Raw genomic sequence first — 114,949 nt, forward strand, 5'->3', positions numbered from 1 at the left:
CAGGAACAGCGCGGCCTCGATGGTCTTGAGGTCGTTGAATCCGATGCCGGGGCCGGGTCCTGGCTGGAAGCGGCCGAATTCTCCGTAGGACGGCGGGGTCATGATGGTGCGGTATCCGCTGCGGTCCGTGGCGAGTTCAAGCTGGTTCATTCGTTCGAAGTTCCAGCGCAGCGAGCCTTCCGAGCCGTACACCTCGATGATGTATTCGGCGTGCGGGCCAATGGCTACGCGGGTGGATTCGAACATACCGATCGCGCCGCCTTCAAAACGGGCCAACATCGCCGTGTAGTCCTCGTTCTCCACTTCACGGGTGACGTCCGATGCCTGGCCCATGTCGAAGGAGTTGGAGGACTTGCCTGCGGGCAGTGGACGGTCCTTGATGAAAGTTTCGGTGACCGCGTTGAGCGAGGTGATCCGGCCAACCAGGAACTGTGCAAGGTCGAAGCCATGGCTCAGGACGTCGCCAAGGACTCCCGAACCGGCGCGTGCCTGCTCGTAACGCCATGTGAAGACCTGCGTCGGGTCGGAGGCATAGCCCGTGAGGAGGCGGATCTGCACGTTGGTGATCCGGCCCAGAGCGCCGGACCGGATGAGCCGACGGGCTTCCGCGACAGCCGGTGCGTGCCGGTAGTTGAAGCCCACGGAGGTGATCAGCCCTGCAGCTTCGGCGCCCTGGGCTATTTCGCGGGATTCCCGGGCACTGCGGCCCATGGGCTTTTCGATCCAGAAGTGCTTGCCGGCCTCGATGGTTGCCATGGCGATTTCGTGGTGCAGGAAGTTGGGGGAGCAGATCGAGACAACGTCGACGTCCGGGTTCTCGAGTACTTTGCGGTAGTCGGTGGCCGTTTCCTTATAGCCGAGTGCGTCCTCGGCGTGGTGGCGACCGGCGTCGTCGGGGTCTGCGGCGATCACCAGCTCGGGGTGGCGCGGCAGTTCAGGGAAGAACTGCTTCGTAGCGAGGTAGGCGCGCGAGTGCAGACGCCCCATCCACCCCACCGAGATGAGGCCAACGCCAATGCGGTTCTGGTCTTCCAAAGTGGACTCCTTAGTTTGTGCCGCTTTCCGGCGGTGCTGTGCCGCGCAGAAAGACGGCATCTGCCCATCAGCCTAGGAACCCACGGAGGGTGCGCTGTGTCTCAATCTGAGACATCCGGGGCCGGGGCGGGGCTGTTTGAGTAGAACGTACTAGTCCCGCAACGCCAACCAAGAGGAGCCGTCGACGATGATGCACCGCAGCCCGTGGAAACGGACGGAACCCTTGCGGGTGATCGTCACAGGAGCGACGTCCGGCGTCGGAGCAGCGACCGCGAAACTGTTCGCTGCCCGTGGTGCCCGGGTAGCGCTGCTGGGCCGCCGCCCGGGGGAGCTGCGGCGCGTTGCGGGAGAGCTCGACGGCGGTGCGCACCACGTGGTTGCCGACGTCGCCAGTGCAGAATCGGCCCGGAACGGCGTCCGGGGAGCCATTCACGCCCTCGGCGGGCTGGACGTGGCAGTCAACGCTGCGGGGGTTGCAGGCTACGCGGCCCTTGAGGACCTGGACGAGGACCGCTGGCGTGAGGTGCTGGACACCAACCTTTCCGGCACCTTCTACGTCGCGCAGGAAGCGGGCCTCCACATGCGCAGGTCCGGGGGAGGGGCGATTGTCAACGTTGCCTCTGACCTCGCAACCATGGGCGTTGCAGGACTGGCCCACTACTGCGCCGCGAAGGCCGGCGTCGTGGGGCTCACGAAGGCGCTGGCCCTTGAGTTGGCGCCCTCTGTCCGTGTCAACGCCGTCTGCCCCGGGCCGATCGACACGCCCATGCTGCGCACCGGCCTGGACGCCGCGCCGGACCCGGTTCTGGCCCTGCGGCAGAAGGAAAGCGCCGTCCCGCTCAGCCGGCTCGCGGAGCCGGAAGAAGTGGCGGCGGCCATCTATTTCCTCGCCGTCGAGGGCACGTTCGCCACTGGTACCAGCATGGCGTTCGACGGCGGCACTTCGGCCGCTTAGCAGCTTCACCCAAGACCTCATCAAGACAAACAAGCCAAGGAGCTTTGAAGGTTATGTCCGACTCGAAGTACAACGATCTCCGCAGCGCACGCTGGTTTGCGCCGCACGACCTCACCGGATTCGTGCACCGCACCGCCATCCAGGCCGAAGGCTTCTCGCGCTTCGCCATTAAGGACCGGCCGGTCATTGGCATTGCCAACTCCTGGTCGGAGCTGGTCAACTGCAACATCCACTTCAAGCTGCTTGCCGAGGCCGTGAAGCGTGGCGTCCTGATGGCCGGTGGTTTGCCGCTGGAGTTTCCCACCATCTCCTTGGGCGAGAGCCTGATGAAGCCCTCGGCCATGCAGTTCCGCAACCTGATGGCCATGGACGTCGAGGAATCCATCCGTGCCTACCCGCTCGACGCGATCGTGCTGTTGGGCGGCTGTGACAAGACCGTCCCCGCGCAGCTCATGGGAGCCGCCAGCGCAGACATACCCACCATCATGCTGACCGGCGGCCCCCAGGAGCCCGCCCACTTCCGGGGCAAGCAATTGGGTGTCGGGACGGACACCTGGAAGTACGCCGATGAACTGCGGGCAGGAACGATCACCGAGGCCGACTTCGACGAACTCGAGTCCGCCGCCAAGCCCTCCGCCGGGCACTGCAGCGAAATGGGCACGGCCTCCACCATGACGTCCCTCGTTGAGGCCTTGGGCATGTGCCTCCCGGGCAGTGCGTCCATCCCCGCCGTCGACGCCCGGCGCGGGCAAGCCGCGGAAGCCACTGGCCGCAGGGCCGTTGAAATGGCCCTGTCAGGTCCGAAGCCCAGCGAGATCCTGACCAAGGAAGCGTTTGATAACGCCATCACGTTGCTGATGGCCTTAGGTGGCTCCACCAATGCCGTGGTTCACCTTTTGGCACTTGCCCGCAGGGTGGGTTACGACCTTCAGCTGGACCGGTTCCACGAGATTTCGCAGCACACTCCGCGGATCGCCAACGTCCGCCCGTCCGGTGAATACCTCGTGAAACAGCTCTTCGAGGTCGGCGGCATCCCCACGGTTCTGAAGGCCCTGGATCCGCTGTTGCACCGGGATGCCTTGACCGTCACGGGCGAATCCCTCGCAAAGGGCTACGAATCGGCACCTGAGCCGGACGGCGTCGTCGTGAGCACGCTTGAGGCGCCGTTCGATGCATCCGGTGGCATCGCCGTCGTTCGCGGCTCGCTAGCCCCGAACGGTGCGGTGATCAAGCGCAGCGCAGCCTCCAAGGACCTGCTGCAGCACAAGGGTTCGGCCATAGTTTTCGAGGACATCTACGACCTTGGCCGCAGGATTGACGATCCGGACCTGGACATCACGGAGGACTCGGTCCTGGTGCTCCGCAACAGCGGCCCGGTGGGTGCGCCCGGAATGCCGGAATGGGGCATGCTGCCCATTCCGCAAAAGCTGCTGCGCAAGGGGGTCCGGGACATCGTGCGGATCTCCGATGCCCGCATGAGCGGCACCGCGTTCGGCACCACGGTGCTGCATGTGTCCCCTGAAGCTGCCGTGGGCGGTCCGTTGGCCATTGTCCGGGACGGCGATCCGATCGTGCTGGACGTCGAAAACCGGCGCCTGGACCTCGACCTCCCCCAGGAGGAGATCGAAGCCCGGCTCGCTGACCTCAAGCTTCCGCAGCCCAAGTATCGCCGCGGATACGGCCGACTGTTCATTGACCGCGTCAACCAGGCTCACGAGGGCTGCGACTTCGATTTCCTCACGGGCCTCCCTGATGAGGAACCGCAGCGCCTGCCGTATGGCCTGATGAGCGGCTGGCAGGGCGGCTGGTGAGAAGCCGCGACGAGGAAGGGCAGGGAACGGGCATGTCACGACCCAAAGTAATTGTCATCGTCCAGGAGGGCCGGCCGTTGCCTCCTGTGGAGCGGCTGGACGCCGAGGCCGAGGTAGTGGTGGTCCGGTCCGCCGAAGAGTTCAAAGCGGCGCTGCCCGGGGCGGAAATCCTGTTCCTGAACGACTTCAGGACGAAGCTTCTGCGTGACGTTGGTCCGGGGGAGCTGCGATGGATCCACACCTCGAGCATCGGCGTGGACAGCCTCATGACCCGGGAGATCATCAACGGCGACATCGTGGTGAGCAATTCGCGCGGCGTTTGTGAACGGCCCATCGCCGAGTGGGTCCTGGGTGTCCTGTTGATGTTCACCAAGGACCTGCGCCGCACCATCGAACTGCAGCAAGCAAGGACCTGGCAGCACCGGGAAACCGAACCGTTGCTGGGACGCAAGGTCCTGGTGGTCGGCCCTGGACCTGTGGGGCGCGAGACGGTCCTGCTGCTGCGTGCGGCGGGCATGGATGTGTCGGTCGTCGGGCGGACAGCGCGTGAGGATAAGCAACTGGGCGCCATTGCCTCCTTCGAGGAGCTGGACCTGCTCCTTGGGGAGGCCCAGGACGTGGTGCTGACCGTGCCGCTCACTGAGGAGACGCGCGGGCTGTTCAACGCTGCACGCTTTGACAAGATGCGTCAGGGAGCACGGCTGGTCAATGTGGGCCGCGGGGCCGTGGTGGTGGAACAGGACCTGCTCGACGCCATCGACGCCGGGCACCTGGGTGCAGCAGCCCTGGACGTTTTCGCGAACGAGCCGTTGGCAGCTGAAAATCCACTCTGGAGCCGCAGCAACATCCTGGTCTCGCCCCACGCCTCCGGGGACCTGATCGGGTGGCGTGGCCGAGTTGTGGACTGCTTCGCAGCAAACCTGCAGAAGTGGAAGACGGGCGAGCCGCTCAATGACATCGTGGACCTGAAAAAGCTTGGCGGAACCGCTCCAAAACCCCTGTCCCAAGCTGGTACAGTGCTCCCACAATCCGCGTCGATAGTGTGACTCAGCACTCAAAACTTCGCGACGAGGATTACATGTCAAGCACAACAAAAGGGAAGCAGACGCCTACCCGGACCCAGGAAGACAAGCTCAGCGGCAACATGGGGGTGGGCGAGCTCGTGATGAACGTGCTCGCCTTCTCCTCCCCGCTGACCACCGTTGCAGGCACCCTGCCTGTGATGCTCCTTTTCAGCGGGCACACCGCTCCGGGCATCTACCTCCTGGTGACGTTGATGCTCCTGATCTTCTCGGTGGGGTTCGTCAGGATGAGCCGCAGCGTGGACGCTCCAGGCGGCTTCTATTCATTCGTCACCGCCGGCCTTGGCAAGCCGGCCGGTCTTGGTGGTGCACTGTTGGCGCTGGTGGGTTACATCTTCATCGGCTTCTTTGCGCCGTCCCTGTTCGCCCTCACCCTGCAGGGCTTTGTGGTGAACACCCTGGGTGGTCCGGAGATTCCGTGGTACTGGTACGGGTTGGGCATCATCACCGTCACCACGCTGTTGGCTTACAACCGCATCGACTTGTCGGCAAAGGTCCTGACGGTAGTCATGTTGCTGGAATCGGCCGTGGTGGTCATTTTCGATGTGGCCGCGTTCGCCTCGGGCGACGTGTCACAGGGTGTCGGGTTCTCCATGCCCTGGATCACCGACGCCGGGTTGGGCCTGGCCCTGTTGTTCGCCGTGGGAAATTTCTTCGGGTTCGAAGCGACGGTTATCTACCGGGATGAAGTGAAGAACCCTGACCGGACCATTCCCAGGGCCACGTATCTGGCGGTGGTCGGCATTGGCCTGTTCTACGCGGTGGCCGCATGGGCCTACACGGCATTCCTCGGCGCTGACAATGTCCAGGACGACGCCAAAGCAAACACGGTGAATCTGTTCAACGACGGAGCCACTGCGCTGGTCGGCAAGATTTTTGCCGATATCGGTGTGGTCCTGTTGATCACGTCGATCCTGGCCTCCATGCTGTCCATCCAGAATATTGCGGCCCGGTACAGCTTCTCGCTGGCTGCCGACGGGGCGCTGCCGAGGATCCTCGGCCGCGTCCACCCACGGCACAAGTCCCCTTATGTTTCGGCGGTGGGCGTGGGCATCGTTTGGGTGGTTGCCACTGTGGTGTTCACCCTGGTGGGGGTTGCTCCCGAGGCCCTCTATCCGATCGCCAGTGGAAGCGGCACGTTCTCGGTCCTGCTGCTGATGTTCATTACGAGTTTCGCGGTGCTGGTCTACTTTGTGCGCCGCCGCAGTTTCGCTCCCGAATCCGTGTGGAAGACCATTGTTTCCCCCATCGTCAGCGTGCTGTTCCTTGGCCTGATTACTTATCTGGCAATTGCGAATTATCCCGAGCTGATCGGTGGATCGGCCGTCATGACGGCAATTTTCATGACATTTACTTTTGCGTTGTTCATCGGCGGCATTGTTTATGCATACTTCCTGCGTTCAAAGCGTCCCGAGGTCTATGCGCGTTTAGGCCGGCAGAAGATCGATCAATAACCACTGCATTATTGGAGGGCTGCAATGACGCAACAGATCAGGGTTGGCCTGTTCGGGACCGGGAGGATCGGTCAGGTGCATGCCATGAGCCTGGCAACGTTGGAAGAAGCGACGCTCACCTGGGTGTGCGATCCATACCTGGAAGGTGCCATGCGGACTGCTGCCGAGTTCGGCGGCAGGGTCAGTGACGACCCCGCCGAAGTCTTTGCTTCAGGGGAAGTGGATGCCGTCATCGTGGCCTCTCCGACCGCTACCCACGTGGAACTCATTGAACAGTCGATCGATGCAAATATCCCCGTGCTGTGTGAGAAACCTGTTGACCTGGAGATTGCCCGGGTTGATGCACTCCGGGCCAAGGCGGCTGCTGCGGATGTTCCGATCGCTTTGGGGTTCAACAAGCGCTTTGACCGGCATTTTGTGGAACTACGGCGGCGGGTGGGGGCCGGGGAGATCGGTGCCTTGGAGCAGTTAATCATCACGAGCCGGGATCCAGGGGAGCCGCCGGCGGCTTACCTGCCCCAGTCCGGCGGGATTTTCCGGGACATGACCATCCACGACCTGGACATGGCCCGCTACTTTCTTCCGGACATTGTGGAGGTCTCGGCCCGCGGTGCCAACGTCTTCAGCGAAAGCATCCGGGAGGCGGGCGACTTCGATTCCACCGTGGTCACCCTTCGGGGTTCCAACGACCAACTCGTGACCATCCTCAATTCAAGGCATTCCGCGTACGGCTACGACCAGCGCATCGAGGCCTTCGGCTCCACCGGTTTGCTCCAAGTGGCCAACAAGAACGACAGCCTGGTGCGGCATTGGGGCACGCGTTCCGTCGAGGGGACAAGCCCTTACCAGAACTTTTTCCTGGAGCGCTATGCGGAGGCGTACCGGCTTGAAGTCGCCGAGTTCCTGCGCGCTGTCCGCGGCCTGCCCTCCCGGAGTCCCGGCTTCGAGGACGGCCGTGCTGCCTTGGTCCTGGCCGACGCGGCGGAGAAGTCAGCCCGAACAGGCGCCGCCATTGCCGTGGATTTGTCAGCGTAGCCCTTTGAATGCCCGGCCCGGGCACGGATTCTTTCGCAACAATCCGTGCACGGGCCGGGCATTTCCCTTTTAGCTCCGGCTAATTCCCATTGATTCGTTTGCTGTGGCAACAATTTCCGCAAGCCGTGTTCCAAAGTGGCACACACGCCGTTGCGTCGAGTCCGTCAAAGTTCAAGTAAGTGAAACAGAGTGGCGTAGGTCACGCGGTTTATGGGTGTCTTAGGATTTCCCGCCTCCGCAACGTCAAACAATGTGGTTGGACGGACCATCGCCAATGGTGTTTCACCGGTTCATTTGCTTGGCCCTATCAATCGAGGATGAGATGACCGATGCACCACCGGTGACAGCTCCACTTGTCGCCCTCAAGGACATACACAAGACATTCGGGGCGGTGTCCGCTTTGCGCGGCGTCAGCATCGATGTCATGCCCGGCGAAACCTTCGCTCTGCTAGGAGACAACGCCGCCGGCAAATCAACGCTCATGAAAGTGCTGACGGGCGTCTACCAGCCCGATCGGGGCGCCATTGAGCTGGATGGAAAACGGACCGAGTTTCCTACGCCGTCCGCTTCCCGTGACCAGGGTGTCGAGATGGTCTACCAGGACTTTGCCCTGGCAGACAACCTGGACGTACGCACCAACATCTTCCTTGGCCGGGAACCACAGAAGAATATCCTCGGTCCGCTGGTGCGGATCATCGATCGCAAGAAGATGGAATCCGAGACCAAGCGCGTGCTGGAGCGCCTGGACATCCCCATCAACCCGCGCCTGAAGGTCAAGCGACTTTCGGGCGGTCAGCGGCAGGCCGTGGCCATCGGGCGCGCCCTGGCATTCGATGCACGTCTGATCATCATGGACGAACCCACTGCCAACCTGTCGGTGGCGAAGGTGGACAAGTTGATCGAAGTCACCCAGCGGCTCAAGGATCTGGGGATTGCAGTCATCATCATTACCCACCGGCTTGACGAAGCCTTCGCAGTGGCAGACCGCTTCGCCGTCATGCGCCAGGGGCAGGTAGTGGGCAGGTTCCGCGTCGGCGAGGTCTCGGAAGCCCAAGTGGCCCACCTGATCTCCCACGGCACCTTGGATGACTACGTCGACACCGGAAGCGGCATCCCCGATGACCGCCGCAAGATCGGAAGCACGTCAAGCAAGGAAGCCGTTGATGCCATGGCCGTTGGCGGACCTACAACCGGGAGCGACTCATGAGCCTCACCATGGACAACCTCAAGACGAAATTAGGACCCGCCGATCTCAAGGAGGGCCTGACGGCCACCAAGGTCAAGCGGTTCATTGGGGACTACGGGATCATCATCCTGTTCGTGGTGATCCTCATCGTCCTTGCCGCGGCCGCGCCGAACTTCCTGACCCTGAACAACATCGTGAATGTGGTCCGGCAGTCATCGATTATCGGCTTGATCGCGCTGGGAATGACGTTCATCATGATCACCGCGGGTATCGACCTGTCGGTTGGTTCGGTCGTCGGCTTGGCGGGCATGACATTCGCCATCCTGGCTCCCGCCAGTGGCGGCGCCTTCTGGCTCCCGCTGATAGCCGGCCTGGGTGTGGGACTCTTGGTCGGTTTCCTCAGCGCAGCCATGGTTGTCTGGGGAGCAATCCTTCCCTTCCTGGCCACGCTGGCCACCATGGCCATAGCCCGTACCGCAGCCCTGGTCATCACTGACGGACAGGTTGTTTCCGGGTTGAGCGGACCGGCCGAATGGCTGGGCTCCGGTTTCCTGGGTCCCGTTCCGGTCCCCGTGATCATCTTCCTGCTGGCCGCTATCATCTGTGAGTTCGTGTTGAGCCGTACCAAGTTCGGCTCCCATGTGTACGCCGTGGGCGGCAACGAAGAGTCGGCCAAGAAAGTGGGCATCTCCACCAGCCGGGTGCTCTTCACCGTCTACCTGATCGGTGGCGTGACGGCTGCCTTGGGCGGTCTTGTCCTGACGGCCCGCCTGGATGGCGCCGCACCCGTGGCAGGTACCGGATACGAGCTCCAGGTGATCGCCGCCGTCGTGATTGGCGGCACGAGCCTCTTCGGCGGTGTCGGCACCATCCGGGGAACCGTGATCGGTGTCCTGCTGCTGGGCGTCGTCATGAACGGCATGAACCTGCTCGGCGTTTCCTCCTACTACCAGCAGGGCGTACAGGGCGTGATCCTCGTCCTCGCCGTGCTGCTGAACCGCTGGAAATCCGACTAGTCCAGCACCCAACCAACGCAACACCACCATCTCCAAGCGCACAGACAAAAACCACTGAAAGGAACAACCATGGGAATGCGACACAAGCTCGCTGCGGCCACAGCCATGTTGGCTGCCGGAGCCCTGACCCTCACCGGCTGCGGAGGCAGCAGCAACGCCAGCGGTTCCGAACAGTCCGGGAAGAGCTACAACATCGGCGTTGTGGTCCTCGACCTGCAGGACCCGGACTTGGCGCACATGACCGACGCCATGAAGAAGACGGCTGAAGAAAAGGGCGTCAAGCTCAACATCACCGACTCCAAGAAGGATGTGGGCAGCGAACTGAACCAGGTTGAGGACCTCCTCACCCGCCAGGTGGACGCTGTTATCATGCAGCCCCTGGACGGCGATGCCAGCCAGAACGCCGCCAAGCGGGTCATCGCTGCCAACATCCCGTTGTTCATCCTGTCCACCGAGTTCGCGGAAGGCTCTGACGTCGGCTACAAGAGCTACATCGGTGTCGATGACACCGTAGCCGGCCAGATGCAGGCCGAGTACCTCAACAAGGTCATGCCCGACGGCGGCAACCTGGTGTTCGCCGCGGGCATCTACGGTGCCTCGTGGACCGACCGCCGCAAGTCCGGATTCGACAAGACGATCAACAAGAACTTCAAGATCGTGGCCGAATTCCAGGCCAAGGGCAGCCGCGACGACGCCAAGCGCAACATGGAAGACACCCTCCAGCGCTTCCCGTCCGGCCAGATTGACGCCGTGGTGGCCAATAACGACGAAATGGCCATTGGTGCCGCGTCGGCCATTGAGGACGCAGGCCGTACGGCTGAGTTCAAAGCAGTAGTCGGCGTCGACGGAACCGAGCCTGCCTTGCAGGACATCAAGGCCGGCACCATGTCCGCGACGGTCCGCCAGGACTCCGCGGGGCAGGGCGTCAAGGCAGTGGAGGTTGTTACGGACTTCCTCAACGGCTCCAATGTGGACAACCGCTACACCTTGCCATTCACCCTCATCACCAAGGACAACCTGTCCGAGTTCCTGAAGTAGCCACTTCCGCATAAGGAAACGGGCACAGCGGATTCCGTCCGCTGTGCCCGTTCTGTTTTGGCACAGTCCGCCTGGCGGGCCCCCGCCTAGACTTCCAAAGGACCACTATGGAAATGGAGAAGTCGATCATGCCCCACGGCCACGGCGGAGACCCAACACTGACGCGGCTGCTTGCCGCTCTGCGCGGGCAAGGCATTGAGGTGGACGATTCTCCGCGTCGCCTCTCCGAATACTCCTACGACGCCTCCAACTACCGCGTCCGGCCTGCCGCCGTAGCCTTTCCGGCAAACGTCGACGACGTCAGGGCAGTCGTGCGCGAATGTTCGGCCCTGGGCATATCCATCACGCCGCGCGGCGGCGGCACGTCCATGGCGGGCAATGCGATCGGCACTTCCTTGGTGCTGGACCTGTCACGCCGGATGGCGGCCGTGGAAAAGCCCGACGCCGGCGAGGCAGCAGTGTGGGTGGATGCCGGCGTGGTCCTCGGTGAGCTGCGCTCGTACATAGAGTCCGTCACGGAAGGCACGTTGACCTTTGCTCCCGATCCCTCATCCATGACCCGGGCCACCGTGGGCGGTTCGATTGGCAACGACGCCTGCGGCAACCACTCAGTGGCCTATGGACGCATGACGCAGCATGTCGAGGAGGTGGAGCTCGTCACGGCTGACGGTGCCTACCTGCGCGCCGGGCGGAACTTCCTATGCGCCGTTGATCACCGGGACGGGCACTCCGTTGCCCGGGCAGCAGAGCTGCTCCACGGGTTGAAGGAGCTCGCCCAGGCCAACCTGGCTGCACTCCGGGTAGAACTGGGAAACATCCCGAGGCAGGTCTCGGGTTACCACTTGGGACACCTGTTGCCCGAAAACGGACTGGATGTTGCCGCTGCCATGGCCGGCAGCGAAGGCACTTGCGCCATCGTGGTCAGGGCCAAGGTGCGCCTGGTTCCCAAGCCGCGCACAACAGCGCTGCTGTGCCTCGGTTATGCGAACACCATAGATTCCGCCCGCGACGTGATGACCATCCTCGCCGCCAAGCCAAGCGCCATCGAAGGCCTGGACGCGTCAATTGTGGACATTATGCGCCACAGGCGTGGTGCCGGCAGCGTTGACTCCCTGCCGCAGGGCAAGGCGTTCCTGATGGTCGAATTCCCCGGGGACACGATTCAGCAGGCCTCGGCTGCTTGTGAGCGGCTGCTGGCCAAACTCGCCGCCGACGGCAGGATCCTCGATCATGCCCTGGTCACCGAACCCCTGGAGCGGGCCAAGCTCTGGCGCGTCCGTGAAGACGGGGCAGGGCTGTCATCCCGCCGGATTGACGGGATCCAAACATGGCCGGGCTGGGAAGACTCCGCCGTTGCCCCGGATCGATTGGCGGACTACCTCGCGGAGTTGCTGCCCCTCGTGGAGAGGTACGGCTACACCGCTTTCATGTACGGACACTTCGGCGCCGGCTGCGTCCACATGCGCCTCGATTACGATCTCCGCAGCGACAACGGACGTCATACGTTCGAGGAATTCACCCGGGAGGCGGCCAAGCTCGTGGTGGCCCACGGCGGATCACTGTCCGGGGAACATGGCGACGGTCGCGCACGCAGCGAACTGCTGGAGGTGATGTACACACCGGCAATGCTTGGCATCTTCAAAGCATTCAAGCACCAATGGGACCCTGCAGGAATCCTCAATCCCGGAATCATCGTGGACCCCGAACCCTTCGCCGCATCGCTTGCCTTGGCGGGTGTTGCCCAACCCGGCCCCGGCCACGGCGAGCCCGACGCGGCGCCGGGTACCGCCGTCGTGCATTCTGCAGGAAACCGTGAATTGCTCCCGGTGGTGAGCCCGTTTGTGGGCAACACGCACGCATGCATCGGGGTGGGGCGCTGCCGGGCGACGTCCGGCGGATTCATGTGCCCCAGCTACCGCGCCACCAAGGACGAGAAGGACTCCACGCGGGGACGGGCAAGGGTCCTTCAGGAACTGGTGCGGGCCCAAGGAACCAGCCATGACGGCTGGTCCAGCCCCGAAGTCCGCGAGGCCCTGGACCTCTGTTTGTCGTGCAAAGCGTGTTCCGCCGGCTGTCCCACGGGAGTGGACATCGCCGAAGCAAAATCCCAACTGGTGGATGAACATTACCGCGGCAAGATCAGGCCGTTCACGCACTACTCCATCGGTTGGCTGCCGCGCTGGCTTCCGTTTCTGACGCGCATCGCGCCGATCGCCAACGCGGGAACCGCTGTCCGCCCCTTCCGCATCGTTGGTGAATGGCTGGGCGTCAGTGCACGACGCCGGCTACCGGACTTCGCAAAGCGGGGCCGGATCCGGCGCCGGGTGCGTGAGGCACGCTTCACGGACAATGCCGACCTCCTCCTGTTCATCGACAGCTTCACCCGGGCCTTCCGCCCCGAAGTAGTCCCGGCCGCTGCCCGGGTGCTGCGCGACTCGGGCGCCTCCGTGGGCTGCACCCCGGACGCCTGCTGTGGCCTGACGTGGATCTCCACTGGTCAACGTGACGGGGCGCGACGCCGGCTGGCACGGCTGATTACCAGGCTCGACGACGGAACTGACCGGCCCATCGTGGTCCTGGAACCGAGCTGCGCGGCCACCATCCGTGACGAGGGTCCCAAGATGATGGGCGGGGCGGCGGCTGCGCGGGTAGCTGCCCGGGTCCGCTCGTTCTCCGTCGCCGTTGATGAAGCGATGTCACGCGGCTGGAGGCCCACGGCCCCAGCGCCGGAAAAGGCCGTACTGCAAACCCACTGCCATGAACACGCCGTGTTCGGCTCCGGCGCCCAGAAGCGCGTTCTCCAAGCCTGGGGTGTGCCGGAGCTCGTGGAGTCGTCCTCATGCTGCGGAGTTGCCGGCAACTTTGGCTTTGAGGCTGAACACTTCGACGTGTCCATGCAGGTAGCCCGGCACTCCCTTGCGCCGGCGCTGGCAGCCGGCGGCGGGGCGCTGGTCCTGACAGACGGGTTCAGCTGCGCCATGCAGGTCTCGCAGCTTGATTCCAATCGCTCCAGCCTCCATTTGGCGGTGGCGTTGGATCCCGGACCGTCCCGCGAAGCCGGGCGGGTGCCTGGTTCATGATGACCGGGCGGCGCGCAGCCTCGGGTGTCCCAAACTGACACGGTTGGTGCGTTGGCAGGGGATTGATGCTTGAAGAGACCCAACAACCCCCTTATTTTTGAGAGTTGATCTCGATGATGAACAGGAAGCTCGCAGAAGGACGGCACGCCGAATGGTTGCGGGCATCGGCACGCTTCAACGAAACCGATCTTGGCGAGCGGACTGACCTTCACGTGAAGCGCTCCGGGAAGCTCGTCCACCGGATCCTTCCGGACATGGCTCAAGGGCGCGACATCAGCGACGCCTCGCCATGGCCAACACCGGGCTCATAGCGGGACGAAGAACCCTTCCCTGCCTAACGACCGTTAGTTAGACTCTAGGGAGAGTCATCCCATCCTGAGGAAGCCATGAGTCAATCGCCGCGTGAGCAGGCAAACGCCGCCATCAAGAAGTTTCTGGCCCGCCGGGATTGGTCCGCCGAATCTCCTGCCCGCCGCCGTACGCTGGCCGCCTTTCTTCGCCTGGCCACGGAACACGGCTTCGAATCGGTGTCAATGCGCACCTTGGGCCACGAGCTTGGCTTGAAGGCTCCGAGCCTCTATTCGAGCTTTCCCCACGGCAAGGACGAGATTGTCGCCGAGTCACTCCGCTGGTTCACGTACAGATTCGCCCATGACCTGCTCGACGTCGCCCTGCCCTCGAGGAGTCCCGAGGAGTACTGGGAGGTGCTCGTGCGCTTCCATTTTGCCCAGCAGCTGCGGCGGCCTGAAGCCGATCTCTGGAACTTCCTGGTTGCCAGGGACAAGGTGGCGCCATTCCTGGACCCGGATGCGCGTGAAGAAGCCTATTCGTGGCTGGAGCTGCATGAACGCATGTACGGCGCGGCGGCGGAAGAAATGGGAAGGAGCATCACCGCTGAAGGCATCAAAGCGGTCTTCACGGTGCTCGACGGAGCACAACGATGGTCCGCGTGGAACGGAACCGAAGCCGAACTGGAACGCCTTTCAGACCACGCCGTCGAGTTGACCCGATCGATTCTTGACGTCGGAAGCCGGGAGCCCGTTCCTGGCCGGATGGTCGCCGCCGCCGCGCACTAAACCCCGAAGCGGATCCGGGCCCGGACGGGACCCCGGCCCTTGCCGGGCTGATAACGGCAAGGGTGTCCCAATCCGGCACAGCATCGGCTGGAGACCAGTCGATACTCTCATTCAGCATTGAACAACCAGTGATGAGGATTACATGAACAACACCTCGCTTGACGTACCAAAGGTGACGCGTCAGAACAAGGAAAACCGGCTCAGCGGCAACATGGGAGTCGGCGAGCTCGCAATGAATGTTCTGGCCTTCTCTTCGCCCTTGGCTACCGTAGCCGGTACCCTCCCCGTCCTGCTGATGTTCAGCGGCCAGACGGCACCGGCGATTTACATCGGCGTGACGCTCATGCTGCTGATCTTCTCTGTGGGTTTCGTCAAGATGAGCCGCAGCGTCCAAGGCCCGGGTGGTTTCTATTCCTTCGTCACTGCGGGCCTGGGGAAGCCTGCGGGTCTGGGGGGTGCGTTCCTGGCGCTTATCGGTTATATCTTCATCGGATTCTTCGCCCCATCCTTCTTCGGGGTGACGCTGCAAGGATTCGTGGCCAGCACCCTTGGTGGTCCGGACATCGCTTGGTACTGGTATGCGCTGGCAATAACGGCTGTCACCACGGTACTGGCTTATAACCGCATTGATTTGTCGGCGAAGCTGCTCACTATCGTGATGCTGCTCGAGGTGGCCGTCATCATCGTTTTCGACATCGCCTCGTTCTCCGCCAACGGTCTCGAGACCGTCCAGAGTGTTGGATTTGCCCTGCCATCGATCACGGACGCCACCTTGGGATTGGCGTTGTTGTTTGCCGTGGGGAACTTCTTCGGTTTCGAAGCCACTGTCATCTACAGGGATGAGGTCAAGGATCCGGATAAGACCATCTCCCGCGCCACGTACCTGGCGGTAGCAGGCATCGGCCTCTTCTACGCGGTAGCAGCGTGGGCGTTCATCGCGTTTCTTGGGCCGGAGAAGGTCCAGGGAGAAGCTGAGAGCAATACAGTCAACTTGTTCAGCGATGCCGTCACTGGACTTGTCGGCAGAATCTTTGCGGACATCGCGGTTCTGCTTCTGATCACCTCAGTGCTTGCGTGCATGTTGTCCATTCAGAACATTGCCGCGAGGTATAGCTTCGCCTTGGCCTCGGATCGCGCCCTGCCGTCGTTCCTGGGCCGGGTTCACCGGCGCCATAAGTCGCCGTACGTTTCCGCCGTAGCAGTGGGCATCGTTTGGGCCGCGGCCATCATCCTCTTTACCGTCCTGGGTGTCGCCCCGGAAGTTCTCTACCCCATCGCCAGCGGCAGCGGAACTTTCGCGGTGCTGCTTCTCATGTTCATTACGAGTTTCGCCGTGCTCGTGTATTTTGTCAGGCGTCGCAGCTTCGCACCGGAATCAGTGTGGAAGACGGTGGTTGCACCTGTCATCAGCGTCCTGTTCCTGGGCGCGATCACGTATCTGGCCATAGCCAATTACCCCGAGCTCATCGGGGGATCGCAGCTCCTCACCATCATCTTCATGACGTTCACCTTTGCCCTCTTCCTTGGCGGGATTGCATACGCGTTGTTCCTTCGCTCCAAACGACCCCACATCTATGCGGGGCTTGGCCGCCAGCGGATCGACTGATGCCCCAACGGCCGCTGAGCATCATGCGGCGACTGAAGGCATCACGGGGAATAAGCATCCTGATTAGTTCGGGATGCGGCGGATAGCATGGGAGCATGAGTGCATTTGCGCAGCCCACAGTTGTCCTGGGAAACCTCTTCGCCACGGAGTTCCCGGAATTGTCCGTGCCGTGGCAGGCGGAGCAGGCGCCTGCCCCGCAGCTGGTGGTTCTCAACGAGGAACTGGCGGGGGAGCTTGGCCTGGACACCGCGTTCCTGCGGAGCGAGGAAGGTGTCCGGTTGCTGCTGGGCGGCGCCGTCCCTGCAGGTGCGGCGCCGGTAGCGCAGGCTTACGCGGGGCACCAATTCGGCTGGTATTCGCCCCGGCTTGGTGACGGCAGGGCGTTGCTGCTGGGGGAGCTCACCGACGTCGAAGGGCGGATCCGTGACCTGCACTTGAAGGGTTCGGGGCGGACCCCTTTCGCCCGGAACGGTGACGGCCGGGCCGTTCTGGGTCCGATGCTGCGTGAGTACATCGTCAGCGAGGCCATGCACGCGCTGGACATTCCCACCACAAGGTCCCTGGCGGTGGTCGCAACAGGAGCCCACGTACAGCGGGAGTCCGTGCAGCCCGGAGCAGTCCTTGCCCGGGTGGCCGGCAGTCACCTGAGGGTGGGGACTTTCCAGTACGCCCGCAACACCAATGACATGGATCTTCTCCGCCGCTTGGCCGATCACGCCGTCCAGCGCCACCACCCCGCAGCCGGCGAGGAGGACAATCCATACCTTGCCCTGCTCAGGTCCGTCATTACTGCCCAGGCATCCCTCGTTGCCCGGTGGATGCTGGTGGGCTTCATCCACGGGGTGATGAACACCGACAATATGACCATCTCAGGCGAAACCATTGATTACGGCCCGTGTGCCTTCATGGAAGGCTTCGACCCCGGCACGGTCTTCAGCTCCATCGATGAAACGGGCCGCTATGCGTACCGGAACCAGCCTCCCGCGGCTGAATGGAACCTTGCCCGGTTCGCTGAATCGCTGCTCCCCCTCATCCACCCGGACCAGGAGCGGGGTGTTGCCATGGCTGTCGAAGCCCTGGAAGGATTCCGCTCCCAATACAGTGCCGCTTGGTCTGAGGGCATGGTGAAGAAGATCGGACTCTCCCTCGCCACGTCAGGGGAAGACGGTTCAGCGCTGGTAGACGGTTCAGCACTGGTCGATGAACTGCTGGCTATTGTCCAGGAAGCAGGCGCCGACTACACGTCGTTCTTCCGGAAGCTCGGCCAGGCGGCCCGGGGCAATGCCGCCCCCGCCCGCGGAATGGTCCTGGACCTCCCTCGTTTTGACCGCTGGCTGGCTTCGTGGCAGGCAGCGAAACCGGACGCTGACGCCATGGATAAGGTCAACCCCGCCTACATCCCGCGGAACCACCTGGTGGAAGAGGCCCTATCGGCAGCGAGCGGCGGGGACACCGGCCCGGTTACTGCGTTGCTTGAGGCCGTCACCTCGCCATGGCTGGAACGGCCGGGCTTTGAGCGGTTCGCTGAACCGGCACCCGACGGCTTCGGTCCCTACCGCACCTTCTGCGGGACCTAGCCGCCGGGCCGGTTGTCACTGCACGAGGTCCAGGACAGCACGGACCATGCTGTCGGTGTCGATCCCGTGGTAGCGGTAGACGTCGTCGACGGCGCCCGCCTGTCCGAAAGCGTCCACGCCGAGGTTGCGGCTCTTGACCTGGTGCACGCCTGCGAGGAACGCGAGGGTGTGGGGGTGGCCATCAAGCACGGTCACCATGGGGACTGCCCGCTCAGCGGGCAGGATCTGGTCCAGGATCCAGGTGGGTGCGTCCGGGTTTTGTCCGTTGCGGCCTTGCAGGGCTTCATAAAGCAGGCCCGGGCTGGTGACGCAGACGACGTCGACGGCGGTGCCCTGTGCGGTCAGGCGATCGGCGGCGGCAAGCGCATCCGGCACCATGGCGCCCATGGCGGCGATGGTCGCAGCCGGGGCAGGGGCAGCCCGCAGGAGGTAGCCGCCGGCCACTGCTTGACGACGGCGGCGCTCCCGGGCGGCGGGATCGGCCGGTACGGCGGCCAATTGCTGGTCGACGGGTTTCGTGGAGAGCCGCAGGTAGGCGGATTTGCCGCCGGGGCGCCCCAGTTGGGACATGGACGCCAGCAGCGTCCACTCGACGTCGATGGCGAAAGCGGGCTCGTAGCTGGTGCAGTTGGGCTGTTCCAAACCGATGGACGGGGTCTTGATGGACTGGTGTGCCCCGCCTTCGGGGGCAAGCGTCACCCCCGACGGGGTGCCGACCAGAATGGATTGCCCGCCGGCATAGATGCCGTAGGACCAGGGTTCCAGGGCCCGCTCCACGAACGGGTCGTAGAGTACGCCGATGGGGAACAGCGGCTGTCCCCATCGGCTCCAGGTTGCGCCGAGTTCGCCCAGCAGGCTCACGAGGTTCACTTCGGCGATGCCAAGTTCTATGTGCTGGCCGGTGGGTTTTTCGTGCCAGTGCATGACGGTCTCGGCGTCGTCGCTGAACCAGTTGGTCCGTTCTTCTACCGACCACACGCCTACCTTGTTCACCCAGCCGGCAAGGTTGGTGCTGGAACTGACGTCCGGGCTGACGGTCACCAGCCGGCGCGCGACAGCGGGTGCCGCACGGTTGACGTCGAGCAAGGTTCGGCCCAAGGCTGCTTGCGTGGTTGCCGTCCCCGACGGCGTCCTGCCGAAGTCCACCGGGACGGCGGGCGGGGCCGTTGCAGGTTGAGCGACGCGCCGCAGGGCTTCTGCAGTGGTCCGCACCAGTTGGCCCTCGGTGCTGTCGGCGTCGAAACGTCCCCAGGGTGTGTCGGGGTCCTCGCCCATGGCGTCCGCGAGTTGGCGGTACTGGTCCACGGTGAGCAGCGAGGAATGGTTCTGTGGATGGCCCTCGGTAGGCAGGCCGTTGCCTTTGATGGTGTAGGCGATGATCACGGTAGGCCGGGTGTCATCGATCCGGGAGTACGCTTCGCGGAGCGCGGCGAGGTCGTGGCCGCCGAGGTTCCTGATGGCCCGGGTCAGGGTGTGGTCGTCGACGCCGGAAATCAGCTCCGCGATATCCGCAGCGTCGGCGCCCCCGCCAGGGAGCCGGCGTCGAACTTCCTCGGGGGAGCAGCGCAGCAGCCGCTGGTATTCCGGGTTGGACATGTCGAGAATGCGCTTCCGCAGCGCGCCGCCGCCGGGCCGGCCCAGGAGGCTTTCCAGCAGGTGGCCGAAACGCACGGTGATGACCTGCCAGCCGGCAGCCTCGAACAGGCGCTCGATTTTGCCTGCGGCCACGTTCGGCACCACCCGGTCAAGGGACTGCCTGTTGAGGTCCACAATCCAGACGATTTCCCCCAGATCCGCAACATTCGAGTCCAGGACAGCTTCCCAGATGGCGCCCTCGTCGAGCTCCGCGTCGCCTACCAACGAGTACTGGCGCCCCCTGTCCGGTGTGCCGCTCACAGACCCGTCGCTCACAGTCCCGCCGTTCACAGTCCCCCCGCTCACGGTTTCGATGTACCGCCGCGAGATGGCACCCCAAATGGGCGCGGTGGCCCCGATGCCGACGGAGCCCGTGGAGTAGTCGACGGGATCCGGATCCTTGGCGCGGCTGGGGTAGCTCTGCAGGCCCCCGAACTCACGCAGCGTGGTGAGGTACTTCTCGTCGAGGCTGCCCAGCAAATAGTTGATGCTGTGGAGCACCGGCGAGGCGTGGGGCTTCACGGAAACACGGTCCTCCGCGCGGAGTTGCCCGAACCACAGAGAGGTCATGATCGTGGCCATGGAGGCACTCGAGGCCTGGTGGCCGCCAACCTTGATGCCGGAAGGGTTGGGGCGCACCCTGTTGGCGTGATGGATGATTGAGGTCGCAAGCCACAGCACCCGTCGTTCTATCGCGGCAAGGGCCTCCAATTCAGGGGTGCAAAGCGTCGGGGCTGCAGTGCTGGCCAGGGGGTCGCTGACTGGGGTTGGATTCATACGATGCCTTACTGGGGGTGTCGGTGGGACAGGGGTATGGCGGATGCCGCGGAGACGGGCCGCCAAAGTTGTGGGGTAACGCCGCTGCTTAGTGCGCGATCAACAGTCCGCGCTTGAGAACTCCAAGGGGCGTTTGGAGGGTGGTGATGTCTTGGAGGGGGTCTGCCGAAGTAAAGATGAGGTCGGCCCACAAGCCGGGCCGGACGCGTCCCACTTGCGACTCCAACCCAAGCATGGAGGCGGCTTCAGTGGTCGCGGATTTCAGCGCATGCTGTGCTGTGAGGCCGGCAGCAACGTAGCGCTCCAGCTCGCGGGCAAGGAGGTCGAAGGTGACGTGCGCAGGGCCCGCGTCCGTCCCCGCCACGATGGACACGCCGGAGTGGAGGAACTCCGTCACGTTGGTGAACCGCGATTCGAGCCTTGCCACCACGTTGCGGTCAAGCGGGTTGGCCAATACCTGGCGTCCCTCCTGCAATTGCCGCGAGACAATGTCTGCCGCTATGACGGTCGGCACAATGTGGATGCCGGCATCGGCCGCCCTGCGCAAGAGCCCGGGATCGGGGGAGCATCGTTCGTCGGGCCCCAGCATCGAGGCATGTTCCAGCGTATGGACGCCGGCGTCAATGCAGGCGGCAATGGAGGAGCTGGCGTGTGCGTGCGCTGCGGTCTTCATGCCGTAGGAACCGGCGATCACTACTGCCTCCCGGAGAAGCACGGGATCGAACTCAAAGACGCTGGGACTGGTCCCGGGCGTGAAGCCGCCGCCGCTGGCCATGAGCTTGATCCAGGTGGCACCGGCCGCGTGCTGTTCAGCGATCAGGGTGTGGACGTCGTGCCGGGTCCGTACTTCTCCGCCCATGTCGTGGGCGTGCCCTCCGACCCTGCAGAGCGGAGCACCACAATGAACCACAGTTGCGACGTCCGATGCCATCCCCAGTGCTGCCCGTATGGGAGCGAGCAGCCGCCTGGGCGTTCCGCAGTCGCGAACTGTGGTGATACCGGCCCGGAGCGCAATCCGTGCGTTCGCTACAACCTGCGCAATGATTTCTTCATCGCTGCTGGCCTGGTGTGTGGCCTTGGGGTCGTCGCCGCCGTCGAAGGCCAGATGGACGTGGGCATCCATCATTCCGGGAGCCACGAAGTTTCCCTTGAGGTCAAGCACATTCCCTGCGCCGGGTACCCGGCCCGCAGGGGTGACGCGGGAGATCTGCCCCGCTTGGAGCCACACGTCGCTGGGGGAAGAGGATGTGCCCGTCCCGGGATCAACAACACGCGCGTTGAGCAATACGGTGACTTCGTCACCCCGCCGGGCAGCCCGGGGGGCGCTGAACGGCAGGGGCCGGTCCGTCACGTCAATGGTGGTGGTCATGTCAGGAGCTCCTTCTTGCTCACGTGCATTGAGTAGGTTTCGTCCAGCAATTCGCAGAGGGCTTCCGCGGCGAGGCGTACACCTGCGGTGTCCACATCAAGGTGGGTGACGGCACGGATCGTGGACGGGCCAAAAGCGCCCATTCGAACCCCGCACTTCCGGAGCAGGCGCTCCACCAGAACCGGTGCAGTGACTGGGCAGTCCACCAGGTCAAAGAGGACAATGTTGGTCTGAACCGTCGTGGGGTCGATCGAGATGTTGCGGTGGCCGGTCAGCAGCTCAGCCAGGAGGCGGGCGTTGGCGTGGTCGTCGGCCAGTCTGTCCACGTTGTTGCGGAGGGCAAAGGTGCCGGCCGCAGCCACGATGCCGGACTGGCGCATGGAGCCACCCCACCGTTGTTTCAGGCGCCAGGCTTCGCTGATGAAATCCGCGTCTCCTGCCAGCACTGCTCCCAGGGGGGCACCCAGTCCCTTGCTGAGATCCAGCCAGACTGAGTCGAACGGGGCACAGAAATCGCGGGCGGACACTCCTGTGGCTACTACCGCATTGAGCAGGCGGGCGCCGTCCATGTGGGTCTCGATCTGATGCGCCCGTGCTACCGCGGTCACGGAGGTGATGCCCTCCAGGGACCAGCATGTGCCGCCGCCGAGGTTGGAAGGCTGCTCAATGGAGAGCACCGCATTCCGGGCCATCGACCGGCCCTCGGGCCCGAGGGCCGCTGTGAGCTGGTCAGCGGAGAAAACACCACGATCGGCTTTGATGGGCCTGAACAAGGCTCCGGCCAAGGCTGGTGCCCCGGTTTCCTCGTGGCGGAGCGAGTGCGCGTTGTCGTCAACAAGGATCGCATCGCCCGGGCGGCAGTGCAGGGCGTAGGAGATCTGGTTGCACATGGTCCCTGATGGCAGGAAGACCGCCTCTTCCTTGCCCAGCAGTTCCCGGGCCAGGGCAACGAGTTCGTTGGTGGAGGGGTCTTCACCCTTTTGTTCATCCCCCACCTCGGCGTGGGCCATGGCCTGCCGCATGGCCCCTGAAGGCCGGGTAATCGTGTCGCTGAAAAGGTCGATGCGGATCGGGTAGGGGGACCCGACGGGAATCACAGGGCGCCCTTGGTTGCCGGGGCAGTGCGGGGTTGGAACAACTTATAGCCGTCCCGTGGGATGCCCACGCGCACATGGGACGAGTCCGTCCGGTCGCGGGTTTCCACCACCAGCGACTGCTCGCCGACCCCCACCCTGTACCTGAAGTGATGGCCGTGATAGGACCTCTCCAGGACGGGGCCGTTGACCGTCATTTCATAGCCCTCGGATGGTGCGTCGTCGGGCAACAAGGCCAGGGCCTCAGGCCGGACGGCAACCACGACGCCGTCGGAATCCAAGGACGACGGCACGTGGATCGCTTGGTCCAATCCGTCGATTTTGATCGTCAAAACTCCCTTGGACCGGGAGATGACCGTGCCCTCCAGCAGGTTGCTGGTGCCCACGAAATCGGCCACGAATATATCGGCGGGATCGTTGTAGATCTGCTCAGGCGTGCCGATCTGCCGGACCATGCCGGCCGACATGACCGCGATCTTGTCACTCATGGCCAGCGCTTCGTCTTGGTCGTGGGTCACGAACACCGTGGTCACGCCAATCCTGCGTTGCAGCTGGAGCAACCAGTCGCGGGTCCGTTCCCGCAGCTTGGCATCAAGGTTGGAAAACGGCTCGTCAAGCAGCAGCAGCCGGGGAGGGAAGGCCAGGGCACGCGCCAAGGCGACGCGTTGTTGCTGACCACCGGAGAGCTGGTGCGGGTAGCGGTCTGCCTGATCGGCGAGGTCCACCAGTTCAAGAACTTCGTCGACGCGGCGGCGGAGTGCATCGGATTTGTACCGTCGCAGCTTCAGCGGGTAGCCGACATTGTCGCGGACCTTCATGTGCGGCCACACGGCATACGACTGGAAGACCACGCCGCAGTCGCGGCGTTCCGGAGGCAGGAAAGCGGACGTGCCGTGATCGAACAAGGTGCGGTCGCCCGCGACGATGCTGCCGCCGTCGGGCTTGAGCAGTCCTGCGACCGACCACAGTGTTGTCGACTTCCCGCAACCGCTGGGCCCCAGCAGGGTCAGGATCTGCCCGTCGGAAGCGGTCACCGATACGTTGTCCAGGACCGTCAGGTGGCCGAACTTCTTGGTGAGGTTGGTAATGACCAGATCAGACATTGGGGCGAACTCCAAACAGAAGGCGTCCTGCGGCCAGGACTGCTGCGGTGATGACGAGTTGGATGACTCCGAGGGCGGCGACGGTGCCGCCGAGGCCTGTGGCCGCGATTTGGAGCATGGCCAGTCCCAGAACCTGCGTTTCAGGGGTTACCAGGAAGACTGCGGCGTCGGCTTCGTTGAGCATGGCCACAAAAAGCAGGACGAACGAAATCCCCATGGCCGGCCTCAGGAGCCGGATGATGATGGTTCGCATCGCGGTCCACCAATCCGCTCCTGCGGAGCGCGCAGCCCGGTCCAGGTCCTCACCCAGTGCGGCAAGGGAGGGGTAGAACGCGGCGTAGCCCATGGCCAGGGCCCGGACGCCGAAGGCGATTCCCACGGCCCAGAGTGTGGCCCTGAACGTTCCTGATTGATCCAGGATCGCGAAAGTCCAGAAGAAGGCCATGCCGGTGATGATCCCCGGGACGGCCCGGGGATACAGCACGATGTGTTCCAGGGATCCGCGGAACCGGAAGGTGGAGCGGTGGGCGACCAGTGCGATGACTGCGATGCAGGCTGTGGCGATCGCGGCACCAACGGTGGCGATCAGCAAGCTGTTGCCGATGGCTCCGGTGTACAACGGGTTGGTCAGGATTGCCGAAAAGTGGTCAAGCGTGAGGAGGCTGAACGGGTTGATTGCCGGCGTCAGAACCGCGGTCACCGAGGCGAGGATCACGCCGCCCAGCGGAATGATGGTCGCCGAGCCCAGGACAATTCCGACGACGGCGGACAGCACCCAGCGCAGGGGGCCGAGCTTGACGACGTTGGCAGGCCTCGATGACTTGCCGCCGGTGGTGGTGAAACGGGCGAGGTCCCCGGCCAGCCGGTTGCGCAGCAACAGCAGCAAGGTGACGGCGAGCAGCAGCATGACGGCACCTGCAGGGAGGACTCCGCCGCCGCCGTCGGCACTTCCCGTCCATTGCCGGTAGAGATAGGTGGACATCATGTCGATGTTCTTTGACGTGCCAAGGATCAGCGGAATACCGAGTGTTTCCAAGGCCAGGGCAAACACCAGCAATCCGGAATTCAGCAGTGCCGGACGCAGCAGGGGCAGGGTCACCGAGAGCACGGCGCGGAGGGGACCTGCGCCGGCGCACCGGGCGGCTTCCTCCAGCGTCGAGTCACCGGAGGAGAGCGTCCCGCGGGCAAAAAGGTACACCACGGGTGAGCCTAGGACGGTGCCCATGACCACCATTCCCGCAACACTGTAGAGGTCAAAGGGGACACTGAAAGGCGAGAACTGCTCCAGTACGTGGGTGGCGTATCCGTTCTTCGACCACATCGACTGCCAGCCAACGATCAGCACCAGTCCGGGCAGGACCAGGGGCAGGACGATCAAAGCTGAGTAGAGCTTCCGGAGCGGCAGGTCGGTCCGTGCCACCAATAGGGCGACGGTGGTTCCCACCAGCACTGACCCGACGGTTGTGAAAACGGCGAACTGCAGGCTGTTGGCCACTGCCGACCACCACAGGGGGTCGGCCGCCAACTTGCCGAAGTTCTCAAGGGTGGCGCTGCCACCGCCCTCGTAAAGGGGTGTGGACCAGAGCGATGACCAGACAATCGGCACGATCGGGCCGAGAACCAGCAGGACCGTCAACAACCAGACACCGTAGTGGATGACTTTTTCGGGTAACCATGCCCGCTTGATGGGTCCGTACCCGGGAGGCCGCTCCTGCGTCCCGGGTACGGCGAGCGTGGAGCTGCTCATCGTCCGAATGCCTCTTTCCAACGGTTCTTGAACGCAGGCGAATCGTTGATCAGGGTCTCATCCCACGTGGCGATGTTGATGTTTTCAGCGCCCAGTTGCTCCGTGACCTTTGCCAGGTTTACCGGGCAGTCCACGCCGTCCAGGTAGGGTGCGAATCCGCCGGTACAACCGGCTGTCTGGCCGGCCTTGTCAATGAGGAAATTGACGAACACCTTTGCCGCGTTGGGGGACTTGCCACCTGTTGTCGCCCCGGCGCCGCGGGGCATGAAGGGAGTTCCGTCCTTGAAGAACCTGTAGTTCAGTACCTTGGCGGTCGCGCCGGTGAGCAGCGGCCTGGTGGCACCGGATTGGAAGTAGGACATGGTGTACTCGCCCTGCAGGAGTTTGTTGAACATGGGTCCTGCGCTGGCTTCCACCTTGGTGTTCGGACCGAGCTGGTCCAGGATTTTCCATCCCGCGTCTCCGGCTTTGGCGATATACGCGTGGTTGACTGTGTAGCCGAACTCCGTGGTGCCGTCATACGTAACGATCTTTCCCGCCAGTTTAGGGTCGCCGGACATCCTGGCGAGTGCCTCGAGGGAATCGGGCTGCTCGGACTCGGGCAGGAGGGTGGTGTTGATCAGCGCCATGACCGGATTGAGTTCCATGGCGAAGACTCCCGGGGCGAGTTTCGCGAAGTCCGGCAGTGGCGCAGCGGCAGGAGGCGTGAAGTCCTGAATGTCGCCCCGCTTGACCAAGTCCAGGAAGTTCGCGCCTTGCAGGCTGACAATCACGTCTGCGGTCTTTCCGCCCGTGGCCTTCTCGTTGAGGTAGCGCTGGAAGCTTTCGGTTCCGCCGAGGCTGATGTAACTGGTCTTTATGCCCGGATATTGGTCTTGGAAGGCGGCCAGTACCGGCTTCATGGATGCCTCGTTGGCTTCGCCGTAAACCAACAGCGAGCCTTCCTTGTTTGCAGCCTCAAGGATCGCCGGATCCATGGCGGCTGCGGTGGGGATGTCAGTCTTGGCAGCGTACGCATTGGGAGTCTCACCCCCACTGCTGCTGCAGCCAGTCAGGGCTGCGAAGCCGCAGAGTGCGGCCACGGCGAGTATTGCACGTCGTTTCATGTGGGACTCCTTTGTCACTGGACGTTGCTCTTTGTCTCTACGGCGCCCTTGGTTTTACGCCGCCCTTGGCTTGAGCGGCGAAGGGGATATCACGAGGAGATGGTCAGGGGCCTGTGCTCCTTGGGGTCCACGGGCAGGTGGGCCGCCAGGCTGACTGTTGTTGCTGTGCCCCCGGTTTTCGACCATCTCAACGTTCCGTAAGTGAATCTGCCTCGGCCTTCGAGGTTCTTTCCGTGCCGCTCGCGCTGCGGGAAAGGGCTGGCGGTCCCGCTGCGGCGATGTGCAGTAAGCCCGCTTACTAACCCACATTCATGGATGCAGATGAGTTCCTGTGGCTTGTTCTTCAACTTTGGCACGCGGCGGGCTATTGCGCAATAAGTGAATCTGATTAATCTTGAGATATGGAGAAAGCGTCCACAGCCCCGGAACGCGGTACACGGCCCCGCAACCGCCGAGCCCTCATACTCGCTGCGGCGGCGGACCTCTTCGCGCAACGGGGGTATCCGCAAGTCAGCATGACCGATGTGGCCAAGGCGGTCTCTGTGCAGCCGTCGGCCCTGTACCGGCATTTCCCAGGCAAAGGCGAACTGCTCCGGGAGGCCGTGGCGGCGAACCTCCAGCCTGTTGTGGAGAGCGTCATCCAGGCGCCCGACGGCGATCTTGGCCAGTTGGTCTTGTCACTCGGCCGGGCGCTTTTGGAGCATCGCGGGAACGGCGTGCTGTGGGAGCGGGAATCCCGCCACCTGCCGCCTGCGGTCCGCTTCGAAATAGCCAGCGGCGCCAAGTTCGCCATCAGCAGCAAGCTCCAGTCCGGCTCTGCTGCGCTTCCCGCAGCAGAGGCCGATCTGCGGGCGTGGGCGATGTTCGCTGTGATGGTCAGTGTGTCGTGGCATCCGAACCGGCTCTCGAAAGCGGACGAGGAAACCCACCTCGCCACGCTTGCCCGCACTGTGATCGATATGCCGTTGCCGCCGATCAAGGAATCGGACCATCGAGCCGGTGCGGCACTCTCCGTGCCGCGCAGCCGCCGCGAGGCTCTGTTGGCTGCTGCAATCCGGCAGTTCGCTAGGTCCGGTTTTGATGCGGTCAGCCTTGACGATATCGGCGCCGACGTCGGGATAGCCGGCCCCGGCATCTACCGTCACTTCAGCAATAAGGCAGAAATGCTCGCTGCCGCGCTTTACCGGGCCACGGAAGTCCGTTGGATGGACTTGTCGCGCGCCCTCTCTGAAGCCGCGGATTCATCCGCGGCGCTCCAGCGCATCCTGTCGTCGCACATTTCCTTCTCGCTGTCCTGCCCGGAATACCTGCAACTGGCCGTCTCCGAGCGCCAGCACGTTCCCGAACGGGACCTGCAGAACCTTTTGGAGGCGCAGAACGACTATGTCGCCGACGTCGCCTCACTGGTCCAGGACGCATATCCGGGTACGGATCAAGAAGTAGTCAGAGTACGCGTGAAGGCAGCTCTGCATGTGATCAGCAGCGTCGTCCGTACGCCGTTCCTGCGGGACATCCGCGGAATTCAGGACATCCTCGAGGACCTCGCGTGGGGAATTATGGTGCCCGCTGCCGATCAAGGCGCCACGTCATGAGCATCTGCCGAAGGGACTAGCCCACAGCAAACGGTTCCAGTTCGCACCACGCCTGAAGCCCCTCGGGGGCTCCACCACTGCCAAAATGAGATCTTGCGCACAAGACATCTCAGCAATAAGATAATCAACACTGAAGTAATTTGCATCACTTCAGATCTCACTCTCAGACAGGTGCCTTGGCTGCCCTGATCACCAGGGCCCACGCAAAGCGGGGCCGACTGTTTGCAAAATTACCTGGAGGCACAATATGAGTGCAGTGGTCCCACAACCATCGGGCGGCAGCTCTCCGAGAAAGGTCGCCATCGCGAGCCTCATCGGCACAACCATCGAGTGGTACGACTTCTTTATCTACAGCACCGCAGCGGTGCTTGTTTTCAACCAGCTCTTCTTCCCGGGCTTCGACCCCACAACCGGCACGCTGCTCGCGTTCTCGACCTTCGCCGCCGGCTTCGTCGCCCGCCCCGTAGGAGCCATCGTCTTCGGCCACTTCGGTGACAGGGCGGGCCGAAAGCCGATGATGGTCCTCACCATCCTGATCATGGGCATAGCCACGGTCGCCATCGGATTGTTGCCTACCTATGACGTTATAGGTGTGTTTGCCCCCGTCTTGCTGGTGATCCTGCGGCTTTGCCAAGGGTTTGCGCTCGGCGGAGAGTGGGGCGGGGCCGTGCTGATGGCTACCGAGCACTCCCCGCAGGGCCGGCGCGCCTTCTTTGGCAGCTGGCCGCAAGCAGGCGTGGCTGTGGGACTCATCCTTGCCATGACCTTGTACATCCCGCTGGAATCCATGTCGCCGGACGCCTTCATGGCCTGGGGCTGGCGGGTTCCGTTCATGCTGAGTGCCGTGTTGGTCATCACCGGCCTGGTCATCCGCGTAAAGGTGGCAGAAAGCCCGGAGTTCGATCGAGTCAAGGCTAACCACAGCGTTGTGCGCATGCCCGTCATCGAAGTACTTCGAACCCACCCGAAGCAGGTGTTCCTTGTAGCCGGCGCAAGCCTGGTTCCGGGCATCTTCTTCTACCTCATCACCGTGTACAACTTCGTCTACGCCGGTAAGTCGGAAGAGTTCGATTCGACCTCCATGCTGGTGCTGGTGATCATCACCTCGGCCGTTGGTTTCTTCGTCAATCCCGCAGCAGGTGCCATGGCGGATAAATACGGCGCACAGCGGGTTTACCTGTGGGGCCTTGTACTCATCGTAGTGGTTGCGTTTCCGCTCTACTTCGCCCTCGACGGCGGCTCGTACGGCTTGATCGCCGTTTGCTACTTCGCCGCAACCATCGCCGTGTACATCCCGTGGGCATTGTCGCCTGCGTACTTCTCCACGGCCTTTGACGCCAAGGTCCGTTACAGCGGGTTGTCCCTGGCAACCACGCTTGGCAACCTCCTCGGCAGCGCCATTGCACCCCTTATTGCCGGTGCCTTGTTTGCTGCGACAAAAGCGTCGGTCTCCACCTCCATTTACGTCTTCGTCGCCGGAGCGGTTTCGATCACCTGTGCGTTGGCGCTGGGGCGCGTCATCCGAAACAAGGCCTTGCGGGCCGGGAAGGGCAGCGACGGCAATGTGCAGGAATTTGCTGCCCCCACCTATTCGGAATGAGTCGACACCAAAGGATTCCCAACAAAAGCAGCCCGTCTGATCAGTCAGCGTTGACGGACACGGGCTCCATGCAACAGACCAAACAAAAGGAAGGAACGACCATGAGCGGCAATGATCAAGAGTTCAAGACATTCACTGTGGAACGTGCGACACCGACTATCGGAGCCTACATCCACGGGCTGGATCTGCGTGAGGGCATCACTCCTGAGTGCCGGCGGGAACTCCGGGAAGCATTCCTTGAATACCAAGTGCTGTTTCTCCGCGACCAGCAAATTACCCCGGACGACCAGATTGAGTTCGCCAAGGTCTTCGGCGATCCCCAGGAAGTCAGCGCATTCTTCCCATCGCTTCCGGGCTATCCGCACATTGAGGTGTTGGAGTCCCGGGGCCGGGCTGCTGGAACCGACGTGTGGCACTCCGACCTCACGTGGCAGGCTACGCCGAACTCCGCCACCTGCCTCCATGCGCAGGAAATTCCCCCGTGCGGCGGCGACACCCTCTGGGCAAGTATGACCGCGGCTTATGACGCCTTGCCGGAGAACGTAAAAAACGTCATCGACGGGCTTGAAGGAGTGCACGACTGGGAAAAGGAACTGACCGGCGTCGTCCGGCAAGGCCCGGATGGCGAGGCGCGCTATGAGGAAACGCGACGCAAATACCCGCCCATGACCCACCCCGTGGTGCGCAAGCATCCGGAAACGGGCCGCAAGCTCGTGTACGTCAATGCGTTGTTCACCACCCGCCTCACGGGTATTTCCACGCAGCTGGGCGACTCGCTGCGGAACATGCTCACGGACCTCGCCCGGACCCCCGAGTACCAGGTCCGGTTCCGGTGGGAGCCCAACTCCCTGGTGATCTGGGATAACCGTTCCACCCAGCATTACGCAGTGGGCGACTACCACCCGCATTACAGGCTGATGCACCGGGTCACGCTGAAGGGCGACCGCCCGGCCTAGTGAAACTGCCCGCTCCGGGTGGCCCGAACGGGCCACCCGGGACGGTTGTTTGCGAAACCAGGAATCAACCACGGCGGTAGTCCGTGGAAAGCGCCTACATGGCGAGAGTGAAAGAAGGCTGACCAATGCGAGGCCAGAAATTAGGGGCGGGCCTGATAGCCCAGAGCCAGTCCGCCCTCCCGCCGTTTGTTCTGCATCGGCCTGCTTCACTGGGAGAAGCTGAGGCACTGGTCCGGCAGCACCCACACGCTGTGATCGCGGCGGGCTGCTCGGACCTCATGGCCCAAATCCGCGAAGGATTGGAGCCACAGGTGCTGATTTCCCTGCAGGGAATCAAGGAACTGCGGGCTGTCTCGAACGACGCCGGAACTCTGCGCATCGGTTCCTTGGTCAGCCACTACGAAGGCAGCAGGAGTCCGGAAATCCTGTCTTCCCTCCCGGCCCTGGCTGCGGCCTGGGGATCGATTGCAACAGTTCGGATCCGTTACCGCGGCACCCTGGGAGGCAACCTCCTTGCGCGTCGGTACCGCTATGAAATGCCGGTCATTTTGTCCGCCCTCCAGGCTCGCATGCACTTTCAGGGCGGAGACCTTGCAACCCTCCCGGTTGCGAAGCTCTGGGAGGGGGAGCGCAGGAGCCCTGGTGTCATGACAGCCGTCAGCGTGGACACCGCATCCCTGCTGTGGTTCGGATACGAACGCACCATGCGCCCGGTCAGCACAGTGGCCATGGCCGTGCGAAGCAACGCCAGTGGCGACGTTACGGTAACGGCCGTCTGCGGGAGTGAATACAGGCGGCCCTATGTCCTCTCCCACACCGTCCTCTCCCATCCCGCCGGTGGAACTGCAACAGCTGACCTCGACCCTGCCTCTGTCGCAGAGATTCTTGCAGCGCAGCTCCCGGAGGAGGCGGCCGACTACGCCGGATCCATCAGTTACCGCCGGCACCTGGCGTCTGTGCTTTGCCGCCGTCTTCTCGTCCAAGCAACCGGAAAACAAAGGAAAGGAAGCCAGCCATGAGCCTTGAATCGCCGGTGCCCGGCCACGAACCCGTTACCCACGATCTCGAATTCGAACTGAACGGAAGCCCCGAGAGGCATCGTGTTCCTACCAGCGCGACCGTCCTGGACGTGTTGCGCAACGCCTGCGGAAAGCAAGGGGTTCGTGCCTCGTGCGAGCGCAGTGTCTGTGGTGCCTGCACTGTCCTGGTGAATGACCTTCCGGTAGCCGCCTGTTCCACGTTTGCCTTCGACGTCGAGGGTGCCCGGGTTGAAACGGTGGAGGGCCTGGCCCGCCAAGATGGCACGTTGAGTGCCCAGCAGCAGGCATTCACGGAATGTGGCGGCTTCCAGTGCGGGTTCTGTACGTCGGGCATGCTGATGCTGACCACTGGCCTGCTGCGGCAGGATCCGCAACCGGACAGGGACCGGATCCGGGAATGGATCAGTTCGAATACCTGCAGGTGCACAGGATACGAAATGATCCTGGAATCCGTGGAACGTGCCGCAGAGCTCTCCGCCGCGGAGCAGCAGGAACGGGCGTCGGAATGAACGGGACAGCCACTCCCGGCGAGGCCGGGGAGCCGATCGTGGGACGCGACCGCCCGCGCCTGGACAGCACCGCCAAGGTCACCGGACGCGCCCTCTACACGGTGGACATCAAGAAGGCCGGAATGCTCCATGCCAAGGTCCTCAGAAGCCCGCATGCACATGCCCGGATCCTGGGCATCGACGCCTCGGCGGCCCGCTCGCTGGCGGGAGTCACTGCGGTCCTCACGCGTGAGGAGATCGGTGGTTTGAAGCCCTACGGTACCTACGTCAAGGACCAGCCCATCGTCGCTACGGACTCGGTCCGCTACGTTGGCGACGTCGTTGCGGCAGTTGCTGCCGTGGATGAACGCACAGCCATCGCGGCCCTGGATTTGATTCAGGTGGAGTACCAGCAGTTGCCGGCTGTTTTCGGTGCCAAGGAAGCAACGGACCCCGCAGCACCTGCCATTTTCCCGGAGCAGCCGTACGCCGTCTCTCCAGCGTACGGGGACGGCGCCTTCGGGGCGCCACATACCGCGCACAACGTGAGTTACGAGTTCCGCTACGAAACGGGGGACGAGGGCGTCTGGGCAGAGTGCGACTACGTTTTTGAAGACACGTTTACGTTCTCCCGGATGAACCATCTGCACCTGGAACCCTTTGTCACAGTGGCCGAAGCGACCTCCGGGCAGATCGAGGTGTGGACCTCCACCCAGAGCCCGTTCCCCATGCGGAGGGAGCTGGCGCGGGTCTTTGGCGTGCCGGAGAACGATGTCCGGGTGAACGTCCCGTTGCTGGGCGGCGGCTTCGGGGCCAAGAACGGCCCAAAAACCGAGGCTATCGCCGTCCGCCTGTCGCAGTTGTCCGGCGGCCAACCCGTGCGCTACTGCATGAGCACCGAGGAAGTCTTCCTGACCTTGAGCCAGCATGATGCCATCCTCACGGTCAAGTCGGGACTCAAGGCTGATGGGGAGTTCGTGGCCCGCCAGTCCAAGGTGTTGCTCAACGGCGGTGCCTATGCGGATGCAAGTCCGTTGGTGGCCGAAAAAGCCGGTTACCGGATGCCGGGGGCCTACCGCTGGAAGCGGATCGATTCGGTGTGCCAGGCGGTCATCACCAATACAGTGCCGGCAGGCGCATACCGTGGTTTTGGCGCGACCCAGGCCACCTGGGCCAGTGAACGCCAAGTGGACCTGATCGCTGAGCGGCTGGGATTCGACCCTCTGGAACTGCGGCTGAAAAATGCCAAGGGCCTGGGCGAGGAATTCGTCCCGGGCGAAACGCCCATCGACTCGGACCTGCGGCACGGTTTGAACCTCGTAGCGGACGCCATCAGCTATCGCGACCGGAGCCGCTTACCCAACCGTGGCATGGGTGTCGCCATGGGAATCAAGGACGGTGGCGGCGTCAACAAGCCCGCCCAGGCCCGGGTCAAAGTGGCCACCAACGGCGATGTCTTCCTCAATTGTGGCCTGGTGGAAATGGGCCAGGGCGGCCATTCGGCGCTGTGCCAGATTGTGGCGGAGACTCTGGCGTGCGATCCGAAGCGTGTTAAATATGCGGCCATCGACACCGATAACACCCCCTTCGACCAAGGAACCAATGCCTCATCGGGCATCGCCGTCATGGGTCACGCGGTCCTGCAGGCTGCTGAACGCGTGAAGTGCTCAGTGCTGGACGTAGCGGCCGAGCAGCTGCGGTTGGATCGCGAATCGATCCGCCTTCAGGACTGGCACATCATTGATGCCGACGGTGCCACGCATGATCTTCCGCCGTTGATCATGGACAGGTTCGGCGGGACAGGCTACGAGTTCACCGGGGACGGATACTTCAAGGTACGTAATTCCAGCCGCGCCCCGCTGGAGGCGCCGTGCATGTTTTGGGAGATCGGCTGGGCAGCTGCCGAAGTTGAGGTGGATCCCGAAACCGGGCGGGTGGAAGTCCTGCAGCTGGTCGTCAGTGGCGACGCCGGCAAGGTGGTGAACAAGCTTGGTTGCCGGGGCCAGGACGAAGGCGCAGCGGTCTTCGGACTCGCGCAGGCACTCTTTGAGGAACTGCGGTATAACGACGACGGCCAGCTGCTGAATGGTGAAGCACTCCTCTACCGCGTCCCGTTGGCCGAGGACATCCCGCAGCGCTTCTTCTCCATCACCCAGGAACAGGGCCACGGCGCTGGGCCCTTCGGAACCAAGGGCATGGGCGAGGGAGGGATGCTGCCTATCGCCCCTGCAATTGCCCAGGCAATTGCCGACGCCACCGGGGCGCAGCTCACGTCGCTGCCCATGACGCCGGAACGGGTCTACAACGGCATCCGGGCTGCGCAATCGCGTCAAGGCAGGGTCGGGGCCGATGCGTGAAGTGATGGAAGCGCTCAACGAGGCGTTTTCCGACGGACGGCGCGTCGCGATGGCCACGGTGGTCCGAACCCAGGGATCTGCGCCGCGGGCAGTCGGTACGTCCATGCTGGTCACCGGCGAGGGGTCGCCGATCGGCTCGGTTTCGGGTGGCTGCATCGAGGCCAGCGTGATCGAACAGGCTGCCACAGTGCTCGCCACCGGGGTCCCGGAGCTGCTTCATTTTGGTATGTCCGACGACGACGGGTTCAGTATCGGCCTCACGTGCGGCGGCAGCGTGGATATTTTCGTGCAAGCATTCGAGCGTGCCACGTGCCCTGGTTTTGCGTCCTTGCAGAAGGCGTTGGTGGAAAATTTACCGTGCGCCATGGTCACCATTTTTGAGGTCGCACCTGAACTGCTGGGTCGCTCCGGGCTGGTCCATCAGGGTTCTGCCATTACACCACTGTTCGCCGGTGCAGGCTTTGCATGGGATGTTGTTCAGGCCGCAGACAGTGCCGTTCAGGAGGCCATAGCGTCCGGAAGATCGACGTCGGTCACTCTTCCTGCCGTGACCGGCAGCGACGAACGCCTGTCCTTGCTGATCGATGTCTTCCGCCCTGCGCGCCGGCTGGTGATTTTCGGGGCGGTTGACTTCTCCGCCTCCCTGGCCCGGTTAGGCGCCTTTCTTGGCTTTCACGTCACGGTGTGCGATGCTCGGGCCGTTTTCGCCACGCCCGAGCGGCTGCCATCAGCCCACGACGTCGTGGTGGATCAACCGGCACGCTACTTACAAAAGGAAATCGCACTGGGACGGCTGGGGCCCGATGCTGCTATCTGTGTCCTGACGCACGATGCGAAATTCGATGTTCCGGTCCTCGATGTGGCGCTTCGGGAAGGTTTTGCGTACATCGGGGCGATGGGTTCGCGCCGGACTGCCAATGACCGCAGGGGCAGGCTCCTGGCATTGGGCCACACGGAACGGTCGCTGGCGCGGCTCCGCTCGCCGATCGGCTTGGACCTTTCGGCTTCCACCCCGGAAGAAACGGCGATCTCCATCATGGCGGAGGTCATTGCGGCCCGGCACCAGGCTTCCGCCCTGCCCTTGGCGTTCACGTCCGACCCCATCCACAAGGGTTTGGGGGAGCGCGCAGCCCTCGCGCCGCACCCGGGCGGCCAGCCGTCGTCGTCCCCTACCTGCGGCGTGGGGCAGGAACTGCAGCTCCCGCCGCTACGCAACAATCAGAACGAAAATATCTTGACATAAAGTATCTTAGGACTGATATTCTTTTTCTATGACGCAGTTCACGTAACTCGCGCAAAGCCGCTCGCGGCATCCCGCTTGAAACCCCTCCGTGGGCACTACACACAAATGGACGGAACCCGAAGATGAGTACGGACAGCCTTACAGAGAACCCCTCCCGGTCTGCTCGGGAAGAAACCCGGGCACCCGGCGCGGCCGGTCTTCGCAACGGACCTGATACGCGGGACGAGATCTTTGTTGGCGGAGTGTGGACCCGGGGTAGTGGTGCGCTGATCGAGTCGGTGAATCCCGCTACGGCAGAAGTTTTTGCCACCCTCCACGCAGCAACGGCGGCCGATGTGGACGCCGCAGTGGCCGCCGGCCTGGAGGCCGTCAAAGCGTCGGGGTGGGCAAGGAGGCTCCCGCACGAACGCGCCGCAGTCCTTCACCGCATCAGCTCCGCGATTGAAGCCAACGCTGACAGGATCGCGGAGCTGCAGACGCTTGATACGGGCAAAAGCCTCGTGGAAACGAAGGCATTGGCCATGAGCGCGGCGGCAACCTTCCGCTTCACGGCAGCTGCCTTGGAGACCATGGAAGATGCCCTGACGCCGCCGCGGGGCAACTACCTCAGCATGTCCACCTATGAGCCGATCGGGGTGGTGGGGGCCATCACGCCGTGGAATTCACCCATAGCCAGTGACGCGCAAAAGGTGGCTCCGGCACTCGCGGCAGGAAACGCCGTCGTGGTGAAGCCGCCGGTGTGGGCCCCCTGGGTCTCGCTGCTGCTGGCCCGCCTTTGTGAGCAGGCCGGTCTTCCTGCCGGTTTGCTGTCGGTGCTGCCGGGCCCTGGCCGGGTAGTTGGCGACGCCGTCGCCAAACATCCGGATGTTGGGAAGATCTCCTTCACGGGCGGGACTTCCACGGGGCGTCAACTTGCCCACATCGCAGCCGAAAAAATCATGCCCATCACGTTGGAACTGGGAGGAAAATCACCCACGGTTATTTTCGCCGATGCCGACGTGGACCAGGCTGTGGCCGGAGTGCTCTACGGCATCTTCTCCTCAAGCGGTCAGAGCTGCATCGCCGGGTCGCGTGTCTTCATCCAGCGCGCCGTGTACGACGACGTGGTGGAAAGGCTCGTGAAAGGGGCAAAAGCGTTGCGGATCGGACCGGGCACAGACCCGGCTACGCAGGTCGGGCCCCTGGTGGCCTTCGCACACCGCGACACCGTTGCGGGCATGGTCGAAGCAGCGAAGTCGGCCGGTGCGCAGGTTTTGTGCGGAGGCGCTGTCCCCACGGAGTCCCGGTTGCAGGGCGGGGCGTTCTATGAGCCCACCATCCTTGCCGGTGTCAGTAACTCGGACGCCATCTGCCAGCAGGAAATTTTTGGTCCCGTGGCCGTCATCCTGCCGTTCGACGACGAAGCGGACCTCATCGCCCAGGCGAACGACAGCGTCTTTGGCTTGGCCTGTGGCATCTGGACTGCCGACTACCGCCGGGCCTGGCGGTTGGCGCGGGCCATTGCCGCCGGCACCGTGTGGATCAACACCTATAAGCAATTCAGCATTTCGACCCCCTTCAGCGGGCTTAAGGAAAGCGGTCTGGGTACCGAAAAGGGCCGCGACGGCATTCGTTCCTACATGCGCCAGAAGAGCATCTATATGGACCTCTCGGGTGCACCCATCCCATGGGCCGGCCTTTAAGCGAACCGGCCCGCATCACCAGCTTCCGAAAGGTAGATCAATGAATGCCCACCCCTACAGTCCGGCCTTCGTGGCCGGCGGATTCGGCTTCGTCTCCGGCGCCTTGTCGGTGGATGAGAACGGCACGGCCGTACCGGGCCGCTCGGAGGCGCTCGTCGCAGCAGGCGCGAGGCTGGCCGAACGTTTGGAATCAGTCGGCATGTCCCTGGCGGACGTCGTCAAGACCACCTATTTCGTCACAGACGTAACGCTGCGGGACGAAGCAAACCTGCACTACGAGCTGCTGTTCGAGAATCCCCGCCCGGCACGCTCATTCGTTGAAGTTGCCGCACTGCCCTACGGCGCGTCGGTGGAGATCGAAGCAATCGCGCATCGGAGGAGTTAAGGACCATGAGCGTGGACATTCAGAACCGTGGGACGACCATCCCCGAGGACACCGCAGACGATCTGACGTCGGGTCCTGGCACAGGAGACCAGGCCGCGACCATCGCTGCGGAACCCAAAGCACTGACGCTGAGGGTGCAGCAGAAACGGTGGGAAGCGGACGGCGTCGTCAGCATCACCTTCGTTGATCCGCAGGGGGCGGCTCTCCCGCAGTGGCTACCAGGCTCCCACCTGAGCCTCCACTTGCCCAACGGGCTGACGCGCGAATACTCCCTGTGCTCGGACCCCAACGATTCCTCCGCCTGGACCGTGGCAGTGCTGCGGACCACCGATTCCCGCGGTGGCAGCAGGCTGATCCATGACGAACTGCCGGTGGGCACGCTCCTCACAGTCGAAGGTCCCCGCAACAACTTTGAACTCGAGCAGGCGCAGCGGTATGCGTTGGTGGCCGGAGGCATTGGCATCACCCCGATCATTTCCATGGCGAGGCGCCTGGAAGCAGCCGGCGCTGACTGGTCCCTCCTCTATACGGGACGGTCCCGGTCCACCATGGCATTCCTCCCGGAAATTTCCGGCTTTCCCGCACACCGGATCAGCATCCACGCCATGGACGAAGCCGGGGGAGCCTACGCGGATCTCCCCAAAGCAGTTGGTGCCCTGCCCCCAAAAGCATTGGTTTATGCCTGCGGCCCTGAATCGTTGATGCAGGCAGTGGCCGGCGCCATGGCGGACGATTCGCAATTGAGGATAGAGCGGTTCAAAGCGCCGGAGGTCGTGTCCGGTCCGGAAACCGAGGCCACAAGCTTTGACGTCATCTGCCAACGGTCGAGCCAGCGCGTTGCTGTTGGGCCTGACATCTCAGTCCTGGACGCCCTGAACGGCGCCGGCATCTTCGTGCCCAGTTCATGCGCGGAGGGCATCTGCGGAACCTGTGAGACCGGCGTCATAGCCGGCGACGTCGAGCACCGCGACTTCCTGCTCTCCCCGGCTGAACAGGCAGAGAACAAGACGATGTTCGTCTGTGTCTCGCGTTGCCGGTCCCGGGAACTGATTTTGGATCTCTAGTACGAACACCACCCGACTGAAGGCTGATTCCCATGAACTTTTTCTCAAGCGAGCCTGTCTGCAATCTGCGTTCGCTGCGTTCCGTGTCCTTGAAAGTACCCGATACCAAGCCGGCCAAGGACTTCTATGACCAAGTCTGGGGTCTCTCCACGGTAGAAGAGGACACAGACAAATTCTGGCTCCGCGGTACCGGATCCGAACACCACATCCTGAGGCTGGAAACGGGTGAGCAGAATGCCCTGGGCGGGGTCTCCTTCGCACTGGCCACGCCGCAGGACGTCGATTCCGCGGCTACCAAGCTCGTTGCCCTGGGAATACCGCTTTTCCGTGAGCCCGGACCCCTGGATGATGCTGCCGGTGGATATGGCGTGCAACTGGTGGATCCCGAAGGCAGGCTCGTGGAACTTTCCGCGAACGTCCATGCGGTGGTCAGCCAGGAGCCGGCCGGCCGGCGCGCCCTTCCCCGCAAGATCGCCCACGTGGTCCTCAACACCGTGGACATCGACCGCGCCACCGCGTTCTACACCCAAGTGCTGGGGATGCGGATATCCGACTGGTCCGAGCACCAGATGGCCTTCCTCCGGTGCAACAGCGAGCACCACGCAATCGCGTTCAACCAGGCGCCCTGGACCTCGGTCAACCACGTGGCCTATGAGATGCAGAGCATTGACCACTTCATGCGCGGCATCGGCAACCTGAAACAGCACAACATTGCCCCGCAGTGGGGTCCGGGCCGGCACGGTCCGGGCGACAACACTTTCTCCTACTTCACGGACCCCGCGGGACTGGTCTGCGAATACACCTCCGAAGTTGCCCAGGTGGATGAGGACAGTTGGCTCTGCCGTACGTGGGAGCGAACGCCCGAACTGTCCGACCAGTGGGGCACCGCAGGTCCGCCGACCACCGCGGTGCGAAGCGCCATGGCGGGCGTTCCGGACAGCGGCTACCGGTCCCTGGTGGTCCCCGGCCGTGAGGACTATTTCTCCCCGGCTAAGGCCCCTGCCACTGAAAAAGCCCCTGCCACAGAAAAAGCCCATGCGTAGCGGCTCGTTGCCGGCGCCCACCGCCCCTTCGACCCCCGCTGTTGCCGAGCGTAGAAAGTCCGTTCACGGAGTCTCCCTCGTGGTTCGCGGTGAAGGGATTCCCGTCTTCCTGATGCACGGCATCGGGGGAGCCGCGTCGTCCTGTGGTGCGCTGGCCCAACTGTTGAGCGCCCACGGCTACCAGACCTTCTGCTGGGATGCGCCCGGTTACGGCGAGTCCGCCGCTCCAACGGACGGACTGGATCATCCGTCGTTGGTACTGGACATCCTGGCCACCCTCGGCGTTGGGCCGGCACACCTCTTTGGCACATCGTGGGGCGGGGTCATTGCCACCACGGTAGCCGCGAGGGCGCCGGAGGCAGTACGGTCCATTGTCCTGGCCGACAGCACGCGGGGTTCGGGAACCACGCACGACACAGCGCAACGCATGCTGGCCCGCGTTCCTGAACTGGCCGCCGTCGGGCCTGAAAGTATTGCAGCCCGGCGCGCCTCGAAGCTGGTCTCTCCATCCGCCCCCGCCTGGGTGGCCGAAGCTGTCCGGGCGGACATGGCCTCCGTCCGCCTGTCCGGGTTCGCGTCGGCGGCCACCATGATGGCGCACTGTGATACGACGGACCTGCTGCCCGGGTTGCGGGTTCCGGCGCTCGTGCTGGCCGGACAGGACGATGTGATCACCGGCGTGCCCGAATCGAGGATCCTCGCCGAGAAGATTCCAGGCGCCGAACTGTGCATTATCCCCAATGCGGGCCACGCGGCAGTGCAGGAGAAGCCCCTTGAGATGTCGGCGGCCATCCTCGCTTTCTGGGACGGCATCCAGTGACGCGCCTGGTGGTAGTGACGGGATCCGGGCGTGGCCTGGGCTTCGACATTGCCGAACGACTGGCACGTGCCGGAGACCGGATAGTCATCGCGGAGAAGAACGCGGACCTCGCGGAACGGGCCGCCGCAACACTCCATGAACGCGGGCTCGATGTCACGGCGGTGGTCACCGACATAGCTGACAAGGCTTCGGTGGAGGCCCTGGCGACGGCGGTCCGGCAGCTGGGCGGCGCGGATGCGCTGGTCAACAACGCGGCACTGGCCGACGGCGTAGGCGGCGATACTTTCTGGGAACTGGAGGAAGGATTCTTCCAAAGGGTGATGACCGTCAATGCCTACGGGACCTGGCTGGTCAGCAAGCACCTCTTCCCCCAGCTTGCCCAGTCCCCGGCGGGCGCGATCGTGAACATCGCCTCTGACGCAGCGCTCTACGGAAGCCCACGGCTGGTCCACTACGTTGGATCAAAAGGGGCCGTGCTCGCCATGACCCGGTCCATGGCCCGCGACGCAGGGCCATCGGGAGTCCGTGTCAACGCGGTGGCCCCGGGGTTGACCCGGGTGGAAGCCACTGAATCGGTGCCCGCCTCACGCTACCGGCTCTATGAAGACAACCGGGTGCTGCCCAGGGACCAACAACCCAACGATGTATCGGGAGTGGTCCAGTTCCTGCTCTCCGACGCCGCGGGGTTCATCACCGGCCAGACCATCGTGGTGGATGGCGGCTTCGTGATGGGCCACTGATGAGCTCAACCACGGCCACAACAAAACCGGCCAACGCACACTATGCCGGCCATTAGACAAGGAGTCCCACACATGGACCTGCAACTGAAGGACCGCACGGTGGTGGTCACCGGGGCGAGTTCCGGCGTCGGCCTTGCCACCGCACGCTATTTGCTCAGTGAAGGCGCGCGGGTTGCCGCCTGTGCCCGTGACCTCGGCCGGCTCACCACGGCGTTCGACGAGTTTTCCTGGGCGGACAAGGACTCCATCCACCTTGCCTCGTGCGACGTCACGGACCAGGAAGCCACCAACGCCTTCATCGCCGGAACGCTGGATCGGTTCGGCGCCATGGACGGGCTGGTCTGCAACGCCGGACGATCGCTCATGGCCACTCTCCAGGAAACCACGGACCAGCAACTGCGCGATGAGTTCGAGCTGAAGATCTTCGGCGTCCTCAACATGGTGCGGTCGGCCAGGATCGCCTTGAGCGCCTCCGCCCACGGGTCCGTGGTCAATGTCAACGCCATTCTTGCCCGACAGCCCGAGCTGCGCCTGGCCGCTACCTCCGCCGCCCGCGCCGCGCTGTTGAACCTGACCCATTCCCTTGCCGAAGACCTGGCAAAGGACGGCACGCGCGTGAACTCGGTCCTGCTGGGACTGGTGGACACGGGACAGTGGCGGCGACGCTTCGAAAATGCCGGCACCGATCTCGACTACGAGGCCTGGAGTGCGGAAATCGCCGGTGACCGCGGCATCAAGCTGGGCCGTTTCGGCACAGCGGAGGAGGTTGCGTTCCATATTGTCTGTCTCCTCTCGCCCAACAGCGGCTACACCACTGGGGCGACCATCGACGTCGGCGGTGGCGTTGGGCGCTATGTCTAGGCAGGGCGCAGGGAAAACACCTCCTGCACCTCAACGGAAACCCATCGGCCCACGGAAGTTCACCACGAAAGAGAACCGGAAATGTTACTGACACAAGAAGCAACCGTCCCGAGGGGGCCAACAGGAGGCGATGTCCTGGTCCGTGTGCTGCGCCGCCACGGCATCGACACCGTCTTCGGCGTTATCAGCATTCACAACCTGCCCCTCGTTGAAGCTGTGGACAGGGAACTGAACTTCGTCGCCATGCGCCATGAGGCCGCGGTCGTCAACGCCGCTGACGGGTACGCCCGCGCGTCCGGCAAGTTCGGCGTTGCCCTGACCAGCACGGGCACGGGAGCCGGCAACGCCGCTGGTTCCATGGTGGAGGCGCTCACTGCGGGAAGCCGCGTCCTGCACATTACCGGCCAGATCGACAGTGAATTCATGGGCAGCAACCGCGGAGTGATTCACGAGGTACCACGCCAGCTCCAAATGCTCCACGCCGTGTCCGGGTATGCCCGGACCATCTTCAACGGGAAGGATGCTGAGGCTGACCTTGAGGAGGCGATCGCGCACCTCCTTTCCGCCCCGCACACACCGGCCAGCATCGAGTGGCCCACGGACCTGCAGTACCTGGCCCATCCGGACGATCAGCGCCCCGTCGATGCCCGGGTGAAGCCCGCCCCCGCGTACGACACCCGGGCCGTCGCGGAAGCCGCCCGTCTCCTGGCAGGTGCCAAGCGGCCCCTGATTTGGGCCGGGGGAGGAGCAGCCGGAGCCGGTAAGGAACTTGCTGCCCTGTTGCACGGGCTTGGCGCAGGACTGCTCACCAGCAATTCAGGGCGGGGCGTCGTTCCGGAGGATGACCACCTTGTCATCGGGAACTTCGCGACCACTCCGGCCGGCGCCCGGCTGCTCGGGGAATCCGACCTGTTGCTCAGTATTGGAACGCATTTCCGTTCCAACGAGACGCAGCATTACTCATTGAAGATTCCCTCCACCCACATCCAGCTGGACCTGAACCCTGACGCCGTCGGACGGGTATACCCGGCCACCGTCTCCCTGGTGGGCGACTCCCGCGCCATTCTGGATGCGCTCGTCCAGCAGTTGCCGAGCCAGTCCCCGGACCCCGGCTGGGCGCAAAAGGTTCACGACGTACGCCGCGAGGTACGCGATGCGCTGACCACCTACATTGGCGGTTACGCGGAGATCTGCCACAGCCTCCGGGAACGCCTGGACCGCAGGTCCGTCGTGGCCCGCGACGTCACCATCCCCTCCAGCCAGTGGGGTAACCGCCTCTTGGAAATGTACTCACGCGAAACCAACATCTTTCCCCTCGGCGGCGGCATAGGCCAAGGACTCGCCATGGGGATAGGTGCTGCCTGCGCCCGCCCGGAGGTTCCCACGGTAGTCATTGCCGGGGACGGCGGTCTTGCCGTTCACCTGGGCGAGCTTGCCTCCCTGGCCGGCTCCGGCGCCTGGTGCGTGGTGTTGGTCTTCAACGACGCCGGCTACGGGGTGCTGCGCAACATGCAGAGGGCCAACGGTTTCGCGGAGGCAGGAGTCGACCTGCATACACCGGACTTCGCCTTGTTGGCCCGGTCATTGGACTTGCCGTTCCGGCGGGTGGGCGGGCCGGGAACCTTCGATCCGGCCCTGGCCGAGGCGCTGGCCCTCAGGGGGCCGGCGGTCATCGAAATTGATGTCAATGCCTTGGAACCTGCTCCCGGAGCCTTCGTCCCTCCGGTGCACGTTCCAACCGCAGATCACTAGTAGAGCAGGTGAGCACATGAACCCAAGTACTGATCCGGACCCGTACGCCGGCCCTGGGCCCGACGCGGCCGAGCCGCGGCATGACGTGGTGTGTCTGCGCGGCGGCGCAGGGACCGGAGAGTGGGATGAGCATCAACTGGACACGTTGGGAGCCCGTGCCTGGGAACCTGAAACGGGTCTTGCCCTGGACGTCGGGGGACCACCTGGCCAACTGGACGCCTGGGTTCAAGCGGCCTCTGAGGCGCTCCGGGAGTCTACGGCCGGCCCGGCGCATGTCCTGGCCAACGGCGCAGCCGCCTACGGTGCCATACTCCTCGCTGCGCGGCATCCTGAACAGGTCAAGAGCATGATCCTTGGCGACCCGCTGGTGGACACGTCCACTGACGGATTCGTGGCAGCGCTCCGGCAGGTTCGCGCACCGTCCCTGGTCATTGCCGCCGCACCCGACATCGACGCCGATGTTTCCATAGCCCAATGCATCGCAGGCGGCATCGGCAACGGTGTTTTCGTCATCATCGACAACGCCACCGTGCCGGCACATCAAAGCCGATCCACCTCGTTCAACGAGTGGAGCAGGTCGTTCATGAAGACCGCTGAAGGCCTGCACACCGTCTCGCAATCACTCCCCACCCAATTACAGGAGGAACCCCGTGCCTGAGCAATACCTGGATGCCAACCAGTCCCGTGTCGGTCCGCCGAACCCCTATGAGCTGAAGCTCGCCGGCGCCCTGTCCGAAATTTTCGCCAGCGGCAGCCACGAACTTCCGGCGGTCATTTCGGGGTTGAACAACCTGGGGCTTAATGCCCCGGACGGCCAGCCGTGGGATGAAGCCCGATTCCGTTCCGAAATGCGACGACTGGGAGAGTAGGAAATGACAACTGCAACTGCAACTTCAACCGGGGCAAGGGCCGGCAGGGCCATGCCGAAAACGGTGGTCGGTACCCGGCGTCAGCTCGATGCCGCAGAACTGGCTGCCACAGGACTGCGGGACCGCTGGTACGCCATCTATCCCTCCCGGTTCGTTGGCCAGGGGGATATGGTCAAGGTCCGGCGGTTGGGCGTGGATTGGCTGCTGTTCCGTGATGCCCGGGGACAAATCCGGATGCTGGAGGATCGCTGCCCCCACCGCAGCGCGCCCCTGTCCGTAGGCCAGCACCTGGGTGACCGGGTGGCATGCAAGTACCACGGAGTTCAGGTGGACGGACACGGAACGGTGGTGTCGGTTCCCGGCATGCCCGGCTGTGCGCTGGAGGGGAAAACAGTCACTGCGTCCCTGGCCGTGGAGGAGGGCGCGGACATGATCTTCGCTTTCATGCCACTGACCGCGGACTCGGAGGTAACCCCCTTCAAGTTGCCTGATCGTCTGGACAACCCCGATATTTCGTGGTTCTCCAATTACGCGGAGTGGAACAGTCCGTGGCGGTTCTACATGGACAACGTCCTGGATCCCATGCACGGGGCGTTCCTGCACCGTGAATCGCATTCAATGTTTGGCGGAGACACGAGCGCCCGCTTCCGCATCCGCGAAACGGACCGCGGATTCTTCTTCGAGAAGACGGACCAGCGCGGCAAGAACTTCGACTGGGTGGAGTACTGCCGCGAGGCCATGGACTACGTGGACCTGGAGATCCCTTACGCCGATTCAGCCGGTCCCGGCGGCTCCTTCGGCATCGTCGGGATGTCCACGCCCATAGATGCGGATACCTCCGCTGTGTTCCACTGGCGTACCCGGACCGTCTCCGATTGGGAGCGTGACGTCTGGCGGTTCATGTACAAGACAACACTGGAGGAAAAGCACTGGGTGGTCCTGGAACAGGACCGCGCGCTGTTGGAGGCTCTGGCGGCCGACGCCGACAGGGACGAGCACCTGTACCAGCACGATCTTGGCGTGGCCAGGATCAGGCGCATCCACGACGCCGATGCACAGAAGCAGGCAGCCACTCTCGCAGAGGGAACCGCATAGCGCCTGTGGAGCGCGTGGTTCCACCACCGCGCAATTGATGCAGTGAGCAAGAGCCTGCAGTCCGACCAAGTCCGGGCTGCAGGCTCTTTCCTGTGCTCTTTTCGTTTGGTCTATTGTTGGCCCGGCGCCCGGGGCAGACGTTTCCCGATGCTGCAGTTTTCCGGCAAGAAGAAGCCCGGGTACCGGCCATCGCCGGTACCCGGGCTCCCAGGGGGCTAACGGGTCACGCCATACATCTCCGACGTCGGCGGGTAGAAGGGGATCTCCGGCTTCTTTGCGCCGATGATGACGCAGATGAGTGCGTCGTCATCGCTGACGGTCCGCAAACTCCGGGGGACACCGGCCGGAACGCGGATCAGGTCGCGGTAGCCGAGCACGCGGCTTGCTTTCTTGGTCCCGTCTTCAACGTCGTGCACGCTGAACTCGACCTGGCCCTCGAGCACGAAGAACACCTCTTCAACGTCCGGGTGCGTATGCTCGGGTCCAACGCATCCGGCCGGCAGCACCATGTTGGAGAAGGTGAAGTGCTCTGCCTGGAGAATGTTGTTGTCGTTGGAGTGGTCACCGGTTGCCCCGGAACCGATGTAGCGGACCTGGCCGCGACGGAACTTCTCACCCATTTTGGTCTGGAACTTGAGCGTATTGAAGTCAACTACCCGACTGTCACGGGAGGCGATGGACGAGTCAATCAGCTCCTCAAGTTCCGGAATTTTGCGTGCGATAACGTCGCCCATGATGGACCTCTCTCTGGTGGTAAATTGCCGGATTTCGTAAGGGCCTTGCAGGAAGTGAATCTTCCTCGGTCCTAACTATCTCAAGACTAAGATATAATGGAAAGCGCTGCAAGACACTTGCGGGAACGGGCGCGGTTCGCCGGGGTACTGGAAAGCTCAGTGTTAAGATGCTTAGACGAAATTAAGGAGAGAGCACATGACCACCGAGCCCCAAAACACCGACGCGGATGCCGTAGATGCGATCATCGAGGACTGGCGTCGCGAACGTCCCGAACTCGATGCCAGGACCATTGGAGTTTTTGGCCGCCTGCAAAGCCTCGTTGCCCGGCAGCGCGCCGTGCAGGACGCGAACTACGAGGAGCATGGGCTCACGTTGGCGTCCTTTGACGTCCTGGCAAATTTGCGCCGATCAGGGCCTCCCCACCGCAAAACCGCTGGTGAGCTCGCAAGTTCGTCCATGCTGACCACGGGAGGGATCACGTTCCGCCTGGACCGCATGGAGGAGCAGAACCTCATCGAGCGTGTTCGATCAAAAGAGGACCGTCGCGTCGTCTACGCGCAGATCACCGAGCACGGCAAGAAGCTCATCGATGAGGTGATTTCCAAGCATCTGGAAACGCAGCGCAACATGCTCTCCGGCCTCTCAGCCGAAGAGATTGAACAACTGGCCCTCTTGCTCAAGAAGGCCGAAGCCTCCATCGTCGCCTATGACCCCAAGGCTTCCTCCCAGGACAAGATCCCTTCCAATGCCTAGGCGGTCCTGGGGCGGAATGTCCACCTAACCCACTAGTAAGGAAACGCATGAAGCCAGTAGCCCGCAAAATTGGAATCATCGGACACGGGGCCATCGGGGCCCGGGTGGCTGCGGATGTTGCCGCAGGGAAAGTGGCAGGTGCCTCTCTGGAGGGCATCGTCAGCCGCAGTCCCGTTCCAAACGCTCCGGCGGCCCGCCTGGACATGGCTGAGGCGTTGGAGCGTTGCGATGTGCTGGTCGAATGCGCGGGCCAGGAAGCCCTTGCCGAACACGGCGAGGCAGTGCTGTCTGCGGGTGTCGATCTGCTGGCCACATCGCTGGGAGCCCTGGCGGACCCTGATCTTTCGGGCCGCTTGTCCGCAGCCGGTCCGGGCAGGCTCTTCCTGACGTCCGGCTCCATCGGTGGCTTGGACCTGTTGGCGTCGGGAGCCCGGGCAACGGGTTATGACGCCGTCAAAATCACGACGACCAAGCTGCCCGCTTCCCTGGTGCAGCCGTGGATGGATGAGAAGGAAGAAGATCGAATCCGGAACACCGCTGTTCCGCTCGAAATCTACCAAGGCCCTGCTGACCAGGCCACGCGCTTGTTCCCGAAATCGCTCAATGTGGCCGCGGCGGTCGCCCTGGCCGTAGCCGACTGGGGCGTGGATGTGTCCGTGCGGGTGGACCCGGCTGCCCGGCTGACGACGCACGTGATCGAGGCCGCCGGGAACAGCGGGACCTACCGCTTCGAAATCTGCAATCAGGTATCGCCGCAAAACCCGCGTACCAGCGGCATTGTGCCGTTTGCCGTGCTGCGCTCACTGGAACTGATCGTTGGCGCGCGGGGCGGAATTATCTAGTCCTCCCTGCGCCGCCCACTGGCTTTGCGCGCCAGGTCCCTTCGATTTGTCGAGCCAGTTTTCCGCAGGAGGTGGGAGACGTGCGTGCTGACGGTTTTCTCGCTGATGAAAAGGTCTGCGGCGATCTCCTTATAGGTACTGCCGGCGATTAGTTGTTCGAGAACGTCGGTTTCGCGGGTGGTCAGGCCCGGGAACGGTCCGGTGTTCCTCCGCGTCGTGGGTGGTTCAGCGTCGAGTCGTATCCGTCCATGGTCCGCCAACCCCAGTATCGCCGTCCGCACGGGCGCGGCCTGCAGTGTGGTTGCCAGTTCCAGCCCGCGGCGCAGTATCCCTGCTGCGTTCGTTTGGCCATGATGGGTATGGAAGAGCATGGCTTCACCTGCGCGTTGGCAGGCGTACGCCTCTTCCCATGCCAGGTTGGCTTCTTTGCATGCGTCGGCGGCAGCGATCCACATTGCGTCGTTCCGCTTATCCGCCAGTGCCCGCCCGGTCTCGGCGGTATACAGCATGTCGAAGGCCTTGATCTGGCGTTGGTAAAGGGGGGTTGCCTGTCCGGGTTCGTGGAGCGCGGCCGGGAAACGTTTCCGCACATCCCCAACTGCGGCTTCCAGTCCGGACAGCGGCCCACCGGTATCCCTGGCTTGCATGATCATGTCGGCGGCGGCCCTCATGGCCAAGGGCAGGAGCCACTCGCACATGGTGGGTGCATGACCGGCCCGGGATGCAGCGGCCACGGCTGTTTCGAATCCTGCCTTGGGGTTTCCCGCCATGATGTTGAGTTCGGAACGAATGGCAGCGAAATTCAGGTTAACGAAGGCATCGGATTCACGGTTCACCTCTTCGGCGCGAGCGAGGTGCGCCAAGGCGTCGTTGGTCCTGCCTTGCAACGCATCCAGCCGGGCCAGGGTGAGCCGGGCACTGACGTCTCCCATGGGCCCGGGGTCAAAACTGATGGCTGTTCGTAAAGCTGTTCGAGCCTTCTCCCATGCCCCAATGGCCAGGAAGCTGGCGGCCTCGTCGGCAGCTACTTTCGACATGAAGGAATGCGGAGCGCCCAGCCGGGAAAGTTCCTCCCTGCCGGAGCTCATGATGGCGCCGTACTGTTCGCTGATCCACCCTTCCGTGGCATTTGCCAGCCACGCCAAGGCATGGCAAAAGGCCCAGAAGTCCTGCGCCAGGGCCGCTTCCGAGGCACCCTCACGGGCGGCTTCCCTGGCCGCGCCGGAGTCGCCGCTGAACACTGCCGCCATGGCCGAGGCAGTGAGCGCGAAACTCAAAGCCCGGTGATGCCCTGTCTTGCGGGCCGCCTCAACAACCTTCGCGCAGTCCGGAGAGCCCTTGTATTGGTCCATCCAGAGTTTGGCGTGAACCAGCTCGGCCATCGCCAAGGCATGCTGCCAGCTGTCAGGCTCCACGGACGAAAGCTGCACGGCGCGTTCGGCCTCTGCCGGATCCAGGAAGGAGAGACCCAGGGACATTCGCAAGTGCATGCGCCTGATGATCAGTGCAGCCACCTCGAGTGGCTGGAGGCGCTCGTTGAGGAGTCGAAGCAGGGCCTCGATAGCGTCGAGTTCTGCCTCGAAAGCGCCTGCATTGAAAGCGCTCCGGCGCACTTCCTGCCACAGGTCAAGCCATTCCCCGGCAGCGACCACCTTGGGCCGTAACTCCAGGACCCGGTGGTACTGGGCAAGGGCCTTGTTCCAGTCCCGCGAGGCCGATTCCTGACGTGCCGCCTCAAGCGCCCACCGGTAGGCCTCCTCGTAGTTCCCGGAGCCGTAGAAGTGTTGGGCAAGATCGGCGGCCGCCCGGTGGTGGAGCTCGCCTGAACCCGGAACTGTCGAGTAGGCCTCGGCGAACAGCCGGTGCCACTGGATCCGGTCCTCGGGAGGTGTTTCGGATGCCAGGGTCTCGGCGATGAGCGGGTGGTGGAACCAGTAGCTGCCGTCGGGTTGGCGGTCGAGGATCCCGGCTGTCGACGCAGCCAGGAGAACAGAAAGGGCATCCTCCCCGGGTAGCGCCCGCTTCACGACCACCGTGAACACTTCAACCGGAGCATTCTTGCCGCCAACAGCCAGGACCTGGGTAACCCGTCGGGCAGACTGCGGCAGGGCCCGCCAGGAACGCAGCACTGCGGTCCGCAGGTCGGGCGGGAGTCCGGGCGGAAGGGACGACGCGGCCGGATCCAGTGGCTCCACCAGGAGTTTGGTGAAGTACGGGTTTCCATTCGCGCGCCCGTACACTTCCGTAATCAGGGACTGATGCGGTTCGCGACCCAGCAGCGATGCGATCAATGCGGACGTGGCCGGGCGGTCCAAGGGGCCAAGGCGTTCAATGCTCACACCGGGGATCCGCCGCACATCGGCAAGCCACCCCTCCAGAAGTGAACCCTCCGTCACCGCATCCGCCCTGACTGTTGCTACGAGCCCCAGCCGCCGATCGGACGGTCCCGCAATCAGAAACATCAACGTATCCAACGTGCCCTGGTCCGCCCAGTGCAGGTCATCGATCGCGAGGAGCACCGGATGCGCGGCTGTGACCGCACTCAACCATTGATCCAGGAAGAGGGGAGTGCTTGCCGGATGCCCGGCCGCGCTGTCCTCACTAAATGGTTCCGGCGTTCTGATGCCGGCAGTGCCCCTGAAGGCCGCGCGCAAGGGTTGGTACGGGATCTCGATACTGTGAAGGGGAAGGGCAGCACCGGACAGGACAATAACGTCCCCCGGGAGTCCCGCAATGGCTTCGTAGATCAGAGCGGTCTTCCCGATGCCGGCGTCGCCAGTGACCAAAACGGTTCTTTGCCGGCCGCTGCGGACTTGCTGCAGTGCGTCACCGAGCCGCGACAATTCCTTCATCCTGCCCACCAAAGGAGGGGAACCCGAATCGATGATGCCCGTCATTTTTCAAGGGTGGCACCGAGCGCCGGGCCGGAAAAGAGCCGGCGACGTGAAATGTCAGGGTCCCGGCGCCAAATCTCAGGACACCTTCCGGATGTTCCCCGAGGGGTCCGGAGCGCACTGTGAAGGAGTCAATAGACACCCACTGTCACCCGAGGATCACCATGTTCAATCCAGCCAGCCATTCAAGAATCATGGGCATCGCGATATTGCTGCCCTTCCTCTTCCTGCCGGCAGCTCCGGCAAACGCCGGCACTGAGCAAGCCGGCACTGCGCAAGCAGGCACACAGCAAGCCACCGACTACTTCACCTACAGCAACTGCCCCTTGGAGCGCATAGGCACGCAACTGGTTCGCTGCGATGTCCTCACGGGCACCGGTGTGGATGCTCCCTACTGGATTCCGGAACAGGAATAGTCAGCGCTTCTGCCCCTGGGAGCCGCCCCGGGCGGCATCGCCGCCTGGGGCGATGTCAGCCAGGACAGCATTCAAGCGATCATCGGTCAGGTAGGTCATGCCCGTCAGAAGGGACGTAATCTTTTCGCGCTCCCGTTGGTTGAAGCGTGTGTCATCGAGGATGTCACTGACCCAGAGCCCGTCCATGGCCAGGCGCACGATGATCCCGATGATCCCCACCGGTTCGTCCGGGGCCAGGTCTTCCCGGTCAAGCCGGCGGTTCAAGTACAGAAGGGATTCGGCCAGGTTTGGCCGGGATATGGCAGTGGCCAAAAGAGCCGCCTGGTTCCGGTCACTGTTGGCCCGCGCGTCAGAGAATGCCTGGATATAGGCACGCTCTTCGGCACCCACCGGATTGGGGTCAGCCTCCGCGACCCTCCCCAGCTCATGCACAAGTTCAACAATCATCGACTCGACGTCCTGCTCGATTTCTTCGATGGGCGCATCCGGCCTGAACATTTTCCCCTCCAGTGCTGCAATCGACAATCTCCGCTTCCGGCCAGTCTAGCCACGAATGAAAGTGGAGCGGGCCTTAGAACAAAGGCCAGGGCACGGCCGGCATGCCGCCCCGCGGCGCCGGAAACCTTCCAGCCGAACGCAGGCGTTCGCAACGGAGCGCGAGGGCTGAGACTTCTTCGGGGCTCAACAGCTCTGCCAGCTCCCGGCCCAGCCCGCCGCGCAATCCTTCGCTGACGCGCTCTACGCCTTCCCGTTCTTCGGCAGACAAGGCCTGGCCGAGCCACCCCCAAAGCACGGTGCGCAGCTTGTGGTCCGTATGGAACGTCAGTCCGTGGTCCACGCCGTGGCGATGCCCGTTCGCCATGGCAAGAATGTGGTTTCCCTTGCGGTCGGCGTTGTTGACGACGACGTCGAACACGGCCATGCGCCTGAGCGCAGGTGAGTCTTCGTGGACCAGGGCGACTATCCGCCCGTCGTCGTCCTGCCCCTCGAGGACCTGTTTCCAACCGGCCTCCGGAACGTCATCGCTTGGCCTCAGGTCCACCGGATCCTGGGAGGGGTCCTGCTCTTGCCAGAGCTGCACCATCCCGCGGCCCAGTGGTCCGTCGCGCAGCCAGGTGCGCGGCACGATGTCCCAACCCGTGGCCTGGGAGACCAGGAAGGACGCCATCTCGCGGTGGGCCAGGGTGCCGTGCGGAAAGTCCCAGAGGGGGCTTTCGCCGGCTATCGGCTTATAGACCACGGCAACGTCGTCGATGCTGCCCAGGAAGGTGGCATTTGAGGCCGTTGTAATGCGGCCGGTCAGCGTCAGCTCTGCGGCGACCAGGTCCGGTGTTGGCATCAGGCCTCGGGAAGCGTGCAGGTGTGCCCGTCGGGATCAATGGGGTAGCCGCAGATAGTGCACAAGGGACGTCCGGCCGCCACGATTTCCCGGGTGCGCTTGGTGAAGGCGCGGGCGGTGCCTACAGGCATGCGCACCAGCAGCATTTCCGGTTCGTCGGCGCCGTCCAGGTCAAAGGGCTCATCGCCGTCGACATCACTGATCGGGTAAGCCTCCAGGACTATCTGGGCCGTGGTCGGATCCCACCCCAGGCTCATCGCGCCGGTGCGGAATTGCTCCAGGGGGTCCTCAAGCGGGTCATTGTCCACCAGTTCGACCGGCGTGCTGGTGGGAACGCTGAAGGGGTTGCCATCGATCGTGAGGAGCTGGTCGAGGATCTCGTCGATCTTCTCCGCAAGCTGGGCTGACTGCTGCTTCTCGAGGGCAATGCTGACAATCTGCGTTCCTGCGCGCACCTGCAGGTAGAACGTGCGGTCTCCGGGTTGTCCTATGGTGCCGATGACAACCCGGTCGGGCCAGGCAAACTCGTGAACGCGCGTAGGCATGTCAGTATTCTAGGCACACGGGCTCAGGGCGTCTGCCCACCTGCGCCGCCGCCCACCGGTGCGTCGCCCGAACGGAGGCCGCTCGAGAGCCAGGACAGGTCGCCGGCTTCCGTGTTGGTCGCGTGGACGCTCGGCCGGTTTGCACCGTAGGTGACTATCGACACGGAAGCCGGACCCACGCTGATCCGCTGAAAAAGGTCAAGGTGCATGCCCAACGCGTCGGCGAGGATGGACTTGATGACGTCGCCGTGGCTCACCGCCACCCATACTGCTCCGGGCCCGTGCTCGGCTTCGAACGCTGCATCATGGCGCCGGATGGCCGCCACTGAGCGGGCCTGCATGGCCGCCATGGCCTCACCGCCGGGAAATACGACGGCGGATGGTTGCGTCTGCACCACGGGCCACAGTTTCTCGGTGGCCAGGTCGGACAGGGCCCGGCCCTGCCATTGACCGTAATCGCACTCCGTCAGGTCGGACTCGACCGGTGCGTACGGACTGCTTGTTTGCCGGTCAAGAATGAACCGGGCTGTTTGCAGGCAGCGTTCAAGGGGGCTGGATACCACTCCCACCACCGGAACCGCCGCGAGCCGTTCCCCGGTCAGGGCAGCCTGCCCGCGTCCGATCTCGTCCAAGTCAACACCGGCTGCGCGGCCGGCCAACAATCCGGTGGCATTGGCCGTGGTGCGGCCGTGCCGCACGAGGATAACTGTCGCCATCTGCCCAGCCTAGCCAGAAACGGAGCCCCGGGCCGACGCAGGTGAGGACGCCTTGCGTTCACCCCGCGGACCCGCCGCGACGGAGAGGCCGGAACCCCTGGGGCTACAGTGGAGCTATGGCTACCAGCCGCAACCCGCTTGATGACCTGCGGGAGACCATTGGTCATTTGGCCAGTCAGCTTAAGCTGACCGGTTCCGAACGCGTCGATGACCTGATGGGGGACCTCATCGGCCCACGGTCTGGTCCTGCCCGTCCGCTCTCGGAAGTGCAGGCGGAGTTGGACGCCCTGATCGGGCTGGAGACGGTGAAGGAGCAGGTGCGGGCCCTCGTCGCGCTGCTCCAGGTCCAGGCCCGCCGCAAAGCCCACGGACTGCCTGAAGTGGCCACATCCCAGCACCTGGTGTTCCTCGGCAATCCCGGAACAGGTAAAACGACGGTCGCCCGGCTCCTGGCCGAGATGTACCGTGCGGTGGGGCTGCTGCAGAAAGGCCATTTGGTGGAGGTGGACCGTTCCGGCCTGGTAGGGCAATACGTCGGGGAGACTGCCATCAAGACGGACCGGGTGATTCGGCGGGCGCTGGACGGGGTCCTGTTTATCGACGAGGCATATGCGCTCGCCCCGGAGGACGGCCGGATGGATTTCGGGCCGGAGGCCATCGAAGTGCTGCTCAAACGGATGGAAGACCACCGCCACCGGCTGGTAGTGATCGTGGCCGGATATCCCCGGCTCATGGAATCCTTCCTGATCTCCAACCCCGGGCTGCGCTCCCGGTTCGCCCGCGAAATCACCTTCCCTGATTACTCCGTCGATGAACTGGAGATGATCTTCCACCGGATGCTTGAGCACCACGAGTACATGCTGGAACCAGGCGCGGACCAGATGCTTCGGCGGATTTTCTCCGGACTCCGCACGGGGGAGGAGTCCGGCAACGCGCGGTTCGCCCGCACCCTCTTTGAACAGGCACTCAATCGGCAGGCGCTGCGGCTGTCACTCGACGCGGAGCACAGCCTGGATGCGCTTGGCCGTGAGGCCGTGGTCACCCTCACCTCGGATGACATTGTTGAGGCGGCGCTGGCGTTGGGCGAGGAACCGGAGCCGGAATGCACACCGGAACCGGAGCGGCCGCGCTGGTGGCGTAGGCTCGTCTGAGAGCCTCGCGAACAAAAATCGATTTTCGTACGGCTACCTATTGATAAGGCGCCTTACAAATGGTGTCATGGTATTGGAATATATAGTTTGCCTTCCTGCCGGATCAACCAGTTACCCGCCGAGCAACGGAGCCATCATGTATGGGATTAGCGGCCCGAGCCTTCACCGGCTCACCCAGGAAACCCGGGCCTTGGGATGCCTGCACTGTGGATCCAACGAGTACGTTGCGATCGAATCAATAGATTCCCTGCCTCCGCATCCGGGTGAACTACACGTCGAGGTGGAGTACGCCTGCCGTCGTTGCCAGGGGAGCTATCAGCACAGGGCGCGCTTCCGCGACGTCGCTGCCATCCTGAACCGCACCAAGACCTTGGAGGGACTGTTCCGGTTTGCGGGGGAGTACTTCCACTGTGGTGAGGCTATGCGTGTCGAGGGAACCGGGGTCAGGAACATCCATGCCCCGTTGCCCGCCAGGGAACCGGAACTGGACGATGGCGTCAGCGTGGGTACCAGGGTCCTGAGGTGCCGCTGCGGGTTCCGTTTGGAGCTGCCCAACTAGGTGAGGCGTCTCAGGCACGGCACGGACGTCGGGTAACCAGCATCAAGTGCCGGTGAGAAGAAGCAGTGGGCGGTAGCGGTGCCACGTAGCTGTTCCACGTAACGGTGCCAGGTAGCAAGGGTGCTGATTGAAGAGCTGGTGATTTCCTACATTGGTTCCATGCCTGCCGATGAACCGCGCGTCGATGATTTGGAACTGATCGAAGACCTCCTGGTTGCTGCCAACGGCCTGCAGGACTTCGTGCAGGGGCTATGCGACGTGGCTGCGCAGGTCGCCTCCCGGGAAACCGGCATTGCGGTTGACTGCGGGATTTCCCTAAGCCGCCCCAAACGTCCGTCCGCCGTGGCGGGCAGCACCACCATCGCTGCACAGCTCATGGATGGAGAGCACGACACTCTGGACGAGGGTCCCTGCCTGGAAGCGTGGGCAACGGGATCGCGCGTCCTGGTGGGGGCTGATGCGATGGAGCAACGCTGGCCGTTGCACAGCAAGACCTTGGCCTTTGCCGGCTACGCAAATGCATTACTTGTCCCTTTCGCCTTCCGGGACGGGGCCTGCGCTCTGATGGTCTTCCTGGCGGCGACGCCGGGCGCCTTCACCGAAGACGCTACGCCGGTCATCGACAGATTCAACCACACCGCCCACCAAGCTCTGCAGATCGCCTTGAAGACGGCCGCCGGCTCGGACCTGATCAGTGATCTGCATGCCGCCATGCGGAGCAGATCCGTCATCGACACCGCGTGCGGGATGATCATGATGCAGGAGCGCTGCACTCAGGAGGAAGCGTTCAGAACGCTCCAACGAGCATCAAGCGCACGCAACAAGAAACTTCGCCTCGTGGCTGAGGAGATCCTCCGGAGGGCTAACTCTTCTGCTGTCAGGTGCCGGGAATCCGGCGTGGGAAGCAGCCGCACCTGAGTTTGTGTGAGGGTACTGACAACAGCCCGGGCGTGCGCGATACTAGGCCCATGGGCGCTGGGTCGAGCCCTGGCACTACTTTGATTACTGGTTATTCGAACGGCTGGTCATTCAATGAAACCGCCGACCCGTTTGCTGGTCCTTCCCGCCATTCTGATGGCGCTGATACTTTCCGGGTGTACGGGCTCCGAGCCGGAGCCGGCCCCCTCGCAGAGTTCACTCATGGCAACGGATACGTTGGACTACGCCATGACGTCCTTCATGAATGAGGATGCCGTAGCCGTTCTGGCTGAGGTCCGGTGGCCGGGCGGGGAGTGGTCAAAATCGTACGGAGTACGTGACCTGGACAGCAAAGAACCCGCCCGGCCCGACGACAGGGTTCCTGTAGCCAGCGTGACGAAGACCATGACCGCCGTATCGGTGCTGAAACTGGTCGATGAAGGGCTCATCGGGTTGGAGGACCCGGTCAACGGCATGCTGGAAGCCTTCCAAGCCGGGCTGAAGCCGCCCGGCCCGATCACCCTGCGGCAACTGCTCTCCCATACCTCGGGCATGCCGTCGTACGGAGAGGCTTTGTACAAAGGCATTGACGACCTGGTCCCGGTGTCCAACCAGCGGTTGTCCCTGCACCGCGTCATGGAACTCACCAGCACTTTGCCGTGGGAAGCGAGGATGGTGGGCTCGTTCCGCTATTCGGATTCCAACTACGCCGCGCTGGGACTTATCCTGGAAAAACTGCGCGGCAAGCCTTTCGCCGAAGTCCTGAGGAACGACGTCGTTGAGCCGTTGGGTCTGGTTAAAACCACGGTGGACGACCCCCTGGTCGCAGCCCCGGACCTCGTGAAGGGGTACGTCACCATTAAGGGTCATCGGGAGGAAGCGGGGGTCACCCAGGAACAACTGGGTTCGCCGTCGCATGGCGTAGTTTCGTCCGTACCCGACGTCAACGATTTCCTTGCCGGGCTTTTCACGGGCCGCCTGATCTCAGCCGGCGCCTTGGCGGAGATGAAGAGGCCGGTTGTGGGCCCCTACGGTCTGGGGTTGTTCGAATGGTCTGAGGACTGTACGGGCGCTCCGCGCTATTTCGCACGCGGCGACTTCTTCGACTTCCAGACCGTTGCCCTTAGCTCCGCCGACGGGCGCTACCAAGCGACGATGACCGTGGCTTCCCCGCCTGCCCCCACGCCCTTCGAAGATCCTGACGTGGAAAGGGAGCGGGCACTCTGGAGCGACCAAATGAGGTCAGCTTTGCTCGAGACCATGGATCGGCTCTGCCAGTAGCAATCCGCCCCCTGGAGATCATGCTGACCAGTGAATGATCAGGTCGGCGCCGGCCTTGGTCGATTCGATGAACTTCGCATTGGTTTCATCGGGCCCATTGGCCCACGCTTCAGCTGCGGCAGGGTCCATGCCGGACGCTATGTGCCGTTCGATGAGCCGCGGGATTCTCGTCTCTGGAGGCGTCTCCACGAACCAGGCCACATCAAGGCAGGCGCGTACCTTGGCCCATCGGCCTTCGGTGGCCAGAAGGTAGTTGCCCTCAACAAGGACGTATTTGACTGAGCTTGCTATGGCTATCGATGCGGCGATCGGTTCCTCCAGCCCCCTGCGATAGGCCGGCGCATAGATAACGTCCTCGTCGTTGCGGCGGAGACGCTCGAGCAGGGAAAGGAATCCGCCGACGTCGAAAGTGTCGATGGCTCCTTTTCGGTCGCGGAGCGGAGTGCCGTCGATGATCGGGGTCGCGAGGTGGAAGCCGTCCATGGGGACGACCACACCCTCGTCGCCCAACTGTTGGCTGAGGAGCCCGGCCAGTGTGGATTTGCCGGTCCCGGGAGGACCGGCGATCCCGATGATTTGGCGATCGGCGGCACGGCTGCGGATTCGGTCCGCGAGGCCTGCCGCGGTATCGAAGACCTTGGTCTGCACGGCTTAGCGCTTGAGGGTGCCGTCGAGGAGGGTCCGCAACTCCTTGAAGTGCCGCTCGGTTGCCTCGTCGTGGAAGGCCGAAGTGTCCGCCATCGTGTAGCCGTGCGGGGCCCCTTCATAGATCTCGTTCGACGCCTCAAGTCCGGAATCCGCCAAGGCTTTCCCGAGGAGGGCCACAGCGTCGGGAGCCATGCCGGGGTCCTTGTCGGCGTGGCCGAAAACGAATCGGGCGCGGGCGTTGACCAGCCCCAAATGCGGACTGTCCGCCGCGTCAGTGGCCAGGCCGCCGCCATGGAAACCACCGCAGGCGGCCACTCTTTGTGGGTGCAGGTTGGCAGTACGGACGGCCAACCTGGCGCCCATGCAGTATCCCGTGGTTCCGATAGGCCCGGGCTTGACGCCGTCCAATCCGGCCAACGCGGATACCCATGCATCGATGTCCGGCTCCGCCTTGGCCGACGTCAAGCGGCCCACCCGGGGAAAGGCGATCTTGCCCGCAGACGTTCTGCCCTCCCGGGTCCTCATGTCTCCGGCCGGTGCGAGGTCGGCTATGGTCCCTTCGCGGTAGAAGACATTCGGCGCCAGCACAACATAACCCCAGTCGGCAATGCGTTGGGCCATTTCCTCGATGCGCGGGCGGAGCCCGAACGCGTCCATGTAGAAGATGACGCCGGGAAATTCTCCGTCCCCGGTTACCGGTCGGGCGACAAAAGCCTCGGCGCTGCCGTCAGCGGCAGGAACATTGATCGACATGGGTTCACATTATCGGAGGGCTCCGGGTGTTCCGGGTCAGACTCCACATCCGGAATGTGTCGATCTATTGACGCTCGTAAAAAATGCACTATAACCTGAGTGGACACGTATCAGGGGCCAGCGCCGCAGCCCGAGGTGACTTTCACGGACCGGCGCCTGTCCGGAGTCCACTTGCTGTCCAGTTTCACATGCTATTCAAAGGAGAAAAGTCCATGACTGTTGTGACCAGCAGGCCGGAAGAGAACGGTGCGCAAGCAGTGGGCCTTCCAGTGGCCGCACCCCGGAACGTCAGTGAGCTTGTTGGCTACACGCTCGCACGGCTTGGGGCCGGGCATGTCTTTGGAGTAGTGGGCAGCGGAAACTTCGTGGTGACCAATGCGCTGCGCCGGGCGGGTGTTCCGTACACCGCCGCCCGCCATGAGGGCGGCGCTGCAACCATGGCCGACGCCTATGGACGCATGTCCGGCAAGGTAGGAGTCGTTTCCACGCACCAAGGGTGCGGTTTGACCAACGCCACCACCGGCATCGGAGAGGCGGCCAAGAGCCGAACGCCAATGATCGTGGTCACGGCAGACACAGCGGGCTCCGCCATTGGCTCGAACTTCAGGATTGACCAGGACGCGTTGGCCCGGAGCGTCGGTGCTGTGCCGGAGCGGATCCATTCACCCGCCAGCGCTGTCGCGGACACCGTCCGCGCCTATAGGACCGCCGTCAATGAACGCCGCACGGTGGTCCTGTCCCTTCCCACGGACATCCAGGCCGCACCCGTTCCGGACGGACTGGCAGAGGTTGATCCCTTGCCCCTTCCCCAGCGCATTGCCCCCTCGACGGCAGCTGCCGGGGAACTCGCCGCGCTCATCCGCAAAGCAAAGCGGCCCGTGTTCGTCGCCGGGCGGGGCGCCCGTGGAGCCGGTCCCGAAATTGCCGCCCTCGCGGAGGCGTCAGGGGCACTCGTGGCGACATCCGCCGTCGCGCATGGCCTCTTCCATGGAGACCCTTACAACCTGGGTATTTCCGGCGGTTTTTCGTCGCCGTTCACGGCCGAAACCATTTCGGGCGCCGACCTGATTGTCGGCTGGGGGTGTGCCTTGAACATGTGGACCATGCGGCACGGGTCCTTGATCGGGGATGCGGCCATGGTGGTCCAGGTAGACGTGGAAGACCGGGCCCTCGGCGCCAACCGCCCCATCCACCTTGGCGTGCTCGGCGACTGCGGGGAAACCGCAGCTGCGGTACTTGCAACGTTGCAGTCGGCTCAATACCACGCGGTTGGCCTGCGCACTCCGGACATGGCCCGGCAGATTGCCGAGCGCTCCCGCTGGAACACCGAACGCACGGAGGACCTTTCCACGCCGGATGCCCTTGACCCGAGGGTGTTGAGCCGGGCGTTGGACGGAATCCTCCCCGCGGACAGGATCGTGTCGGTAGACTCCGGCAACTTCATGGGCTATCCCAGCGCTTACCTCGCCGTCCCGGACGAGTTCGGATTCTGCTTCACGCAGGCCTTCCAGTCGATCGGGTTGGGCCTCTATACGGCTATCGGAGCAGCCAAAGCCCGGCCGGACCGCTTGCCGGTCCTCGGCGCGGGCGATGGCGGGTTCCTCATGGCAATCTCCGAACTGGAGACCCTGGTCAGGGAACGCATTCCCCTCGTGGCAATCGTGTACAACGATTCGGCCTACGGTGCCGAGGTGCACCACTTCGATGTTGACGACGCTGACCTTGACGTCGTGCGTTTTCCGCCGGTGGACATTGCATCGATCGCCCGCGGCTACGGCGCCGCAGCGATAACGGTCCGGACCGTCGGAGATCTTGCCGGCGTTGAGGAATGGCTTTCAGGGCCGCGGGATGTGCCCTTGGTGATCGACGCCAAAATTGCTTCCGATGGAGGCGCCTGGTGGTTGGCGGAAGCGTTCAAAGGCCACTGAACATCAAGAGCGGCGCGTGTGAAATATGCTGGTGAGGACCACGGCCCCAACAGAATCGAAAGCTACTCCGGTGATTGAGGTTCCCGCACCTGCGCTGCCCCAGCAGCAGCTCATCCTGACCATTTATGGTCTCTACGGGCGCCGCGCAGGCGGGCAACTGCCAATCTCAGTCCTGATCCAGATGCTGGGCGACCTCGGCCATGACGCACCTGCGGTCCGTTCTGCTGTTTCCCGCCTCAAGGCCAAGGGCGTGCTGGCCAGCGTCAAGGGCGGGGGATTGGCCCGTTACGAGCTGTCGGACGCGTCCCTGAAGCTGATCAGCGAAGGCGACGAGCGCATCTTCGCTCCAGCCCGGGCCAATCCCGGCGCACCGTGGGTCCTGGCCATATTCTCCGTCCCGGAGTCGAAACGGGAACGGCGCCACCAATTGCGTGCGGAGCTCACCAGGCTCGGTTTTGGCTCCATGGGAGCCGGAGTGTGGATTGCTCCTTCCGGGGTGCGCGAAAGCGCGCAGCAGCGCCTCGAGGCCCGCGGGCTGGACAAGTATGTGGAGTTCTTCACCGGCGACTACTCCTCGGAATCGGACATGAGGTCCAAGGTGGCCCAATGGTGGGATCTTGAGGCCTTGGGCAGTCAGATTTCACAGTTCATGGACACCTTTGGCGGTTCGCTGGAGGAATGGACCGCGCTGGTGGGCGAGGATCCCGGAGCGGCGTTCGCTGCGTCGTCGCCGGAGCTGCGCCGGAATGCCTTCCGTTACTACGTGCCGATGCTCACCTTGTGGCGGCGGTTGCCCTACCGGGATCCCGGGCTTCCCCTTGAGTACCTGCCGGTTGGATGGCAGGGTCCCGAGGCGCGCAGGATCTTCTTCGGTGTTCACCGCCTCATCGGGCCAATGGCCGAGAGCTACGCGATGTCCCTCGTGGAAGAAGCGGAAGCGGCCTGAATCACGACAAAGAGGATCCGGTAAGCCTTAGGGCTTGCCGGAGCCTCTTTGTAGTGCGGGATCTTCCGTCGTGCCGGATCTTCCGTACAGTGCCTCAGCGGTCGGCGATGACGGCGATGGCCTGGATCTCGATCATGGCTTCTTTCTGCCAAAGGCGCGTGACGCCGATGCCTGCCATGGCAGGGTACTGCGAGCCGGCCATTTCCCGCCAAATGCGCCCGATCTCCCGGCCATTGGCCATGTAGTCGTCCACGTCCGTGAGGTAGATGGTGACGTTGACCAGGTCCTCGGGCTGTCCTCCGGCTTCCCGCAGGGTGGTGAGGACGTTCGAAAACGCCTGGGTGAACTGTTCGACGATGCCGCCGGGGACGATGTTCATGTCCTTGTCCAAGGCGGTCTGGCCGCCCAGGAAGACGGCGTTCCCGGCGAGAATGCCGTGGGCGAAGCCCGATGGTTTGGGCAATGACTCCGGATTGATGGTCTTGTGCGCCATGCTGTTCCTCCTCGTTGTGGCAGCCGCAAAAAATTCTGAAAAGCCCCTGTGCAGATCAATTCCGCCGTGCTACGTTGAGCATATGTGACGATCGTAAAAAAGTCGACACATCAAGTCTCGAAACCCCGAAGGGACACATTCCATGAAACTTGCCACCCTGCGAACCTCCGGCGGACGTACGACGGCGGCACTCGCTACGGGCGACGACACCTACGTGGCGCTTCCGGCCAGTGACGTCGGTGCATTCCTTGGCCTCGAAAACTGGCGGGCCCTAGCGGAATCCGCGGAAGGGGAAGCCCTGACGGCACCCGATTTCGCAGCGCTGCTTCCCCATGCCGGCAAGGTGATCTGCTGCGGACTGAACTATGGCGACCACATCCGGGAGATGGGCCGGGAGCTTCCCGAGTACCCCACGCTCTTCGCCAAGTACGCGGACACGCTCCTGGGTGCAAACGACGCCGTGGAGATCCGCGGCAGCGGCCGCGTCGACTGGGAAGCCGAACTCGCCGTCGTCGTCGGTTCGGAGCTGTACCAGGCCGACGTTGACCAGGCACGCGAAGCGATCGCCGGGTACACGGTGGCCAACGACGTGTCCATGCGCGATTGGCAGAGCCGGACGCTGCAGTGGTTCCAAGGCAAGGCCTGGGACGCCACCACTCCCGTGGGGCCCGTGATGGTCACCCCGGACGAGGCCGGCGAAGAATTCCAGGTCCGCGGGTACGTCAACGGAGAGCTGGTGCAGGACGGCAACACCCGGACGCTCGTCTTCAGTCCCGCGCAGCTGCTGTCCTACATTTCCCAATTCACCGTCCTGCGCCCCGGCGACCTCGTCCTCACCGGGACACCCGGGGGAGTGGGCATGGGCATGAACCCGCCGCGCTTCCTGCAGGACGGGGACATCCTGGTCACCGAAATCGGCGGGATCGGACGGCTGGAGAACACGTTCCGCATCCACGCGCCCGTCCCTGCGACAGCGTGAACCCCAACAGCCTGAACCCCAGAAGCTTGTAAAAACCCAGAAGGAGAACTCCATGAGCCAGGCCACCACCGACTACCGCCTCGAAGGCGACAACTCCATCTACGCCCAGGCAGACGGCAAGGTAGTTCCTGTCGTCACCCGCGCGGGAGAAGAGGACACCAACACGGCCCAGTCAGGTGACTGCATCCGTGTTTCCGGTGTCAGCATCCAGCACACTCCGGCAACCAAGATCTGGTTCGGCCAGGTGTCCAACGTTCCCGGTTACCGTTCCCTCCCGCACCACCACGGCGAAGCGGAAACTGGCGGCTACGTCCTCCGCGGCCACGGCCGGATCTACTTCGGCGAAAACTACTCAGAGTTCATCGACATGAAGGCCGGCGACTGGGTCTTCGTGCCGCCGTTCATGCCCCACGTGGAGGCGAACATGTCTGTCACCGAGGAACTCGTGTGGCTGACCGCCCGCACTCCGGAAAACCTCGTGGTCAACCTCGACGACGTCCCGGACGAGACCCTCGCCGACTACCGCCGGGCATAACCATGATCACGGGAACCCTAACGTCGGAAACCTTCCTCCGCGCCGTAGACCTCACCGCTACGGACGCGCAGGTATTCGATGAAGCCTACGAGGCAACCACCCAGTACGTGCCGTGGCCCAAAGCCTATGGCGGGGACATGGTTGCCCAGGCCGCAGCAGCGATGATGCGCTCGGTGGACGCTGACCGGCAGCTGCATTCCATGCACAGCTACTTCATGCGGCCCGTGGATATCGGTTCCACTGTCCGGTACGAGGTGGAACGGCTGCGGGACGGCCGCGGTTACTCCACCCGAACCGTGCGGGGTTTCCAGAACGGCAAGCCGGTCTATGCCGCCATGGGATCCTTCCAGGTCCCCGAAGACGGACCCGGGTTCCAGCCCGAGGCGCCTGCCGCCGTCGAGCCTGAATCGCTGCGCACAGCCGAAGATGCGCTGGCAGGCGTGGACAGCAAGGCAGCCGAGTACTGGGCAACCGGGCGCAGCTTCGACATGCGGCACATTCCCGGTCCGCTGTACGTCCAGCTGGAAGGCGGCACCGCTCCGCAGCAAGCGATCTGGGTGAAGGCGTTCGATGCCTTGCCCGACGACCCGAACCTCCAGCGCACCGCCCTCGCGTACGTCTGCGACTACACCATCCTGGAACCGCTTCTCCGGGTCAACGGCCTCAACTGGTCCAGCCCCGGACTCGCCACCGCCAGCCTTGACCACTCCATGTGGTTCCACCGCGACGGACGCGTGGACGACTGGGTGCTCTACGCCCAGGAAGCCGTCTCCGGCCAAAGCAACCGCGGCCTGGCGATGGGCAGGTTCTTCGACCGCCAAGGGCGGCTCCTGGCCACCGTCGCCCAGGAAGGCATGATCCGCGCAGGCGCGTAGTCAGCCCCCGGCACCACCAACCCCAGCCCCAACGACGCACCACTGAAAGGAACGGCCATGAGCATGTTGCCATCGGCCCACGTGGACACGTTCACCCGCGACCACCTGCCGTCCGCCGATACCTGGCCGGCGTTCGAATTCACCCTCCCCGAACTGAACTACCCGGACCGGCTCAACGCCGCGGCCGTACTGATCGACGACGCCGTCGCCCGGTACGGTGCCGCGCGGCCGGCGCTCCGTACCCCCGACGGCGAAGTCTGGACCTACGGCGAGCTGCAGACCCACGCCAACCAAGTGGCCCAGGTGCTCACGGAGGACCTCGGTGTGGTCCCCGGCAACCGGGTGCTCCTGCGCGGACCCAACAACCCGTGGATCGTCGCGGCCTGGCTCGGCGTCTTGAAGGCCGGCGCCGTGGTGGTCACCACCATGCCCATGCTGCGCTCCACCGAGGTGGCCACGATTATCGGGCTCACCAAACCGGTGGTCGCCATCTCCGATCACCGGTTCGTGGACGAACTCGCGGTCGCGGCAGGGGAGGACGTCACCGTCCTGACCTACGGTGCTGACACGGAAACGCACGACGACGGCGACCTCACCTCCCGCTGCTTGCGCAAGAGCGGGGAGTTCACGGCAGTGGACACCGCCTCGGACGACGTTGCCCTGCTGGGACCGACGTCCGGCACCACGGGCGTGCCCAAGGTGACCATGCATTTCCACCGGGACATCCTGGCCAACGCGGACACCTTCGCCCGGTACATCCTGGAGCCCACCGAGGATGACGTGTTCGCCGGCTCGCCTCCGCTGGCCTTCACTTTCGGCCTCGGCGGACTCGTGGTCTTCCCGCTGCGGTTCGGCGCGTCGGCCCTGCTGACCGAGAAAGCCGGGCCCGTCGAACTGGCCGAGCGCGCAGCAGAAGCCGGCGCCACCGTCCTGTTCACCGCTCCCACCGCGTACCGTGCCATCCTCAAGGAGAACCGCGGCGACCTTCTGAAGAACCTCCGGGTTGCCGTCTCCGCGGGGGAGCACCTGTCCAAGGAAACCTGGGAAGCCGTCCACGAGGCCACCGGCCTGCGGCTGGTCAACGGAATCGGCGCCACGGAAATGCTGCACGTTTTCATCTCCGCGGCCGGGGACGATATCCGCCCCGGCACCACGGGCAAAGCCGTGCCCGGCTACCGGGCCACCATCCTGGACCAAGAGGGCAATGAACTTGGCCCCGGCCAGACCGGTCGCCTTGCCATCATCGGCCCCACGGGTTGCCGGTACCTGGACGATCCCCGGCAGCTGAACTACGTGGTCAACGGCTGGAACGTCACGGGGGATACGTTCTCCATGGACGAGGACGGGTACTTCACCTACCAGGCGCGCTCGGACAACATGATCGTCTCCTCCGGGTACAACATCGGCGGCCCCGAGGTTGAAGCAGCCATTGACCAGCACCCCGACGTTGTGGAGAACGCAGTCATCGGCATCCCGGATGAGCAACGGGGCAGCATCGTCTGCGCGTTCGTTGTGCTGCGTGAAGGCGTCACCGGCGACGCCGGCAAGCGCAAGGAAATCCAGGACTTCGTCAAGCGCACTATCGCCCCTTACAAGTACCCGCGCGACGTCCGGTTCGTGACCGAACTCCCGCGGAACCCCAGCGGAAAGCTGCAGCACTTCAAGTTGCGCGATCGCGTCCGTGCAGAGGACGCCTCAGGGGTTTCCACCGCGGGGAACACCCAACAACTCACCGCCGCAGGCCAGAGCCAGGCGTAGAAGGAGCAAACACCATGAAGATCGCAATCGTCGGAGGCGGCCCGGGCGGCCTGTACTTCGCAGCATTGATGAAGCAGCTGGATCCGTCCCACGACATCACCCTCTGGGAACGGAACGCCGCGTCCGACACCTTCGGGTTCGGCGTCGTATTTTCTGATGAAACCCTGGGCGGAATCGGCAACGCAGACCCAGTGGTGGCCGAGTACATGAGCCGCCGGTTCGCCCGCTGGTCCGACATCGACATCCACTTCCGCGGCGAGATGATCACCGTCGGCGGCCAGGGTTTTGCCGCCATGAGCCGCAAGGAACTGTTGGAACTGCTCCAGCGCCGCTGCATCGAACTCGACGTCGACGTCCGCTTCAGCACCATGGCCCCTGCCATCGAGGAACTCGAAGCCAACTACGACCTGGTCCTGGCCGCCGATGGCGTTAACTCCCAGATCCGCGCCAAGTACGCCGACGCGTTCGGCCCGGACCTGGACCCCCGCACCAACAAATACATGTGGCTCGGAACGGACCAAGTGTTTGAAGCCTTCAAGTTCTTCGTGAAGGAGACCGAGTGGGGCGTCATGCAGATCCACGGGTACCCGTACTCCGACGAAGGCTCCACGTTCATTGTCGAGATGCATGAGGACGTCTGGCACGCCGCGGGCTTCGATGAGACCGCCAACGAAGTCTTCCCTCCGGGTGTTTCCGATGAGAAGGCCATCGCCAAGATCCGTGAGATCTTCGCCGAGGAACTCGCCGGCTACGAGGTCCTTTCCAACAACTCCAAGTGGCTGAACTTCAACACCGTCCGCAACCAGAGCTGGCGCAAGGGCAACGTGGTCCTGGTGGGCGATGCCGCCCACACGGCGCACTTCTCCATTGGCTCCGGCACCAAGCTGGCCATGGAGGACTCCCTTGCCCTGGCTGCCTGCCTCCACGAGCACCCCACGGTGGCAGAGGCACTGGAGGCCTACGAAACCGAGCGGCGTCCCGTGGTCGCTTCCACGCAGCGTGCCGCGCAGGCTTCGCTGGAGTGGTTCGAACGCATCGGCCAGTACAAGGACCAGGACCCGACGCAGTTCGCCTTCAACCTGCTCACCCGCAGCCGGCGCATCACCCAGGAAAACCTGCGCCTGCGCGATCCTGAGTTTGCCGACGCCGTGGACCGCAACTTCGCAGAGTCCCAGGGGCTCACCGACGTCGCCCCGGCCATGTTCCAGCCGTTCCGTATTGGCGAACTCGAACTGAAGAACCGCATCGTCGTCTCCCCGATGGACATGTACTCCGCCACGGACGGCATCCCCGGTGACTTCCACAAGGTCCACCTCGGCTCCAAGGCCCTGGGCGGCGCCGGACTGGTCATGACGGAAATGGTGTGCGTCTCCGAAACCGGCCGCATCACCCCGGGCTGCAGCGGCCTCTACACCGACGAGCAGAAGGACAGCTGGAAGGAAATCGTCGACTTCGTCCACGCCCGCTCCACCGCCAAAATCGGCGCCCAGCTGGGACACTCCGGCCGCAAGGGCTCCACCAAGCTCATGTGGGAGGGCATCGACCAGCCGCTCGAGTCCGGCAACTGGACCGCCGTCGGGCCTTCCGCCCTGCCGTACGGCCCCGACAACCAGACCCCGGTGGAACTGGACCGTGCCGGGATGGACGCCATCAAGGCCGAGTTCGTCGCTGCCACGCAGCGGGCCGACGAAGCCGGCTTCGACCTCCTGGAGATCCACGCAGCCCACGGCTACCTGCTCTCCTCCTTCCTGTCGCCCGTTTCCAACCAGCGCACCGACGAATACGGCGGCAGCCTGGAAAACCGGCTGCGGTTCCCCCTGGAAGTGTTCGACGCCGTCCGCGCCGCGTGGCCGGCAAGCAAACCTGTCACGGTGCGCATCTCCGCCACGGACTGGATCGACGGCGGCAACACCTCCGACGACTCACTGCAGATCGCGAAGGCTTTCGTAGAGCACGGAGCCGCCGGCCTTGACGTCTCCACCGGCCAGGTGGCCAAGGAAGAAAAGCCCGCGTTCGGACGCAGCTACCAGACCCCGTTCGCCGACCGTATCCGGCAGGAAGTCGCCGCTCCGGCAGGCGTGGCAGTGATCGCCGTCGGCGCCATCTCCAGCTACGACGACGTGAACTCGATCCTGCTTGCGGGCCGCGCCGACCTCATCGCCCTTGGCCGCACGCACCTGTACGATCCCCAATGGACCCTGCACGCAGCAGCCGAGCAGGAATACCAAGGCCCCGGCGCCCAGTGGATTCCGCAATTCCGCGCCGGACGCCGCAAGCCACCGAGCTCACGCACCGATGCCGTACGTCCCCGCCTATCCCTCTTGAAGGAGCCCGATGCCCAAGAAACCACCAGCCACCTCCGCTGGACGCCCGCTTCCGCTGCAGCATCGGTCCTGGTGAAGTAGCCATGGCCGCCGCACCCGTCAACACCTGGAACGTGCCCAAGCGCACCACAGGCGTAGTGCTCTTCTGCTGCTGGCTGGCGATCCTCGCCGAAGGCTACGACGTCGGCGTGCTGGGAGCTGTCCTCCCGGCACTGGCCGAATACAAGGAATGGAACCTTTCCCCGCTGGCATTGGGCGGCTTGGGTTCCTACGCCCTGATCGGCATGCTGATCGGCGCCTTGTTCATCGGCACGCTGAGCGATCTGGTGGGCCGCAAGAAAATGCTGCTCGCCTCCATGATCATCTTCACCGTCACCCAGGCAGGTGCCGCCTGGGCACCGACTCCGGAACTCTTCGGGTTCTTCCGCCTGGTCGGCGGGCTCGGCATGGGTGGCGTGATTCCCGTTGCCGCGGCCTTGACCATCGAATACTCGGCGCCCAACAAGCGCTCTTACAACTATGGCCTCATGTACTCGGGCTACTCGCTGGGGATCGTGGCCGCTGCGCTTGCCGCGCTCCTGGTCCTCCCCATGGGTGGTTGGCGGATGGTCATCGCGATCGGCGCTGCCCCTGTGGTGCTGCTGCCGGTGATCTGGAAGTTCCTGCCGGAATCGCTGGAGTACTTGGAGTCGAAGGGTCGCGGATCCGAGGCAAAGGCCTTGGCCGCCAAGCTGGGCATCACTGATTACAAGCCGGTCGTCCCGGTGGCACCCACTGCCGCGCAAGCTGCGGATCCGTGGTGGAAGACGATCACCACCATGTTCTCCATGCGGTACCTCCGCTCCACGGTGTTCTTCTGGATTTCGCTGTTCTGTGGCCTGCTTTTGGTCTACGGCCTGAACACCTGGCTTCCGAGCATCATGAAGAAGGCCGGCTATGACCTCGGTTCCTCCCTGACCTTCCTCCTGGTCTTCAGCCTCGCCTCGGCAATCGGCGGCCTGCTCCTGGGCCGGGCTGCGGACAAGTACGGCAAGAAGCTGATCCTGGTGGTCTTCTACATCCTCGGCGGCCTGGGCATCATGCTCCTGGTGTTCCCCAACACCATGGTGGTGAACCTGCTGTTCGTGGCCTTCGCCGGCATAGGCTCCATCTCCACGTCGCTGGTCCTCACCGGTTACATCGCCGACTACTACCCGGCGAAGGTCCGCGGTACGGCCACGGGGTGGGCCCTCAGCTTCGCCCGCCTCGGTGCCATCTCCGGACCATTGATCGGTGGCTGGATTGCCGGGTCGAAACTTCCCTTCGAAGCCAACTTCGCCATCTTCGCAGGTATTGCGGTCCTGGCGGCGGTCGCTGTCGCACTGATTCCCAAGCCGCAGCCGGAGCAGCCCGTGGCCGCAGAGGACCCGGACGGCCGAAATGCCGCAATCGGTGCCCGATAACGCGCGCCTGGTCCGCGAAGACACGTACGTGGACGGGGGACCGGAGGCAAAGGTAGAGCGCATGGTCGAATGGGTGGACACCGATGCCTCCGGCCACCAACACAATTCGGCAATCCTGCGCTGGGTGGAGTCCGCAGAGGCTGAGCTGTTCCGGAATCTTGACCTCCCGGACTACTTTCCCAGCGCACCCCGGGTCCAACAGGTCATCAACTATAAAGCGAAACTGTGGTTCGGGCAGCGCGTGACCGCAACAGTGCGGATCGCGGCCCTGGGCCGGACCTCCATGACCATGGAGTTCGAAGTCCGTGGCCATTCCGCCGGGGCGGCAAGGGAGGCGGGGGAGGTTGCCGCCTTCGGCTCCGTCACCACCGCCCACGTCCCGCCCGGCGCCACGACGGCCCAACCCTGGCCGGAACACTTCGTTGCTGCGGTCAGGGCCGGAGCGTAACAATTCCGGGAAGCAATACCGGCAAAAAGCCCGACGTCGGCACCCCACCCCGGGTGCCGACGTCGGGCTTTTCCCCTTTACCCGGCAGGCCCCCGACGCAACAAGTCATGTCCGCTTCATGACGTGTGCGTTAAGTTGCGCTGATCACATGAGTTTGCTTCCGGGGGCCTGGTCCCCACAGTCTTGCATCACCCTATTTTTCAGCGCTTGTCAGCGCGTGCCCAACGAAGGACACCATTTATGACTGACGTTCTCTGGTTTTCTGATCTTGGCTTGTCCGACCTTGACCAGGTTGGCGGCAAAAATGCTTCCCTCGGCGAAATGGTTCGCAACCTCGCCTCGGCGGGAGTAAAAGTTCCGGACGGTTTTGCCACGACGGCGGACGCTTACCGGCGTTTCCTCAGCGAATCCGGCCTGGATGCCAGGATCGAGGCCATCATTGCGGGGCTGGACAGCGGCGACGTGGCCGCTTTGGCCCGCGTTGGCCAGCAGATCCGTGACTTGATCCGTGAAACACCGTTCCCGGCCGGTTTCGAAGAAGAAATCCGCGCCGCATACCACCGCCTGACCGCAGAGCATGGCGACGATGTGTCCTGGGCTGTGCGCTCGTCCGCCACTGCCGAAGACCTTCCCGATGCTTCCTTTGCCGGCCAGCAGGAAACCTTCCTTAATATCCGGGGCATTGAGAACATCCTGGTTGCCATCAAGGATGTTTTCGCTTCGCTGTACAACGACCGCGCGATTGCCTACCGCGTCCACCACGGGTTCACCCACTCGGAAGTGGCGTTGTCGGCCGGCGTGCAGCGCATGGTCCGTTCGGACGTCGGAGCATCCGGCGTGATGTTCACCATGGACACCGAATCCGGGTTCAATGACGCCGTGTTCGTTACCTCGTCGTACGGACTTGGCGAAGCCGTGGTGCAGGGCGCCGTGAACCCGGATGAGTTCTATGTGTACAAGCCTGCCCTTGCTGCGGGCCGGCCGGCCGTGCTGAAGCGCGGCCTGGGTGACAAGGCCATCCAGATGGTCTACACCGAATCCCGCGAGGTTGGCAGGACAGTGGACTTCATACCCGTTCAACCGGACCTGCGGAGCAAGTTCAGCCTGAATGACGCCGAAGTTGAGCAGTTGGCCCGGCACGCCATGGCCATCGAGGCGCACTACGGCCGGCCCATGGACATCGAGTGGGGCAAGGACGGCGTGGACGGTGAGCTCTACATCCTGCAGGCCCGCCCGGAAACGGTGGAGTCCCGCAAAGCGGCCGGTTCCGTCTCCCGTTACACCCTCGCCGAGCGTTCCACCGTGCTGGTGGAAGGCCGCGCCATTGGCCAGCGGATCGGTGCAGGGCAGGTGCGCGTCCTGTCCTCCATCGACCAGATGGCTTCCTTCCAGGAGGGCGATGTCCTGGTGGCGAACATGACCGACCCTGACTGGGAACCGATCATGAAGAAAGCCGCCGCGATCGTCACGGACCGTGGCGGGCGCACGTGCCACGCTGCCATCATCGCCCGCGAACTGGGCATCCCCGCCGTCGTTGGAACCGGGTACGCATCCCAGATCCTCAAGGACGGAACGCCGGTGACGGTGTCCTGCGCCGAAGGTGAAGCCGGCCTGGTGTACGAGGGGCTGCTCGAGTACACCCTCCAGGAAACGTCCCTGGAGACCATGCCCGAGGCACCGGTGAAGATCATGATGAACGTCGGCACCCCGGAGCAGGCGTTCAGCTTCGCCAGGCTCCCGCACCATGGAGTGGGCCTGGCCCGGTTGGAATTCATCATCAACCGCCAGATCGGCATCCACCCCAACGCCCTGCTGGCCGTTGCCGGCGACATTCCGCGCCCGGCGTCCCTGGACGATTTCACCGTCAGGCAGATCCGCGAGAAGATCGCGGCCTACGACGGACCGCGGGACTACTACGTGCGTCGCCTTGCCGAAGGCATCTCCACGATTGCCGCCGCGTTCGCGCCGGAAACGGTGATCATCCGGCTCTCGGACTTCAAGTCCAACGAGTACGCCAACCTGATCGGCGGCCCGGCGTTCGAACCCGAGGAAGAGAACCCGATGATCGGGTACCGGGGCGCTTCCCGGTACTTGTCGGAGTCGTTCCGGCAGGCGTTCGAGCTTGAGTGCGAGGCCCTCAAGTACGTGCGGAACCAGATGGGCCTGAGCAACATCAAGCTCATGGTTCCGTTCGTGCGGACCCTGGACGAAGCCCGCGGCGTCATCGACCTGCTGGCGGAGAACGGCCTGCGCCGCGGCGAGAACGGGCTGGAGATCGTGATGATGTGCGAACTTCCCGCCAACGCGCTGCTGGCCGATGAGTTCCTGGAGTACTTCGACGGGTTCTCCATCGGTTCCAACGACCTCACCCAGCTCACCCTGGGCCTGGACCGCGACTCAGCCCTGGTGGCCGATGGCTTCGATGAGCGGAACCCCGCTGTCACCAAGCTTCTGGAAATGGCCATCAGCGCCTGCCGGGCCAAGGGGCGGTACGTGGGCATCTGCGGCCAGGGTCCCAGCGACCACCCGGACTTCGCGGAGTGGCTGCTGGCGCAGGGAATCAGTTCGATCTCCCTGAACCCTGACGCCGTCACGGAAACGTGGCTGCGCTTGGCACGCACGGGTAACCGCGCGGCGCTGTAGATGACGGATACGCATGCCGTGGGGGCGGGCTCCGCGCCTGCTCCCACGGTGTTCTTTCTCTCCGACAGCACCGGCATCACCGCCGAGACCCTCGGTAATACGCTGTTGACGCAGTTCCCGGCGCACCGCTTGGAACGCCGCACCATCCCGTTCATCACCACGGTTGAACAGGCCCGCGCGGTGGTCCACGGCATCAACCGGGTGGCGGCTTCGGGCACCCGGCCGCTGGTTTTCTCGACGACGGTCAATCCGGAGGTGCGTGCTGTCCTCGCCCAGAGCGCAGGCCGCTTCTTCGACCTCTTCGACGCGCACATCGGCCAATTGGAAGACGCGTTGGGCACTGCCGCCAGCGGCGCTCCCGGGCAAGCGCACGGCGTCGGGGACGCTGTTCGCTACCAGTCCCGCATGGCCGCGGTCGAGTACGCGATAGAGCACGACGACGGCCAGTCCCTGCGGGCGCTGGAGCGTGCCGAGCTGATCCTCATAGCGCCTTCGCGCTGCGGCAAGACCCCCACCACCATGTATCTGGCATTGCAGCACGGCATCCTCGCGGCGAACTTCCCCCTGGTGGAGGAAGACTTCGACACGATGTCGTTGCCCAAACCGTTGCTGGCGTTCGCGGACAAGTGCTTTGGCCTCACCTCCCAACCCGTGCGGCTGAGCCAGATCCGCCAGGAGCGCCGCCCCGGCAGCAACTATGCCTCGCTGCAGCAATGCAGTTTTGAACTCCGGAACGCAGAGGACATGTACCGGGCGAACAACATCCCGTACGTGAACTCGGCCACGATGTCGGTGGAGGAAATCTCGGCCACGGTGCTCCAGCGGATGCAGCTTCATCACTGATCTGTCGGGGAGCTTACGTCGGGGAGCTTACACGGCGAGCTGACGTGGGGCGCTGACCGGCCACCAAGGCCGCTCCGCGCCGCGTGGCTCTGTTGCGGTGCCGGCAGGGGACCCCTAGGGTAGTAAGGAAGCTTAGCTTTTTAGCTGGGCTGCCGGCTTTGCCACAAACCCGAGGAGAACCCATCGTGCCAAACGAAGACAACGTCCGGATTCCCGGCGCTCCGTCAAGTGAGCCCGCAAGCGTGGAAGAGCCAACCGGTCCCCGTGAACCTTTGCCGCCCAAGCCCGACCAGCAGGCGCCCGAGGCTGTCTCGCCCACGGGTAGCCCCACAGGTGCGCCGGCAAACGCCCGGGCCCAGTCCGGCCAATACCTGACAACTGCCCAGGGGCTGAGGCTCGCCGACACAGACCACTCACTCAAAGCGGGTTCGCGCGGGCCCACCCTGCTGCAGGACCACCACCTGCGCGAAAAGATCACGCACTTTGACCACGAACGGATCCCGGAGCGCGTAGTCCATGCCCGTGGAGCCGGCGCACACGGCGTCTTCCGTTCCTACGGCACGGCCTCGAAAGTGACCAAGGCCGGCTTCCTGGCGGCCGACGTCGAAACGCCGGTCTTCGTGCGGTTTTCCACCGTACTGGGTTCACGGGGTTCGGCGGATACTGTCCGCGACACCCGCGGATTCTCGACGAAGTTCTATACGGATGAGGGCACATATGACCTCGTAGGCAACAACATCCCCGTCTTCTTCATCCAGGACGGCATCAAGTTCCCGGACATCGTGCACGCTGCCAAGCCCCACCCGGACCGGGAGATCCCGCAGGCCCAGAGTGCCCATGACACCTTCTGGGACTTCGTCTCACTGCACACCGAAGCCCAGGCCCACACCCTGTGGAATATGTCCGACCGCGGCATTCCGCGGTCCTACCGGACCATGGAGGGGTTTGGTGTCCACACCTTCCGGTTGGTGAACGCAGATGGCGAAACCACGCTGGTCAAGTTCCACTGGAAGCCCAAGCAGGGTGTCCATTCACTGGTCTGGGAGGAAGCCCAGATCATCAACGGCATGGACCCCGACTTCCATCGCCGGGACTTGGCCGATGCCATTGAGGCGGGTGCCTATCCCCAGTGGGAATTGGGCATCCAGGCGTTCCCGGACACCGAGGACCAAATGTTCGAGGGCATCGACCTCCTGGACCCCACCAAGTTCATCCCGGAGGAACTCGCCCCGGTCCAGCCGATCGGCCTGATGACCCTGAACGCCAATCCCACCAACTACTTTGCCGAGACGGAGCAGGTCGCCTTCCACCCGGGACACCTGGTGCCCGGAATCGATGTGACCAATGATCCGCTGCTCCAAGTGCGGCTCTTCTCCTACCTGGACACCCAGATCTCCAGGCTGGGCGGGCCGAACTTCGCGCAGCTGCCCATCAACCGGCCGCACGCTCCGGTCAACGACATGCTCCGTGACGGGATGCACCAGACGGCGGTCCACTCCGGCGTGGCTCCCTACCACCCGAACTCACTCGATGGCGGATGCCCGTTCATGGCGGGGCAGGACGTCGGGGCGTTCGTGGAGGTTCCCGAAGAAATCGCTGAGGCCATCAAGGAGCGCCGCAACCCTGCATCCTTCGATGACCACTACAGCCAGGCCCGGTTGTTCTTCCGGAGCATGACACCGGTGGAGCAGGACCACATCATCCAGGCCTACACTTTCGAGCTCGGCAAATGCTATGAAGCTGCTGTCCGGGAGCGGCAGTTGATGGCGTTGGCCAACATCGACGCCGGACTGTGCGAGGCCGTCGCCAAAGGCCTTGGCATGCCGGTTCCCGGCGCCACGGTGGATGTCCCCGACTCCGAGCCCAGCCCGGCGCTGTCCCAGTTGGGCGGCACATGGCCCGTCGCAGGCCGCGTAGTGGGGATTGTGGCCGACGCAGGCAGCGATCTTTCGCTGGTCGCTGCGGCCCGTGAAGCGCTGGAATCAGAGGGCATCGTACCGTTGCTTGTTGCGCCGGTGGGTGGCCACCTCCGAGCGGACGACGGTCCTGCCTTGACGGTCCAGCGGACCTATCTGACGGCGCGGTCCACCGAGTTCGACGCCCTCGTCCTGGTAGGCGGGGCTTCGCCGGCTCCGGACGCCATGCCCGGTCGGGACGCCAAGGCGGGGGAGCCCGGAGCCACGGTGGACCCCCGCGTCGTGCTTATGGCCTCGGAAGCCTTCCGCCACGGCAAGGCAATCGGTGCGTGGGGTTCAGGAGCCTCCTGCCTCGATGCTGCGGGCATACCCCAGGACGCTCCGGGGATCGTGCCAGGGGATGATCCGGGCGCTGTGATCCCTGCCCTCCAGGAGCTCCTGTCCACGCACAGGGCCTGGGAGCGGTTCCCGGCTGCGGGAACGTCAGCTTAGCGTCGCCTGCTTCCAGGGGACTCACGACGGCGGGTGGTTGCCATATCGGTGACCATCCGCCGTCGGCGTTAGGTGAATCGCGACGTCAAACCCTACTCAGTCCGGAATTCAAGCACTAGGCTCAACGCCATGGAGAACACTGCTTCAGTACAAGACACCAAAGAGCTCAGCGTCCATGACTGCTGGAAGTATCTGCAATCCACATCGGTCTGCAGGATCGGTCTTGTCATCGATGGAAATCCGGAGATCTTCCCCATTAACTTCGTCTCCAATTACGGAACGATCATTTTCCGCATCGGGGAAGGCACCAAGGAGGCCGCTCTACGGGGCGCGTCACGCGTTGCACTTGAGGCAGACGGTTTCAACAGCTACGGAACCATTGCCTGGAGCGTGATCCTCAAGGGCAGTGCCGAGTTCGTCTCGGACCCGAACGAAATCCAGGAAGCCGTGGACTCGGGACTTGCCCCGTGGCAACCGGGCAGCAAGGACATCCTGGTGAGGGTGACGCCGTCGGACATCAGCGGCCGCAGGTTCGTCATCAACCCGCCCAGCCAGTGGCGGCCAAATGTTGATCCGGAGACCTTGCCGGACGAACAGCGGTCCTAGGTTTATGCATCCAGCCCGGTGGCGGGGCATGCGCCGCGCCACCGGCGGCTGCTAGCTAATGAACTTCTCCGCAAACCCCTCCGAGGCCCGGGCCAAGACCGAGACGTCGGCGCCTACCAGCACGAACGAGGCGCCGGCGTCGAGGTAGGACCTTGCTGTTGCTTCGTTGAAGGCGTTCACGCCGGCCGGTTTGCCTGCCGCTTTGGCGGCTTCAAGGCAATGCTCGACGACGGCCCTCACCAGGGGATTTTCCTGCTGTCCCAGCAGGCCCATCGAGGCGGCGAGGTCGGAGGGGCCAAGGAAGATCCCGTCCACACCATCGACGGCGAGGATTTCTTCGACGGCAGATGCTGCCGCCTCGGATTCGATCTGGACCGTAAGGCTGATGCTCGCCGAAGCTGTGGCGAGGTAGTCCGGGATGCGGTTCCAGCGCGCCGATCGGGCCAGGGCGGAGCCGACGCCCCGGACCCCGTGCGGCGGGTAACGGACGGCGGCCACCGCGGCGGCTGCTTCGAAAGCGGAGTTGACCATGGGAATCATGAGGTTCTGCACGCCGAGGTCCAGATATTGCTTGATCACCACGGTGTCGTTGACGGGAGGGCGGACCATGACCTGGATCGGGTAGCCGCTGGTGGCGTGGAGCTGGGCGAGGATTGATTCGAGGCCGTTGGGGCTGTGTTCGGCGTCTATCAGGAGCCAGTCCAGGCCGGAGCCGGCGCAGATTTCGGCCACCAACGGGCTGCCGGAGCATACCCACATTCCCACCAGGGGGCGGTCCGATTCCCGGAGGACTGTGTAGAACCGGGGGTCTAGCTGAAGTGGCATGTCACAACTCCCAAGGGTCCGTAGTCGGCGTGGACGGTATCGCCTTTGTACACCCACAGGGGGCGGGTGAAGGAGCCGGCGAGGATGATGTCCCCGGCTTTCATGGAGTCGCCGTGGGCTGCGATCTTGTTGGCCAGCCAGTGGACCCCGTTGGCCGGGTGGTCCAGGACGCCCGCTGCCACTCCGGTCTCTTCCACGGTTTGGTTCTTGTAGAGGATGGCCGAGACCCAGCGCAGGTCGACGGCGTCGGGCTTCACGGGGCGCCCGCCGATCACCATGGCGCCCATGGCGGCGTTGTCCGAGATCGTATCCACGATGGTCCGGCCCTCCATTTCGATCCTGGAGTCCAGGATCTCCAGGGCAGGAACCACGTAGTCGGTGGCGTTGAGGACATCGAAGATGGTGCAGCCGGGTCCCTTCAGGCCGTCCTTGAGCACGAACGCAAGTTCCACCTCCACCCGCGGGTGGGTGTACCGGTCCCACTCCACGGAGCAGCCGGTTTCGAAGACCATGTCATCGAAGATCGCTCCGTAGTCCGGTTCGGTGATGCCGGTGGCGGCCTGCATGGCCTTGGACGTGAGGCCGATCTTTCGCCCCACCAGCGTGCGGCCGGCTTCTTCGTTACGTTGCCGCCACAGCTTCTGCACGGCGTAGGAATCTTCAACCGTCATCTCCGGATAGCGCGCGGTCAGGCGTGGGACCGGTTTGCGGTTCCTGCCCGCCTCGACGAGCTCGTCGGCAATGGCTTCGATTGTCCGGGCATCCAACATCCTCAGACCTGCGCTCCCAGTTTGAATCCTTCGGCTCCGGTGGCCTCGTCGGGGCGGGTGTAGGAGAAACCATCGGCCCCGACCGTGACTGCCATTTCAGACTTCTCTTCACGTTCAATGACCGGCTGGGGGTTGCCGTCGAGGTCCAGGACCAGGGAGGCCTCGGTGTACCAGGACGGGACCACGGGGTTGCCCCACCAGTCACGGCGCTGGTTGTCGTGGACGTCCCAGGTGACGGTGGGGTTGTCCGGGTCGCCGGTGTAGTAGTCCTGGGTGTAGATCTCCACCCGGTGGCCGTCCGGGTCCAGGATGTAGAGGTAGAAGGCGTTGGAGACGCCGTGGCGTCCGGGGCCGCGTTCGATGCGGTCGCTGATGCGCAGGGCACCCATTTTGTCGCAGATCTGGATGATGTTGTGTTTCTCGTGGGTGGAGAACGCGATGTGGTGCAGGCGGGGTCCGTTGCCACCGGTCAGGGCGGTGTCATGCACAGTCTGCTTGCGGTGCATCCACGCGGCGTACGTGACGCCGTCGGAATCCTTGATGTCTTCCGAGACCCGGAAGCCCAGGTCCTCGAGGTACTTGCGGCCGCGCGGAACATCCGGGGTGACCTGGTTGAAGTGGTCCAGGCGGACCAGTTCGCCCGCGGAGTACAGATCGTAGCGCTGGGTGAGGCGTTCAACGTGGTCAACCTCGAAGAAGAACTCGTACGGGAAGCCCAGCGGATCCTCCACGCGGACGGAATCGCCCACGCCCTTGGTGAAGCCTTCCTTGCGCCGTTCCACCCGGCAGCCGAGTTCACGGTAGTAGGCCTCGGCGGCATCCACCTCGGCGGGGGACTTCACCCGGTAGGCGAACGCGGCCGCCGCGGCCACCGGGCCCTTCCGCAGGACGAGGTTGTGGTGGATGAATTCCTCGAAGGAACGGAGGTAGATGGTGTTCTCGTCTTCCTCGGTGACGTGCAGGCCAAGGAGATCCACGTAGAACGCCCGCGACTTTTCCAGGTCCGTGACCACGAGTTCGAGGTAGGCGCAGCGGACGATGTCCGGAGCCGGAACGGTCGGGGTGGGGATGGGGCCGGTGAAGGGAGTAGTCATGATGGTCTTTCTTCGTCGAAAGGATGGTTGTGGGTACCCAACTGGGTCGCATTTGTGCGCGCTTTGAGGGCTGAAAACGCGCTCTATTGCGACCTGGTTGGGTGCTAGGAGCCGGACTTGGGCGTGTCGCCGAATTTGGGGGTGTGGACGGAGCCGAGGGTGATGTGCACGGCTTGCTGGTCGGTGTAGAAGTCGATCGAGCGGTAGCCGCCCTCGTGGCCCAGGCCGGAGGCTTTGACGCCGCCGAACGGGGTGCGCAGGTCGCGGACGTTGTGGCTGTTGAGCCACACCATGCCGGCCTCGACGTTTTGGGAGAAGTTGTGCGCCCGGGTCAGGTTCTGGGTCCAGATGTAGGCGGCCAGGCCGTACTTGGTGTTGTTCGCCAAGGCGAGGGCTTCGTCGTCGTTCTCGAACGGGGTGATGGCCACGACGGGACCGAAGATTTCCTCCTGGAAGATCCGCGCGTCAGGTGCGACGTCGGCAAACACGGTGGGTGCGATGTAGTTGCTGTTGTTGAGCCCTGCGGGCAAGTTCTCGGGTCGGCCGCCGCCAGCCAGGAGCCGGCCTTCGGACTTGCCGATCTCCACGTACGATGCAACCTTCCGGTAGTGCTCGGGGTGGACCAGTGCCCCGACCTGGGTCTTGGGATCGTGGGGATCGCCCACCACGATGTTCTTGGCCCGGGCGGCGTACTTTTCACAGAATTCGTCGTAGATGGCGCGTTCCACCAGGATGCGGGAGCCGGCGGTGCAGCGTTCGCCGTTGAGCGAGAACACGCCGAACAGGGCCGAATCGATCGCGGCGTCCAGGTCGGCGTCGGCGAACACGACGCACGGGGACTTGCCGCCGAGTTCCATGGACAGGCCCTTGAGGTTCTCTGCAGCGTTGCGGAAGATCGTCTGGCCGGTGGTGGTCTCGCCGGTAAAGGAGATCAGCGGAACATCCGGGTGCTTCACCAACGCATCACCGGCTTCCTCACCCAGGCCGTTGACCAGGTTGAACACGCCATCGGGCAGGCCGGCGTCCTTGAAAATCTGCGCCCACAAGGACGCCGAGAGCGGCGTGAACTCGGCAGGTTTCAGGACCACGGTGTTGCCGGTGGCCAAGGCCGGAGCGAGCTTCCACGACTCGAGCATGAACGGGGTGTTCCACGGGGTGATCAGGCCGGCCACACCGATCGGTTTGCGGTTCACGTAATTGATCTGTGAGCCCGGGACCTTCATCGCGTCGTCGAACTGGGCCACAATCAGGTCCGCGAAGAAACGGAAGTTCTCCGCCGCCCGGAGTGCCTGGCCTTTGGCCTGGGTGATCGGCAGGCCGGTATCGAACGTCTCGAGCTCGGCGAGGCGGGCTTCCTGCGCCTCGACGGCGTCGGCGATCTTGTTCAGCACCCGGGCACGCTCGCGGGGCTTCATCTTCGGCCAGGGACCGTTGACGAACGCTTCGCGCGCTGCGGCGACGGCGCGGTCGATGTCTTCCTTCTGGCCCGCGGCGGCGGTGGCGTAGTTCTGGTTGGACACCGGGTCCAGCACGTCGAAGGTCTTCCCGGAGACGGAGTCAACGAACTCGCCGTTGATGTAGTGCTGGACATGGGTGGGCAGGTCCTCGGGAACGTAGTGCTTGGTGGTTTCGGTGGAGGTCGTCATCGTTGAGTTCCTAACTGGATACGGCGTGGGCGAGGTAGGCGTCGAGGGTGGCGGCGCGGTGTTGGCGGGCAGCTTTCTCGATGGTGTCGGCGTCTGCTCCGGACTCGATGAGTTGGAGCAGGGCCTCGTGTTCACGCACCGATTCCTGGGCCCGGCCGGGCACGAACCGGAACGTGGATGAGCGCAGGGACGCCAGCCGGTTCCAGCCGCGGTGGACCAGGTCAAGAATGTGCGGGTTGGGGCAGTGCTCGAACAGGACGCTGTGGAAGTCCTGGTTCAGGGCGGTGAAGCGGACAGGGTCAAAGTGTTCCAGGCACTCGCGCATCTCGGCATTCACTGCACGGGCGCGGGCGATCGTGGCCGGATCAATCAGCGGTGCGGACAACGCGGTGGCCGCACCTTCCACGATGCTCAGGGTCTGCATCGTGTACAGGTACTCGGTGGGGTCGATCCCGGAGACCGTCGCGCCGACGTTCCGTTCGAACTTCACCAGGCCTTCGGCCTCCAGCCGGCGGATGGCTTCGCGGACAGGGACCACGCTGAAGCCCAGGTCTTCGGCGATCTTGGCCAGCACCAGCCGGTAGCCGGGGGTGTAGGCGCCCTCGACGATCCGGGCCTTCACGGCCTCATACGCTTGCTGGGATTTGCTCCCGACGGCGGTTTCAGTCACCGTGGGCTCCTTCCGTGGCTTGCAGGGACAGCCATTCGGCGTAGCGGGCCTGCCACTCCTTGTTCATGGGGTAAAGACCATCCACGCTGTTGCCTTGCTTGACCATCTCAAAGATGAAGACTTCTTCCTTTTCCTGGGCGATGCAGTCGTCCACGAGTTCCTCGGCGATGGCCGGGGGAATGACCAGGATCCCGTCGGAATCGGCAACGATTATGTCGCCCGGCTGCACAGTGGCGCCGCCGCAGGCAATGGTGATGTCGGTGTCCCACGGGATGTGGCGCCGTCCGAGCACGGCCGGGTGCGGGTTCGCGAAGTATGTCGGCATGTCCAGGTCCGCCACGGCAGAATAGTCGCGGACACCGCCGTCGGTAATGATCGCCGCGGCTCCACGGACCTGGGCCCGCAGTGCGAGGATGTCCCCCACTGTTCCGGTGCCCTTTTCTCCGCGGGCTTCCATGACCAGGATTTCGCCTTCATTCACCGAATCGATCGCGCGTTTCTGGGCGTTGAAGCCACCGCCGTGGGTCTTGAAAAGGTCCTCACGGTTGGGTACATAGCGCAGCGTCCGGGCCAAACCCACCACCTTGCGGTCCGGGCGGGTGGCCTGCAAGCCGTCGATGCTGACGTTGTTCAACCCGCGCTTGCGAAGCTGCGACGACAGTGTAGCGGTGGCCACCGATTCGAGCTTCGCCTTTAACTCCGGCGTCAGCACACTCGCGGCAGCCGCCGGCTCCGCCGGTGCCAGCCCGGCGGCTTCGCGGGAACCGCAGGCCTCTTCCCGCTGCGTGTCATCGGTCTTGGGGCCGGCACCAAAGTCCGCGAACGGCGTCGTACCTTCCGTCACCTTGGTGGTGAGGCGGCCGGTGCTGAAATCACCTCCGGTGACCTCAATTTCGACGACGTCCCCCGGGACAGCCACGGAAGCTCCAGCGGGGGTGCCGGTGAGGATGATGTCGCCCTCCTCGAGCGTCAGCAGCTGGGAGAGGTCCGCGACGAGCTGCGCGAAGGGGAAGAGGAGGTCCTCGGTGGTGTCGTCCTGGACCAGGTCACCGTTGTGCCAGGTGCGGACGCTCAGTTTGGAAGGGTCGACGGCGTCTGCCGGGATGAGCGCCGGGCCAACGGGCGTGAACCCGTCCCCGCCCTTGGAACGGAGGTTGGAACCCTTGTCCGCGTAGCGGAGGTCGTACACGCCGAGGTCGTTGGAAGCGGTGACGGCGGCAACGTGGCTCCACGCATCCTCCAAGCCAACGCGGCGGGCAGCTTTGCCGATCACCAGTGCGATCTCGCCCTCGTAACCGAGCAGCTCACAGCCGGCAGGGCGTTCAACAGTTCCGGGAGCGTCGGGGGAACCCAGGGACAACGACGACGGCGGCTTCAGGAAGTACGACGGTTGCGCCGGAGTCCGCCCACGCTGCGCAGCCCGGCTGGGGTAGTTGATGTGGACCGCAATCACCTTGCGCGCTGCCGCCAGGGTGTCCGATGTGACCTGTTCCAAACCCACTCCTCATCGAGTATGAAATCGTATACGATTACTCTGGCTCATCTGCGGGAAGGTGTCAAGGGCCCAACGTGCTTACTATGGCTGGACACCCGGGTCCGCCTGAAAGGGCGGTTGCCCTCCAGACGCAAGGAGCAGCCATGACGCTAAGCAAAGGCACGCACGTCGAATGGAACACGTTCCAGGGCGCGACGCACGGGAAAATCGTCGAGAAGAAGACGTCCGACTTCGAACTCGAAGGCAACACGCACCGGGCCAGCGAGGATGAGCCGCAATACATCGTGGAGTCGGACAAGACCGGTGCCCGTGCGGCGCATAAAGCCTCGGCCCTGACCGAGAAGAAGTAGCGCTGGCGAGGAGGAGCACTATGGCCAAAGAGCTTGCAACCCAACTCATCGAACAACTCCAGGCTGCCGGAGTGCAGCGTATCTACGGGATCGTGGGCGACAGCCTCAACCCCCTCGTCGATGCTGTCCGGCAGACCGGCGGCTCCGCCCAAGGGGGTATCGATTGGATCCACGTCCGGCATGAAGAAGCTGCCGCGTTCGCCGCAGCGGCCGAAGCGCAACTCACCGGAAAGCTGGCCGTGTGTGCCGGTTCCTGCGGCCCCGGCAACCTCCACCTGATCAATGGCCTCTATGACGCCAACCGTACCGGCGCCCCGGTGCTGGCGATTGCCTCCCACATCCCAAGCAAGCAAATAGGCAGCGGGTTCTTCCAGGAGACCCACCCGGACCGGCTCTTCAACGAATGCTCGGTGTACTCCGAACTGGTGAGCACCACCGACCAGGCGCCGCGCGTCATGCATAGCGCCATCCAAAATGCCGTCGCGTTGAGGGGCGTCGCCGTCGTCACTCTGCCCGGTGACATTGCGGGCCTGGAAGCCACGGCTTCAACGCCACTTCCGGCGACGTTCCGCCCCGCCAGTTTGGTTCCGGATCCGGCCAGCGTGCAGGAACTCGCCGATGCCATCAACGACGCCGGCAAGGTCGCCATTTTTGCCGGCGCGGGCGTCGAGGGAGCACACAGCGAGTTGATTGCCCTGGCTGAGTTGGCGAAGGCTCCGATCGGGCATTCCCTGCGCGGCAAGGATTTTGTCCAGTACGACAACCCGTTCGACATTGGCATGACGGGACTGCTCGGCTACGGAGCCGCGGCCGAAGGCATTGAAGACGCGGACCTGCTGGTCCTCCTGGGAACGGACTTTCCCTATGACCAGTTCCTTCCGGAGACCCGCACGGCGCAGGTAGACCGCGCCGCCCAGCGATTGGGGCGGCGGACCGACGTCGATATCGCCGTCCAGGGTGATGTGCTCCCCACCCTCACTGCGCTCCTGCCCCTGGTGAAGCCGAAATCGAGCCGCCGCTTTCTGGACCAGATGCTCAAGAAGCACGACCGCTTGATGAACAAGGCTGTGGGAGCCTACACGCGGAAGGTGGAGAAGAAGCAGCCCATCCACCCGGAATACGCGGCGTCGTTGTTGGACCAGGTAGCCGCCGAGGATGCAATCTTCACTGCGGACACCGGCATGTGCAACGTGTGGACGGCGCGCTACATCAACCCTTTGGGGACCCGCCGGCTGATTGGGTCGTTCCTTCACGGTTCCATGGCCAACGCCCTCCCGCACGCCATTGGAGCGCAATTGGCCTATCCGGGCCGCCAGGTGGTGTCGGTCTCCGGCGACGGGGGACTGTCCATGCTGCTGGGCGAACTCATCACCGTGGCTGCCCACGAGTTGCCCGTGAAGGTGGTCGTGTTCAACAACTCCACGTTGGGCATGGTGAAACTGGAGATGCTGGTGGATGGCCTGCCCGACTTCGGGGTGGACGTACCGGATGCCAACTATGCCGCTGTGGCCAAAGCACTCGGTTTTCACGCGGTGCGGGTGACGGACCCGGCAGACATTGAGTCAGCCTACCGGGAAGCGTTCGCACATCCCGGCCCCGCACTCGTGGAACTGATCACCGATCCGCAGGCGCTGTCCATCCCTCCGAAGATCTCCGGCTCGCAGGTCATCGGTTTCGCCACGGCCATGTCCAAGGTGGTGCTGAACCGCGGAGCGGGGGAGGCCGTCAGCATGGCCCGCAGCAACCTCCGCAACCTTCCGCGCCGCTAGGACCCTGGTTCCGGCGGGCCGGGGGCTTACCTCTCCGGTCCGCCGGACCATTCCTTTCCGGCCCACGGATCGTAGTCGGCAATCAGCTTCTCCTGCTCCGGTCGCCTACCCTCGGCTACGTGCTGGAGGTTCACGCGGACGCGGTACCAGAGCGAGCTTGAGCCGCGCATGCCATCCACCAGGATGTCCGCCGGATGGAGGTCCGGAACAACGTCCTTGTGGTTGGCTTTCCACTTCTCCAAGGCATCAAGGGCTTCGGGCTTGGTTTTGGTCCGGGCCACTTCGATGAGCGGCATGGTCGATTTCCGGCGACCGGACCCGTCTCCGCCCCGGGGAGCTTTCTCCGCCGGGCCCAACTCCTCCGCCAGCGCGAGGAGCCCGTCGAGGCTCCCTGCAGCCTGATCGATGCCGTCATGGGGATCGCCGATGTCCTTGAATCTTTCAGGGACCGTTAGGACAGTGAACTGGTCCGGCCGGATGGTGGCCACTTCTTCCCACGTCAGTGGCGTGGAGACTCTCGCGTCCGACAGGGGCCTGATGGAGTAGGCAGAAGCCACGGTGCGGTCCTTGGCGTTCTGGTTGAAGTCCACGAAGACGCTCTCACCCCGTTCTTCCTTCCACCACCGGGCCGTGGCCAGCCCCGGTGCCCGGTTCTCGGCTTCCCGGGCCAGGGACTCGGCAGCCAGCCGGACCTGCCGGTAGTCATGGTCCGGGACTATCCGGACCAGGATGTGGAGTCCGCGGGAGCCGCTGGTCTTGGGCCAGCCCACCAGTCCGACGTCGTCCAGCACCTCCCGTGCCACGTACGCGACGTCCACTATCTGTTTCCAATCCACGCCCGGCATCGGGTCAAGGTCAATCCGGAGCTCGTCCGGATGGTCCAGGTCCTCGGCCCGCACCGGGTGGGGATTGAGGTCCAGACATCCAAGGTTCACTACCCACGCCAGACCCGCAGCGTCGCGAATCACCGCTTCCTCGGCAGACGTGCCCGAGGCGTAATGCAGTGTTGCCGTGTCAATAAAGGGTGGGTGGTTCTCCGGTACGCGCTTCTGGAAGAACGGCTCCGCGTCGATGCCCTTCGGGAAGCGCTTAAGGACCATGGGCCGTCCGCCGGCTCCGCGGAGTGCGCCTTCGGCGACCGACAAGTAGTACCGGACGAGGTCCAACTTGGTCAGGCCGGGCTCCGGGAAGACCAGCTTGTCCGGACTGGAGATGCGGACGTCCACATCGTCGATCGTAAGAATCTCGGCCGGGGTCTTGGACGGAGTCATGGCGCCACGCTAGCAACGATGGACGGTGCGGACCATAGCCTGCAGTGCAGGTGCGGACCCTTGAGCGCCCTTGGCCATGGCGATAGCATGGCCGCCTCCGGATGGGCAGGCCACGTCCGGACGGCTGAGCCGATGGCCGGTTGCAGAGCCGCTTTAGGGTGGGGCGCGGGTCGAGTGTCCTGCCATGCACAAGGAGCCAATCATGAGTGAAGCAACAGAAAAAGCCGGTGCGGAGCTGATGGTCGATCTGATCATCACCTTGGACGGGTACGCGTCAGGGGAAGGATGGCCGGGTTGGTGGGGCTTGGAAGGACCGGAATACCTTGCCTGGCTCGAAGAAGAGGGAAAGAAGGATTTCACCACCCTCATGGGAGCGAATACCTACAGGGTGATGGCAGGGTTGTCCCAACAGGCGGCTGACGACTCCGCTGCATTCTCCGAGGAGGAGGGTGCCAGTTTGGGCGGCCTGGCCGATATGCCCAAAGTCATCTTCTCTTCCACCCTGCAAGAGCCCCTGGCCTGGCCCAATTGTGAGTTGATTCGCGGCGATGCCGTGGAAGCCGTACGCGGGATGAAGCGCACCCGGACCGGGACGTTGTCCACGCTGGGCAGCCTCTCCCTGTCCAGGTCCCTACTGAAAGCCGGGCTCGTGGACCGGTTCCGGCTGGTCATCTTCCCTGTGATCACGGGCCGTACGGGAAGCGAAAGGATCTACGACGGCTACCCGGACGTTGCCCTTGAGTTGGTCAACAGCAGGACTTTTGATGGCCGGGCCCAGTTGCTGGAGTACATCCCCACGGTCCTGGAAGGCCCGCCCCGGCTAGAAAATAAGGCAACTTACTAATAGTCTGACGTGGGGACCTTCCCTGACCAGAGGAAAGAGGCGAACATGACTGAAGAACACGACATCAGCAAGGTCACGGAAATCATCAACGACTCCAGGATCGGGATGCTCACCACCATCAACGAGTCCGGAGCGCTTGTCAGCCGGCCTCTCGCCGTCCAGGAAGTCCGGGAAGACGGCGACCTGTTGTTCTTGACGTCCCTCGAGACATCCCAGGTGGCCCACGTGAAAGCAGATCCCCGGGTCAACGTATCGTTTGGTCGGAAGACTGAGTGGGTCTCTGTGGCGGGAACGGCGGAGGTCGTGACGGACCGGGCCCAGATCCGCGAGCAATGGAGCCAGGCTGCGGAGGCATGGTTCCCTGACGGACCGGAGACTCCCGAGGCTTGCCTGCTCCGCGTGGATTCCGACTCCGCCGAATACTGGACCAGCCCCGGCGGTACCGCGGCCACTGTGTTGCAGTGGGTCAAATCCAAAGTGACGCATTCCCGGATGAGCGTTGGCGAGAGCAACACGGTGGATCTCTGAACAATGGTGGATGCAGAGCGGTTCCGCGCGATCCTGAATCAGGAGAGGGAGCAGAAACAGACCCTTCTCGATTCGCTTCGCGGCGACATCCGCTCAGTCAGCGCCGCCCGGGTGGACTCCAATGTGGACGACGAACACGACCCCGAGGGCAGCACCATAGCGTTCGAGCTGTCGCAGGCCGGGGCGCTCATGGAGCAAAGCCGTGCGGGATTGGAGCAGATTGAGGCGGCGCTGGCCCGCATCGACGACGGCACCTACGGGCACTGTGCTGTCTGCGGGGAAGCAATACCCGAGGGCAGGCTCGAAGCCCGGCCCTGGACCCCGTTCTGCGTCCGGCACGCATCGGGGCGCACGAAGAACTAACCCGTGGTCTCCGGTCCGTCCTGCCCCGACGTCGGCGTCGTCGCACCGTCGGCAACGGGCGCCTGCCTGCGACTAGCGAGAAGGAACGGGACGGCCAGCAACTCGATGACACCGGCAATCGCCAGCGACGCTGGGTAGCCGTACAGGTCCGCGCTACGGCCCAGGAGGGGTTGGACCACCACGCCGCCGCTGGAACCCATCAGGGAATCGAAGCTCAAGACCGTGGCGCGTTGCTTGGAAGGGATCATGTCGTTGACATACGCCTGCCGCACTGGAAGGGCCGCCGAACCCATCACCGCCCACAACGCCAGCAGCACCAAAGCAACCCAGAACAGGCGCGTGAACCCCAAGGCCAGCAGAATGGCACCGCCGATCACACCCGTCAGGATCAGCACCGAGGTTCGCTTGTGGAACAGACCCCTCAGGTGCGGCGCCAACCAGCCACCCAGAATTTGCGAACCGGCAACGATCGCGGCGGCGAGCCCCGCGACCGAGTAAGCCTTGGGGTCGCCGAACAGCTCCAGCAGGAAAGGCTGCAAAGCGTAGAAAACATAAATCCCGACGCCGGCGGTAAAGGGAGCAGCCAGCATCACGTACCGGACGGGCCGGTTCTTCAAACCGTTTTCGAGCGAGGCCGACAGCACTGCGCGGGTGGCCTCCACCGGACGCGCCGACCTATCAGGCGAGAACCCGACGTCGTGCATCAACCGGAACGCGACCGCGAACATGGCCACGAGCACCAGGACCCTGAGCAGGAACGGCACGCCAAGGTCCGTGGCTTGGGCAATAACCCCTCCCGCCACGGAGCCAACCAGCATTGCGATTCCTTGCGCCATCTGACCGCGGCCCAGGACAGTCTCCAGTCCGCCTTCGTACCCCGAATATCGCAGGGCATCCACCAGCCAGGCTTCCACTGCGCCTGAGAAGAACGTGAAGCCCAGCCCCAACAGCACAGAGACCACCGCCCACATCCAAAACGGTGCGGAGATCTGCCAGAGCACGTAGTACAGGTAAGTGGACCCGGCCAGCGTCATGGTGCCCAGCAGGAACGACGTACGCCGGCCCCAGCCGTCGGCCACCACGCCGGTAGGTACCTCGAACAGGACCATGCCCGCGGTGAAGAACGCGTTCGCGGCGAAGGCCTCCAGGTTGCTCAGCCCCGCGTCCAGCAGGAAAAGGGTGTTAATGCCCCAAATGAAGGATGCCGCGATGGTGTTGCCCAGAGTCAGCGTCAGATAGACACGCTGTATCGCGCGGGCGGCATCGTTCATGGTGTCGCCGCTGCCTGTGGAGGGAGGAGGGGCCACGAGCCCATTGTCTTACCGTTGGACCCTTGCCGCCATAGGGTGCCCGGACCGCAGGATAAAGTGACCCCATGAGATCTGCCGCCGTCAAGGCAGCCGCCGGGGTCGCCGTCGTGGTCGTCGCGGGCGTGGGAGTTGCGGGCCTGTCATCCAAGCCAAGCATGGGTCCGGCAGGACCCGAATACTGCCTTGCGCCCGGAAGCCAGGCCACCCGGGTGAACCAGTATGTTGTCGATGGCTATAAGGACCCGGAAGACACGTCCCGCTCGCTGCAACAGGCCATTGACGCTGCGGCGAACGGCGGAGGGGCCGTTGTCCAGCTGCCCGAAGGAACATTCATGCTTGCTGAGCCATTGCTGCTCAAATCCAACGTTGCCCTCAGGGGACAGGGCGCCGGCACAGTACTGAAGGCCGGACCCGGTTTCCTGTCTTCCGAGGGTCCTTTCGGCGGACATCCGCTCATCACCACCAATGGGGCCAACAACGTGACCATCGCCGGACTGACCGCGGACCACAGCGGGGACCAGCTCGACGGGAATACCCGCGGCCGGCTCTCCGAATACCTCGTGGACGTCCGGCATTCCAGGAACGCGCTGGTGGAGGGGATCCGGACCCAAAATCCCTTCACCTACTCAATCGCCGTGGTGGCAAGCAGCGATTTTTGTGTCCGCAACAACCAGACCGTAGCGGACAGCAGTGGCTCCTATGACCAACTGGACGGGATCCACATCACCGACTCCCACGGCGGCGTGGTGGAAGGCAACACCGTGGATCAGGGGCAGGGAGCAGATGGCGACGACGGCTTGGTGGCCCAAACGATCGGCGCCGAGGTCTTCGACGTGGTCTACAGGAACAACAACGTCCGCGGCGGTCCGCATGGCTCCGGTCTGCAGCTGGCTGTCGGGAAGCACTCCATCCGGAACATCACGGTGGAAAACAACACCTTCCGCAATTCACCCAACGGAATCCAGACCGGTTACTACGACGGATTTGCAGCGGTCCGGGACATCCACGTGGTGGGAAACTCTTTCGCGGAGATGCCGGGGCCGTGGCTGACGTTCCATGGTGAGCTGCAGAATATCAACGTCGCGGACAACCTCTACTGCCACACAGGAAGCCTCAGGCTTGGCGACGGGCCCGGAAACAAGGCGGTCAACAACAAAGAGGGGTGCTAGCTGTTCTCCGCAGCTTAGTCAGCTGTGCCCGAACCTCAGTTGCCTGCGCCTGAACCTCAGTTGCCTTGGGCAGGAACAAAGTACGTCTCGGCCCGCGGTGGAATCTTGCCGCCGGGGAAAAGCGAGCCAGCCTGGGTGGCATACTGGCGAATCCGCCCCTGCTTTGAGGCGAGCCCCCGGTCCCATGACCAGGGCACGTAGCCGAGGCGATCCAGCCGCGAAGTGTCCGGGCCGGACACCAGATCGTAGGGAAAGTCCGAATACAGCACCAGGTTCTGCTGGTGCGCCATACCGGCTTCCCGAGTGATCAGGTGGTCCACGTGCTTGCCCACGCCCACGGGACAAAACAGGAGTTCGGCGCCTGTGAGTGCCATGAGCTCGGCGACGTCCCCCTGCAGCCGGTTGATCAAGGCCTTCTCTGCGTGGGAGATACGACCCAGGGCAACGTCGAACCGGAAGGTCGGATAACGATGGGGAAGTCCGGGCCGCACCCTGCCCCACGCCGGGATGCCGATCCGCGGGAGCCGGCGTCGGCGGAAGAGGGCGTCCACGCCGCCCATGTGCAAGGGGCGGGCACCCATCTCCGTCAGGACCTTGTTGTCCTCTGTCTTGCGGGCTTCAAACAGGTCCAGTGCGCCTGAATGCGTGCACTGCCGCAGGAAAGACCGGGCTGCCCGGGTGTGCGGGCCAGGGGTTGCTTCGGTGAACAAGGTAGCCACGATGATTTCCCTGCCACCGGCCTGAGCCTCGATCAGAGCCCCGCAGGAAAGGACCGCATCGTCCAGATGGGGAGACAGGAAGAGCCAGGGTGCGTCACCGGCCAGCGAGCGTTCAATGCGTGTGTGCGCGGGCATGGAGATCACATCTCCGTCCGTGCCATGGTGGTCCCTCGCGCGGACGGTGCCATGTGCAGGTGCAGCAGATCCATGAAGAACCTCCAATGAGCCAGACAACGTGACGTTGGGGTCCAAGCTATTGGGGGCCGTCATAGCAGGGCACGAGTAGTCGCTACTCGAATATGTGCGGTGTGGTTACTGGTCGCCGCTTCGGGTACGCAGTTTTTTCGCGGGGGAGTACTTGCCCGCTCGATGATGGGGCGGGCACCCGGGGCGATCTGCCGGCCATTCGAGCCGGAGAGCCTCGGGGCCCGCCCTGTTTTACCTGCGTTTTGCCCGCTCTGTGTACCTGGGTCCTGTGAGGATCAGGCGTGCTCCCCCACGGCGGTGCTTGCCGCGGCGGTACTTGCAGCGGCAGGCGCCTCCGCCGTCGTAGGTACGTGCACCTCATGGGCCTTCGGCGCCGACCTGAGGCCCGCGAAGAATCCGGCGAGTTCCGCCGTCGCACTCAGCGGCAGGACGTTGGCGACGTACTGGTCGGGCCGGACCACCACCACCACCCCGTCCCGGCTGAGTCCGCGTTCGTCGAAGATGTCCGCTGCCGGGTCGGTGCCGAAGACCTTCTCCAGATAGGTCAGTTTGAACGGTCCGACGGCGGGTTTGAAGACCGCGGGGACGGCATTGATGTCCACGTTCGTGTGGTCTTGCTGATAAATCACCTTGACGTCGAACCAGGCATCGCGGTCAAGGGTCGACGGCGTAGCAGCCAGTGGTGAGTCCGGTGCCGTCTCGAGCCACTCGGCAAAGTCGGCCACTGGGCCAGGGGCGCCTGCCGGTGTCGCGTCGGCGAAGACATAGATGCGCCAGCGCCCATCCGCCTTGGCATGGTGGCCCAAATGGATCGGGTTGGTGTCGCAGACCCGTCGCACGGGGGCGGACTTGAAGCGCTTGCCGACCGGAAAGCCAGTTGCAAGGTCCTGGTGGGTTGCCTCGGCAACCACCATGGAGGGGGTGTATTGGGTCATGAAGCCGGCCGGGAACTCTGCGGTGCTGGTGTAGAAGTTCTCCAGTTCCGTGGGGTCCTCAAATTCCTCGGGCTTTTTGGCCATGAGGGATGACCATTGCTTGTCGAAGTCGATGAGGTTCTTGGCTACCACTTGCCGTTCGCCGGAATAGGTGTCCAGCAGGGACTCCGGGCTCCGGCCTTCCAGTACGTGGCCGAGTTTCCAACCGAGATTGAATCCGTCCTGCATGGAGACGTTCATGCCCTGCCCGGCCTTGGCGGAATGGGTATGGCAGGCGTCGCCGGTGATGAACACGCGAGGGGTACGCTTGCCGCGCTCCTCCGGCAGAACGTCGTCGAACCTGTCCGTCAGCCGGTGACCCACCTCGTAAACGCTGTGCCAGGCGACATTGCGCACGTCCAGGGTATAGGGATGCAGGATCTGGTTGGCTTTGTGGATAATCTCCTCGATGGTCGTCTTACGGACCGCGCCGTGGTCCTCCGGGGAAACCTCGCCCAGGTCCACATACATACGGAACAGGTGGCCACCCTCGCGGGGAATGAGCAGGATGCTGCCGCCCGAGCCGGACTGGATGGCGCACTTGGTGCGGATGTCCGGGAAATCTGTCACCGCCAAGACATCCATGACGCCCCACGCGTGGTTGGCCTGGTCCCCGGCCAGGTGGCATCCGATGGACTCCCTGACCTTGCTCCGGGCACCATCGGCACCTACTACGTACTTGGCGTTGATAACCCGTTCCTGCCCTTCCAAGGGGCCTGCACTGTGAACGAGGGTCACGGAGACGGGGTAGGCGGTGTTGTCAGTAACCCGAAGGCTGCGGAATTCGTAGCCATAGTCCGGCTTCATCCTTGCGGGGGAGTTGGCCATGAACTCGGCAAAGTAGTCCAGCACGCGCGCTTGGTTCACGATCAGGTGGGGAAACTCGCTGATTCCGGTGGGGTCGTCAACTGCCCGCGCGCTACGGACGATTCTGGAGTGGTCCTCCGGGTCCGGCTTCCAGAACGCCATCTCGGTGATGCGGTAGGCCTCGGCGATGATCCGCTCAGCGAAACCGAAAGCCTGGAAGGTTTCGACGCTGCGGGCCTGGATGCCGTCAGCTTGCCCGATGGCCAGGCGGCCCGGACGACGTTCCACGATGCGCGCTGTGATATCAGGAAACTGGGCCAGTTGGGCCGCCGTCAGCATCCCTGCGGGGCCTGACCCAACTATGAGCACGTCGACCTCATCGGGTAGATCCTCCGGCCGGTTGATCCCCACGCCGGCTGCAGGTTCAACTCTGGGGTCGCCGGATACGTAACCGTGGTGGTGGAAATGCACGGGCTTTCCTCACTTCTTTGTGACGGGGCAACCTTGGGATGCCGGTGTGTTCTATAATAGAACGTGGTGTTCGATTATTGCGAATACCATAGTAATCCGGCTCACATCACCGAACAAGTCCGAATCACTCCAAACAGCGTCACCGCATGTCAGGATCAGGTATGGCCCGACTTATGCTCCTGGACACTGCCTCGCTCTACTTCCGTGCCTTCTATGGCGTTCCGGACACCATCCGCCGAAAGGACGGCACCCCGGTCAATGCCGTCCGCGGCCTTCTGGACATGATTGCCAGGCTGACCACGGATTATCAGGCAACGCATCTGATCGCTTGCTGGGATAACAACTGGCGGCCCAAGTGGCGGGTGGACCTCATACCCAGCTACAAATCCCACCGAGTGGCGGAAGAGGTAAGTTCAGGTCCCGACGTCGAGGTTGTTCCCGAAGCCCTCCAAGCGCAGATTCCCTTGATCAGCCACGTGCTTGAGCTGGCTGGAATCGCGATGGTGGGCGTCGACGATCACGAGGCCGATGACGTGATCGGAAGCTATGCGGGCCGACAGTCCATGCCGGTGGACGTTGTGACGGGGGACCGGGACCTTTTTCAATTGGTGGATGACGAGAAGTCGATCCGTGTCATCTACACGGCCCGAGGCATGAAGAACCTTGAGGTACTGACAGAGGTGGACGTCGTGCGCAAGTATCGCGTCCTGCCGCAGCAATACGCCGACTTCGCCACGCTCCGGGGAGATTCATCCGATGGACTGCCGGGCGTGGCGGGCATCGGCGAGAAGACAGCTGCGTCGCTGCTCGCCACACATGGTTCACTCGCCGGCCTCCTCGAGGCGGCAGAAGCGGCCGACGGCGGGCTGTCCGCCGGCGTTAAAGCAAAACTCGCCGCGGCCGCCGACTACCTGGAGGTAGCTCCTGCGGTGGTCAACGTGGTCCGTGACCTCGACCTGCCTTCCCTCGACGAGGTAGGCGCACAGTTGAAACCGGTGAACGGGGCTTCCCGTGACCAGTTACAGGAGCTCAGCACTGAATGGAACCTGGGCGGTGCCGTGAAACGCCTGCTCGACGCCTTCGACGCTCCCCGGTGATGCCCTGGCTGGTCGGCTCACAGCTTTGTCCATACGTTCACAGCCAATGAACAGCTTCGCATCAGCCTCCGCCGGGGTGGTCACCGCACTCTTGAGTCAGGGCAGCAACCCGGCTGCCCACCAGCAACAACGGTGACGCAACCTGGCGGTTGCGAAGTGAGGACTAGTTATGTCAAGAACCAAGCAAATCACGTTGGGTCTAGCGGCGGGAGCATTGGCCCTCGGCACCGGACTTGGTGTTACGAGCATGGCTTCGGCAACGACGACGCCGGACCCCGGCGCAACGTCGACGCCGAGTGAGGCGGCAACGCCAGGCCAAACGTCAGGTGACGGGTTGGCACCGGGCAAGGGACATGGCCGTCACGGCGGCCCCGGACGGGATGCAGGCCACCTGGCTTCTGCACTGGCTACCAAGCTGGGGGTTGATGAAACCAAAGTCACCGACGCCTTGAAGGCGTTCCGCGACGCCAACAAACCCGCTCAGGCTCCGTCTGACGACACTAAACCCTCGGAGGGAAGCACGCCGTCGGATGGAACCGAGCAGTCCAAGGGATCCGAAACCGGACGGCCGGACCGGGCAGCGATGGAGGCTGCGCTGGCAAAGTCGTTGGCTTCCTCCTTGGGTGTTGAGGAATCGAAGGTCACGGCGGCCCTCGAAGAGATACGTTCGGAGGCGAAGTCAGACCGTGCCGCCGAGCTCAAATCCAGGCTCGACAAAGCCGTCACCGACGGCAAGTTAACCCAGGCCGAGGCCGACGCAGTGACCAAAGCCGTGGAGGCAGGAGTCATTGGAGGGGGAGCCCGCTGACGTAGTCCCGCCGGTCGCGGTGAGGGGCCAGGTGAGCCATTGGGTTCGGAAGCCGTAGCGCACCCGTTTCCCCACCGCAGGACAACTGACTGAATACCAGGGCATAGCGGTTCTGAGTGACAGGATCCTTCGTGATTGCGGAGGGTCCTGTTGTTTTGTTGTCCCAAGGCGCCCAGGCTCCCTGGCTGGGGGCGCGGAGGGGTTGCTGGAGGCGCGGAGGGGTTGCTGGAGGCGCGGAGGGGTGGCTGGGGGCGCGCCAAGTGACCGGGGTGTGTCGGGGTGGCCGTGGGTGTTTCCTGTTTTGGACAGGGTGTCATGTTCGGTTGGGTGTGTGGTGGTGGTTTCGTTGGGGTGTTTGGGTGGGGTCGATGTGGGGTGGTGGTGTGAACCATGGGATGCCTTGGTGGGTGGTGATTTTCCATTGTTCTTTGTGGATGAGGTGGTGGTGGTGTGAGCACAGGAGGGTGCCGTTGTTGGTGCTGGTGGTGCCTCCTTGTGACCAGTAGGTGATGTGGTGGGCTTCGCACCAGGGTGCGGGGATGGTGCAGTCGGGGAAGGTGCAGCCTTGGTCTCTTGCGGCGATGGCTTTGCGGATGTGGGGTGGGAAGATCCGGGTGGTGCGGCCGATGTTGAGGACTTGTCCGTTGGTTCCGAGGAGGACGGGCAGGATGTCGGCGTCGCAGGCGATTTTGCGGATGGTGCTGGCGTGGATGGGGCCGGTGAAGGTCGCTGTTGCGCTGCCCGGCCGGGCTGAGGAGCCGCCCTTGTCTGGCCGGGCTGGCCGGGTTGGCTGGTCTGGCTGGGTTGGCTGGTGTGGTGGGTTTTGGAGTTGGGGGTAGAGGTCGTTGGCGTTGATGGTGACGGTGAGTTGGGGTTTGAGGCCTCCGTTGGCGGGGAGTTTGCCGGTGCGCAAGGCGTAGTTGCAGCCGGTGATGAGACCGTCGAGGAGTTTCTGGGCGCGGGAGCGGCGGTCCAGTTCGGGCCCTGGTGTGCTGTGCCCGGTGACCCTCGCGACACTGACCGTGCTGACGGTGTTGGCGTTGCTGACGCTGGTGGCAGCGCTGACGGCGCTGACGGTGCTGGGGCTGGCAGTAGTGCCCGCGCTGGTGGTGTTGGGGTTGTTGTGTGGGGTTAGGCGTGGGTTGGTGGCGGTGTTCATGGTGGTGATGAGGGTTTCGTATTGTTCGTCGGTGGCGAAGATTTCGATGTGGTGGAGTCCGCGGCGGGGTTTGCGGATGAAGGCTCCTTGGATGGTGCGGAGTTCTTCTTCGGTGGGTTCGGGTCCGTCGTGGTCGATGCGGTTGATCCAGTGTTGGGCGGTTTTGGCCAGGAAGTCGGGGTCGTTGTGGGTGGCGGTGCGGGTCAGGGCGTGTTCCATGGTGGTGAGGGTGTCGGGGTGGGCGATGAAGGCGACGCGTTCGAGGGCTGTGGTGATGATGGTCGCTGAGCGGGAGGGCACGTCGGTGGCGGCGAACGCGGTGGCGAGGTGTTCGTGCCGTGGGGTGGTGGTTTCTCCGGTGAGGGTGGTTCCGGGCAGCAGGAGCGCGGCTTGGGTCAGGCGGCGGCGGGCTTCGCGGATATCGATCCGGAGCCTGGCGCGCAGGAACTCGGCGGCGTTGCGGTACCCGTCATCGAGTACCGAACCAGGCCCAGCAACAGAAGACGTGACAGGCCCGGACCCCGCAACGGCTCCAAGCACGGCACCGGCACCGGCAACGGAGGCCGGACGGCCGGCCCGGGCAGTGGTGCCGGGTGTGTGCGCGTGGGCGGTGTGTGGGGTTTGGGTCCAGCCGGTCCGCCAGCCCGGGGCGGGCTTTGCGGGGTTGTGTTTGGCTTCGGTGCGGGTGCGTTCGACCGCGTGGGCTGCGATGATCTGCAGGTAGCCGATGCTTCGGGAGAGGTCCTCGACCCTGGCAGCGAAGTCTGCTGCTTCCTGAACATCGAACACCCGTCCTGCCGGTAACGCCAGGGCACGGGCAGTCTCCAACACCGCCGCCCCGTCCTCCAACGCCTCCATGACATCCTCAACGACCCCACCGCCGCCGGAAGGGTATTTGCTGGGAAGGTCACCGGCGCTGGGAGGGCCACCGCCGTTGGCAGCAGCGAAACCGGGTGCCGTCTCCTCACGGCCGGCCGCCGCCGTCGTCGTTCCTAAACCAGCCCTACCCACACCAGCCCCGGCTTCAGAGTCCATGGCAGCCGCAGCACCGGGCCTACCCGCCCGTTCAACCACAACCTGCCCGCTCAAACCCATAAACCAAGCCTTCCACCCCACCCAAACCCTGTAACCAGCCCTCAGCCCCTATGTGGAAAAACAAGCCAGGAAACCGGCCGAAACCTCCCCGAGACTCCGGTAAATGGACCCTCGGATGGGTACACATTCGGTACGTCGTACTGGGTAGGACTCTCCATCCCAGTCTCAACAGTGCCTCCCTCGACTTCGGAATACAGGGTTAGATGGAGGTATCCGCACATCGTTATAACGCAGGAGAAACATGCCTACCGCTACCGCATACGCTGCCCCTTCGGCCACAGGAGACCTCGCCCTCACCACCATTGAGCGTCGCGAAGTCGGCCCGCACGACGTCCACATCGACATCAAATTCGCTGGCATTTGCCACTCGGACATCCACACGGTCCGCGGCGAATGGGGCCCGCAGCAGTACCCTCTGGCACCCGGACACGAAATAGCCGGGATCGTTACTGAAGTAGGTTCCGAGGTGACCAAGCACAAGGTCGGCGACCGCGTCGGCGTGGGCTGCATGGTCAATTCGTGCAAGGAATGCGCCAACTGCGAAGCAGGCGAAGAGCAGTACTGCCTGAACGGCAACGTCGGCACCTACGGATCCGTGGACCTCGACGGCACCATCACCCAGGGCGGCTACTCCAGCGACGTGGTGGTGAACGAAGATTTCGTTGTTTCCATCCCGGAATCGCTGGACCTCGACGTCGCAGCCCCGCTGCTGTGCGCCGGAATCACCACCTATTCACCCCTGCGTCACTGGGGCGCGGGACCCGGCAAGAAGGTCGCTGTGGTGGGACTCGGCGGCTTGGGCCACATGGCTGTCAAGCTAGCCAGCGCCATGGGTGCTGAGGTCACGGTGCTGTCCCAGTCCCTCAAGAAGATGGAGGACGGCTTGAAGCTCGGGGCCAAGGACTACTACGCCACAAGCGACCCCGCCACCTTCGAGAAGCTCGGGGGAACTTTCGACCTCATCATCAACACCGTCAGCGCATCCATTGATATCAGCGCCTACCTGAAGCTGCTCGCCCTGGACGGAACGTTGGTCAACGTGGGAGCCCCCGCAGAACCGCTCCCTGTCCAAGCGGGCGCCTTGATCGGCGGACGCAGGTCCTTCGCCGGGTCTGCGATCGGTGGCATCCGCGAAACCCAGGAAATGCTCAATTTCTGTGCCGAGCATGGCCTCGGTGCCGAGATCGAAGTCATTCCCGCGGAGAAGATCAACGAAGCCTACGAGCGCGTCCTCGCCTCGGACGTTCGGTACCGCTTCGTCATCGATGCGGCCACCATCGCCTAGGCACGCCATCGCCCAGCCACGCCATCGCCCAGCCACTCCATCGCCCAGGCAATCCAACGCCGAGGCAATCCAACGCCGAGGCACGCAGCACCCAAGCCAGCCAGCATGGGGACGCCCCCGAACTCCTGAAACAATAGGCTGGTGACTTTTTCACTGGATGCCATCGGAAGCGGCCTGGTCTTCGCCGGTTCCCTGGGCAAACTCGCCGACGCTTTGGAAAGCGGGCACGACGGCGGCACGGCCGTTGTGCAGGCACCCCCGGGAACCGGCAAGACAACTCTTGTGCCGCCGTTGGTGGCCAACGTCGCAGCGCGGCGGGGCCGAACAGCTCCGCGGGTGGTGGTGACCCAGCCCCGTCGCGTTGCTGCCCGCTCCGCCGCCCGTCGCCTTGCCACGTTGGACGGAAGTCCGCTCGGAGACCGGGTAGGCTACACCGTCCGTGGCGAGTCGCGGACGGGTCCCGGGACTGTAGTGGAATTCGTCACCCCGGGCATCCTCCTCCGGCGACTCCTGGCAGACCCCGGCCTCGACGGCGTTGACGCGGTGGTCCTTGACGAAGTCCACGAACGCGGCCTGGAAACGGACCTTCTGCTGGGCATGTTGTCCGAAGTGAGGCAGCTGCGTGAGGAACTCATCCTGGTGGCGATGTCTGCCACGCTTGACGCGCAACGTTTCGCGGCCCTGCTGGGGCAAACCTCCGACGGCGGGCAAACCTCCGACGGCGGGCAAACCTCGGACGGCGGCGGGCCGGCGCCCGTCGTCGACTGCCCGTCGGCGCTCCACCCCCTGACGGTGGAATGGGTTCCAGCGCCGTCACAGCGACTGGACGAACGTGGCGTAACCCGTGCATTCCTCGACCACATTGCGGAGACAACTGCGGTGTCCCACGCAAGGGCTTTGCGCAGGGATCCCTCGGTGGACGCGCTGGTCTTCCTCCCGGGCGTCCGTGAAGTCTCGGACGTGGCGGCGAGGCTTCGTTCCGGGCTCGTTCCCGGAACCGAGGTGTTGGAGCTTCACGGGCAGGCGTCTGCGGATCAGCAGGACCGGGCCGTGTCCGGCCGGCGGCCCGGGGACCCTCCGCGGATCATCGTGTCCACCGCCCTCGCGGAGTCGTCGCTCACTGTTCCGGGGGTCCGGTTGGTGGTGGACTCGGGGCTTTCCCGGGAGCCCCGGCGTGATTCGGGGCGTGGCATGTCGGGGCTGGTCACCGTGTCAACGTCGCGGGCGTCGGCAGAGCAGCGGGCGGGCCGCGCCGCACGCCAAGGTGCCGGCACAGTGGTCCGCTGCTACGACCAGCAAGCTTATGCAGCCGCTCCAGCGCACCAGACCCCGGAGATCGCCGTCGCCGACCTCACCTCAGCGGCCCTGCAGCTTGCCTGCTGGGGTGCGCCCAGGGGCGAAGGCCTTGCCCTTCCCGATGCCCCGCCGCGGGCTTCGATGGATGACGCGGTGGAGGTCCTACGGGAACTGGGGGCTCTCACCGATGCTGGACTGGCAACAGATCTCGGCAAGGTGCTGGCACGAATACCCGCTGACCCCAGGCTGGCCAGGGCTTTGCTGGACGGGTCCTCCACCGTCGGGCGGAAGCTTGCTGCAGAGACCGTGGCCCTCGTGTCGGGAGATCAGCGTGCCCCGGGCGGAGACCTGGTGCAACTCCTCAGGGCGATGCGCAGTGGATCCCTTCCGGCGTCGCGGCGTTTTTCAGAAGAAGCCCGGCGGCTGGAATCCATAACCCGCAACGTGGGCAACGCCGTCGTTCCGTCCGATACGTCCCTCAAGCTGACTGGGGACCAGGCGCCCGGATACGTTGTCGCCCTGGCGTTTCCGGATCGGATCGCCCGGAGGGCATCGGACCACGGCTCCAGCTATCAGCTCACCTCGGGGACCCGCGCCGGGTTGCCGGCGGGAAGTCCGCTCGCCGCGCACGAGTGGCTCGCGGTTGCGGAAGTATCGCGGGCCCAGGGGCGCGATACTGCCGGGACCGGGGCCGTGATTCGTTCGGCTGCTCCGCTGTCAGAATCTTTGGCCCGGGCAGCGGCTCCGAGCCTCGTGCAGGAAATCGTGGAGGCACGGTTTGATCAAGGTCGCCTCAGCGCCCGTTTGGAGCGGCGCATCGGCGCGATCGTGGTCTCCTCGACGCCCATCCGGCCTTCTCCCGAAGCGGGGCGGGAAGCCATTGCCACGGCTTTGGGCAGGGGCGGCCTGGCAATGCTTGGCTGGTCGGAAGCGGCTGATTCGCTTCGTCGACGGCTGGCGTTGTTGCGCCGGGAGTTGGGCGGGCCGTGGCCCGACGTCAGTGAGGCCGGCCTCTTGGCGCGCCTTGACGAATGGCTTGCCCCCGAACTCGAGGCCCTTGCGGGCGGCAAGCCGCTGAACGCAGTCGACCTGGCAGAACCGCTGCAGCGCCTTTTGCCGTGGCCGGAGGCGGTTCACTTCGACGCCCTCGTTCCGGAGCGGCTGGAGGTTCCCAGCGGCTCGCGCGTACGCATCCTCTACCCGGAGGTTGCGGAAAGAGCAGCGGACGACGGCGGCAGGCCAGTGGTGGCAGTCAAGCTTCAGGAATGCTTTGGTTGGGACCGCACGCCACGGTTGGTCGACGGCAGGGTACCGGTTCTGTTCCATCTCTTGTCGCCGGCGGGCAGGCCGCTGGCAGTGACGGACGATTTGGCCTCGTTCTGGTCGGGTCCGTATTCCCAAGTCCGTGCCGAGATGCGGGGACGCTACCCGAAACATCCCTGGCCGGAGGACCCTTGGACCGCGCCCGCCACGGCCAGGACCAAGAACCGCATGTAGCTCCCGGACTTCTTGCGTAGCATTGCGACGGTGACTCAAACCCCTGTCGATTCTTCCAGCGTGCCCGGAATATGGTGGTCGGCTGTTGTCCGTGGTTTTACGGACGTCCACACCACAACGGTGCCGTTGCCGGTTCTCTTGGCCATTATCGGCGGCGCGACGCTGCTGAGTCTTCCCCGTCTCACGTGGCGCTGGTTCGGCCTGTATGTCACGTTTGTCCATGAACTCGGCCACGCCTACGCCGCCCTGATGACAGGCCGCTTCGTCCACAGCCTCCGGATCGGACTGGACCACTCCGGCCGGCTCGTCAGCAGTGGACGCAGCGCGTTCGGAGCCGCGTGGTCCGGTTTTTGGGGGTATCCCGCACCTGCCGTTGTGGGGCTGGCCCTGATCGCCGCCTTCTCTGCGGGCCGGGCCGGAGCCGCCATGTCCGTCGGCGCTGTGATCCTCTTGGTCTCCTTGATCTTCCTCCGTAACCTGACAGGCATCCTGGTTGCCGTCATCAGCGCGGGAGTAGCCCAGCTGCTGCTGGTGTTCGCCGACCCCGGGACAGTGAACTACGTCGTGCTTGCCCTCGGCATCGCGCTGTCCGTGGGGGCCGTGCGGGACCTCTTCAAACTGGCCGGGGTGCACACCCGTCACAGGTCGCGGATCCAGTCCTCTGACGCGTGGATCCTGGCCAGAACCACGGGAGCACCGGCGTTTGTCTGGTTGAGCGCCTTTACGGTTGTTATCTCGGCAAGTGTGCTGGTGTCCGGCTGGTTGTTGTGGGGCATGCTGGATTTTGTGCGTCCCTAGTGCTTGCCCTGTGGTCGCTTGAGGGTGTCCAATCCTTGTACATGTCCGAACCGCCTGAGCTCGGACACGAACTTGGCTACCACCCAGGAGGTGCCCATGTCCGCGAAAGGTACGCGCGAAGCGGCCAAAACCACAGTCCAGGGCGGACCCGAGCCCCGCCGGTCCGAGAACGGGACAGCCCTCGCAGCCAGCCAACCCGCCAACGTCCGGAACGTGGCACTCGTGGGACATTCGGGTGCCGGGAAGTCGATGCTCGTTGAAGCGCTCCTCGCGGCAACGGGGGCCATCACACGGATGGGGTCCATCACGGATGGAACCACTGTGAGCGACTCGGACCCGTCCGCTGTCCACCAACAGCGCTCCGTCACGCTCTCCGTAGCGCCGATCCTCGTGGGCGACGTGAAGGTCAACCTGATAGATACCCCCGGCTACACCGACTTCACCGGCGAATTGCGTGCCGGTTTGAGGGCCGCGGACGCGGCCCTTTTTGTTGTCTCGGCCGTGGACGGGATCGACGGCGCGACCGTCGCGCTGTGGGGCGAATGCGAGAAGATCCAGCTTCCCCGGGCCGTGGTCATCAGTCGGCTGGACCACCCACGGGCAGACTTCCACGCCGCCGTCGAACGCAGCCAGGACGCTTTCGGAGAGGCCGTACTGCCGATGTACCTGCCCACTCCTGACGGTGTGGCCGGCGTCCTCGACCCCCCGGGCTCCGCAGACCCGGCGCTTGAGTCCGCGCTCGAAGCTGCCCGTGGGCCGCTCATTGAGGGCATCATCGCCGAAAGTGAGGATGAAACCCTCATGGACCGGTACTTGGGCGGCGAAGAACTCCCTCTGTCGGACCTCATTCAGGATTTGGAGACAGCGGTTTCGCGGGGCCGTTTCTTCCCGGTCATGCCAACCTCGGCCGAAACCGGTCTTGGGTTGCAGGAGCTGATGTCGCTGCTCGTCGATGCCCTGCCGTCGCCCCCGGCGCGTCCCGCGCCGCCGGCCATGAAGCTGGACGGGTCATCCCTGAAACCGCTGAGCTGCGACCCGGACGGGCCGTTGGCTGCGGAAGTGGTGAGGACGACGGTTGATCCGTTCCTCGGCCGGGTTTGCCTCGTGAGGGTGTTTTCCGGAACCCTGCGGGAGGATTCGTCGATCCACATCGGCGGTCGTGGTTTGGCGGACAGGGGCCACGAGGACCACGATTCCGACGAACGCGTCACTCATTTGTACTCGCCCGTGGGTTCCAGCCTCAAAGCTGTTCCTTATTGCATCGCGGGAGATATCTGCGCCATCAGCAAACTGGCCGGAGCTGAGACCGGGGACACGGTGTCGGACCGCGAAAGCCCCTTGCTCATCGAGACGTGGAACATTCCCGAACCGTTGATGCCCATCGCGGTCGAAGGGGCCTCACGCAGCGATGAGGATGCCCTCGCCAAGAACATCGGAAAGATCGCGGCGGCAGACCCCACCCTGAGGGTGGAACGCAACCAGGACACCCACCAATTGATTCTTTGGTGCATGGGCGAGGCCCACGCTGAGGTGGTCCTGGACAGGTTGCGTGCCCAGGGCGTGAAACTCCAGACCGTCGATGTCATCACGCCGTTGCGGGAGACTTTCGCCGGCAACGCATCCGGTCATGGACGCCACGTGAAGCAGTCCGGAGGCCACGGACAATTCGCCATCTGCGACATCGACGTGGAACCGTTGCCGCGCGGTGCGGGGTTCGAGTTCGTGGACAAGATCGTCGGAGGGGTCATCCCCGCCACCTACGTGGCTTCCGTGGAAAAGGGCATTCGGGCCCAGATGCTCAAGGGCGTGGCTGAGGGCTTTCCTGTGGTGGACATCAAGGTGACGCTAACCGGCGGAAAAACCCACAGCGTGGACTCCTCCGATGCCGCCTTCCAGGCAGCCGGCGCGCTGGCCCTTCGGGAAGCGGCAGCAGCCACCAGGATCCAGCTGCTGGAACCCGTTTCCAGTGTGGTGGTCAATGTTCCCGACGAGTACGTGGGCGCGGTCATGAGCGACCTCTCGGGCCGCAGGGGACGCGTGACGGGCACTGACGCAGCTCCCGGCGAGGGCGCCGAGATCAGCGCGGAAGTGCCGGACCAGGAACTTCTCCGCTACGCAGTGGAGTTGAGGGCCCTGACTTCCGGCACCGGACGCTTCCGGCGGTCCTACCTTCGGCATGAACCCGTCCCCAAGTAGGGCAGGTTGGTACTGCCGCCAAGCGCTCAGGGATTGTCCCGCACAAACTGTGCAACGGCGGGTGCCAAGGAAGCCCCGATCTCCTCCGCACTCCGTTTGGCACCCTTGACCGCGAAAGAGTGGTCCCCGCCCTCACACCACTGGAGCGTCGCCGTCGGTCCAATGCGTTCTACTACCGACTCCAACAGCTCAGGCGTTGCAAAGGTATCCCGGGTGCCTTGGAGGAAGAGCATCGGAACAGCGATGCCGTACAGGTGCTCATCGCGCAACTTGTCGGGCTTCCCGGGGGCGTGCAGGGGATAGCCGAGATACACCAGACCGCGCGTTTTCATGCCCTCCGCGACGGCCATGGACGCCATCCGGCCCCCAAAGGACTTTCCGGCCGCCCACAGCGGTTCGCCCTCGGACAGTCCGGCTGCTGCCTCCATTGCCGCGGTCCACGCAGCGATGGCCAGCGGTGGCCGGTCCGGGAACCGCCTGCCGGCTTCGCGATAGGGAAAGTTGAACCGGAGGGTCGCCACGCCTTCATCGGCCATTGCCTCCGAGAAACCCTGCAGGAAGGGATGCTCCATCCCGGCACCCGCTCCATGGGCCACCACCATCGTGGCGAGGGGCTTGGAGGGGCGGATCGAAAGGCCGGAAACTTCGGCGTCGCCGACGTGGATGGACACTGCGCGGGGCGTTAGGGGCATGCATCCATCATGAAGGACGCGTGGCCATATTCCGGCGCATTGCGCGAAATGCCTCCGAGCTGCAGACGCGCACGGCCCGGACACGGTAGCTTGTGGGCATGGCGAGCGAATCCACCACCATCACAGTGCCCGGTCCCGATGGCCCACGGGAGGTGCGGGTTTCAAGCCCGGGCCGGGTGGTGTGGCCGGAAGCGGGTCTCACCAAACTTGATCTTGCGAACTACCTGGTGGCAGTGGGTGAGGCCTTCGTGACCGCCAACGGCAACCGTCCCGTCAGCCTCCAACGGTATTCCGGAACCATCGAAGGCGACATGTTCTTTTCCAAGAACCCGCCCAAGGGTGCCCCGGACTACGTCAGGTCGGTGATGGTGACCTATCCCAGCGGACGGTCGCATCCGCAACTGGTCATCGACGAGCCTGCAGCTGCCGTGTGGGCAGCCCAGATGAACACCGTCGTCTTCCACCCGTGGGCCTCCAAAGCAGATAACCCGGACAACCCCAATCAACTCCGCATTGATTTGGACCCCCAGCCCGGCACGGACTTTGCCGATGCGATCCCGGCGGCGCAGGAACTGCGCAAGGTCCTTGACGAGGCAGGACTGACCGCCTTTATCAAAACGTCCGGCAACCGCGGCCTCCACGTGTACGCACCTATTGAGCCCAAGCACGAGTTCCTCGAAGTCCGCCATGCCGTGATTGCCGCCGGACGCGAGCTGGAGCGCCGCATGCCGGACAAGGTCACTACGGCGTGGTGGAAGGAAGAGCGCGGAACCCGGATCTTCGTGGACTTCAACCAAGCGAACCGGGACCGCACCATTGCCGGGGCTTACAGCCCGAGGGCGGTTCCCCAGGCACAGGTTTCCTGCCCCCTGACGTGGGACGAACTGGAGGATGCCGACCCCGCCAAGTACACCATCCGGACTGTCCCGGAACGGCTGGAGAAGTCAGGGGACCCGTGGGCCACCATGCACGACGCCCCCGGGAACATCGATGTCCTGCTGCAGTGGTGGGAGCGTGACGTCAAGAACGGCCAGGGCGAAATGCCGTTCCCCCCGGAATTCCCCAAGATGCCGGGGGAGCCGATGCGCGTGCAACCCAGCCGGGCCCGCAAGCCGGAGGAGTAGGCGGGGTCGGACAGTGAGACGGGGGCTGACTCCAGCGATAGTTGCGGCACGGCCTGGCCCCCGCCGCTGCGTGGGGGCGCGTCTTTCGGCTGCACTTCTTGGACTCGGCCTGCTGACCGCCTGCACCGGTTGGCCGGATCAGCCGCCGCCTGACGCCCCCTCGCAGGCAACTACTGCAACTGGACCGTCGCCGACCCGGTCAGGTCCGACGTCGGCCCCTCCTGAGGCGTCCTGGTCGCCGGCAGTACCTACTGACGCAATGACAGCATCGGCGGCTTTCCGTGAGTTGCAGTCCAGCATTGAACTTTTCAGCCGTGAGATGATCGCGCTCGGCGCCCCGGCTGTGATCGTGGAGGCGAGGTCCGGGACCCAGGCCTGGAAGCACGCGGCGGGCTTCAGGAACATTGCAACCGACACACCGGCGGGGCCCGATGATCCCATGGTGATGGGCGGGGTTTCCCGGAGCATGCTCGCGGTTTCCGTGCTGAAGCTCGCTGAGGAAGGGCTCCTGGTTCTGGACGCCCCGGCCTCCGCTTATCTCGCGCCTGCGGACATCCCTCCTGGCGGTGCGGCCGCGACCATCCGCGGGTTGCTCGCGGACCCGGACAGCGGGCGTACGGACTTGCTGCTGCGCCGGGTTGTGGAGGTTTTGCGGGGCACTGGGTACTCCGAGGTCCTGGCCCGGGACATCCTCGATCCGCTCGGCCTTCGCACGGTGGCTGTCTACGGTCCTGAACCCATACCGCCCGGGGTGGTGCACGGCTTCGTACAGCTCAATGGGAAAACCGTTGATGTGATGGAGACCGGAGCGCTGGGGTCCCGCGGTGCGCAGTTGTTTGGCACGGTGGGGGACATCAACGCTTTCTACTCGGGCCTCCTCGGCGGCAAGCTCGTGGCACCCTCCAGCCTTATCCTGATGAAAGGGAGCGTCCTGGCAGAGTACGGACTAGGCCTGGACCAGTGGCAGGATCCCTGCACCAACGGAAATTACTACGGCCATGCGGGCGATGTGCCTGGGTACGGAGTGATGTCGCTGAGCAGCGCTGACGCCAACAGGCAGATCACTATCGCCGTGGCGTATCCGCCGGCGCCTTTGGCGGAAGCACCGTCGGCCGTAGCTTTGGAGATCACCAGCCTCGCCCAAGTGGTGCTCAACGCGGGCTGCCGGTTCCGCTTTGGATAACCCGGGGGCTATTCGAAACGCGACGGATCGCCGGTTCCGCGGCGGACAACCTCGGCGAAACCGCTGGAGAAGTCGATGACGGTGGTCGGTTCCGACCCCGTATCGCCGGAATCGATGACTGCATCCACCTCGTTGTCCAGGCGCTCCTTGATTTCCCATCCCTGGGTCAGTGGTTCTTCCTGGTCGGGCAGGAGAAGCGTGCTGGACAGCAGCGGCTCCCCGAGCTCAGCGAGGATGGCCTGAACCACCTTATGGTCCGGAATTCGCACCCCTACCGTCTTCTTCTTGGGATGCAGGAGGCGCTTGGGAACTTCCCGGGTAGCCGGGAGAATGAACGTATAGCTACCGGGGGTGACGGCCTTGATGCTCCGGAAGACGTCATTGTCCAACATGACGAACTGCCCCATTTGCGCAAAGTCCTTGCAGACCAGGGTGAAGTGGTGTTTGTCATCAAGGTGCCGGATGGTGCGGATCCGGTCCAGCGCCTCCCGGTTTCCTATCCGGGCTCCCAAGGCATAGCAGGAATCAGTGGGGTAGGCGATGAGGCCGCCGTTTTGGACCATGTTCACAACCTGGCTGATGGCGCGCGGCTGTGGGTCAACTGGGTGGACGTCAAAGAATCTGGCCATGGAATGAGCCTACGTCAAAGCTAAGACAGAACGTCCTTATTGGAGAATTTCGCGTACGCCAGGGCACCGCAGACCGCCACGTACCCTGCTTGGAGAAGCGCGTTCTCCCCAAAGGAGTTCCAGGACATGGGTTGCCGCAGCAGATCGGCGAAGCCAAGCCAGTGGTGGCTGAACAACCACGGATGCAGCCAATCGAGCTGCGGGAGGTTGTCCAGTACCTGCGAAACCACCGCCAGAACAACCGTGGCGGCCATCGCGCCAACCGGGACATCAGTGAAAGTCGACACCAAGAGGCCGATCGCGGACAGCCCCAGCAGGGAAACCGTAATGTAGGCGGCAATGAGGAGCGTGCGCACCGCGGCCTCTCCCACACCGATGGTGTCACCCGACAGTAGGGTCACCGGACCCACCGGGAAAAGTACGACGCCGGCCAAGGCACCTGACGCGGCCACGATCAACGTCGCTGCGCAGCAAAAGGCAACGGCGCCGGTGTACTTCACCAGCAGTAGCCGGACGCGCCCTGCCGGCGCGATCAGGAGATACCGCAACGTCCCGAGGTTGGCTTCTCCGGCGATGGTGTCTCCCGCTACGACACCTACCGTGAGGGGGAGAAAGAGGGGAACGCACACCACCAAGGCGGTAAAGGCAACGAACAGTCCGTTCTGGCTGACGCGGTCAAGGAAGAGCGGACCCCGACCGGGCGGCACGTCCCGGCTGGAAAGCTTCACGGCGACGGCAATCAGGATCGGCACAGCTGCCAGGGCCAGGAGCATGGCCCACGTCCGCACCCTCCGGAACAACACGGACAGCTCTGAACCCAGGAGTGCCAGCCCCGGACCGCCCGAGGCGCCTGAACCGCCGTCGGGCTGCCTCCGGGTTTCAACCGACGACATCGAACCCAGCGCCCGTAAGCGCAACATACTGTTCCTCGAGGCTTGCGTTTTCCACCGAGAAACCGCGCACCCTGACACCGTCCCGGACCAGGGCAGCCGAAATCTCCTCAGGGGCAACGCCGTCCATCCCGGTGGCCATCGCCGTTCCTGCCGACGGCGTGCCGGGCACCAGGCCAAGGCGCGCCAGGACACCGACGGCTTGATCGACGTCGGGCGTCTTTACCGTGACCCGGGACTGTCCGGCAGAGCGCAACTGCTCCAGCGGCCCCTGGGCAACCAGCCGGCCGGCGCTCATGATGCCCACGTGGGTGCACATCTGTTCCACCTCGGACAAGAGATGGCTGGAGACAAAGACCGTGGTCCCGTCGGCCGCGAGGGAGCTCACCAGATGCCGGACCTCCCGGGTTCCTTGTGGATCCAAACCGTTGGTGGGTTCGTCGAGGACCAGCAGTGACCGGTCCCGCAGCAGCGCGTTCGCCAGGCCCAACCGCTGCTTCATGCCCAGCGAATAGGCCCGGACCTTCTTCCGGGCTGCATGTTCCAGGCCAACCCGTTCGAGTGCTGCGGCAACCCGCCTCTTCCGGGTCGCCGCCTCGGCATGCCGGTCGGCAGTATCCAAGCGCAGCAGATTCCCCTCTCCGGACAGGAAAGGATAGAAGCCCGGCCCTTCCACCAACGCCCCAACGTCGGGGAGTACGCTGGCAAGCCCCTGCGGCATGTCCTTGCCCAACACGGTGATGCTGCCTTGGTCGGGTGACACCAGGCCCAACAGCATGCGGATGGTGGTGGTCTTTCCCGAACCGTTCGGGCCAAGAAAGCCAAACACGGAACCGCGGGGAACGGCCAGATCGGTGCCGGCCACGGCGGCTCGTTGGCCGAACCGCTTTACCAATCCTCTGGTCTGAATGGCCAGTGCTGTGCTGTTGCCGCCCCCGGGTTCCGCCATGGAACCGTCCTCAGCCGGCAGCAGTCCCGCGCGCACCGGCAACGTCCTGGAGGCGTTCCAAGGGAACCATTCCGGCGAACACGCGGCCGTCGTCGAGGATCAACACGCTCACAAGGGAGGTAGTCAGGGCACGTCCCCCGGCAACCGGCTGCAGGGCCTGGGCAAGCTGCGGATTGGTCACGAGGCCTTGTGGGGCCGAACCTGCGGGCAGTACCACCACCGAGTCCCAGCCCTGGCCGGAGACTTCTTTGCTTGGGTGGCGTGGCCCTGCCGGGCCCGAACTTTCGGAGGTTTTCGGACGAGGTGCCCACGTTGGTGCTTCCTTTTCCGTCACGGCGGCCTCCTTTACGGTGGCACCGGGCGGGGGAGTGAATGTGAACAACGCAGGGTCCGGAACGCCCGGATCAAAGCTTGAGAAGCTGGCGCTGAAGGCCGGGTCTGCCTGCCCTTTCGCCCGCACTGTCACGCCCAAGGGGAAGCCCGTTTCGGAATCGACGTTGATGGCGATCCTATCCACCAGGGTGTCCGTGCTCCGGGGCACGAGCATCAGGGTGTATGCGCCCCGGCCAGCCACGGTTGCAGGTTCGCCAACGCTCACTTCGGTGTGGTCGTCCATGGTTTCGAGGAACCTGTCCGCGAGTGCTTCGGGGCTGGGGAGGTTCCGCGCGTTGTCGTCAGGCGCTGCGGGGCTGGTGGCGGCCTCCGGACGTGCGGGCAGCGTGGTGTGAACGGCGCTGTTGTCCGCCGAGCTGTAGAACCAGGCCTCCGTGCCGTTGACCACCACGTCGCGCTCAGCCATCCGGTCCAGGACTTGCAGGCGCGCTTTCGAAGGACCGGCCACGTAGATGCGGGCCTCGTGCGAACCCGTGAGGAATTCGAAGAGGGAAGGCTCTTCCTGGCCTCCGCCGAGTGCGCCTACGTTCAGGTCCGGCAGTCCCAGCTTGGAACTCTGCAACACCGTGCCCGAGAACGCGCGGACCTCGGTCCGGGCGATCATGGCCACGATTTCCTCCGCTGACTTGGGCGGCAGGGTGGGAGTTGCGCCGGCTTGCACCGTGCTCACCAACACCGCAGCAAGGAGGGCAAGTGGAATCAGCAAGGCGGGCAGCCACCGCTGCTTTGCCCACGCCATTGCTACCGACCACCGCTAGTGAAAGGCATGCATCCAGATTACTCCGGATACCGGCACTAAGTACCCAGTAGACCTTCGGCCAGCGTCACTGCTCCCTGGACAGGGGAGCGATCCAGGATCCGTACCGCGGAAGGATCGTCCAGGGAGAGCTTGCGTGCCACTGCATCGGCCAGTTGCCTCTGATTAACCAGGAGTCCACCTGCCATCACCAGCGGCAAGTCCAAGCCAAGTTCCCCGAGGACCTGGCGTGCCATGCTGGCCAGCGAGTGCGCCGCTTCGGCCTGGATACGCAGGGCCGCGGGGTCCCCGGATACTGCCAGGTCCAGAACCAGTGGTGCCATCGACGCCCAGTAATCCGGTTCAGGTTTGGCGTAGAAGTGGTCCATCAACTGGAGCGCGTCCGCGCTCTGTGTTGCAGTCAGCACTGCCTGTACCAGGGGACCCGGTTCCAGCCCGGCGTAATGCTCACGCAATGCCTCGCGGACTGCGTCCCGGACCACCGAATAGCCCCCGCCCTCATCGCCCAACAGGTAGCCGTAGCCGCCGCTGCGGGCTTCCCTTCCCTCCCGGTTCCGGCCCCAGGCAACCGAGCCCGTACCGGCCACCAGGACCGCCCCTGCGTCGAGGCCTGCTGCTGCGAGGATGATGCGGGTGTCATGGACGACGTCGATCACGGCGCCGGGAAAGTGCTCGGCTAGCAAGGCGGACAGCACGGCCCTGCTGGCTGGAGTATCGGCTCCCGCTGCTCCGGCGCAGACGGCCCGGACATCCTTTCCGACGGCGGCGGCTATCCGGCGTAGGACCGCATCCACGCCGTGGTGGCCCACGGAGGACAGGTTGGCGCTGGTTTCGGTGATCTCCGGGGCGTCCGGTTCACTCCGGGACGGCCCCGTGCTCCCGGGCTCGTGTCGTAGCGCGTGTGTCCTGGAACCACCTATGTGGAGGCCCAGTACTGCCGGGCTCACAGTATTACCCCAGAGGTGGGAGGGGACTGCCGGGCGGGGTGCTGCAGGGGGAAAGGCAAGGGCAATCCTTCCGATCGGGCCGCGGGGCGGGGAGCTGGGGCGGTACACCAACGCTGGTGCACCGCCAATGCGGCATGAATCTGGTCATGTGACGCTGACACCCACGAGGTTACCGACGAATTCGGCACTCGGCACGGCGTAGAGCTCCACAATCTTGGAGAACAGCCCGGCGGCATCGATCCCCGGCCAATCATCGGGCAGGAAAGAGGCGGGCAATCCGGGATCCAGGTACGGGATGATCCGCCAACGGTCGATGCTCCTGACATAGGTGGCGAAGGCCTCAGCCGAAGGCCCGGCGCCCGCCGAGCCTTCGGGTGAGGCGACTGCGGAGGAATGCTCCCTGATGAAATCGCGGTGCAGCTGTGCCAGTGCATCCAGGTCCCACCACTTCGCGGCAGTTTCTTTCAGCCCTCCTCCCGGCAAGGGAGGCTGCGTCACGAAGATCGTGGCCATGCTGCGCAGTTGAAGATCAGCCAGGATTTCTTCCACTTCACCGCGGAGCGTGTCCGGACAAATCCAAAGTCCGGCTGCAACTGTCCCGCACCCTATCCAATACAGCCTGCGGCGGAGTTGGTGGCGCTTGTCCCGTTCAGTTTCAGGTATCGAGAAGGACACCAGGCACCAAGGATCGGTCGGGGCCATGGTCCGTGGCGTGAAGATTCTCC

General features: G+C 64.0%; 99 protein-coding genes (2 of these 99 cut by a window edge). 65 read left to right on the plus strand and 34 right to left on the minus strand.

Going from position 1 to position 114,949, the window contains the following annotated elements; translation table 11 throughout:
* Positions 1–1,035, minus strand: the 5' portion of a protein-coding gene (locus RI444_RS10000) for a Gfo/Idh/MocA family protein (protein ID WP_021472182.1). The gene continues 150 nt to the left of window position 1, outside the view; the window shows 1,035 of its 1,185 coding nt (coding positions 1–1,035); it begins with the start codon at positions 1,033–1,035; its stop codon lies off the left edge, out of view.
* Between the two features lie 187 nt (positions 1,036–1,222).
* Between RI444_RS10000 and RI444_RS10005 the strand changes: the two genes are divergently transcribed.
* The 13 genes from RI444_RS10005 to RI444_RS10065 all read left to right on the plus strand — a co-directional run bounded on the left by RI444_RS10005 (position 1,223) and on the right by RI444_RS10065 (position 17,951).
* Positions 1,223–1,990, plus strand: a complete 768-nt coding sequence (locus RI444_RS10005) for an SDR family NAD(P)-dependent oxidoreductase (RefSeq protein ID WP_207604736.1) — start codon at positions 1,223–1,225, stop codon at positions 1,988–1,990.
* A 53-nt stretch (positions 1,991–2,043) separates the two neighbouring features.
* Positions 2,044–3,801: an IlvD/Edd family dehydratase gene (locus tag RI444_RS10010; RefSeq protein ID WP_207604737.1), complete on the plus strand. Its 1,758-nt coding sequence runs from the start codon at positions 2,044–2,046 to the stop codon at positions 3,799–3,801.
* A gap of 32 nt (positions 3,802–3,833) precedes the next feature.
* Positions 3,834–4,847 (plus strand): D-2-hydroxyacid dehydrogenase, encoded by a 1,014-nt coding sequence (locus RI444_RS10015; protein ID WP_207604738.1) that lies wholly within the window; start codon positions 3,834–3,836, stop codon positions 4,845–4,847.
* Between the two features lie 32 nt (positions 4,848–4,879).
* Positions 4,880–6,337, plus strand: a complete 1,458-nt coding sequence (locus RI444_RS10020) for an APC family permease (protein WP_021472186.1) — start codon at positions 4,880–4,882, stop codon at positions 6,335–6,337.
* Positions 6,338–6,361: 24 nt separating this feature from the next.
* Positions 6,362–7,372: an inositol 2-dehydrogenase gene (gene iolG / locus RI444_RS10025; protein WP_021472187.1), complete on the plus strand. Its 1,011-nt coding sequence runs from the start codon at positions 6,362–6,364 to the stop codon at positions 7,370–7,372.
* Between the two features lie 322 nt (positions 7,373–7,694).
* On the plus strand, positions 7,695–8,579 hold the full coding sequence (locus RI444_RS10030; RefSeq protein ID WP_021472188.1) for an ATP-binding cassette domain-containing protein: 885 nt from the start codon (positions 7,695–7,697) through the stop codon (positions 8,577–8,579).
* A complete protein-coding gene (locus RI444_RS10035; protein ID WP_021472189.1) occupies positions 8,576–9,574 on the plus strand; it encodes an ABC transporter permease in 999 nt (332 codons plus the stop codon). Before RI444_RS10030 ends, RI444_RS10035 begins: the two co-directional genes overlap by 4 nt.
* 69 nt (positions 9,575–9,643) lie before the next feature.
* The gene (locus RI444_RS10040) at positions 9,644–10,612 is read left to right on the plus strand and encodes a sugar ABC transporter substrate-binding protein (RefSeq protein WP_021472190.1); all 969 of its coding nucleotides are present in this window, start codon (positions 9,644–9,646) and stop codon (positions 10,610–10,612) included.
* Positions 10,613–10,725: 113 nt separating this feature from the next.
* Positions 10,726–13,692 carry an FAD-binding and (Fe-S)-binding domain-containing protein gene (locus RI444_RS10045; protein WP_207605916.1) on the plus strand — a complete coding sequence of 989 codons (2,967 nt, stop codon included), beginning with the start codon at positions 10,726–10,728 and terminating at the stop codon, positions 13,690–13,692.
* 113 nt (positions 13,693–13,805) lie between these two features.
* Positions 13,806–14,003 (plus strand): hypothetical protein, encoded by a 198-nt coding sequence (locus tag RI444_RS10050; RefSeq protein WP_021472192.1) that lies wholly within the window; start codon positions 13,806–13,808, stop codon positions 14,001–14,003.
* 75 nt (positions 14,004–14,078) lie between these two features.
* Positions 14,079–14,768 (plus strand): TetR/AcrR family transcriptional regulator, encoded by a 690-nt coding sequence (locus tag RI444_RS10055; protein ID WP_207604739.1) that lies wholly within the window; start codon positions 14,079–14,081, stop codon positions 14,766–14,768.
* A gap of 142 nt (positions 14,769–14,910) precedes the next feature.
* Positions 14,911–16,374, plus strand: a complete 1,464-nt coding sequence (locus RI444_RS10060) for an APC family permease (protein WP_021472194.1) — start codon at positions 14,911–14,913, stop codon at positions 16,372–16,374.
* 95 nt (positions 16,375–16,469) lie between these two features.
* Positions 16,470–17,951: a protein adenylyltransferase SelO gene (locus RI444_RS10065; RefSeq protein ID WP_207604740.1), complete on the plus strand. Its 1,482-nt coding sequence runs from the start codon at positions 16,470–16,472 to the stop codon at positions 17,949–17,951.
* A gap of 15 nt (positions 17,952–17,966) precedes the next feature.
* Here RI444_RS10065 and RI444_RS10070 read toward each other — a convergent pair whose 3' ends face one another.
* From RI444_RS10070 to RI444_RS10095, 6 genes are all read right to left on the minus strand, one after another.
* The gene (locus tag RI444_RS10070) at positions 17,967–20,363 is read right to left on the minus strand and encodes a transketolase-like TK C-terminal-containing protein (RefSeq protein ID WP_207604741.1); all 2,397 of its coding nucleotides are present in this window, start codon (positions 20,361–20,363) and stop codon (positions 17,967–17,969) included.
* Positions 20,364–20,451: 88 nt separating this feature from the next.
* Positions 20,452–21,732, minus strand: a complete 1,281-nt coding sequence (locus tag RI444_RS10075) for an amidohydrolase family protein (protein ID WP_207604742.1) — start codon at positions 21,730–21,732, stop codon at positions 20,452–20,454.
* The gene (locus RI444_RS10080; RefSeq protein WP_207604743.1) at positions 21,729–22,829 is read right to left on the minus strand and encodes a threonine aldolase family protein; all 1,101 of its coding nucleotides are present in this window, start codon (positions 22,827–22,829) and stop codon (positions 21,729–21,731) included. Before RI444_RS10080 ends, RI444_RS10075 begins: the two co-directional genes overlap by 4 nt.
* On the minus strand, positions 22,826–23,929 hold the full coding sequence (locus tag RI444_RS10085; protein WP_021472199.1) for an ABC transporter ATP-binding protein: 1,104 nt from the start codon (positions 23,927–23,929) through the stop codon (positions 22,826–22,828). Before RI444_RS10085 ends, RI444_RS10080 begins: the two co-directional genes overlap by 4 nt.
* The gene (locus RI444_RS10090; RefSeq protein ID WP_021472200.1) at positions 23,922–25,676 is read right to left on the minus strand and encodes an ABC transporter permease; all 1,755 of its coding nucleotides are present in this window, start codon (positions 25,674–25,676) and stop codon (positions 23,922–23,924) included. Before RI444_RS10090 ends, RI444_RS10085 begins: the two co-directional genes overlap by 8 nt.
* A complete protein-coding gene (locus RI444_RS10095) occupies positions 25,673–26,782 on the minus strand; it encodes an ABC transporter substrate-binding protein (protein WP_062096778.1) in 1,110 nt (369 codons plus the stop codon). The genes RI444_RS10090 and RI444_RS10095 overlap by 4 nt, the downstream gene beginning before the upstream one ends.
* Before the next feature lie 401 nt (positions 26,783–27,183).
* Between RI444_RS10095 and RI444_RS10100 the strand changes: the two genes are divergently transcribed.
* The 18 genes from RI444_RS10100 to RI444_RS10185 all read left to right on the plus strand — a co-directional run bounded on the left by RI444_RS10100 (position 27,184) and on the right by RI444_RS10185 (position 46,369).
* Positions 27,184–28,374 carry a TetR/AcrR family transcriptional regulator gene (locus tag RI444_RS10100; protein ID WP_021472202.1) on the plus strand — a complete coding sequence of 397 codons (1,191 nt, stop codon included), beginning with the start codon at positions 27,184–27,186 and terminating at the stop codon, positions 28,372–28,374.
* 247 nt (positions 28,375–28,621) lie between these two features.
* Complete coding sequence (locus tag RI444_RS10105; RefSeq protein WP_021472203.1) at positions 28,622–29,974, plus strand: MFS transporter; 1,353 nt, start codon at positions 28,622–28,624, stop codon at positions 29,972–29,974.
* 101 nt (positions 29,975–30,075) lie between these two features.
* Entirely contained in the window at positions 30,076–30,930 is an 855-nt protein-coding gene (locus RI444_RS10110; protein WP_062096780.1) for a TauD/TfdA dioxygenase family protein, read from the plus strand.
* 125 nt (positions 30,931–31,055) lie between these two features.
* Positions 31,056–31,949, plus strand: a complete 894-nt coding sequence (locus RI444_RS10115) for an FAD binding domain-containing protein (RefSeq protein WP_031216488.1) — start codon at positions 31,056–31,058, stop codon at positions 31,947–31,949.
* The gene (locus tag RI444_RS10120) at positions 31,946–32,479 is read left to right on the plus strand and encodes a (2Fe-2S)-binding protein (RefSeq protein ID WP_207604744.1); all 534 of its coding nucleotides are present in this window, start codon (positions 31,946–31,948) and stop codon (positions 32,477–32,479) included. The genes RI444_RS10115 and RI444_RS10120 overlap by 4 nt, the downstream gene beginning before the upstream one ends.
* A complete protein-coding gene (locus RI444_RS10125) occupies positions 32,476–34,815 on the plus strand; it encodes a xanthine dehydrogenase family protein molybdopterin-binding subunit (protein WP_021472207.1) in 2,340 nt (779 codons plus the stop codon). Before RI444_RS10120 ends, RI444_RS10125 begins: the two co-directional genes overlap by 4 nt.
* Entirely contained in the window at positions 34,808–36,058 is a 1,251-nt protein-coding gene (locus RI444_RS10130; protein ID WP_207604745.1) for an XdhC family protein, read from the plus strand. The genes RI444_RS10125 and RI444_RS10130 overlap by 8 nt, the downstream gene beginning before the upstream one ends.
* A 122-nt stretch (positions 36,059–36,180) precedes the next feature.
* Complete coding sequence (locus tag RI444_RS10135) at positions 36,181–37,740, plus strand: aldehyde dehydrogenase (protein ID WP_021472209.1); 1,560 nt, start codon at positions 36,181–36,183, stop codon at positions 37,738–37,740.
* A 40-nt stretch (positions 37,741–37,780) separates the two neighbouring features.
* On the plus strand, positions 37,781–38,125 hold the full coding sequence (locus tag RI444_RS10140; protein WP_021472210.1) for a RidA family protein: 345 nt from the start codon (positions 37,781–37,783) through the stop codon (positions 38,123–38,125).
* Between the two features lie 5 nt (positions 38,126–38,130).
* Positions 38,131–39,189, plus strand: coding sequence for a PDR/VanB family oxidoreductase (locus RI444_RS10145; RefSeq protein WP_021472211.1), 1,059 nt, complete (start codon positions 38,131–38,133; stop codon positions 39,187–39,189).
* Positions 39,190–39,221: 32 nt separating this feature from the next.
* Positions 39,222–40,232, plus strand: a complete 1,011-nt coding sequence (locus tag RI444_RS10150; RefSeq protein WP_021472212.1) for a VOC family protein — start codon at positions 39,222–39,224, stop codon at positions 40,230–40,232.
* Complete coding sequence (locus RI444_RS10155) at positions 40,225–41,052, plus strand: alpha/beta fold hydrolase (protein WP_207604746.1); 828 nt, start codon at positions 40,225–40,227, stop codon at positions 41,050–41,052. The genes RI444_RS10150 and RI444_RS10155 overlap by 8 nt, the downstream gene beginning before the upstream one ends.
* Positions 41,049–41,792: an SDR family oxidoreductase gene (locus RI444_RS10160; protein WP_021472214.1), complete on the plus strand. Its 744-nt coding sequence runs from the start codon at positions 41,049–41,051 to the stop codon at positions 41,790–41,792. Before RI444_RS10155 ends, RI444_RS10160 begins: the two co-directional genes overlap by 4 nt.
* A 72-nt stretch (positions 41,793–41,864) precedes the next feature.
* Positions 41,865–42,653 (plus strand): SDR family oxidoreductase, encoded by a 789-nt coding sequence (locus RI444_RS10165; RefSeq protein ID WP_207604747.1) that lies wholly within the window; start codon positions 41,865–41,867, stop codon positions 42,651–42,653.
* An 81-nt stretch (positions 42,654–42,734) separates the two neighbouring features.
* A complete protein-coding gene (locus RI444_RS10170; RefSeq protein ID WP_031216495.1) occupies positions 42,735–44,405 on the plus strand; it encodes a thiamine pyrophosphate-binding protein in 1,671 nt (556 codons plus the stop codon).
* 16 nt (positions 44,406–44,421) lie between these two features.
* On the plus strand, positions 44,422–45,063 hold the full coding sequence (locus RI444_RS10175) for an alpha/beta fold hydrolase (protein WP_207604748.1): 642 nt from the start codon (positions 44,422–44,424) through the stop codon (positions 45,061–45,063).
* Positions 45,056–45,274, plus strand: a complete 219-nt coding sequence (locus RI444_RS10180) for a recombinase-like helix-turn-helix domain-containing protein (protein ID WP_021472218.1) — start codon at positions 45,056–45,058, stop codon at positions 45,272–45,274. The genes RI444_RS10175 and RI444_RS10180 overlap by 8 nt, the downstream gene beginning before the upstream one ends.
* A gap of 3 nt (positions 45,275–45,277) precedes the next feature.
* Positions 45,278–46,369 carry a Rieske 2Fe-2S domain-containing protein gene (locus RI444_RS10185; RefSeq protein WP_179013848.1) on the plus strand — a complete coding sequence of 364 codons (1,092 nt, stop codon included), beginning with the start codon at positions 45,278–45,280 and terminating at the stop codon, positions 46,367–46,369.
* Positions 46,370–46,584: 215 nt separating this feature from the next.
* On the opposite strand, the gene RI444_RS10190 is transcribed toward RI444_RS10185, so the two are convergent.
* Entirely contained in the window at positions 46,585–47,103 is a 519-nt protein-coding gene (locus RI444_RS10190) for a cupin domain-containing protein (protein WP_207604749.1), read from the minus strand.
* A gap of 196 nt (positions 47,104–47,299) precedes the next feature.
* Between RI444_RS10190 and RI444_RS10195 the strand changes: the two genes are divergently transcribed.
* Both RI444_RS10195 and RI444_RS10200 read left to right on the plus strand, forming a co-directional pair.
* On the plus strand, positions 47,300–47,857 hold the full coding sequence (locus tag RI444_RS10195; protein WP_021472221.1) for a MarR family winged helix-turn-helix transcriptional regulator: 558 nt from the start codon (positions 47,300–47,302) through the stop codon (positions 47,855–47,857).
* A gap of 47 nt (positions 47,858–47,904) precedes the next feature.
* The gene (locus tag RI444_RS10200) at positions 47,905–48,699 is read left to right on the plus strand and encodes an aspartate dehydrogenase domain-containing protein (protein ID WP_021472222.1); all 795 of its coding nucleotides are present in this window, start codon (positions 47,905–47,907) and stop codon (positions 48,697–48,699) included.
* Here RI444_RS10200 and RI444_RS10205 read toward each other — a convergent pair.
* The gene (locus RI444_RS10205; protein WP_021472223.1) at positions 48,696–51,596 is read right to left on the minus strand and encodes a helix-turn-helix transcriptional regulator; all 2,901 of its coding nucleotides are present in this window, start codon (positions 51,594–51,596) and stop codon (positions 48,696–48,698) included. The two genes, RI444_RS10200 and RI444_RS10205, sit on opposite strands and share 4 nt — an antisense overlap.
* Before the next feature lie 161 nt (positions 51,597–51,757).
* Here RI444_RS10205 and RI444_RS10210 point away from each other — a divergent pair, with 161 nt between their 5' ends.
* Entirely contained in the window at positions 51,758–52,009 is a 252-nt protein-coding gene (locus RI444_RS10210) for a hypothetical protein (RefSeq protein WP_021472224.1), read from the plus strand.
* Here RI444_RS10210 and RI444_RS10215 read toward each other — a convergent pair whose 3' ends face one another.
* From RI444_RS10215 to RI444_RS10230, 4 genes are all read right to left on the minus strand, one after another.
* Positions 52,010–52,507 carry a hypothetical protein gene (locus RI444_RS10215; protein WP_021472225.1) on the minus strand — a complete coding sequence of 166 codons (498 nt, stop codon included), beginning with the start codon at positions 52,505–52,507 and terminating at the stop codon, positions 52,010–52,012. It lies immediately after the preceding gene.
* 73 nt (positions 52,508–52,580) lie between these two features.
* Positions 52,581–53,348, minus strand: coding sequence for an SCO1664 family protein (locus RI444_RS10220; RefSeq protein WP_021472226.1), 768 nt, complete (start codon positions 53,346–53,348; stop codon positions 52,581–52,583).
* Complete coding sequence (locus RI444_RS10225; RefSeq protein ID WP_021472227.1) at positions 53,348–53,893, minus strand: DUF3090 domain-containing protein; 546 nt, start codon at positions 53,891–53,893, stop codon at positions 53,348–53,350. The genes RI444_RS10220 and RI444_RS10225 overlap by 1 nt, the downstream gene beginning before the upstream one ends.
* A 23-nt stretch (positions 53,894–53,916) precedes the next feature.
* Positions 53,917–54,609, minus strand: a complete 693-nt coding sequence (locus tag RI444_RS10230; RefSeq protein ID WP_021472228.1) for an MSMEG_4193 family putative phosphomutase — start codon at positions 54,607–54,609, stop codon at positions 53,917–53,919.
* Between the two features lie 116 nt (positions 54,610–54,725).
* Here RI444_RS10230 and RI444_RS10235 point away from each other — a divergent pair, with 116 nt between their 5' ends.
* The 4 genes from RI444_RS10235 (at position 54,726) to RI444_RS10250 (ending at position 58,518) form a co-directional block, all read left to right on the plus strand.
* Positions 54,726–55,760, plus strand: a complete 1,035-nt coding sequence (locus tag RI444_RS10235; protein WP_062096788.1) for an AAA family ATPase — start codon at positions 54,726–54,728, stop codon at positions 55,758–55,760.
* A 136-nt stretch (positions 55,761–55,896) separates the two neighbouring features.
* On the plus strand, positions 55,897–56,319 hold the full coding sequence (locus RI444_RS10240; RefSeq protein ID WP_062096789.1) for a hypothetical protein: 423 nt from the start codon (positions 55,897–55,899) through the stop codon (positions 56,317–56,319).
* Between the two features lie 120 nt (positions 56,320–56,439).
* Entirely contained in the window at positions 56,440–57,237 is a 798-nt protein-coding gene (locus RI444_RS10245) for a GAF and ANTAR domain-containing protein (RefSeq protein ID WP_207604750.1), read from the plus strand.
* A gap of 222 nt (positions 57,238–57,459) precedes the next feature.
* A complete protein-coding gene (locus RI444_RS10250; RefSeq protein WP_225740032.1) occupies positions 57,460–58,518 on the plus strand; it encodes a serine hydrolase domain-containing protein in 1,059 nt (352 codons plus the stop codon).
* Between the two features lie 18 nt (positions 58,519–58,536).
* Here the strand turns inward: RI444_RS10250 and RI444_RS10255 are convergent, their stop codons facing one another.
* Together RI444_RS10255 and RI444_RS10260 are read right to left on the minus strand one after the other, a co-directional pair.
* The gene (locus tag RI444_RS10255) at positions 58,537–59,166 is read right to left on the minus strand and encodes a nucleoside/nucleotide kinase family protein (RefSeq protein WP_242703091.1); all 630 of its coding nucleotides are present in this window, start codon (positions 59,164–59,166) and stop codon (positions 58,537–58,539) included.
* Positions 59,167–59,169: 3 nt separating this feature from the next.
* Positions 59,170–59,919 (minus strand): dienelactone hydrolase family protein, encoded by a 750-nt coding sequence (locus RI444_RS10260; protein WP_021472234.1) that lies wholly within the window; start codon positions 59,917–59,919, stop codon positions 59,170–59,172.
* A 212-nt stretch (positions 59,920–60,131) separates the two neighbouring features.
* Here RI444_RS10260 and RI444_RS10265 point away from each other — a divergent pair, with 212 nt between their 5' ends.
* A complete protein-coding gene (locus RI444_RS10265; protein WP_207604751.1) occupies positions 60,132–61,847 on the plus strand; it encodes a thiamine pyrophosphate-binding protein in 1,716 nt (571 codons plus the stop codon).
* A 31-nt stretch (positions 61,848–61,878) separates the two neighbouring features.
* A complete protein-coding gene (locus RI444_RS10270) occupies positions 61,879–62,793 on the plus strand; it encodes a PaaX family transcriptional regulator C-terminal domain-containing protein (RefSeq protein WP_227471359.1) in 915 nt (304 codons plus the stop codon).
* Positions 62,794–62,887: 94 nt separating this feature from the next.
* Here RI444_RS10270 and RI444_RS10275 read toward each other — a convergent pair whose 3' ends face one another.
* Positions 62,888–63,286 carry a RidA family protein gene (locus tag RI444_RS10275; RefSeq protein ID WP_021472237.1) on the minus strand — a complete coding sequence of 133 codons (399 nt, stop codon included), beginning with the start codon at positions 63,284–63,286 and terminating at the stop codon, positions 62,888–62,890.
* 142 nt (positions 63,287–63,428) lie between these two features.
* On the opposite strand from RI444_RS10275, the gene RI444_RS10280 reads away from it, so the two are divergent.
* The 11 genes from RI444_RS10280 (at position 63,429) to RI444_RS10330 (ending at position 78,147) form a co-directional block, all read left to right on the plus strand.
* Complete coding sequence (locus tag RI444_RS10280; RefSeq protein ID WP_021472238.1) at positions 63,429–64,265, plus strand: fumarylacetoacetate hydrolase family protein; 837 nt, start codon at positions 63,429–63,431, stop codon at positions 64,263–64,265.
* A gap of 52 nt (positions 64,266–64,317) precedes the next feature.
* Positions 64,318–64,800, plus strand: coding sequence for a cupin domain-containing protein (locus tag RI444_RS10285; protein ID WP_062096795.1), 483 nt, complete (start codon positions 64,318–64,320; stop codon positions 64,798–64,800).
* Positions 64,801–64,802: 2 nt separating this feature from the next.
* The gene (locus RI444_RS10290; protein ID WP_021472240.1) at positions 64,803–65,675 is read left to right on the plus strand and encodes an acyl-CoA thioesterase; all 873 of its coding nucleotides are present in this window, start codon (positions 64,803–64,805) and stop codon (positions 65,673–65,675) included.
* Between the two features lie 57 nt (positions 65,676–65,732).
* The gene (locus RI444_RS10295; RefSeq protein WP_062096797.1) at positions 65,733–67,433 is read left to right on the plus strand and encodes an AMP-binding protein; all 1,701 of its coding nucleotides are present in this window, start codon (positions 65,733–65,735) and stop codon (positions 67,431–67,433) included.
* Positions 67,434–67,447: 14 nt separating this feature from the next.
* A complete protein-coding gene (locus RI444_RS10300; protein ID WP_207604752.1) occupies positions 67,448–69,838 on the plus strand; it encodes a bifunctional salicylyl-CoA 5-hydroxylase/oxidoreductase in 2,391 nt (796 codons plus the stop codon).
* 2 nt (positions 69,839–69,840) lie between these two features.
* Positions 69,841–71,199 carry an MFS transporter gene (locus tag RI444_RS10305; RefSeq protein ID WP_069696503.1) on the plus strand — a complete coding sequence of 453 codons (1,359 nt, stop codon included), beginning with the start codon at positions 69,841–69,843 and terminating at the stop codon, positions 71,197–71,199.
* A complete protein-coding gene (locus RI444_RS10310) occupies positions 71,189–71,647 on the plus strand; it encodes an acyl-CoA thioesterase (RefSeq protein WP_242703092.1) in 459 nt (152 codons plus the stop codon). Before RI444_RS10305 ends, RI444_RS10310 begins: the two co-directional genes overlap by 11 nt.
* Positions 71,648–71,887: 240 nt before the next feature.
* Positions 71,888–74,290, plus strand: coding sequence for a phosphoenolpyruvate synthase (ppsA, locus tag RI444_RS10315; RefSeq protein ID WP_062096800.1), 2,403 nt, complete (start codon positions 71,888–71,890; stop codon positions 74,288–74,290).
* On the plus strand, positions 74,291–75,133 hold the full coding sequence (locus RI444_RS10320; RefSeq protein ID WP_021474581.1) for a pyruvate, water dikinase regulatory protein: 843 nt from the start codon (positions 74,291–74,293) through the stop codon (positions 75,131–75,133).
* 185 nt (positions 75,134–75,318) lie between these two features.
* Positions 75,319–77,541 carry a catalase gene (locus RI444_RS10325; protein ID WP_021474580.1) on the plus strand — a complete coding sequence of 741 codons (2,223 nt, stop codon included), beginning with the start codon at positions 75,319–75,321 and terminating at the stop codon, positions 77,539–77,541.
* A 129-nt stretch (positions 77,542–77,670) separates the two neighbouring features.
* Positions 77,671–78,147: a pyridoxamine 5'-phosphate oxidase family protein gene (locus RI444_RS10330; RefSeq protein ID WP_021474579.1), complete on the plus strand. Its 477-nt coding sequence runs from the start codon at positions 77,671–77,673 to the stop codon at positions 78,145–78,147.
* A 51-nt stretch (positions 78,148–78,198) separates the two neighbouring features.
* Here the strand turns inward: RI444_RS10330 and RI444_RS10335 are convergent, their stop codons facing one another.
* From RI444_RS10335 to RI444_RS10360, 6 genes are all read right to left on the minus strand, one after another.
* Positions 78,199–78,972 carry an HpcH/HpaI aldolase family protein gene (locus RI444_RS10335; protein ID WP_031217292.1) on the minus strand — a complete coding sequence of 258 codons (774 nt, stop codon included), beginning with the start codon at positions 78,970–78,972 and terminating at the stop codon, positions 78,199–78,201.
* Entirely contained in the window at positions 78,957–79,742 is a 786-nt protein-coding gene (gene hpaH / locus RI444_RS10340; RefSeq protein ID WP_062096802.1) for a 2-oxo-hept-4-ene-1,7-dioate hydratase, read from the minus strand. Before hpaH ends, RI444_RS10335 begins: the two co-directional genes overlap by 16 nt.
* Before the next feature lie 2 nt (positions 79,743–79,744).
* Positions 79,745–80,836 (minus strand): 3,4-dihydroxyphenylacetate 2,3-dioxygenase, encoded by a 1,092-nt coding sequence (gene hpaD / locus RI444_RS10345; protein WP_021474576.1) that lies wholly within the window; start codon positions 80,834–80,836, stop codon positions 79,745–79,747.
* A gap of 104 nt (positions 80,837–80,940) precedes the next feature.
* On the minus strand, positions 80,941–82,482 hold the full coding sequence (gene hpaE, locus RI444_RS10350) for a 5-carboxymethyl-2-hydroxymuconate semialdehyde dehydrogenase (protein WP_207604753.1): 1,542 nt from the start codon (positions 82,480–82,482) through the stop codon (positions 80,941–80,943).
* 10 nt (positions 82,483–82,492) lie between these two features.
* On the minus strand, positions 82,493–83,152 hold the full coding sequence (locus tag RI444_RS10355) for a GntR family transcriptional regulator (RefSeq protein ID WP_062096804.1): 660 nt from the start codon (positions 83,150–83,152) through the stop codon (positions 82,493–82,495).
* A complete protein-coding gene (locus RI444_RS10360) occupies positions 83,145–84,647 on the minus strand; it encodes a fumarylacetoacetate hydrolase family protein (protein WP_207604754.1) in 1,503 nt (500 codons plus the stop codon). Before RI444_RS10360 ends, RI444_RS10355 begins: the two co-directional genes overlap by 8 nt.
* A gap of 143 nt (positions 84,648–84,790) precedes the next feature.
* On the opposite strand from RI444_RS10360, the gene RI444_RS10365 reads away from it, so the two are divergent.
* Both RI444_RS10365 and RI444_RS10370 read left to right on the plus strand, forming a co-directional pair.
* Positions 84,791–84,997 (plus strand): DUF2945 domain-containing protein, encoded by a 207-nt coding sequence (locus RI444_RS10365; RefSeq protein WP_207604755.1) that lies wholly within the window; start codon positions 84,791–84,793, stop codon positions 84,995–84,997.
* A 20-nt stretch (positions 84,998–85,017) separates the two neighbouring features.
* Positions 85,018–86,766 (plus strand): pyruvate dehydrogenase, encoded by a 1,749-nt coding sequence (locus RI444_RS10370; protein WP_179013810.1) that lies wholly within the window; start codon positions 85,018–85,020, stop codon positions 86,764–86,766.
* Positions 86,767–86,792: 26 nt separating this feature from the next.
* Here RI444_RS10370 and ligD (RI444_RS10375) read toward each other — a convergent pair whose 3' ends face one another.
* Positions 86,793–88,037 (minus strand): non-homologous end-joining DNA ligase, encoded by a 1,245-nt coding sequence (gene ligD / locus RI444_RS10375; RefSeq protein ID WP_207604756.1) that lies wholly within the window; start codon positions 88,035–88,037, stop codon positions 86,793–86,795.
* Positions 88,038–88,239: 202 nt separating this feature from the next.
* Here ligD (RI444_RS10375) and RI444_RS10380 point away from each other — a divergent pair, with 202 nt between their 5' ends.
* The 3 genes from RI444_RS10380 to RI444_RS10390 are packed head-to-tail and all read left to right on the plus strand — an operon-like array spanning position 88,240 to position 89,772.
* Positions 88,240–88,881: a dihydrofolate reductase family protein gene (locus tag RI444_RS10380; protein ID WP_207604757.1), complete on the plus strand. Its 642-nt coding sequence runs from the start codon at positions 88,240–88,242 to the stop codon at positions 88,879–88,881.
* 45 nt (positions 88,882–88,926) lie between these two features.
* Positions 88,927–89,409, plus strand: coding sequence for a pyridoxamine 5'-phosphate oxidase family protein (locus RI444_RS10385; RefSeq protein ID WP_207604758.1), 483 nt, complete (start codon positions 88,927–88,929; stop codon positions 89,407–89,409).
* A gap of 3 nt (positions 89,410–89,412) precedes the next feature.
* Positions 89,413–89,772, plus strand: coding sequence for a TraR/DksA family transcriptional regulator (locus tag RI444_RS10390; RefSeq protein WP_207604759.1), 360 nt, complete (start codon positions 89,413–89,415; stop codon positions 89,770–89,772).
* Here the strand turns inward: RI444_RS10390 and RI444_RS10395 are convergent.
* The gene (locus RI444_RS10395; RefSeq protein ID WP_207605919.1) at positions 89,769–91,043 is read right to left on the minus strand and encodes an MFS transporter; all 1,275 of its coding nucleotides are present in this window, start codon (positions 91,041–91,043) and stop codon (positions 89,769–89,771) included. The two genes, RI444_RS10390 and RI444_RS10395, sit on opposite strands and share 4 nt — an antisense overlap.
* 104 nt (positions 91,044–91,147) lie before the next feature.
* Here RI444_RS10395 and RI444_RS10400 point away from each other — a divergent pair, with 104 nt between their 5' ends.
* On the plus strand, positions 91,148–92,251 hold the full coding sequence (locus RI444_RS10400) for a glycosyl hydrolase family 28-related protein (RefSeq protein ID WP_207604760.1): 1,104 nt from the start codon (positions 91,148–91,150) through the stop codon (positions 92,249–92,251).
* Positions 92,252–92,307: 56 nt separating this feature from the next.
* Here the strand turns inward: RI444_RS10400 and RI444_RS10405 are convergent, their stop codons facing one another.
* Both RI444_RS10405 and RI444_RS10410 read right to left on the minus strand, forming a co-directional pair.
* On the minus strand, positions 92,308–93,105 hold the full coding sequence (locus RI444_RS10405) for a PIG-L family deacetylase (RefSeq protein ID WP_242703093.1): 798 nt from the start codon (positions 93,103–93,105) through the stop codon (positions 92,308–92,310).
* Positions 93,106–93,452: 347 nt separating this feature from the next.
* On the minus strand, positions 93,453–95,429 hold the full coding sequence (locus tag RI444_RS10410; RefSeq protein ID WP_207604761.1) for an FAD-binding monooxygenase: 1,977 nt from the start codon (positions 95,427–95,429) through the stop codon (positions 93,453–93,455).
* Positions 95,430–95,575: 146 nt separating this feature from the next.
* On the opposite strand from RI444_RS10410, the gene RI444_RS10415 reads away from it, so the two are divergent.
* Positions 95,576–96,526 carry a 5'-3' exonuclease H3TH domain-containing protein gene (locus RI444_RS10415; RefSeq protein WP_062096817.1) on the plus strand — a complete coding sequence of 317 codons (951 nt, stop codon included), beginning with the start codon at positions 95,576–95,578 and terminating at the stop codon, positions 96,524–96,526.
* A gap of 169 nt (positions 96,527–96,695) precedes the next feature.
* Positions 96,696–97,334: a hypothetical protein gene (locus RI444_RS10420; protein ID WP_207604762.1), complete on the plus strand. Its 639-nt coding sequence runs from the start codon at positions 96,696–96,698 to the stop codon at positions 97,332–97,334.
* Positions 97,335–97,647: 313 nt separating this feature from the next.
* Here RI444_RS10420 and RI444_RS10425 read toward each other — a convergent pair whose 3' ends face one another.
* Positions 97,648–99,588, minus strand: coding sequence for an HNH endonuclease signature motif containing protein (locus RI444_RS10425; RefSeq protein ID WP_316963907.1), 1,941 nt, complete (start codon positions 99,586–99,588; stop codon positions 97,648–97,650).
* A gap of 241 nt (positions 99,589–99,829) precedes the next feature.
* Between RI444_RS10425 and RI444_RS10430 the strand changes: the two genes are divergently transcribed.
* From RI444_RS10430 to RI444_RS10445, 4 genes are all read left to right on the plus strand, one after another.
* Positions 99,830–100,873: an NAD(P)-dependent alcohol dehydrogenase gene (locus tag RI444_RS10430; protein WP_021470364.1), complete on the plus strand. Its 1,044-nt coding sequence runs from the start codon at positions 99,830–99,832 to the stop codon at positions 100,871–100,873.
* Between the two features lie 138 nt (positions 100,874–101,011).
* Positions 101,012–103,666 (plus strand): ATP-dependent helicase HrpB, encoded by a 2,655-nt coding sequence (gene hrpB / locus RI444_RS10435; RefSeq protein ID WP_242703264.1) that lies wholly within the window; start codon positions 101,012–101,014, stop codon positions 103,664–103,666.
* A 30-nt stretch (positions 103,667–103,696) separates the two neighbouring features.
* Positions 103,697–104,464, plus strand: a complete 768-nt coding sequence (locus RI444_RS10440; RefSeq protein WP_241650827.1) for a M50 family metallopeptidase — start codon at positions 103,697–103,699, stop codon at positions 104,462–104,464.
* A 96-nt stretch (positions 104,465–104,560) separates the two neighbouring features.
* The gene (locus tag RI444_RS10445) at positions 104,561–106,660 is read left to right on the plus strand and encodes an elongation factor G-like protein EF-G2 (protein ID WP_062096822.1); all 2,100 of its coding nucleotides are present in this window, start codon (positions 104,561–104,563) and stop codon (positions 106,658–106,660) included.
* A 26-nt stretch (positions 106,661–106,686) separates the two neighbouring features.
* On the opposite strand, the gene RI444_RS10450 is transcribed toward RI444_RS10445, so the two are convergent.
* Positions 106,687–107,352, minus strand: a complete 666-nt coding sequence (locus tag RI444_RS10450) for an alpha/beta family hydrolase (protein ID WP_031215914.1) — start codon at positions 107,350–107,352, stop codon at positions 106,687–106,689.
* 98 nt (positions 107,353–107,450) lie between these two features.
* On the opposite strand from RI444_RS10450, the gene ligD (RI444_RS10455) reads away from it, so the two are divergent.
* Both ligD (RI444_RS10455) and RI444_RS10460 read left to right on the plus strand, forming a co-directional pair.
* Positions 107,451–108,476, plus strand: coding sequence for a non-homologous end-joining DNA ligase (gene ligD, locus RI444_RS10455; protein WP_207604764.1), 1,026 nt, complete (start codon positions 107,451–107,453; stop codon positions 108,474–108,476).
* Between the two features lie 259 nt (positions 108,477–108,735).
* Complete coding sequence (locus tag RI444_RS10460; RefSeq protein ID WP_062096824.1) at positions 108,736–109,659, plus strand: serine hydrolase domain-containing protein; 924 nt, start codon at positions 108,736–108,738, stop codon at positions 109,657–109,659.
* 8 nt (positions 109,660–109,667) lie between these two features.
* Here RI444_RS10460 and RI444_RS10465 read toward each other — a convergent pair whose 3' ends face one another.
* From RI444_RS10465 to RI444_RS10490, 6 genes are all read right to left on the minus strand, one after another.
* Positions 109,668–110,288 carry an L-threonylcarbamoyladenylate synthase gene (locus tag RI444_RS10465; RefSeq protein WP_021470371.1) on the minus strand — a complete coding sequence of 207 codons (621 nt, stop codon included), beginning with the start codon at positions 110,286–110,288 and terminating at the stop codon, positions 109,668–109,670.
* Between the two features lie 20 nt (positions 110,289–110,308).
* Complete coding sequence (locus RI444_RS10470; protein WP_021470372.1) at positions 110,309–111,181, minus strand: ABC transporter permease; 873 nt, start codon at positions 111,179–111,181, stop codon at positions 110,309–110,311.
* On the minus strand, positions 111,168–112,127 hold the full coding sequence (locus RI444_RS10475; RefSeq protein WP_031215918.1) for an ABC transporter ATP-binding protein: 960 nt from the start codon (positions 112,125–112,127) through the stop codon (positions 111,168–111,170). Before RI444_RS10475 ends, RI444_RS10470 begins: the two co-directional genes overlap by 14 nt.
* Positions 112,128–112,137: 10 nt before the next feature.
* Positions 112,138–113,259, minus strand: a complete 1,122-nt coding sequence (locus RI444_RS10480; RefSeq protein WP_207604765.1) for a LolA family protein — start codon at positions 113,257–113,259, stop codon at positions 112,138–112,140.
* Positions 113,260–113,315: 56 nt separating this feature from the next.
* Positions 113,316–114,224, minus strand: coding sequence for an N-acetylglucosamine kinase (locus RI444_RS10485; protein WP_168529566.1), 909 nt, complete (start codon positions 114,222–114,224; stop codon positions 113,316–113,318).
* 144 nt (positions 114,225–114,368) lie between these two features.
* On the minus strand, positions 114,369–114,949 hold the 3' portion of the coding sequence (locus RI444_RS10490) for a PaaX family transcriptional regulator C-terminal domain-containing protein (RefSeq protein ID WP_139126718.1). It continues 274 nt past the right edge of the window; 581 of the gene's 855 nt are visible here — the last part of the coding sequence; its start codon lies beyond the right edge, outside the window; the stop codon is at positions 114,369–114,371.

The sequence above is a fragment of the Paenarthrobacter sp. AT5 genome, assembly GCF_032764245.1.
Taxonomy (GTDB): domain Bacteria; phylum Actinomycetota; class Actinomycetes; order Actinomycetales; family Micrococcaceae; genus Arthrobacter; species Arthrobacter ureafaciens.

What these genes read in the sequence shown, in the direction of transcription:
- RI444_RS10005 (WP_207604736.1), top strand. Translation starts at nt 1,223, where the DNA reads ATGATGCACCGCAGCCCGTGGAAACGGACGGAACCCTTGCGGGTGATC.
- RI444_RS10010 (WP_207604737.1), top strand. Translation starts at nt 2,044, where the DNA reads ATGTCCGACTCGAAGTACAACGATCTCCGCAGCGCACGCTGGTTTGCG.
- RI444_RS10015 (WP_207604738.1), top strand. Translation starts at nt 3,834, where the DNA reads ATGTCACGACCCAAAGTAATTGTCATCGTCCAGGAGGGCCGGCCGTTG.
- RI444_RS10020 (WP_021472186.1), top strand. Translation starts at nt 4,880, where the DNA reads ATGTCAAGCACAACAAAAGGGAAGCAGACGCCTACCCGGACCCAGGAA.
- iolG (WP_021472187.1), top strand. Translation starts at nt 6,362, where the DNA reads ATGACGCAACAGATCAGGGTTGGCCTGTTCGGGACCGGGAGGATCGGT.
- RI444_RS10030 (WP_021472188.1), top strand. Translation starts at nt 7,695, where the DNA reads ATGACCGATGCACCACCGGTGACAGCTCCACTTGTCGCCCTCAAGGAC.
- RI444_RS10035 (WP_021472189.1), top strand. Translation starts at nt 8,576, where the DNA reads ATGAGCCTCACCATGGACAACCTCAAGACGAAATTAGGACCCGCCGAT.
- RI444_RS10040 (WP_021472190.1), top strand. Translation starts at nt 9,644, where the DNA reads ATGGGAATGCGACACAAGCTCGCTGCGGCCACAGCCATGTTGGCTGCC.
- RI444_RS10045 (WP_207605916.1), top strand. Translation starts at nt 10,726, where the DNA reads ATGGAGAAGTCGATCATGCCCCACGGCCACGGCGGAGACCCAACACTG.
- RI444_RS10050 (WP_021472192.1), top strand. Translation starts at nt 13,806, where the DNA reads ATGATGAACAGGAAGCTCGCAGAAGGACGGCACGCCGAATGGTTGCGG.
- RI444_RS10055 (WP_207604739.1), top strand. Translation starts at nt 14,079, where the DNA reads ATGAGTCAATCGCCGCGTGAGCAGGCAAACGCCGCCATCAAGAAGTTT.
- RI444_RS10060 (WP_021472194.1), top strand. Translation starts at nt 14,911, where the DNA reads ATGAACAACACCTCGCTTGACGTACCAAAGGTGACGCGTCAGAACAAG.
- RI444_RS10065 (WP_207604740.1), top strand. Translation starts at nt 16,470, where the DNA reads ATGAGTGCATTTGCGCAGCCCACAGTTGTCCTGGGAAACCTCTTCGCC.
- RI444_RS10070 (WP_207604741.1), bottom strand. Translation starts at nt 20,363, where the DNA reads ATGAATCCAACCCCAGTCAGCGACCCCCTGGCCAGCACTGCAGCCCCG.
- RI444_RS10075 (WP_207604742.1), bottom strand. Translation starts at nt 21,732, where the DNA reads ATGACCACCACCATTGACGTGACGGACCGGCCCCTGCCGTTCAGCGCC.
- RI444_RS10085 (WP_021472199.1), bottom strand. Translation starts at nt 23,929, where the DNA reads ATGTCTGATCTGGTCATTACCAACCTCACCAAGAAGTTCGGCCACCTG.
- RI444_RS10090 (WP_021472200.1), bottom strand. Translation starts at nt 25,676, where the DNA reads ATGAGCAGCTCCACGCTCGCCGTACCCGGGACGCAGGAGCGGCCTCCC.
- RI444_RS10095 (WP_062096778.1), bottom strand. Translation starts at nt 26,782, where the DNA reads ATGAAACGACGTGCAATACTCGCCGTGGCCGCACTCTGCGGCTTCGCA.
- RI444_RS10100 (WP_021472202.1), top strand. Translation starts at nt 27,184, where the DNA reads ATGGAGAAAGCGTCCACAGCCCCGGAACGCGGTACACGGCCCCGCAAC.
- RI444_RS10105 (WP_021472203.1), top strand. Translation starts at nt 28,622, where the DNA reads ATGAGTGCAGTGGTCCCACAACCATCGGGCGGCAGCTCTCCGAGAAAG.
- RI444_RS10110 (WP_062096780.1), top strand. Translation starts at nt 30,076, where the DNA reads ATGAGCGGCAATGATCAAGAGTTCAAGACATTCACTGTGGAACGTGCG.
- RI444_RS10115 (WP_031216488.1), top strand. Translation starts at nt 31,056, where the DNA reads ATGCGAGGCCAGAAATTAGGGGCGGGCCTGATAGCCCAGAGCCAGTCC.
- RI444_RS10120 (WP_207604744.1), top strand. Translation starts at nt 31,946, where the DNA reads ATGAGCCTTGAATCGCCGGTGCCCGGCCACGAACCCGTTACCCACGAT.
- RI444_RS10125 (WP_021472207.1), top strand. Translation starts at nt 32,476, where the DNA reads ATGAACGGGACAGCCACTCCCGGCGAGGCCGGGGAGCCGATCGTGGGA.
- RI444_RS10130 (WP_207604745.1), top strand. Translation starts at nt 34,808, where the DNA reads ATGCGTGAAGTGATGGAAGCGCTCAACGAGGCGTTTTCCGACGGACGG.
- RI444_RS10135 (WP_021472209.1), top strand. Translation starts at nt 36,181, where the DNA reads ATGAGTACGGACAGCCTTACAGAGAACCCCTCCCGGTCTGCTCGGGAA.
- RI444_RS10140 (WP_021472210.1), top strand. Translation starts at nt 37,781, where the DNA reads ATGAATGCCCACCCCTACAGTCCGGCCTTCGTGGCCGGCGGATTCGGC.
- RI444_RS10145 (WP_021472211.1), top strand. Translation starts at nt 38,131, where the DNA reads ATGAGCGTGGACATTCAGAACCGTGGGACGACCATCCCCGAGGACACC.
- RI444_RS10150 (WP_021472212.1), top strand. Translation starts at nt 39,222, where the DNA reads ATGAACTTTTTCTCAAGCGAGCCTGTCTGCAATCTGCGTTCGCTGCGT.
- RI444_RS10155 (WP_207604746.1), top strand. Translation starts at nt 40,225, where the DNA reads ATGCGTAGCGGCTCGTTGCCGGCGCCCACCGCCCCTTCGACCCCCGCT.
- RI444_RS10165 (WP_207604747.1), top strand. Translation starts at nt 41,865, where the DNA reads ATGGACCTGCAACTGAAGGACCGCACGGTGGTGGTCACCGGGGCGAGT.
- RI444_RS10170 (WP_031216495.1), top strand. Translation starts at nt 42,735, where the DNA reads ATGTTACTGACACAAGAAGCAACCGTCCCGAGGGGGCCAACAGGAGGC.
- RI444_RS10175 (WP_207604748.1), top strand. Translation starts at nt 44,422, where the DNA reads ATGAACCCAAGTACTGATCCGGACCCGTACGCCGGCCCTGGGCCCGAC.
- RI444_RS10185 (WP_179013848.1), top strand. Translation starts at nt 45,278, where the DNA reads ATGACAACTGCAACTGCAACTTCAACCGGGGCAAGGGCCGGCAGGGCC.
- RI444_RS10190 (WP_207604749.1), bottom strand. Translation starts at nt 47,103, where the DNA reads ATGGGCGACGTTATCGCACGCAAAATTCCGGAACTTGAGGAGCTGATT.
- RI444_RS10195 (WP_021472221.1), top strand. Translation starts at nt 47,300, where the DNA reads ATGACCACCGAGCCCCAAAACACCGACGCGGATGCCGTAGATGCGATC.
- RI444_RS10200 (WP_021472222.1), top strand. Translation starts at nt 47,905, where the DNA reads ATGAAGCCAGTAGCCCGCAAAATTGGAATCATCGGACACGGGGCCATC.
- RI444_RS10205 (WP_021472223.1), bottom strand. Translation starts at nt 51,596, where the DNA reads ATGACGGGCATCATCGATTCGGGTTCCCCTCCTTTGGTGGGCAGGATG.
- RI444_RS10210 (WP_021472224.1), top strand. Translation starts at nt 51,758, where the DNA reads ATGTTCAATCCAGCCAGCCATTCAAGAATCATGGGCATCGCGATATTG.
- RI444_RS10215 (WP_021472225.1), bottom strand. Translation starts at nt 52,507, where the DNA reads ATGTTCAGGCCGGATGCGCCCATCGAAGAAATCGAGCAGGACGTCGAG.
- RI444_RS10220 (WP_021472226.1), bottom strand. Translation starts at nt 53,348, where the DNA reads ATGCCAACACCGGACCTGGTCGCCGCAGAGCTGACGCTGACCGGCCGC.
- RI444_RS10225 (WP_021472227.1), bottom strand. Translation starts at nt 53,893, where the DNA reads ATGCCTACGCGCGTTCACGAGTTTGCCTGGCCCGACCGGGTTGTCATC.
- RI444_RS10230 (WP_021472228.1), bottom strand. Translation starts at nt 54,609, where the DNA reads ATGGCGACAGTTATCCTCGTGCGGCACGGCCGCACCACGGCCAATGCC.
- RI444_RS10235 (WP_062096788.1), top strand. Translation starts at nt 54,726, where the DNA reads ATGGCTACCAGCCGCAACCCGCTTGATGACCTGCGGGAGACCATTGGT.
- RI444_RS10240 (WP_062096789.1), top strand. Translation starts at nt 55,897, where the DNA reads ATGTATGGGATTAGCGGCCCGAGCCTTCACCGGCTCACCCAGGAAACC.
- RI444_RS10250 (WP_225740032.1), top strand. Translation starts at nt 57,460, where the DNA reads ATGGCAACGGATACGTTGGACTACGCCATGACGTCCTTCATGAATGAG.
- RI444_RS10260 (WP_021472234.1), bottom strand. Translation starts at nt 59,919, where the DNA reads ATGTCGATCAATGTTCCTGCCGCTGACGGCAGCGCCGAGGCTTTTGTC.
- RI444_RS10265 (WP_207604751.1), top strand. Translation starts at nt 60,132, where the DNA reads ATGACTGTTGTGACCAGCAGGCCGGAAGAGAACGGTGCGCAAGCAGTG.
- RI444_RS10275 (WP_021472237.1), bottom strand. Translation starts at nt 63,286, where the DNA reads ATGGCGCACAAGACCATCAATCCGGAGTCATTGCCCAAACCATCGGGC.
- RI444_RS10280 (WP_021472238.1), top strand. Translation starts at nt 63,429, where the DNA reads ATGAAACTTGCCACCCTGCGAACCTCCGGCGGACGTACGACGGCGGCA.
- RI444_RS10285 (WP_062096795.1), top strand. Translation starts at nt 64,318, where the DNA reads ATGAGCCAGGCCACCACCGACTACCGCCTCGAAGGCGACAACTCCATC.
- RI444_RS10290 (WP_021472240.1), top strand. Translation starts at nt 64,803, where the DNA reads ATGATCACGGGAACCCTAACGTCGGAAACCTTCCTCCGCGCCGTAGAC.
- RI444_RS10295 (WP_062096797.1), top strand. Translation starts at nt 65,733, where the DNA reads ATGAGCATGTTGCCATCGGCCCACGTGGACACGTTCACCCGCGACCAC.
- RI444_RS10300 (WP_207604752.1), top strand. Translation starts at nt 67,448, where the DNA reads ATGAAGATCGCAATCGTCGGAGGCGGCCCGGGCGGCCTGTACTTCGCA.
- RI444_RS10305 (WP_069696503.1), top strand. Translation starts at nt 69,841, where the DNA reads ATGGCCGCCGCACCCGTCAACACCTGGAACGTGCCCAAGCGCACCACA.
- ppsA (WP_062096800.1), top strand. Translation starts at nt 71,888, where the DNA reads ATGACTGACGTTCTCTGGTTTTCTGATCTTGGCTTGTCCGACCTTGAC.
- RI444_RS10320 (WP_021474581.1), top strand. Translation starts at nt 74,291, where the DNA reads ATGACGGATACGCATGCCGTGGGGGCGGGCTCCGCGCCTGCTCCCACG.
- RI444_RS10330 (WP_021474579.1), top strand. Translation starts at nt 77,671, where the DNA reads ATGGAGAACACTGCTTCAGTACAAGACACCAAAGAGCTCAGCGTCCAT.
- RI444_RS10335 (WP_031217292.1), bottom strand. Translation starts at nt 78,972, where the DNA reads ATGCCACTTCAGCTAGACCCCCGGTTCTACACAGTCCTCCGGGAATCG.
- hpaH (WP_062096802.1), bottom strand. Translation starts at nt 79,742, where the DNA reads ATGTTGGATGCCCGGACAATCGAAGCCATTGCCGACGAGCTCGTCGAG.
- hpaD (WP_021474576.1), bottom strand. Translation starts at nt 80,836, where the DNA reads ATGACTACTCCCTTCACCGGCCCCATCCCCACCCCGACCGTTCCGGCT.
- hpaE (WP_207604753.1), bottom strand. Translation starts at nt 82,482, where the DNA reads ATGACGACCTCCACCGAAACCACCAAGCACTACGTTCCCGAGGACCTG.
- RI444_RS10365 (WP_207604755.1), top strand. Translation starts at nt 84,791, where the DNA reads ATGACGCTAAGCAAAGGCACGCACGTCGAATGGAACACGTTCCAGGGC.
- RI444_RS10370 (WP_179013810.1), top strand. Translation starts at nt 85,018, where the DNA reads ATGGCCAAAGAGCTTGCAACCCAACTCATCGAACAACTCCAGGCTGCC.
- ligD (WP_207604756.1), bottom strand. Translation starts at nt 88,037, where the DNA reads ATGACTCCGTCCAAGACCCCGGCCGAGATTCTTACGATCGACGATGTG.
- RI444_RS10380 (WP_207604757.1), top strand. Translation starts at nt 88,240, where the DNA reads ATGAGTGAAGCAACAGAAAAAGCCGGTGCGGAGCTGATGGTCGATCTG.
- RI444_RS10385 (WP_207604758.1), top strand. Translation starts at nt 88,927, where the DNA reads ATGACTGAAGAACACGACATCAGCAAGGTCACGGAAATCATCAACGAC.
- RI444_RS10390 (WP_207604759.1), top strand. Translation starts at nt 89,413, where the DNA reads ATGGTGGATGCAGAGCGGTTCCGCGCGATCCTGAATCAGGAGAGGGAG.
- RI444_RS10395 (WP_207605919.1), bottom strand. Translation starts at nt 91,043, where the DNA reads ATGAACGATGCCGCCCGCGCGATACAGCGTGTCTATCTGACGCTGACT.
- RI444_RS10400 (WP_207604760.1), top strand. Translation starts at nt 91,148, where the DNA reads ATGAGATCTGCCGCCGTCAAGGCAGCCGCCGGGGTCGCCGTCGTGGTC.
- RI444_RS10405 (WP_242703093.1), bottom strand. Translation starts at nt 93,105, where the DNA reads ATGCCCGCGCACACACGCATTGAACGCTCGCTGGCCGGTGACGCACCC.
- RI444_RS10415 (WP_062096817.1), top strand. Translation starts at nt 95,576, where the DNA reads ATGTCAGGATCAGGTATGGCCCGACTTATGCTCCTGGACACTGCCTCG.
- RI444_RS10420 (WP_207604762.1), top strand. Translation starts at nt 96,696, where the DNA reads ATGTCAAGAACCAAGCAAATCACGTTGGGTCTAGCGGCGGGAGCATTG.
- RI444_RS10425 (WP_316963907.1), bottom strand. Translation starts at nt 99,588, where the DNA reads ATGGGTTTGAGCGGGCAGGTTGTGGTTGAACGGGCGGGTAGGCCCGGT.
- RI444_RS10430 (WP_021470364.1), top strand. Translation starts at nt 99,830, where the DNA reads ATGCCTACCGCTACCGCATACGCTGCCCCTTCGGCCACAGGAGACCTC.
- RI444_RS10445 (WP_062096822.1), top strand. Translation starts at nt 104,561, where the DNA reads ATGTCCGCGAAAGGTACGCGCGAAGCGGCCAAAACCACAGTCCAGGGC.
- RI444_RS10450 (WP_031215914.1), bottom strand. Translation starts at nt 107,352, where the DNA reads ATGCCCCTAACGCCCCGCGCAGTGTCCATCCACGTCGGCGACGCCGAA.
- ligD (WP_207604764.1), top strand. Translation starts at nt 107,451, where the DNA reads ATGGCGAGCGAATCCACCACCATCACAGTGCCCGGTCCCGATGGCCCA.
- RI444_RS10460 (WP_062096824.1), top strand. Translation starts at nt 108,736, where the DNA reads ATGACAGCATCGGCGGCTTTCCGTGAGTTGCAGTCCAGCATTGAACTT.
- RI444_RS10465 (WP_021470371.1), bottom strand. Translation starts at nt 110,288, where the DNA reads ATGGCCAGATTCTTTGACGTCCACCCAGTTGACCCACAGCCGCGCGCC.
- RI444_RS10470 (WP_021470372.1), bottom strand. Translation starts at nt 111,181, where the DNA reads ATGTCGTCGGTTGAAACCCGGAGGCAGCCCGACGGCGGTTCAGGCGCC.
- RI444_RS10475 (WP_031215918.1), bottom strand. Translation starts at nt 112,127, where the DNA reads ATGGCGGAACCCGGGGGCGGCAACAGCACAGCACTGGCCATTCAGACC.
- RI444_RS10480 (WP_207604765.1), bottom strand. Translation starts at nt 113,259, where the DNA reads ATGGCGTGGGCAAAGCAGCGGTGGCTGCCCGCCTTGCTGATTCCACTT.